Raw genomic sequence first — 113,967 nt, 5'->3', positions numbered from 1 at the left:
TGTCCGGTCGCCCGTGCCTTCGTCAGCGAGTGCTGTAAAGAAGGCCGTCCGATCCGCGACGCGCGCTGCCTGCTGCATGTTGTGGGTCACAATCACAATGGTGTAGTTCCGGCGCAGTTCCGCCATCAGATCCTCGATCCTGGTCGTCGCGATGGGATCAAGGGCGGAGCAAGGCTCGTCCATCAGGATCACGTCCGGTTTGACGGCGATGGTCCGCGCAATGCACAGCCGCTGCTGCTGGCCGCCGGACAGTCCAAACGCCGACTGCTTGAGTTTGTCTTTCACCTCGGTCCATAAGGCAGCGCCGGTGAGTGCCTCTTCAACGAGGTCATCCATGTTCTCGACCTTCATCCCGGTCACCCGGGGGCCGTAGGCAATGTTGTCGTAGATGGATTTGGGAAACGGGTTGGGTTTTTGGAATACCATGCCGATGCGCCGGCGGACCTCGATGGCGTCGACGTTCTTGGCATACATGTCCACGCCGCGGAAGGAGACCTTGCCCTCGACGCGCGCGCCGTCGATCAGGTCGTTCATGCGGTTCAATACCCGGATGAGGGTGGATTTGCCGCAGCCGGACGGGCCGATAAGCGCCGTGATCTGATTGCGGGCGAACTCCAGGTCGACACCTGTGACGGCGCGGAAGTCACCGTAGTAAACGTTGACGTCCTCGCAGGTCAGGATGGCATCGCGCACGCGGTCCGTGTTCTCGCCGCGCTTGTGTGTGGGGGCCACGTGGACCGCGACGCCGTGCTGCTCGTGCAGACGTGCCTCCTCTTCCGGTTTGAGGACGGGAACGCCGGTGTCTTTGGTCATGGTTTACCACCGCTTCTGATAATGATTACGGATGTAGATGGCCAGGCCGTTCATGAGGACCAGCAGGACAAGCAGGACGATGCTCGCCGCGGCGGCGAGTTCGTGGAATTCTTGTTGGGGACGGCTGGACCAGTTGAAGATCTGGATGGGCATGGTCGTGAACTGACTCATGATGCCGTTGGGGTCAAAACTCACGAACACCAGCCCGCCCAGGACCAGCAGGGGAGCTGCCTCGCCCAGCGCCCGGGAAAGCGCCAGGATGGATCCAGTGGCGATGCCGGGCACGGCGGATGGCAGGACCTGACGCCAAACGGTCTGCCACTTTGTGGCTCCCAGCGCCATGGAGCCTTCGCGGATTTCCTGGGGAACGGACCTGATGGCTTCGCGCGTGGCGATGATGATGACCGGCATGATCAGCAAACCCAGTGCCATTGCCCCGCCGATGACGACATTCTTGTTTTGGAACCCCAACATTGACAGGAAAGCCAAGGCGAGCAGTCCGTAAATGATGGAGGGGACCGCTGCGAGATTCTGGACGTTCAGCTCGATCATGCGGTTGAACTTGTTGTGTTTGTCTGCGAACTCTTCCAGATGAATAGCGGCCGCGACGCCCAACGGGATGGTCAGAATTGCCGTAACGGCTACAACCCACACGGACCCGAGTATGGCGGGTCGCGCTCCTGCGTCCCTGGGTGACGACGAGGGATAATTGGTAAACAGTCCAGGCCGCATCACGGCGAAACCTTCCACGAATGTCGTAATGATGAGCACCAGAAGGAAGACGAAGGACACCGCCAGGGCGGCCCAAATCAGGATCAGGAACGCCAACGAGGCCGGGCTGTTTTCCCCGCTGAGCTTCTTCGCCCGGTAACCGAGCGGTTTGACGGGGTCCAGGACGTTCCGCTGACCAGTTCTCATTAGTACGCCTGCCTGTATCTACGGACGAGGGCGATGCTGATGAAGTTGACCAGCAAGGTGATCAGGAACAGCAGCAGCCCCACCGCGAAGAGTGTGTCGTATTGGATGGACCCCACGCGCGAATCGCCCAGGGCGGCGCTGGCGATGAAGCCGGTCATGGTTTGGCCCTGTTCAAGCGGTCCCGAGACTATGCGGGCCTGGCTGCCTGCGGCCATCGCGACGATCATGGTTTCACCGACCGCCCGGGATACGCCCAAAACGATAGCGGCGATGATGCCCGACAATGCAGCGGGGAAAACTACCCGAAGCGTGGTCTGCATCCGGTTGGCCCCCAGGGCTGCGGAGCCCTGCCTCATTGCTTGAGGAACCGCGGACATGGCGTCCTCGGAAACGGACGCGACCGTCGGAACGATCATGATGCCCATGACGACGCCGGCCGCGAGAACACTGAAGGCGCCGGTGTCCAGGCCGAGCCACTGCCGGAACACATTGGCCTGCACGAAGGTGAGGGCGAACAACCCGTAGACCACCGTGGGGATGCCGGCGAGGATTTCCAGAACCGGCTTGAGTACCTTGCGAACGCCCGGCCTGGCGTATTCAGACAGGAGCATCGCGGCCCCGAGACCGAATGGCACGGCGATCACAAGAGCGATAAGCGTCGTCCACAGCGTGGCTGTAACCAGCGGTACCACTCCGAACGACGCCTGAGCGAAGCGCGGCGCCCAGCGGTCACCGAAGAGGAAGTCGGTCACCGGGATTTCCCGGAAGAATCCGAACGCCGGCACTATCAGTGCCAGCAGGATGCCGATGGTCGTGGCGATGGTGACGGCCGCGGCCAGGGCAAGCAGGATACGGATGACGCGTTCGCCGTGGCGCTTTTTTCCGGTGAACGTAAACGGGATCGGGCGGCCCGGCGCTTTGGCCGGACCGCCCTTCTCACGGACGGTTGTCATGACAGAAGCAACTGGCTATCGAGAGTCGGCCGCTAGCTGCCGATCGAGGCCAGCGATTCCTTGGCCTTGACGGACTGTTCTTCAGTCAGACCGATAAATAGGGCCTCTTTGGCGATCGCAGGTGCATTCTCAGCGTAAAAGTCAACGAATTCCTTGACCTGGGGCTTTTCGGTGTAGGACTTGTTCGCAATGTACACGAACAACGGCCGTCCGAGCGGCTTGTACGTGCCGTTCTGGACCGTCTCGGTAGAAGGAGTGACGCAGCCTGAGCCGTTGTCCACCGGGACGATCTTGACGGCGTCGGGGTTTTCCTCTGCGTAGGACAGGCCGAAGAAGCCCAAAGCGCCTTTTGATCCCTGGACGCCTTGGATCGTTACATTGTCATCCTCGGAGGGGCTGTAGTCCGTGCGAATGGCCCCTGTCTCGCCGTTGATGGCCTCGGTGAAGTAGTCGAAGGTACCCGAGTCGGTGCCTGCGCCGAACAGGTCGAGCTTCTCAGCAGGAAAGGAGGGGTCAACGTCCTTCCAGGTCTTGATCTTGCCCTCGGCTGCCGGGCCCCAGATCTTGTTCAGGTGTTTGACCGTGAGGCACTTGGTCCAGTCGTTTTCGGGGTTCACGACGACGGAAAGCCCATCGTTCGCCATAACGATTTCGGTGTACGCGATACCCTTGGCCTTGCACTCGGCGGACTCTTCGTCCTTGATCGGGCGGGAGGCGTTTGAAATGTCGGTCTCCCCGGCGCAGAATTTCTTGAATCCGCCACCGGTGCCAGACGTTGCAACCGAGACGTTAATGCCTGAGTTCTTGCTGCGAAAACTGGTGGCTGCGGCTTCAGTCAAGGGGGCCACTGTCGAGGAACCGTCAACGGAGACGCTGCCGCTGGCGCCTCCGCCCGTTGTGTTTCCGGTTGTCGATGGATTGTTTTGCCCGCCGCAGGCGGTAAGGACGAGGAGCGCGGAGGCCAGGCTCAGGGCTCCGAAGTATTTGACAGCACGCTTTTGCACGGTTGATCATTCCCTCCATTAGCGGGCTATGACTCCCGCTGCGTTGCGGTGACTTCGGCGATCAAGTCCCTATACACAATTGGAAGCGCTGAACATGAATGCCGGATTAATGGCAGAGGTACACCCGCGGACATCTCCCGGCTACAAGCAGAATGTTTTGGCCTGGCGAAGCTACGGAATTGCGGGATGGCGGCACAAGGGTGCTGGGCGCCGGAATTTCTGAGTGATCTTGCTGAACTCGGAGCTCAGGCCGCGCCGGTCCGTCGCGGCGTGGGTGCGCTGGGTATCGCCCTGGCACGTGTGCGGATTTCACCAGCCGGGAACCACTGGGCTTCGTGGCGCTGGGAAGCAGTAGCGGACGACGTCGGATCCCTCCGGCCGGCCTCGCCGAGGTCGGTAATCAGCCCGGTACCTGCACACTCACGCACGGCGGCTATCCCGGCAACGGCTGCGGGCTTACCGTCGAAGGCCTTGGACACGGCCAGCACGGTCCCATCGGGGGCTTTGAGGCGGAACCTGAAATGCGACTCAGCATCAACGAACACTTCGAACAAGCCGGCCATAACTATCCTTCCGGTCTGCGGGGTTCCTCCCCGGCGGCATCTTGACCCGGGCGGTCCCGGAGTGCATCTTGGCGTCCGTTTTCCGCTGGTCTGGTCGAACGATTACAAGTGATCAATTCGTGGAGTGCTAAAAGTCTGTCGCAGGCCCGTCTCGTTCACAGGACTGCCAAGATGAACCAAGGGTAAACTCTCTACGCTTCCGGCGAGTCGTGGATCAGTAGCGAGTCTGCTCCATGCGATACAGCCCTTCCTAGATTGATGCGCGGCCCCTCTGTACTCCGGACCGAAACCAGCAGCACCTGCGAGCCGCCGTCGTCGAGCAGGGAACCGGCCACCTCGGCAGCGAACTCAGTGCCGTCGCGGTGCACGCCGTACACCTCGCGTGGTGGCGGCGGCTCATTGGGATGTTCCTGAAGGTGTTCAAAGAGCAGAAAGTTCTCATTCCGGAATCCCTCCGACAGGAGCAGCCGTGCTCGCCGCCCACCAGCTCATCCCGGGAGTACCCGAACAGCCGGCTGGCCGCTGCATTCGCCAGCAGGATGATGCCTTCCGGATTCACGGCCAGGAGCGCGTCGGGGCTGGCATCCGCCAGCGCGTCGAAGGCTGGTGCCTCGAATACCTTCGATTGCCGCCTGGAACCGCCCATGCGAAACCACCCCCTCGCACATCATTAGTGGCGGAGGCCACATCACGGGTGCGGAGAGGAAAAATTCACGGCACGGCATGGCCCGGCACGGCACCGGACGGCCGGTGGCCGCTTCCCCTGGGGAGGGAAGCGGCCAGCAGTCACGGACTGCCCTCAGGCGGCCCTTTCAATCAGCCGCATCACGGACGACAACGTGGCCGCGTAGGAAGGATCAGTGGCGTAACCGGCGGCGGCGACAGCCCTGGCGAAGGCGTACGGATCGCCGGGGTGCTGGAACGCCGGCCTGTACCGGGCATTCCTGCGCAGGAAATCGCCGTGGTCCGCGAAGGATTCCGCGGCCGAGGCATAGGCCCGGAACCAGTCCATCACCACGTAGTCGAACCTGCCGTCGGCGCGCGGCGTCACCGAGATCACCCGGGGGAACTTGCCGTTCGGATGGCCCAGGACTTCCCGGGTCTGCAGCAGCTGCCGGCGTGGCTCGGGATCGGTGGCTTTTGCCTTGATGCCGAAGAAGTTGTACCGCGGTGCCTTCTTGCCCCAGCCGGATTCGAGCGCCGCCTGGCCCAGGGTCACCAGCCAGGGAACGCCGCTGTCCTGCTGCCCGCGCTGCGCCTCCGGCCGGTAAAGCCGTACAAACTCCTGCACGTGCGCCGGGACGCCGGTGTTCGGGGCGGGAGCCGGCCCGGGCTTCGGAACAGGCGGGGGAGCGGGGGCCGGTGCCCCGCCCAGGCCCGGCACGACGCCACTGAAGAGCGGGCTGGGGTTTTTGGCCCCTTCCCAGCTCAGGTCCACGTGGATGTGGTCGATGTGTTTGTTGTTTCCGCCGTACGGGCGCCAGCCCTCTGCCCGGCGCGCCCAGCTCCACTGGTTGTGGTTCCAGATCAGGTACGCCACCTGCAGTTCCACGGCGTTGCTTTGCATCCAGGCCACATACGCGTCCGCCTGGGCCTTTTCGGCCGGCCGGTCCACCCGCCCGTGCAAGTCGATGGACCGCCCTTCGCCGTGCAGCGACGGCGTGCCCGATTCAGTCTTCCGGCAGTTGAAGGTCCCAGCCTGCCGGCCGGTGAGCCGGCGCCACTGGTCGGCCATGGCACGCGCGCCCGGCTGCTCGCCTGTAGCGCACCTGCTGAACGTGCCGCGGACCACCCGGCCGGCCGCCCGGTCCGAGGTCTGCGGCGCCGGTACCGGGGCAGGCGCTGCTTTCCGGCCCGCGCGGTGGGCGTTGAGCTGCGCCACCGCGGCTGCGCCGGCAGCCCCGGAGATATAGGTCCACACGGTCCACTTGCCACGGACATCGACGTGCGCGAACCCGGTGCCGATGCCCACACCGATCCCGTCCCCGAGGACGTCCACCGCCGCCTTGGCGATGTCCAGTCCGGACATCCCGGCCACGGTAATGTCCGCTGCCTGGCCGCTGCAGTGCCGGCTGAGCGTGGGCTTCTTGGGCGGGCGGGCCTGGCTGTACACCGCAACGTTCCGCTGCCAGGACCGGTACCCGGACGTGATCCTGACGGGCCTGCCCACCCGGTCGCGGATTTTTTGCAGCGCCGCTACAAGCGCCGGGGAAATCCGTGCCTTGTCGGCGAACTGGTTGCCGCTGAACACCAGCTCGCCCACCGTAAAGTTGGGGGCCAGCTTCCTCGCCCGGACAGCCGTGCCCGTGTCGTAGAGCGGCAGCCCGGCATTGTTCGGATCCCAGTGCTCCTCGCCCTTGCCCGTCTTGCCTGTAGTGGTGGGCAGCGTGGCCCCGGACGGGAAAACCTCGTGCTCGCCGATGTCCTCAGCCTCCGCCTCCGCCGCGGCAAGTTCCCACTCGCCGGCCTCGGGCTCCCCGGCTTCGGTTTCCGTTTCGTCCGTTTCCGTTTCGGAAAGCCCGACGGCGGCTCCCGCCTCGCCCGCTTCCGCCTCGCCCGCTTCCGCCCCGCTGAATTGCGACTCATCGAAGTGTGACTCACCGGGATCCGCCTCACCGGCTGCACCCTCGCCGACTGCACCGTCAAAGCGCCAGCCGGTCTCGCCGAAGTACAGCTCGGCTCCTTCGGCTTCCGCTTCCCGGGCGGTGGCGCCGGGCAGGGGAGTGCCGGCGTCCCGCAGCAGCAGCCAGCCGAAATTCCGGGGGATGTCGTTGTGCGGCACCTTGGTGGCTTCCACCCGGAACGACGCCGGCGGGGCCAGTTGCTTCAGCGACTTCGCCACGCGGTCGCTGTTCCGTGCAGTGGGCTCACCCGGCCGGAAGACCACCCGGAGGGCGCCGCTCCCGGCCGCGATCCGGCGTCGTGCCCATGCGATGAGCGCGGTGGGATCCGAATAGAGGGCATCAAAGGTGTGGACCTCGTCCGGATCGGTGTGCCGGAGGATGGCCATCAGCGGTGCCCCGCCGCCGGAGTGCGCGGTCAGGATCAGCTTCCCCGCCGCGGCGGCGGTGCCGGCTTCCCGGTTAAACGCCTCCAGCCCTGCTGCCACCAGCTTCTGGATGGCCCCGGGCTTGCTCAGTTCGGGAAAGGAGTAGCCGGCGCCGCTGTTGCCGCCGAAGTAGTTCCCCCGGGGGAGGACTGCGAGGGTTGGTGCAGTCCGGCCGGGTGTTCCGGGCTGGGCCGGGTCAGCGAAATCAAGACCGCTGGCAGGCTCCTTGTCCCGGATGATGCTCATGCCGGCGCGCTTGCCCGAATAGCCGTGCAGGTGAATCACCACATCCACGGTCTGAACATCCTGCGGCATGCTGTTCCACTTGAGCAGGAGATCCGGCGCCGAGCCCTTATGGGCCCGGAGCTGGGGGAAACGGTTAATCACCAGGCGCCCGGCCGGTACCGTCCGGGATGGCCCGGTCTCCCACAGCCGGTCAGGGGACTCCACGGGTCCGACGCCGGCCTGGCCGCCTGCCAGATCCTCCTGCACTTCCCAGGTGGTGGCCTCACTTGTCTCCTGCAGGTCTGCCGCCTCCGCCCACGAGGCGAACGCCGAGTCTTCCTGCTCGCCCCAGGTAAGGTTGTCGTAGTCCTCGGCCGTCGTGGTTCCCGGTGCCTCATCGTCTAGCGTCTGGTCCTCCAGCGTCTGGTTCCACAGGGCTTCACCCGGCTGCCCGCTGTACCCGCCGCCGTCGTACTCTTCCCCGGCGGAATGTTCCGTTCCGGCACTTTCTTCTGACAAGTCCCCGGCGAACGCCTCCGTGGGGGCCGGCGGGTACTCGGCCTGGTTCTGGAAAGAGAAGACGTCCTGTTTCACCGGCCAGCCGGTGTGCTCCTGGTGCGCCTCGCCGTTCCCGTTGACCGCGAACAGCTGCGCCACTGAGTAGTCCTCCATGATCGTGCCCCCGGGTCCTAGACCTTGGCCTTGGTGCCATTGCTGGTGGGTGTAAACACCGGAGCGGCAGCGTTAGGCGTGGGTTCCGGCAGCCGCAGCGGCTGGGCCGGACGCCTGGCGTCGGGGCTGACCGACACCACCGTGGGGTCCTTGATCCGGGTGCCGGTGGCCGACTGCCACAGGTCGATGATCCGGATCATCGCATCGGCCACCACCGGGTTGGGAACAAGGTTGGAGTGGTAGAGCATCTCGGCATCGGATTCGTCGTTGAAGGCGCCGTTTTCAATGAACCACATCAGCGGTGACAGCAGTCCGGCGAGTTCAAACAGCTCCCGGCTTTCCCGCGGCGGATTGATCCCCACTCGGGCGCCGATGGCTGCCAGCCGGTCCGCCGGGTTGCCGTTGGTGCCGGCCTCGGCCTTGAGGTCCTTGACCACCGGCGTCTCGTACTCCACCGTCAGGTGGAACCAGTTGAGCATGGTGACATACGCGAACTCCTCCTGGGCCAGCATCCCGCCGCGTCGCCGCATGGTAAGCATCTCCGACAGGGACTGGCACAGGTAGGCGATGTAGCTGCGGTCCGTGGCGTTGGGGCCGCCCTGGTTCCGGTCGTTCAGGATGCCCTGCCAGACCTGCCGCAGCAGCTCCTCCCAAATGTCGAAGAAACGGCTGTTGGCTCCCGCCCCGACGTCGCGCTTCCACGGCTGGCCCTCCAACGGCGCACCCAGCGGCGGATGGGACAGGTCCCGGCCGAACATCCGCCAGTACGCGTTGCGGCGGTTCACCCTTGCGTCCGGGCGGAGCTGGCTAGTGACCCCCAGAATGTGGAAGGCCGGCGGATCACGGAAGAACAGCTCCTCCGTGTTCCGGGCCCACACCAGCGTCTGGACCGATGGCGGGGCCATGGTTTCGCCCACCTTGTAGCGCCGCACCACCTCACCCAGGATCTCCACGATGCCGGTGTTCTCCAGCAGGAAGGCATAGATCAGGTGGTCCCACGGCAGGGGCGTGGTGGTCCCCAGCAGCGGGTTCACCTTGTAACCGGGCGGAATGGTGGTGCCCTGGGTGATGGCGCTGGGAAGTTCGGCCAGCAGCAACGGGGGCATCTTGAGGCCGTCTATGACAGCCTGCTGGCCGGTGGCTGCCGTGATGGTGGGCGCCGGGTTGGGCACGTATTTGACCACACCGTTGACCGCGAACACTTCCTCCAGCCACCGGCTGAGCTGCCGCGGATTGTGGGCGAACACCACGTCCGGATTGGGCGTGGCAGCGGAGTTTAGCAGTGTCGGGTCAACGACCAGCCGGGCAAGGGTACGAAACATCGTGGGCCTCCAAAGGGTTCTTGATATCAGCGCCGGTAGGGGATTCCGTAGGCGATCGGCAGGGCACGCCCATCGAACAGCTCAACAAACTGCACCCGGTCTGAGGCCAGGTCCAGGCTGTTGCCGGAGAGCTTGTCCACCCGGACAAAGTCCTTGGGCTGGTCATCCAGGTACTGGATCCCCACGGTGGCCGCCGCAGAGGGGAGGGCTGCCACAAAGGTCAGTGTGAAGACCTGTTTTTGGCCAACGGTAACCTTGCGGATTTCCGGCGGTGGAATCAGCGAGTCGTCGCGGCCCACGCGGGTGCGCTTGCGGCTTGAGAGGGCATTGCTCAGGGCGTTGAACTGCAGGCCCAGCAGCAACTGCCCTGGTTCCGCGTCGATGCGACGGGCCATGGGGGCAGGATCCGGGCGTTTGGTCTCGGACTGTTCAATTTTCTTGAGCAGTTCCGCGTCCTTTTCGCGCCGTGCAATCTGTTCCTGCACCATCTCTCGGACCAGGACGTAGTCAGCTTCCCGCAGCGCCGCCTGCCCGGCGAAGATGTCCCGCTGTTCGCTGAACACGTCCCGGATGGCGCCGCTGAGCTGTTCACCGATCGCCTTGGCAACGGCCAGCGTCAGCTCCTCCGCGTCCGGCTGGCCGTCAGCGGGGTCGTCGGCCTTGGTCCCTTGTTTGGCCGCAGAACTCCGGGCTGATGCCCGGGCCGGGCCCGTGTCCTCTGCCATGACATTCGTCCTTTCGTAACTGTTATTCCCGTTGGTGGGTCAGGCTGCGGCGGCCGCAGCGCCGCCGATCCTTCGAAGCCAAAGTTCGACGCCGTCGTCGGACCCTGTCACTGACTGGCCGTTCAGCACGGTCCAGGCCAGCACGCGCATCGCCTCCAGGCGCTGCAGGTAACTGGAGGTGTAAAGGGAGGCGCCCGCCCTTTCGGCAAGCCGGGCAAGTTCCGCCGGGGCAACGGAGCGCGGGTCCGCGAGCGCCGCGAGCGACGCGCCGCCGAACGCACGCAAGGGCGTCCGGGTGCACACGTCCGCCAACGCCGGAAGCTGCGCCAGGCTCGCCTTGCTGATGGCCTGGACGTCACGGGATGCCTTGGCCAGGGGGTGGCGGGTCATCCAGGTCCGCGCGATGCCGTCCCACGGCCCGGGGCCGAACCAGGAGCGGCAGAGGCCCGCATTGAACAGCACCCGGATCCAGCCGAAGGGATGGGGGTCACCGTAGGGCATCCGGAACACCTTGCTCGTGGGGCCGTCCACCACGGTGGCCAGGGCCGGCAGGGGCGCGTACCCCAGCAACGCAAAGGCGTAAACGTCGGCAGCTACTTCGCTGGCCCAGGCCCGCCAGCTTTCGGCGGCAAGGACCGAAACGGGAGCCATCCTGTCATACAGTGCCGTGCCCAGCTCGGCCGTCCAGCCCGTCATATGGGCAACCTGATGGCCTGTCTCATGAATTAAGGAGGTAGGCCGCCACAAATTGTGCCGGGTGATCTTGATGGCCGCCACCGGTGAGAGGGAGGCATCCCACAACCGGGCACCGGACCGGAGGATGGACGCGCCGATCCCTTTGTCCAGGTAGGTCAGGACCGGCGGGGTGGCCAGCCCCAGCGGCCGCAGGACCCGGTCCATGCTGTCCACGGCCAGGGCATCGAGCCCGCGCAGAACGGCGCCGAGGCGGGGGCTCGTGCGGGTGTTGACGGCGTCGCCGTAGAAATCGAGGACCGTCTCCACCTGCTCGTAGCGGCGCCGCAGCCGCAGCAGTGCGGTACGGATTCCGGCCAGCTCCTCCGGCCCGGCGGCCGTGGCAAGCCGTGCGGCAAGGACGCCGGCCTCGGCGGTGACGCCGGTGGCCAGGGCCCGGAGGCTCGCCCGGATGCTCAGGCCCATGTAGCTTTCCAGCGCCTGCCATGAGGCCGAGGAAGCGAGGACTTCCAGGTCCGTCAGCGCGGCGCTGGCCCGGTGCCAGTGCCGGACCTCGAGGGCCAGGGCATCCTTTTCCGCGGCGAAGTCATTGGCCACTGGACTTCCACCCCGCCTGCACTGCCACCTCGGGCAGCTGGACCGTTGAGCCGAGTTTTTCCTTGGTGAGGTCCTGGAACGTGATCGAGATGGTGACGCCGTTCGCCGGTTCGGCCACGGCCGCCGCCAGTTGGGCCGCCCGCTGGGTCAGGAACTTGGACAGCGACCCGGCCAGGGCCTTCAGCAGGGCCTCCACAGGTGCGGCTGCTTCGGCGGCGTCCTTTGCCAGGGCGTGCCGCACCATCCTGGCCGCCAGGATCTGCGGCAGCCGGGGTTCGTACAGCTGCCGCAGCGCTGCGAGCACCGAGGGAAGGTCCCGCCGGGCCGCAGGCGACGACGGCTGCAGCATGGCCAGGATTTGCTGGGCCTGGCGTTCGGAGAGCCGCAGCTGCACGCGCAGGCGGCGCTTGGACGGTTCCATGATCACCCGGAGCCGCCGCGCGAGCCGCTTGGCCCGGTTGACCCGGCCCAAGGCAGCTGAACGGATCCGGAAGTACCGGCGGCCCACCTGCGGCCTGGCACGCCCCATGGCGCGTCCGCCCGCGGGACCTGAGGCGGCGGTCTTGCCCAGCGCGGGTTCGTGCAGCAGCAGGCCGGCGATGTCCGGGGTGAGGAGCTGGAACTCGCTGCTGTCCGCGGCGAGCGCTTCGTCTGTGGCTTCGTCCTGGGTCAGGTGCCCGAACTGGGTGCCGGGAATGGCCTCGAACAGGTCAACTTCGGCTTCCAGCGGCCACCTCCGGACGCCCCGGTCCAGCAGGTGCCCTTCCAAGGTGCCGCCGTCGGACCAGCGGATGGCCCGCGCCGCCTGGCGCGTGATGGGGATGGCGAAGACACGAGTGTATTTGCGGAACTTGTAGCGCGGCTTGGCCGAGCGAGGCATCAGGACCCACACTCCGGATTCGCCGGCTGTTTCGCGTTCCGGGAGGTCCTGGTGCAGGACCCGGTCCGGCAGGTAAGCGGCTGCTGCATCCACAAAGGCTTCCTGTGCCGCCGCGGCCAGCTGGAGCTGGTCTTCGAAGACGGCCTCTGGCAGTTCCAAGAGCCGCAGGGCTGCCCCTTCCACGGTGGAGGCCACTGCCTCGGCCGCGCGGATCCGGTCAGATTCCGCGCCGGTCTCGAAGCCGAATACCTTCAGGCCCAGGTCCGCGACCGGTGTGGCGAGCATCCTGGCGGGCCCGTCGCCGATCAGGCCCTTGGCCAGGTTGGCGAGGATGTCCGCGATGAACTTCACCACCCGCTGGCGGCCGATGATCGAGATGCCCAGTTTGATGAGCGGCTGCACGGCCATCACGGCCGGCAGGAACTGCTCAACCTCGGCAGTCGGTGTGCTGCCGTCGGGCAGGGCGGCGAGCCGCTCAGTGAAGGTGGCCCGCGCCGCCTCCAGGGCTGTCAGTGAATCCGTGGACTCGTAGTCCCGGACCTCGAAGAGGCTTTCGCCCAGTTCTTCCTCCGCCTCGGGCGCGTAAAGCAGGGACGCGACCTCGAGCCCGAACACTTCGGCCAGGCCCTCGGCCGAGGCATGGTCCTCGGCTTCGGCCTCCGCAACCCCCAGCTTCGCGGCCAGTTTGCGTGCCAGCGGACGGACGCTTGCCGGGAGCCGATTCATGGCGGCGCTGATGACGCGCTTGAGCAGTGGCCGGACCAGGCCCTTGAGCTTGTTGAGCAGCAGATTCACCGGCAGGATCTTGCCGACGGCGGCGACGCCTTTCTTGACGAGCCCGACGGCGCCGCTCACCAGCTTCTTGCCGGCCCGGAGGATGCCGCCCAGGAAGTTCTCGTAACCGGTCGGCGCGAACTGGCCCGCGTTGCCCGCGGCTTCCAGCAGCTGCTCGAATTCCTGCGCCGGCATGCCATAGATGTCCTGGCCCGCCAGCCGTTCGGCGAACCCGTCCAGGGTCCGCTCGGCTTCGGTGGCCACGGGCTCGATCCAGTCCTCCAGCGAAGCCCTGGAATCGGCCTCGGCCGGGAGGGAAGACCAGTTCCGTTGGTCCGCAAGCTGGTGGGCGGCTGCATCATTGATGAGCTGGTCCAGCGAGTCCACAAAGTCTTCATCCTCCAGCTCCGCGAAGAAGACCGCGGCCTCCTCCGCCTCCGGCGCGAAGGCCTCAGCGATGAAGCGGGCCGGGAAGGGGGAATTCAGGGTTGCCTCCGGCACGGCCTGGGGACTGGCGGGAGCGGCGGGAGGTTCGGCCAATGACAGGCCGGAGAAAAGCGCCTCGCTGGCGAAGCCGGACTGGACGTCCATGACAGCCTCCTTAGGGATGGGAATTTCAGCGTGGGGCCGGGCTGTATGCTCCACCGTCAATCGTCTGTAGTTCCTTCCGCTGCGGCTCCGGGACCGGGCGGTTCCAGCTCGGCGGTCAGCGTTTCCAGCAGGGCAACCAGGTTGGCAGTGCCAAACACCACCCAGCTGCGGCGCGTCCCGTCGGTGGTCAGGACGCGGACAATCAAGCCTTGTGGGTCACGCCAGGCCCGCAGTACGATCACGGAGTATTCGGCTGTCATGGCGGACATGATCCGCCGGAAAGCCTCACCGGACATCAACATTGCGTAGTGATGTTGATCATCGCCAGCTTCAGCACGTGGCTGATCTCCAGTACTGTTCCGCGTCCGACTCAACGTGGGGTCCTTCAATGACGTCTGCACACTCCTTACCGGCACACGGCTTTTCGGCTCCCGGCGCCGCTGTCCAGCCGAGGCTCCACCTCCTGAACGGGTTTTCACTTTTCCTGGCGGAAGACCGCGTCCGCCTGCCGCTCCACGCCCAGCGGGTCCTCGCTTTCCTGGCCCTCGCCCGGCAGGACGGCGTGAAGTGTTCGCGGGACGCCCTGGTGGGCAGGCTCTGGGCCGACTCCTCAGCCGACCATGCGCACGGAAGCCTCCGCACGGCGCTGTGGCGCATCCGCTCCGTCCAGCAGGACCTGGTTTCTGCCGGACGCAGCGAACTGGCACTGGGGGCCTCCGTGGCGGTGGACCTCCAGCAATGCCGCGACCAGGCGACCCGGCTCCTGGCACAGGACGCGGACCTGTTTCCCGGCGACATCAACAGTTCGCCGCTTACAGGAGAGCTGCTGCCGGCCTGGGATGAGGACTGGCTGCTGGTGGAGCGCGAACGGCTCAGGCAGACGCAGCTGCACGCACTCGAGGCGCTGGCCGTCAGGCTCCGGAAACTGCGGCGCTACCCCGAGGCCATGGACGCCGCGCTGCGGGCCAAGGCCATTGAGCCGCTGAGGGAATCCGCGCACGCCATCCTGATCGACGTCTGCTTCGACGAAGGAAATATTGCCGCGGCCCACGAGTACCTGCGCCAGTACAGCACGCTGCTGGACGCCGAACTGGGGCTGCGCCCCTCACCCCATTTGCTTGACCGCTTCCGGACAGACCAGGGGCACCCCCCTTCGGGCCGGCTGGCCGTAGCGCTGCCTGGCGCCCCGCTGCTTAGCGGGTCTGCGCCGGCTGTGTGACTACTGGCTGTGTGACGGGCGATGGTTCCCGCGAGGTGCCCAGGCCGCGGACCGCCCAGCCCCAGCCCGCCACGCCGAGGCGTCCAGTACGTTCCGCGCTGCGGACTTCAGTTACGACGGCGCGACCCACAACAGGACGCCTCATGTGAAGGTTCGAGACTATGAGTGAAGTGCTGCGCGGGCGAAGGCTTGCCCTGACGGCTTGACGGTGTTTTCTTCGAGCCCGAAGCGGTCGCAGAAGATGCTGAGGTTCAGCAGGACTTCTCGGGCGTCGACGAGGAGTGCTTGGACGGTGTTCGGTTCTAGTTCGGCTCCGGCGCGGGTGCTCCAGCCGAGTGCGCCGAGGCCGAAGGAGATGGCTTCAAGGTAGTCGGCCCAGTCGGTTCGTTTCCCTGCGGCGACCTCAAGGAGGAGTAACAGCGTCGCGTCGCGCTCCGAGTCATGGCGGTGCCGGTGGGCAATGGAGCGGGCCAGAAGAAGCCAAAGGCCTGCGGGATCATCGAGCAGCCGCTTGGCGGCGGATGTGAGTACGAGTCTGCCTTTGATTTTGCGGATCAGACCGAGCCGCTGGGCGCTTTCGCGCAGCTGGAGGACGGGCAGGGTCTGGTCCTCACGGTTGGCTTTGCCGATCCAGTCCTTCGCCCAGCCGAGCTCGGTCATTGCTTGGCGGACCACGGTTGGCGGCAGCCAGCCGGCCGCGGTGAGGGATAGACCGTCAGGCCCGATGCGGCGGGTGAGCCAGAGATAGGGGGCGGTCATCACCTCGGCGACGTCTGGTTCGACCGTTGCGGGGCCGTCGAGGCCGGCGGCGAGCAGGTATGAACGGAATTCGCGTCGTAGTCCGGGAGGCATCCGGTTCGGGAGTTCCTGGGTCAGCGACTGGCTTCCGGGGCGTTGTTCGTTGGCAGAGGGAGCAGGGAACAGCAGGGCCAGTTCGTTGTTCACGGCATTGATATCCAGCTGTTCCGGGTCGAATTCCTGCCATGGCCCGACTGTCCAGGCGACCCAGGCCTGAAGGTCTTTGTGCTGTTCGTGGCCGGGGTCTGCGAGGGCGTCTAGCAGGTCGTGGTAGCCACCGATGCCACCGGAATCTTCCAGCGGCGCCCGCCGTGCGCCGTCCAGGAGCCGCGCCCTTGGCGCGTTGGCCGGCATGGGGAGGTTTCCGGTGAGTTCGAGGCGGTGGATCCAGCCGTCTCCGAAGTCATATTCATAGAAAAGGGGACCGGATTCCGGGGTGAGGATCTGGCCCAAGGTCCAGTCCGTCTCGGGCAGGTCGTCGTCAGAGTCTTCCAGCAGGTCCAGGGGGACCCAGCGCCGGGGCTCGCGCACGATCCCGTTGACAGCGCGCAGACGAACATAGGGATCGGTGTCCGTGAAGGAATGCAGGTGATAATCCCTCCAGCCAACGGCCGTTTGCAGGACCTCGTGGACCCCGTCCAGGGTCAGGGAAGGGTCGACTTCGAGGAGCCGCCAGATGGCCGGCTCACTTCCCACGATCGAGACCTTTAGCCGGAGCAGCATCGACCCGGGATCTTTATCTGCAGCACGTATCGTCACAGCACTATCCTGCCAGTCCTGGTCTTTTGGGGCGGGGGGATCCGGGCTCGCGGTGTCGCTGTGCTATGGCCGGTAAGAGGCGTAGGTGGCTCACGTGTTGCCGGCTTGTTTGGCGTGTTGTTCGGTGATTTGGGTGCTGTAGCGAAGCGCCTGGGCGGTAACCGGGAAAGAGCCAGGGAGAGGTGCGGTTGGCTGCGGTATTCACGTTCTGCCGCCCCGCGAGGTGTTGTTGAAGGATTTCGTCGAAGGGGTGGGGAACCGGGACCGGCTGGTCGTCGAAGACGATGACGGTTTCACCGTCGTCGGTGCGGCTGATTTGATCGGATCGCATGCCGGCGATGCGTGTCAGTGGCTGGGCGTAGAGGAGGAACAGAACGGCGGGGCGCGGTGGTGGGGCGGGATGTCTTGGTTGTCGAGGGTCCGCGGAGCAGCCTGAGCCGCTAGAGGATATCACCAGGATTACCGACACATTCGAAACCGTCTACAGCATCGACGGAGACACGCTTTCAGTCCCGCCGCCACCTGACAGAACCCTCATTGGCAGGTAGAGAGAGGGCCCTTTCAGGCCTGTCCCCCAGGGATTTAAAGGCGCCGATAACCGTGACTACGCCAGTATTATTATTGCCTTGGATGGATGATGCGGACCTAGAATATGCTTCATTCGGGCTGAACTAGCTCATCACTGCTCTCCATGACTGCTTGGTTCAAGGCGTGGGCGCTGGTTTCGTTCCACTAGGCACGGACCCCAGCCAAGGTCCTGAGGCATCCGCGAACATTCCAACATGACTGGCCGCGGGCGGGCACAACGGCTGGCTCATGCTGCCTCTCCCAAGGCAAAGAGTTACACCCCGATAGCCGAGCTTCCGACACCTTTCCAGGGCGAGGTAGTAGTTAAGGCGACGTGATGTCAGCTATCGGAGACTTGCTCCGGAAACCTCCTATCCGAAAAGGACGGCGGCTTCGTTGTAACGGTGCTGGGGGACTGTCTTGAGCTTGCCCAGGGCTGCTTCGAAGCCGACGTGGTCGATGTCCGTGCCGTTCAGCGCGACCATCGTGCTCCAGCGGCCTTCGACCACGGAGTCGATGGCGGCCATGCCCAGACGGGTAGCCAGTACGCGGTCGAAGGCCGAGGGGACGCCGCCGCGCTGGATGTGGCCGAGGATGGTGGCGCGGGTCTCGATGCCGGTCCGGGCTTCGATTTCCGGGGCGAGCTGGTCGGCGATGCCCCCGAGGCGGGGCCGGCCAAACGTGTCCAGGCCGCGTTCGGAGTGCGGGGACTCCATGTGTTCCGGCACGAAGCCCTCGGCTACCACCACCAGCGGCGCACGGCCACGGTCATGGGCCTCGGTCACCCATTTGGTGATCTGCTCGATGCTGACCTTCTGCTCCGGTATCAGAATGGCGTGCGCGCCCGAGGCCATGCCGGCATGCAATGCGATCCACCCAACGTGGCGGCCCATGACCTCCGCGATCATGCAGCGGTGGTGTGATTCTCCGGTGGTGCGCAGCCGGTCGATGGCTTCGGTGGCGATCTGCACGGCGGTGTCGAAACCGAACGTGTATTCGGTCGCGTCGAGGTCGTTGTCCACAGTCTTGGGAACGCCCACGATCTTCAGGCCGGCGTCTGTGAGGCGCTTGGCGGCCGCGAGCGTGCCTTCGCCGCCGATGGCGATGATGGCGTCAATGCCGAGCCGGGCCATGTGGGCCTTGATGACTTCCGGTCCGCCACCGTTCTCGAAAGGGTTGGTGCGGGACGTGCCAAGGATGGTGCCGCCCTGCTTGGCAATGCCTCGCACGAGCGTGCGGGGGATGGGAATGATGTCCCCTTCCACCACGCCGCGCCATCCGTCGAGGAACCCCACGAATTCGTGGCCGTGGATGGCAATGCCTTTGAGGACCGCACCGCGGATCACGGCATTCAGTCCGGGGCAGTCACCGCCGCTGGTGAAGATTCCGATTCTCATCCGTTCAACCTCTGTTTCTGCGTGAAAGGAGGGGCGCCGCAGGACGTGCCCCGCGTAGTGCAGCGCGGCACGGGGCGTCTGTTTATTTAGGGACGAAGGCCTGTGCGGCCGTTCCGGAGCCCTTGATGGTGAGGGGGCCGTCGGCGGCGGGGACGAAGATTGATTCCCCGCGGTTTAGGGTCAGTCCCTGGGGCTCCCCGTCGGTCGTTGCCTGTATGGTTCCTTCCACGCAGATGAGGATTCGGGGTCCGTCACCTGGGATGGTGTGCGGTCCGTCCGCATTCCCAGGGTTGCTGATGGAGAGCGCGAATTCGGGGACCGGCGGGGCGAACACGTGCGTAACGGCGCCCTTGGGAGCGGATTCCACGTCGTAGCCGGACGATGTGAAGTCGAGCGCTTCGAGCATGGCGTTGCTGTCGAGGTGTTTGGAGGTTAGTCCGAGGCGAAGCACGTTGTCGGAGTTAGCCATGAGCTCCAGGCCGAATCCGCTGATGTAGGCGTGGGGGATGCCGTCGCCAAGAAAGACCAGTTGGCCAGGCTCCAGGACGACCCGATTCAGGAGCAGCGAAACGACCGCACCGACGTCCCCTGGATAGAAGCCGGCCAGTTCCTCAACAGTGCCATAAGCTGCGCGTTCGTCAGGCTGGGAGCTGGTGGCGGCAAGATGGCGGCATGCTGCAACTACGTGGTCGACATCCGTTGTGCTCAGCTGCAGGAGCTGACGGAGTGCGCCCTGGAGGCCGTCGTCGGCTGGGGCGGAGGTGAGCGCGTCGAGGGCGGGTGTGACGGGCCCGCTGAGGCGTGACAAGAGATTATGGACTTGGGCGGTAGCCCGGAAACCGACGAGTCCTTCGAAGCGGCTAAGCGCGTACACCATTTCGGGTTTGTGGTATTCGTCCTTGAAGCTGCGCGCCGGGTCTGTCAAGGGCACGCCGCGGGCTTCCTCGTCTTGGAAGCCTGCCTTCGCCATCTCGGATGAGGGATGGACCTGCATCGACAGGGGGCGTGCCGGAGCCAGCAGTTTGAGCAGGTAGGGGAGGCGCCCGAACTCGGCCTGGACTTCGTGGCCGAGGTGTGTGGTGGCGTCCGATTCGATGACTTCATCGAGTCGGGCGTTACCGGCGCGTGTAAGGGCTGTGGAGGGGCCGGTCGGGTGGGCGCCAAGCCACAGCTCCGCGAAGGGTGCCCCGTCGGGTTTGCCTCCCAGAAATTCGAACATGGAGGTTGGGGATCCCCAGTCATAGGAACGTCTGGAGCCTGTCAGGCGGTACATGGTCAGTCCTTGTCTTCGGCGTGGCTGTAGATCGCCTCATCAGGTTGGGGCGAGTGGCTGCGGAGGCGCGGCGAGTTAGTGTTCGGTGGTTCCCTTGGGCATGAGCCGGACCACGGCTTCGGTGAGGATGCCTGGTTTCCTGTCCCGGATTTCTGCTGCGTTCTTCCGGATCAAGGCGGCCCGGACGATCGTTGCCCCAATGAATCTGATCGGCTCCGGGGGAAGGCTTTTAGCTGTGGCCTGGTTGATCAGCTTGCTGTGCGCCCATTGATCATCCAGCCCGAGGATCATGCTTGAGAGGATGCGGGAGCAGGCGGGGATCTGGGCCAGGCCGGTACCGTTCCAGCCGACGGCGTAGAAGATGTTGTCGTGGCCGGTAAGGTTTCCCAATATCGGCACATGCGCCGGAACGCAGTCAATCGGTCCGAGCCAGTCGTAGTCTATTCTGACGTCCTTAAGGCTGGGGTAGACGCGCTGGAGCTCCCTGATGCTGTCCCGGACCCATCGCGGGTCGCGGTTCATCTTGGCCCCGATGCGGTCACCGAAAATGGTTCCGCCGCTTCCCCGGCCGAAAACTATGCGCCCGTCAACGGTTCGCTGGTAATAGAGGACCTGGTTCTGGGCATCGCAGATGGCTTCCCCGGCCTTCCAGCCCAACGCGTCAAGCTGGTCGGGGATGGGTTCGGTCACGACGACCTGGCTGTCAACGACATACATCTTGCGGCGGAGCTCGGGAATGGAGGATGCCCAAGCGTTTGTGGCGATCAGGACCTTGGGGGCGGTGAGTTCGCCCCCGGGTGTCTGGATACATACACGGGCGCCAGGGGTGATGCTGAGCGCAGGGGTGTGCTCATGGATCGTTACGCCCTTGCGGATCGCATACTTCTTGAGGCTCCGCATGAGTTTGCCGGGGTTCAGTGATCCGGCCGTTTCTTCGACAACACCGGTGTACGGGACGCTGGAGCCGGTCCTGCGGTTGAGTTCGGCGGCGTCCAGCCGCCGGTAGGGTGAGGCGCCGTTCTGTTGGCACCTTTCCATGGCCGGCTCCCAGGCCTGTTCCTGGGCACGTGAGCTTGCGCTCCAGATCCATCCGTCGAGCCTCAGGTCCATGTCGACTTCGCCCGCGTCCTGGAGTGCTTTCAATTCCTGGATGGCGTCCGTGGTGGCGTGAGCCAGCCGCAGGGCTTCCTCCGGTCCGGTGACTGAGGTCAGCCGGTCCAGGCTTTCGAACCAGGAATGGATCTGGCCGCCATTGCGCCCGGAGGCGCCGGAGCCGCAGATGTCCGCCTCGAGGACCGTCACTTTTTGATCGGGGTCGGCTTCGAGGATCCGGATAGCAGTCCAGAGTCCGGTGAGACCGCCGCCGATGATCGCGACATCGGCGGTAACGGCTCCGTCCAGTGCGGGGGCGGGCGTGTCGTCCAGGTCCCGGGTGGACTGCAGCCAGTACGACTGGTCGGTGTCTGCGGCGATGACAGGTGGGTGGAGCTTGAACTGCTTGCGGGTGGGCACGGTTCCTCGTTTCGGGGGTGTTTAGGTGTCGTCCGGGCGCGCGGCAGTGCGGCGGCGGGACGGCATGAACGGTTTCGGCCGAGCGGCCAGGCTCGGTGCTGGCTGTTGGTGTGCAGCGGTGGCGGGACCGTCAGCGGCGGAGGACGTTGAAGCTGAAGGTGTCCCCGCGGTGGTAGTCCTGGGCGTACAGCACAGGTTCACCGCTGGCGGTGACGGCTGTTTCGGTGATCAGGAACCACGGATCGTGGCCTTCCAGTGAGTACCGCCGTTTCAGGTCTTCGGGCATGTTTACGGCCTGAAGCCGGGCCGCGGAGAACGACAGCGGGTAGCCCTGGTCGCGGAGGAAGGTGGAGACGGAGCCGCTCCAGTCGACGTATTTGATCGGGCCGGGGATGCGGGCTCTGCTGATGGTGTCGATGCTGAAGATCAGCGGTTCTTCCCCGTCGGAGCGGAGCCGGACCAGCCGCACGACGGTCTCTCCTTCGGCGAGTTGCAGGGCTTCGCGCTCGATGGCATCGGGCTGGTGTTCTTCAGCGGAGAGCACCAGGGTCTGCGCGTCATGTCCGAGGCTCTTGAGCAGGTCGGTCACTGATTCGAACCGCGTGATGGGGCGGTCTACGGTCGCAGTGGCCAGGGACGTCAGGAACCGGCCAAGTCCGGGCCGGACTTCGACGAGCCCTTCGTGTTCGAGCAACTTCACTGCTTCGCGGGCGGTGCTGCGGCCTACCTTGAACAACTCCACTATCTCCGGTTCGCTGAGGATCTGGTCACCGGGTTTGGTGCCGTTCTCCCGGAAGTACGCGATGAGCCGGTCCCTGACCTGGACCGACATCAGGCCGCGGCCGCCCACCGGGGCCGTTTGGGGGCCGGCGTCCGGCTGATTCAGGGACGTTGTCATCGTGGATCCTTAGGTGTGCAGAGGGCTGGTCTTCAGTTGTAGCGGTCCGTGCGTGACCTCGGACTGCTGTTTGCATGTTGCTGCAGCCGGAGCGGAGCTTTTCCATTATTGCCCTTCCTGCGGCCAGCCGCTCCAATGCAGGCACGTCTTGGCTGCCGTGGCTGCGCCGGCCCGCATGCAGGATTCCAGCTCCTCGCCGCGTGCAAGGGCGGAGATGAATCCTGCGATGAAGCTGTCGCCGGCTCCGGTGGTGTCCACCGGCTCGATCGGGTCAGCGTGCTGCCGGGTCCAGGCTGTCCCGTCGTAGGCGATGCTGCCCGCCGGCCCGCAGGTAACCACGGCAAGCCGGGCGCCGCCGTCGATCGCCGACTCGGCAATCGCCTTGGCGGTACCAACGTCATCACCGGCTGAGCAGAAGGCGACATCCAGCAGGTCGTATCCAGTGCTGACGGCGCAGTCTTGGCTGATCCGCACGCCCCTGCGGCTGAGTTCTTTTCGGATTTCGTCGGCGAAGGGGCTCATGCCAATGTGGACGAAGGCGCATTCGGCGAGGGCGTCCAGTTCTCGGCTGTCGGGTTTGTAGTCGGCGCAGACCGCGAAGTCCTCGAATGCGATGATGCGTTCTCCGTCCGGCTCCACCCGGATTTTGGAGATTGACGTGACCCCGTCAAGGACGATCAGACCGTCGATGATGACGTTGTTTTCTTCCAGTGCCCGGCGGATTCGGTGCCCGTCTTCGTCGGGGCCGATGGCTCCGGCGTAGCGGGTGGTGTGCCCGAGCTTGCTGAATTGCATGGCGACGTTGAGCGCGTTGCCGCCGACGAAGCTCTGGTTCCTGGATCCGAAGTATTGGTCGATCGTGTTGTCACCGATCGACCCTAGGGCGGGTCGCTCAGATGCTGTCATCGTGGGGGTCCTTTCCGTAGCCACCTCAGTGGCATGCGGGCTTGTTGGGGGCGGTTTGGTTAGCGTCCGACGCCTTCGGCGAGTCCCCGGACAAAGTAGCGCTGTCCGAGGATGAACAGCAGGATCATCGGTACCGCGGCGATGGTCATCCCGGCAAAGACGGAGGGAAAGTCTGTGACGGCGCGCGATGAGAGGGTGGCCAGGCCTACGGGGAGGGTCTTGAGCGTGTCGGATCCGATGAAAATGAGGGCGAACAGGAATTCGTTCCAGGCGAAGAGGACCTGGAGTATGACGGCGGAGACGATGATGGGGGTGCACATGGGCATGGTCACCCGCCAGAAGGTCTGGCGCCGGTTGGCGCCGTCCAGCACTGCTGCCTCGTCCACGTCGATGGGAAGGTCGATCATGTAGGAGCGGATGAGGAAGGTGGTGAACGGGACGCGGAAGGCCGTGTAGAGGATGATCAGGGCCCAGTAGGTGTCGTACAGCCCCCATGACTGCATGAGTTTCACCAGGGGGACAAGGGCGACGGTCGGGGCCAGCATTAGCCCTCCGACGATGATCATCAGGATGGGTTTGCTGAAGGGGATGTTGATCCTGGTCAGTCCGAAGGCGGCCCAAGCGCTGAGCAGCGTCGTCGATACCACGCTGAGGGCTGTCACCAGGACGCTGTTGAACAGATACGATCCGACGCCCTTGTCCATGGCACGGCCGTAGCTGCTGAAATCGAGGCTGGTCGGCCAGGCGAACGGGTTGCCGAGGATCTCTGAGTTGGATTTCATCGAGCTGATGAACATCCACAGCAGGGGGTAGAGGACAATGATGACCAGTCCGAGCAGGAAGCCCGTCAGGACGAGCCGGCCGATGATGGGCCACAGGCGTGCGGGGCTGGTCATCAGACTCTCCTCTTGTTGGTGTAGCGGACCTGGATCAGGGCCAGGGTCAGGGTGATGATGAAGATGACGGTGGCGATGGCGGCGGCGTAGCCGAAATCGTTCTTGATGAACCCGCTGCGGTACAGCCACGTGCCGAGCACCTGGGTTGAGTTGTCGGGCCCGCCGGAGGTGGTGACCATGACTTCATTGAAGACCTGGAATGCTCCGGAGATCGTGACAATCATCATGAGCCCGGTCATTTCGCGGACCAGCGGAATGGTGATCGAGAAAATCTGCCGGACCGGGCCGATGCCGTCCAGCGCTGACGCTTCATAGAGTTCCCGCGGAATCCGCTGGATGGCCACGGCAAAGAGGAGCGTGCAGTATCCGAAGCCCTGCCATTGGCTCATCATGATGATCCCCAGCATCGCCGTGTCGGGGTTGCCCAGCCAGGCCTGCTGCAGAGTGTCGAGGCCGACTGCGTCCAGCAGGCCGTTAAGCAGGCCTCCTTGGGGCTGGTAGATGAAGGCGAACAGCAGTCCTGTCACTGTCAGGGAAATAGCCGACGGCAGGAAGTAGACAGACCGCAGGATCGCCCTGAAGTGTTCGTTGCGCAGGTTTTCGATGAGCGAGGCGAGCACGAGGGCGAAGAACACCTGGAAGATGATGGAGATCCCTGCGTAGAGGCAGTTGTTGACCAGCGCCTTCCAGAAGACCGGATCCGCGGCGAGCCGGGCGTAGTTATCCAGGCCGACGAACCGCTGTTGCCCGGTGAAGATGTTGGAGGTCTCCAGGCTGTAGCGGAAGTTCAGCACCAGCGGGTAGTAGACGAAGAGAAACAGCGTGACCAGGCCAGGAAGCACCCAGATCAGACCGTGCCAGGTGTTTTTCTTCCGGGCAGGCTTCCGGCGGCGGGGGAGGGGCGTCCCCGCCGCCGGGGTGCTGAGCCCTGGCGGCGGGAACGTCTTCTGTTGGGTGGTGGACACGCTACTTGGCCTGATCCGACGCGGTCTTCACGGCGCTCATGACGTCCTCGGACGTCTTAGTGCCGCTGATCATGCCTTCGACGCCGGACAGATAGGCCTCGGCGACACCGGGCACGGTGACGGTGTCGAGCCAGACCGAGAGGCGGCTGGCTTTGCGCAGGTCCTCGATGCTCGCACGCAGCTGGGGCGTGGAGTTCTGCTCGTTCAGTGAACCGGTGACCGGGCTCGGGAAGCCGATGGTTGATGCCAGGACTTCGGCGTTCTGCTTGCTCGTGACGAACTTCATGAAGTCCACCGCGAGGGCCGGGTTCTTGGCCTTGGAGTTGATCAGGAATCCGTCCGGCGCCCCGGTGAGGGCCTTGGTGTCACCCTTGGCCCCGGCGGGCGCCGGCAAGCGGAAGAGGTCGTAGCCGTCCGCCTCGACCTTGCTGCCCTTAGGGGCCGCGGCGGCGAACTCCAGGTTTTCGACGTAGAACATCGCGGCCTTGCCCTGGCCGAATGCATCACGTTCCGAGTAGTAGTCGGCACCGTTAGCCGTCTTGCCGGTGGTGGTGCACTGGTCAACAATCTGGGCGAACTGGTCCAGGGACTGCTTGTATCCGGGATCCTCGAAAGAGGCCGTCGCCGGTTTGTAGTCCTTGTCCAGCGTATCGGCGGGAACGTTGTAGCTGTTGAGCTGGGTGATGTAGTGGATGGCCGGCCAGCCGTCCTTGTTGCCAAAGGCCATGGGCGTGATGTTCTTGGATTTCAGAGCTGTGCAGGCGGCCAGGAGGCCGTCCAGGTCCGTCGGTACTTTGACGCCGGCCTGGGAGAAGAGCTTCTTGTTGTACAGCATGTACTTTGCGTCCAGGCCGAGGGGAACACCATAGGTCTTGCCGTCCTTGGTGAAGGCTTCCAGTGCCTGCGGTGTCATGGTGGAGCCCCATTCCGTTTCGGGGGCGATGACGTTGGTCAGGTCCAGGGCCAGGCCGTTGTCGTAGAACTGCTCCGCGTAATTTCCGGCCCAGGAGAAGTAGACATCGGGCACGCTCTGGGACGCGGTGAGGGTCTTGATTTTGTCCTTGTAGCCCTGGTCGGATTCCTGCTGGAGGTTGACCTTGACCCCGGGGTGTGCCGCTTCGTAGTCCTTGGCCATTTTTTCGAAGAAGGCGGCGTTTCCGCCGGCGTAGCGTGTGATGACGCTGACGCTGCCCTCGTACGTGACGTTGGACAGGTCGGCAGCCGGGGCCGCGGCAGGTTCTGCGGTGCTGCTGGAACCACAGCCCGTCAGTGCCACGGATACGATGCCGGCGGCCGCGACCGCCTTGAAAAGTGCTTTCATGATTGGGCCTCTCCTTGGTACCCGGCGTGCTTTCGCAGGCCTAGTACTCCAGCTTCTTGTAGTAGCGGCGGGTGGTCAGCGGGTGATCGCGCAGGACCTCGAGGTGGGCGCTGATGCGTTCGAATGCGGTGGCGAGCAGCACCGGGGAGATCAGGGCCCTGGTCTGGGCGGAGATCCCCGGCAGGTCGAAGTCTTTGGTGTCAAAGACGTGGACTTTGTCGGTGAACCGGGGCGCGAACTGCTGGACGCGTTCGGTCAGGGGGCGGGAATCGTCTTCGCCGTTGAGGACGATGACGCTGACGCCCTCTTCAACCAGCTCCAGCGTGCCGTGGAAGAAATCGGAGGCGTGGACCGGGCGGGTGCGGATCCACTGCATCTCCTCCAGGATGCACATGCCGTAGTAGTAGGCTTCCGGCCAAGTCGACCCCGCGCCGGTGATGATGTGGTACTTCTCGTCCTTGATGGTCGTGGCAAAGGCCGCGGCCCGTTCCTCGAAGGACTGCTTGAGGTCCACCAGGAGCCGGGGGAGCGTCTGCAGTTCGGCAACAGTTTCCTGGTACCGGTCGAATTCTCCGCGGTGCCGCATCACCGACAATGCGACTAGCAGGGTCTGAAGGTAGAACATTTCGGACGAGGTGTCGTCTTCGGCGAAGTTGGTGAAGTTGTAATCGGCCTTCTGCGCGATCGGTGTGTCTGAGTGGCCGGTGAACGAGATGACGGTGGCGCCCTTGTTTTTCGCGAACTCCAGGGCCGCAACGGCCTCCTTCGTTGTCCCGGACAGGGAGGGCATGATCACCAGGGACTTCGGACCCAGGTGGACCGAGTCAGCCTCGACCAGTTCGGCCCCCATCTCGTAATGGACGGGGAACGTGGACCTGGTCTGCAGCAGCCGCAAGGCAGGCTGGGTCAGGAACATCACCCCGCCGGCTCCCAGGAAGAAGAGGTTCTCCGCTCCGTCCTCGAGGCACTGCCGCACCGTGGCGTCCAGCTTTTCCGCGACGGCGACGGAGCCCTTCTGAATAGCAACGAAGCGGTCCTGATCAAAGTTAAGCATTAGAGTCTTTCTTGGTAGGTGGTTGTCAGACATCCTCTGGCACTTGACTGATGTCTGAATAGAGATAAGCATCACGTCCGGGGTCGTGTCAACGGGAACCGACAAATTTTTTATTGAGCGCCCGGAGTGTGGCTTTCGCCAAGCGTCACCGCGGCGACGGCCGGCACTGGGACAGCGCTAAGGAGTACTAAGGCACGGAAGATCGCGTGGATCTGGTCATATTTGATTGCGACGGCACCGTTGTGGAGAGCGAGGTGCTCGTCATCAAAGTGGACAGCGGGCGCTGTCCGACCACGGCTGGAATCTCACCTTCGATGACGTCGTCAGCCGCTTCATGGGCCGGACATCGGCCCACTCCACGTTGGAGTTGGAGTCTTTCCTAGGCCATGGCCTCTCCCGGAACTGGGGGCTGAAGTACCAGCCGTGGTACGCAGAGGCCTTTGAACGGAAACTGACCCCGCCGGGTTGGAGAACGCGCTGCGCGCATACTCCTGCCCACCTGTTTGGCGTCAAACAGCAGTCATGCCAGGCCGGGGGAAAGTGTTGGGCACAACGGGGCCTGCTGCCGCGCTTTGCCGGCCGCATCTTCAGCGCGGAGGACGTCTTATCACAGCCACTGACACCGGCCGGCTAAGTCCCCAACAGTAGGCTGGCTGCTCTCTGCAGACCTGCCCGCCCCCGTAGGGGCAGCTCTCATCACTTTGCGGGCAAAAGCAGGGCAGCCTGCGGATAACACCGATTCAGCGATGGCGCGCCTTCACTGCCACGCTCCGCCAGCCCTCGGCCAGGGCCAGCGGCAGCGCCGGCATGCCGTTCCGGCCCTGACAGGATCAGGAGAAGCGGCCCGGGCGGAAGGTGGCGAGCATCGGGTGCTTGTTCCCGGTCAGAATTTCTCCGGAAAGAAGTTCGCCGACGATGAGCCCGAGCGTCGCTCCGGAGTGGGTGAACGCCACGAAGCAGCCGGGCACCTGGCCGAGCTCACCGAGGACCGGTTCGCCGTCGCCGGGGATTGGCTTGTGACCGATCTTCCAGGACGCCGGCTTGAGTTCCGGGTTGCCCGCGATGAGCTTGGATGCCTCGTCGGCCAGTTCCTGGACCACCTCATCCGGAATGCTGAAGGAGCCATCCGCGTGCTCGGTGATGGCCTCTTCATACCAGTCGTGGTCCAGGGCAAAGGTGCTTCCCGGGTTGGGACGGACCGCGGCCCGGGGCGTGTTCATCACGGCCTTGACGTCGTGTTCTACCGGCTTGGTCAGCACCAGCATGGAGACCGGGGAGCCGTTGGGGATGTCAACGCCGAGCGGGGCAACGACGGCGGGAGTTGCGGCCCCGCAGGCGACGAGTACGGCGTCAGCCTCGTAGAGCGCGCCGGAAGCCGTCTCGACGCCGGTGGCCCGGCCGCCGTCGACCGTTACGGATGCCTTGCCGGCGTTGAGCACCAGCTCTCCGCCGCGGGCGTGGAATTCCTCCAGAAGGAAATCCACCAGGTCCGGGAGGCTGACCCAGCCTTCGCCGGGATTAAAGATGGCGTTCTCGGGCACCGCGCTGGACTCGATGCCGGGCGTGACGGCGGAAATCTCTTCGGGCGCCAGCAGCTTGGAGTCATAGCCGACGGACTTTTCGTAGGCGTGCCGTGCCTCTGTAACTTCCCGCTGCCCTGCCGCGTTCCACATGAGGCCGCCGCCAAACTGCAGCCACTCCCGGTTCGGGTCGGCGGCGAAGAGGGTGCGGTAGCGGTCGATGCCAGCGAGGCGCAGCTGGTGGTACGGGGTGGACCGCTCCCCGGCGGAATTCAGCCAGGAGAGCGAGCGGCCCGAGGCTTCACTGGCAAGGCCCCGTTCGGTCAGGAGGATTACGGAGGCGCCTTGGCGGAGCAGGTGCACCGCGGTGGAGACTCCGAGGATGCCGCCGCCGATGACGGCAACACGTTTAGTCGAGGGCGTGGAGGACATTTTGGCTCCCTTTCTTGGTATTGAGCAGCCTTTGCCGGACGGCAGTTGCCGTGTGACGACGCGACGCTGGGACTGCGTGACGCGTGGATTTCTTGGAGTGGTTGATGAGATCGGCCAGCTGGGTCGGTGGTTTCGGCAGCAAGGGTGATGACGGCAGGCAGGAGGAAGAACTCCGAGCTGCTTTACAGAACCTCGGAGAGGAAGCGCTGGAGGCGCTCGCTCTTGGGATTGTCGAAGAGTTCGGCAGGTGTGCCTGCTTCCACGACTTCGCCTTCGTCCATGAAGACGACCTGGTCGGCGACCTTGCGGGCGAAGCCCATTTCGTGGGTGACGACGAGCATGGTCATGCCGCGGCGTCCGAGGCCTGCCATGAGATTCAGCACGCCTTTGACGAGTTCGGGATCGAGCGCGCTGGTGGCTTCGTCGAAGAGCATGACTTCGGGTTCCATGGCCAGGGCCCGGGCGATGGCGACGCGCTGCTGCTGGCCGCCGGAGAGGTCCCGGGGGCGGTGGTCGGCGCGCTCGGCCAGTCCCACCTCGGCGAGCCGGCGGCGGGCGCGTTCGCGCGCCTCGGCCTTTGGCATGCCCTTCACGCTCCACAGGGCCAGGGCAACGTTCTCCAGGGCGGTGTGGTCCGGGAAGAGGTTGAAGTGCTGGAACACCATGCCGATGCGGGCGCGCAGAATGTCAGGGTTGACCTTCAGCGCACTCTCACCCGCGAGCAGCACGTCGCCGCTTTTGGGTTCATGCAGCCGGTTGACCCCGCGCAGCAGCGTGGACTTGCCCGAGCCGGATGGCCCGATGATGCAGGTGGTGGTCCCCGGGGCCACGGTGAGGCTGACGTTGCGGAGCACCTCGATGTCCCCGTAGGCCATGGTCAGGTTGCGCACTTCGAGGCTGGAGCCGTGGAATGTCTCGATGTCTGGGGCTGCAGTGTTCTTTGAGGCGTTGCTGGCGAGGCTCATGTGTTGCTCCCGGTGATCAGCGGCGATGCCGCATCGAGTTCGTTGACTTCCTTCAGGCCGGACGTGGGCGGGGCGGGGCGGCGGCGGCCGGTGCGGAACCTGTTGTCGAAGTAGTTCACCAGGTGGGTCAGGGGCACCGTGATGATCAGGTAGAAGATGCCGGCCATGACCAGCGGCGAGAGGTTGCCGGAGAGGACGGCGGCGTCCTGGCCCACGCGGAAGAGTTCGCGTTCGCTGACCAGCAGGCCGAGGAAGTAGACCAGGGAGGAGTCCTTGACGATGGCGATGAACTGGTTCACCAGGGCCGGCAGGACCCGGCGGATGCCCTGCGGGATCACGACCAGCGCCATAGACTTGGCGTAACTCATGCCCAGGGCCCGGCAGGCTTCGCCCTGGCCCTTGTCCACGCTTTGGATGCCGGCGCGGAAGATTTCGCCGATATAGGCGCTGGCGATCAGGCTCAGCGCGATGATCCCCAGCGGGTACGGGGAAGGCCCGAAGATCGACTGGCTGAACCGGGCGAAGCCCTGGCCAATCAGCAGGATGGTCAGGATCGCGGGAAGGCCGCGGAAGAGATCGGTGTAGATCCGGGCCGGAACCCGCAGCCATTTGGAGGGGGAGATCCCCATCACGGCGATCACCATGCCCAGGACCACGCCCAGGATGGTTGCCGCGATGGAAATGATCAGCGTGTTCAGGAGCCCGACCGCGAGTAGCTGCGGAAGGACTTCGGCCATCGCCTTGAAGTCGAAAAAGGTGCGGATGATGGTGTTGAACCAGTCCATGGTTGCTCTCAGACGTAGTTAGCTTGTGAATCCCGGGCGGACCGCGGTACGACCGTCCGCCCGGTCATTTTTGGCCGGCTGATTTCCGGCTTGGTTGCCTGCCGCCTACTTGCTCGGTGCCGGTGTGGCTTTCTGCTCGGCCTTGGGCAGGTACTGCTCAGGCATCGGGGACCCGGGGAACCACTTCTGGTAGAGCTTCTTCCAGGTGCCGTCTTCCATTGCTTCCGCCAGGCCCTTGTTCAGGGCGTCCTTGAAAGCGGTCTTGCCCTTGGCAACGGCAAACCCGGCCGGGGCGTCGAAGGACGGGATATCGGCAACGCTGACCAGGCCGTGCTGCTCCTGGTAGTCCTTGGCCGCCTCATAGTCCAGGAAGTGGGCATCCGCCGAGCCGCTGTTGACCGCGGCGATCGCAGAGTTGTTATCCGGGAACCGGACCAGGTTGGCGGAGGTGAAGTTTTTCACCGCGTACGCTTCCTGCAGCGTTCCCTGGACCACGCCCAGGCGCTTGCCGGCCAGTCCGTCGGCATCCTTGATGCCGGAGTCCTTCGTAGTCAGGACGGTCAGGTAGCCGGCGAGGTAGCCTTCGGAGAAGTCCACGGTTTCCTTGCGCTTGTCGGTGATGCCAATCGCGGCAACCCCGACGTCGAACTGGCCGTTCGCAACGGCCGGAAGGATCGCCGAGAAGTCCTGACCGGTGAAGACAACATTGTCCACACCGGCACGCTTCGCCACGTCCTTGAACAGTTCAACATCGAAACCCGTGAAGTTACCCTGCGCATCGGTGAAGGTGTAGGGCTTCGCGTCACCGAGGCTCGCCACCCGGACGGTGCCGGCTTGGATCAGGCCGTAGGGGTTCTCGGCCGTCGAGGACGACGAGGCAGGCGTCGATCCGCCGCAGCCTGACAACGCCAAGAGGGTAGCAACGGCGGCAGCAACGACCACCCCGGGGCGGAACTTCATTCGTTTAGTCACAGCATTTTCCAATCATGGGAAGCAAGAGCGGCTTGTCTAAGATTCCCTTGCTGAGTCCGGTCTCAGCGTCTACGATTGAGACCGGACTCACATCGGGGTTGCTAAAAATGTAACCTAAGCCACACAGGCCGTCAAGGCCCCTCGGGAAGGCCAAAATGAGCACTACTAACGGTTTCAGGCGCAGGGACGTGACAGTTGCCGACGTCGCAAAAGCCGCCCAAGTATCCAAAGCGCAGGCAGCGCGTGCGCTGGGCAACTATGGGGCCGTGAGCGACGACGTGCGGGAACGGGTCCTGGCGGCGGCCGAGGAGCTGTCCTACCGCCCCAACGAGCTGGCCCGCAGCATGAACACCGGGAAATCGCACACCATAGGCGTGGTGGTCGGCGACATCGAAAACCCCCACTTCGGCCTGGCCACGAGGGGGATTACGGACACCGCCAAGAAGAGCGGCTTCAACGTCATCCTGGTCAACACCGACGAAAACACGACGGCTGAAGTCGACGCAGTCCGGGTGCTGCTGGACAAACGCGTGGACGGCCTCATCGTGGCCCCCGCGTCGTCGGCTGAAACAGAACATTTGCAGCGGGTTCACTGCTCGGGACGCCCGCTGGTTCTGCTGGACCGCACGGTCAATGCGATGGACGTCGACACCATTGCCGTGAACATGGCGGACATCTCCTACCAATCCACCCGGGATCTCCTCGAAGCCGGGCATCGGCGGATTGCCTTCATCTCCACCATGAAGACAGACAGGCCTTACACCGAAGATATGCGGTTGGACTTTTCACAGATCTCGGATCGCCTGGACGGCATGCGGCGGGCGTTCCGGGAAGTGGAACTGCCCTTTCCCATGGACCTGGTTCGCCTCAACGCCGGCGACGCCTCCTCCATCCTGAACATCACCCGGGACGTTCTCCTCCAGCCCGGCGGCGCCACCGCCGTCGTTGCTTCTGACGGCCTCATCGCCCTGAGCGTCCTGGAGGCCATCCAGGAACTGGGCCTGAGCATTCCGGCGGACGTCTCGTTCCTCATGTACGACGACTTGCCGTGGACCCGCCTGACCACCCCGCCGCTGACGGTGATTGCGCAGCCGGTCTACGACATGGGCGCAGCGGCAGCGAGTGCGCTGATCCGCCAAATTGAGGGCCGGCCTCCGGGGGGTGTGCGGCCGCAATTCACTGCGACGCTGATCCGGCGAGGGTCTGTCGGTTCGGTGCCGGCCAGGGCCGGAGAGGCCGTGGACGCGTCCATTCCGTAGTGGTGGGACTGCTCAGCGGCCGGGCCCTGCGTCAGTGGAGGGGTCCCGGTGGGCGGCGGGCAGCAATCGACTCGGAAGCCAGCGGGGCCACAAGTCCGTTCGCCCTATTTCCCAATGCCTTGCCTTTGGAAAGCCGGTAAGCGTGATTTCGCCAACCTGGGGAGTGGTCCGAGGAGTTATTCTCCACCTGCGGGCGAGGCTGAGCACGGGAGCCTTGGCTAGTCTTCCTTCACTTCTTCCAGGACCGCACGCGCGGCTGCCACGTCATGAAGGTCCGGCAGGTACTTCTCCTGCTCCTCGATCTTGCGGCGGTAGAAGTCATGGGCGGCTTGTTTAGTGATCCCCAGTGCTTCACCGATCTGGGCCCACGTCGCGCCTGCCTCACGCGCCGATTTGATGACGTACCAGCGCCTGGCCGTGAGCAGCTCGACGGCCTTCGCGTTCGCACGCAGCGCCTCCAGCGCTGCGACTTCCGATACCTCCGCAAGGAACTGTGCTGCCGCCGCCCGAGCCTGGTCGCTGCCGGTGGCAGAGATTTCGCGCCAGGTTTCGCCGCGGTTGAAGTCTTCCCAGACTTTGAGCAACTCGTGGATATCACCGCTGCTGAGGGCTTGCTCGACCGACCCCGCATCACCATTCATGAAGTCAAGCTAGCTTGACGTCCCTAACGGGTCAAGAGAAGCGCCGATTATCTCCAGATCCCTCCCGGCCCGGGCAGGCCACATGTAGTGGTCACACCTCGAAGTCTGCGTTGCTACTTCAAGGTGCCGAGCTTGTGCTCCAGCGTCATCGGCGCCGCCGTGACATCGGCGAGGGCCTGGAGTTCGTCATGAGCCATGACGCTGAACTTTTGACGCGCCTTGAGGATGCGTGACCGAGTACCTCCAGATCGAGGACGCGCTGCAGGTCATTGACCGGTACGGTTTTCATGTCCGGGACATCGGGCTCCTCGGCACTGGCCCGGCCGGCGACAACGGTCATGGGTGTGGAGGCCTATCCGCAGTTATCGGCGAAGGCGGCGGCTGTCCTTGAGTCGGTGGCTCGCTTCCACCCGCTGATCGACGGCAACAGGCGCACGGCGTGGACGCTGATGGTCCTGGTGCTCTGGATCAACGGCTACCGACATGACTTCACCACCTATGCGGCGTTCGATCTTGTCGTGGGGGTGGCCGCCGGTGTCGTCTCGCTGGAGGACAGCGCGGGGATGATTGCCTCACCCGGAATGTTGCGCCTGGCAAGCCTGAGACGTACGTGCGAAAATTTTGGCACTGGGCGTCCTCGGGGCTGAAGACCAGATGTTCCTTGACGAACTCCACCCGTTCGCTGTTGCGGGTGAGGGCCAGTACGAGTGATCTCAGCTGGGCGCGAAGTCTCCCGTCCCTGAACCCGTCAGATTGAAATCCATGACCGTCCCGACGAAGCGTCCAGAAATGGGGATGTGGACCTGACAGCTATCGGACGGGCTCCTGACGTCAGGTTGGGTGTGCCCTAAATGGACCAACTCCCGGCTCGCGTGCCACGTTCTCCGGACTTTCCGAGTCCGGGTCCTGCTACACAGATGGCCATGTTCGACCTCGGTGAATCAAGAGCAGGTCCGGTCCTGCAAATTTATCCCCTGCATGCTCCACCCGAGTTTGTCCCAACCCTTCCTCGCTGTGCTCCCGATAACTAGACCCCTGCCGGGGCGGCACTGAAAAGCGCCTGCAGGGTCAAGTCAAAAGGTGCTCTGCAGGCGCTTTGACGAGGTGGGAGGTCAGTCGGTGTAGGGGTCGGCGATGCCGAGGTATTGGGTGGTGGTGTATTCGGCGATGCCTTCGGTGCCGCCTTCGCGGCCAAGGCCGGATTGCTTGACCCCGCCGAAGGGGGCTGCGGCGTTGGAGATGACGCCGGCGTTGAAGCCGACCATGCCGAATTCGATCTGCTCCGCCACGCGCAGGAGGCGGTTGAAGTCGCGGCTGTAGAGGTAGGAGGCGAGGCCGTATTCGCTGGCGTTGGCCTGGCGGATGGCGTCTTCTTCGGTGGTGAAGGTGGTGACGGGGGCGACGGGGCCGAAGATTTCCTGCCGGAGGATCGCGGCATTATTGGGGACGTTGGCCAGGACGGTGGGCTGGTAGAAGTAGCCGGTGCCGTCCACGGGTGCGCCGCCGGTGAGGGCGGTCGCTCCTGCGTCGACGGCGGCAGCCACGAGGGCGTGCACGTCGTCGCGGGCGCCGGCGTCGATCAGGGGACCTACTTGGGTGGCGGGGTCGGTGCCTCGCCCGGTGTTCAAGGCGGCCATGGCGGCGGCGAACTTCTGCGTGAACTCCTGTGCGACGGTTTCGTGGACGAGGAAGCGGTTGGCGGCGGTGCAGGCTTCGCCCATGTTCCGCATCTTGGCGGCCATGGCCCCTTCGACGGCGGCATCCAGATCGGCGTCCTCGAAGACGATGAACGGGGCGTTGCCGCCGAGTTCCATGGACGTGCGCAGGACGTTGCCGGCGGCGTCGGCCATGAGGCGTTTGCCAACGGGGGTGGAGCCGGTGAAGGAGACCTTCCGCAGCCGGGAGTCCTTCAGGAGCGGCCCGGAGATCCCGGCGGCGCTGGAGGAGGCGACGACGTTGAGCACACCGGCCGGGAGCCCGGCTTCCAGCATGGTCTGCGCGAAGTATTGGGCCGTGAGCGGGGTGAGTTTGGCGGGTTTGAGGACCATGGTGCAGCCTGCGGCGATGGCGGGGGCGACTTTTCGGGTGGCCATCGCCAGGGGGAAGTTCCAGGGCGTGATGAGCAGGCAGGGTCCGACGGGTTTGTGCTGGACGAGGATCTTGTTTTTGCCCTCGGGCGTGGTGAGGTAGCGGCCGTAGTCCCGGACGGTTTCTTCGGAGAACCAGCGCAGGAACTCTGCCCCGTAGGTCACTTCGCCGCGGGCTTCGGCCAGCGGTTTGCCCATTTCCAGGGTCATCAGCAGGGCGAAGTCCTCGGCGCGTGCGGTGACCAGGTCAAAGGCGCGGCGCAGGATCTCTGCCCGCACCCGGGGTGCGGTGCGCGCCCAGGACGCCTGGGCTGCGTCCGCCGCGTCCAAGGCGGCGACGGCGTCGTCGCTGGTGGCGGAGGCGAGGGTGGCAAGTACCTCCCCGGTGGCGGGGTCGTGGACATCGAACGTGCCGCCGTCGGACGCGTCCCGCCACTGCCCGCCGATCAGCAGGCCGGTGGGGACAGAGGCGAGGAGTGCGGCTTCACGCTCGGGTGAGATGGCAGGGGAGAGTGCGGGGGAGGTGGTCATGCGGGTCTCCTTCAGAAAACTATTTCGTGCGCAGAGGCGGTGGCAGCAGTGTCTGGCGCGTTTCAGGCAGTACTCCTGCAGGAGCAGGAAGTTAACCGGGTGATGGCGGCAGGGTGCTCCCGCCGCCATCACCTGTCTGTCAGTGGTGCTACGCCTCAGATTTGAGGATGCGGTTGAGATCGCGTTGTGTCAGTGCGCGCGTCCCCTCGAATTGCGGGTCCTTCCTCAGCTCGACCACCAGGCCAAAACCGAGGAGGGCGACGATCACGGTGAACGGCAGTGCCGATAGCATGGCCGCCTGCTGGAGTGCGCCCAGGCCTCCGACGATGAGGAGTACGACTGCACACAGGCCGGTGAGCAGCCCCCACGTTGTCAGGACTGGTTTGGTTGGTTTGAGTGTCCCGCGGGAGGACAGCATGCTGAGCACATACGTGTTCGCGTCAGCGCCGGAGACGAAGTACATCACGACCAGGAAGATTGCTACCACGGAGGTGATGCCGGACAGTGGGAGTTCGGCGAGGGTGGCGAAGAACGCCGAGTTGACGTTCTCCAGTGCCGCAGCTCCGATCTGGCCTTCGTTCTCCATGTCGAACTTGATTGCCGAGCCGCCGAAGATGGTGAACCAGGCGAAGAAGACGATGCTCGGGACAATCATGACGCCTGCGATGAATTGGCGCACGGTGCGGCCCCTGGAGATCTTTGCGAGGAAGACCCCAACGAAGGCACCCCAGCTCAGCCACCAGGCCATCATGAAGTAGGTCCACCACTGCATCCACTGGACGTCTTCAGGTGTGCTGGGCGTCAGCAGGCTCACGGCGAAGAAACCGCTGAGGTATTCGCCGAGGGAGCGGAAGAACAGGTTCGAGATGAAGTTGGTAGGTCCCGTGAACAACACGTAGAGGGCCAGCCCCGCGGAGAGAACCATGGTGCCTTGGCTGAGGTACTTGATCCCGCGGTGCACGCCGGAGAGCGCGGAGAGCGTGAAGATCACCGTGATGACCGCGATGATCAGGATCTGGCCCAGGAGGCTGGAGGGAATACCGAATACCCTATCCACACCTTCGCCGATCTGCGAGGCACCGAGCCCCAGGGACGTCGTTGTTCCGAAGAGGGTGGCGATGATGGCGAAGACGTCGATCATCTTGCCGAACCAGCCATCCACGAGCTTGCCGAAGACCGGACGCAGCATCGGCGACACCAAGCCGGCGTTGTTGCGGCGGTGTGTGGAGTATGCGATGGCGAGGCCGAAAACCCCGAATACTGCCCAGGCATGCGGGCCCCAGTCGAAGTAGGAGAACTGCATGGCCCGGACCGCGGCGTCCATCGTGCCGGCTTCGGCCAGGCCGTGCGGCGGTGAAGCGAAGTGCGAGATCGGTTCGGCGACGCCGTAGCTGATCAGGCCGATTCCCATGACCGCGGAGAGGATCATCGCGAGCCAGGACCACGTGCTGAAGTCTGGCTTCGCGTCGTCGGCGCCGAGCCGGATACTTCCGAATCTGCTGACGCCAATGTAGATGAGCAGACCGATGCAGCCAAGGGTTACGAGCAGGTAGCTCCAGCCGACGCTCTCGGCGACCCAGTTCATTGCCCCGGTCATGACGCCGCTCAGGTTCTCGGGGGCCAGTGATGCCCAGCCGGTGAATGCGGCGATGAGCCCGACGGATGTCCAGAAGACTGTCCCGGGCCTGCGCCGGAGACGGTCGGCTTTGGCCATCGCGGTTTCGGTTATCTGCTCAGTGACAGCGGGGGAGTTTGATGACTTGCGGTTTTCGCCCATGCCGGGGGATGTTTCATCCATCAGGTCCTCGGCATTTTTGATGTGGGTCATGAGTGCTCCAGGTTGCAGTGGGGCTGCATAGGTTTGAGTTGGGGAGGCCTCCGCGTGGAGGAGGTAGGCGCCCGGACCAGTCTGTTGGGGCACAGCTGGTCCGGGCGGCCGCTCGATGGTGCGGTCAGAGTTCTTCGAGGCGCGCGCCGTCAAAGAAGTGGCCTGCCTTGTAGATCATGGGGTCAACGTCTGCTACCTCAGCGTGCCGGACCCGGCCCACGAAGATCGTGTGGGTCTTCGCCTGGAAGCGTTCCTTGATCTCGGCCTCGAGTGAGGCTGCCGAGCCATCGATCATTGGCACGCCGTTGGGCCCTGCATGCCATTCAAGGTTGGCGAACTTGTCGGGAGTCTTTGAGGCGAACGTGCGTACCGTGTCGTGCTGCTCGTTGCTGAGGATGTTGATCCCGAAGTGATCCGATTGGAACAGTGCCGGGTAGGTGGATGACGTTTTCTGAACGCAGACGAGAACGAGCGGCGGGTCCAGGGAAATTGAAGCATAGGAGTTGGCGGCAAGGCCCCGCGGTTTGCCGTCTGCGTCGACGGTCGTCACGACGGTCACTCCAGTGATGAACTGCCGGTTGAAGCCCTTCATGACGTCCAGCGGAAGGTTGCCGGTCAGTTCGTCCACCACGACATTTGAGGTGTCGTCCTCGAATGCTGAGTGGAGGGACGGAATTCCGAGGTCGGCCAGGAGTTCCGCGGCGTCCCACGTAACCCGCTCGTAGGCAATCCGGCCATCGCGCAGCGTGAGAGCGTTGGATCCGCGGGTCTCCACGACACGTCCCGTCGGCGGAACTCCCCCGAGCGGGTGCGTGAATGTGCCGGTCGTTGTCCAGAAGATTGCCACATCGTCGCCGTCGGCGATGACCTTGTCGATGCGGGTGGTGAGGTCCGGGAATGCCGCCCGGACATCGAGGATTTCCTGCTGGAGTTCCTTCAGGCCCGTGATTTTTTTCGTGCCGGCGCTCTCGCGCTGGTAGTCGGCCGTGACGATTGCGTCGAAGGCATTGATGTCACCCTCGTCCCAAGCTGCCGTCCAGGCTGCCGTCAAGGTGGTGTTGATTGTCTGTTGCATGCCACAACCGTAAATCTAAGTGTGATCCACGTCAACACCCACTAGCAAAAATCCTGCAACTGCGGGGAATAACCCGCATCTCTTGACGATCAGCTTGTATGCAACGTAGTTTTGATGCATGCAAGAGACTCTTCAGGCGAAAACAGAACACGGGACCGCTAATCAGGTCAGCCTCCTGGATAAGCTGCGCAAACTCGTCCTTAGCGGTGAGTACCCTCCAGGCGCACCGCTCCCTGAGCTGTTCCTGGCCGAGGAGTTCGACGTGAGCAGGACGCCAGTACGCGAGGCGCTCAAGCAACTGGAAAATGAGGGCCTTGTTGAAATTCGGCCCAAGGTGGGCACCTTCGTCCGGATACCCACTCGCCGTGAGATCGTCGAGTTGTTCCAGCTAAAGGAAAGCCTCGAGGGCCTGGCAGCCAACCTGCTCGCCAAACGCGGCCCCGTGCCGGAGTTGGACCGGCTCAAACGCAATATAGAGGCGTCAGAGGGCGCCGAGCGCAGAGGTGACAGCGCCAAGTACGCCGACCTGGTCCACGAATTCCACTGGACCATCGTGAACGGTTCCGACAACTCAAAGCTCCGCGAACATTACGGACGGCTCATGAACCAGCTTGCCTACCACCGGATCGTCCTGGAGACCGTTGAGCGTCCCGCCCGGATGCGGGCCTCCATCCGCGAGCATCAGTCGGTCCTCGAGGCAATTCTGGAAAAGGATCCAACTGGTGCCGAACTTGCGATGCGCGGCCACGTCAATGCCTCGAGTCTTGCCGCCGCCCGTATCGAAGCGCCCGACGTGGGCGCCGAAAACTGAGAATTTACTGAGTTCATCGCCTCCTGAACGGCGTTGACCAGCCTGGCTTACCGCTATACCGGCGAACCGCCTGCTTTCGCGGGCGGAGTAAACGAAAGGACGTGCACTGTGTGCTCCCTGATTGCCCTTGGCCTCCGATGGAAGGACCTGAACCGTGTCTGAGACAGCCCTGAGCTCCCGTTCCGCTGACGGAACAGACGACCAGCCGACGGCTGCCATGGAAGAACTCGCCCGGGGAATCGGCGTCCGGAAGATCACCGTCCTGACGGAAGAACTCCTGCGCGACGGTCAGGGCTCCCTGCCCACCAGCGTGACCAGGGCTGCCGCAGCCGCTGTTATCCGCAACCCCTGGGCCGGCTCCCCGGTCTCGACGGACCTCGCGCCCGAGACAGAACGAATCGCTCCGGTGCTCGCGAAGGTCCTGACCGACCGCCTCACCGCAGTGCTGGGCGGGGCCGGAGAAATCGAGGCATTCGGCAAGTCGGCCGTTGTCGGGCTGAACGGGGAAGTTGAGCACGCTGCGGCGCTGATCCACACACCGTTCTTCGGCAATCTCGTCCGCGAGTTCCTCGAAGGCACATCGATCCTCTCCTTCTCGGACGACCGCGCAGAACCAGGGACCTCCATCGCAGTGCCCATGTGGCACAAGGAAGCCGCCTCCACCCGCAGCCACTACCAAACCCTTTCGCTGAGCCTGAGCGACGCGCCCCACCCGGATGAAATCGTCGTGATCGCCGCCGCGTCCACAGGGTCGCGTCCGCATCCTCGCATCGGCGACCGAACAACTGACCGCCCCGTAACCGCTGAAATACTGGAGGGAATCCTGCCGTGAATATCCGCAAGATCGTTACTTTGTCCGAAGAGATCCTGACCGAGGGTGGCCGTCCCGTCACGCCCGGAGCCCGCGTCGCCGTCGCAGTCGCCGTCGTGGAAAACCCCTGGGCCGGCCAAGGTTTTGTCGAAGACCTCAGCCAGGGCATCGATGCAACAGCCTCAGACCTTGGCGCCCTTCTCACTCCAAAGGTCATCGAGGCACTTGGCGCACCTGTCGAGGCCTACGGCAAGGCAGCCATCGTGGGCATCGAAGGGGAGGTCGAGCACGGCTCGGCACTCATCCACACACTGAAATTCGGCGACCACTACCGCAAGGCTGCTTCCGCAACCACCCTTCTGCCCGCCGTCGAGAAGCGCGCGCCGGCCGGCACGGTCTTCGACATCCCGATGAAGCACATCACGGACGCGACCATCCGCTCCCACCACCAGACCGTCGAGGTCAGGATCACGGATGCTCCCCACCCCGGTGAAATCCTCATTGCTCTCGCGGCTTCCGCCCAGGGCCGGCCCCAGGAGCGCCTGGCGCCCCTCTCCACAGAACAATGACAGCAGGGCAGGAAACTCCGGTTGCCCTCCTACACGGGGTCGGCCTCGACGCAAGAATGTGGGCACCCATCCAGGATGCCCTCGGGCGTGAGTCAATAGCCATAGACCTGCCCGGGCACGGACGGCAGGCGCCTCTGACCGAACCGGTCACGCTCCAGGAATTGGCCGCGGATGTGCTCCCGCGCCTCCCCGAACGAGCCCACCTCGTGGGCTTCTCGCTGGGAGCACTGATTGCACAGTACATCGCGAGGTTCCATCCCGACCGGGTCAAGACCCTCACCTGCGTGAGCTCGGTGTGCCAGCGCACCGATGCCGAGCGCAGGGCGGTCAGCGCCCGGCTGGCATCGGCCGAAGCTGACTTCCCGGCGACGGTTGAGGCATCAATCGACCGCTGGTACTCAGGGACGGCTGTACCCCAAAGCGTCGTGGACGCGACCCGGCGGACCCTTGAGGCGAATGACGTTCAGTCCTTTGTGCACGCCTACCGCGTCTTCGCACTGGGAGACGGTGTGATCGGCAACGAGCTCAGCCACATCGAGGTGCCGACACTGGCCATCACCGGCGAACTTGATCCGGGGTCGACGCCGGAGATGACCAGGCGCCTTGCCGCAGCAATCCCGGGCGCAAAGGCTGTCATCGTGTCCGGTGCAAGGCACATGCTGCCCGTCCAGGACGCCGACGTCCTGGCCAGGGCGATCAACGAGTTCATAAAAGATTCCGAAGGAGAACACGCATGACTGTTCGACTCGACCACTTCATCGGGGGAACCTGGTCTGCCCCCGCTGGCGGGGAATACTTCGCCAGCACCAACCCCACAACACTCGAAGTTCTCTACGAAGCTGCCCGGGGGAGCGAGGAGGACGTGCGGCGCGCCGTGGCAGCAGCACAGAACGCGTTCCAGTCGCCGCTGTGGCGTGACCTCACCGCAACAAAGCGCGGTCACCTTCTGCGCCGCCTCGGTGACCTCATCGGCGAGCACGCCGAAGAGCTCGCCGAGCTTGAGACCCTCGACAATGGAAAGCTGCTGCGGGAGATGCGCGGCCAGCTCGCCAGCCTGCCCGAGTACCTGTATTACTACGCCGGGCTCGCCGACAAGGTCCAAGGCAGCCAGATCCCCACGAATTCGCTGACGATGCTCAACTACACCCAGCGGGAACCGCTTGGTGTCGTCGGGGCAATCACGCCGTGGAACTCGCCACTGACGCTGACCACCTCCAAACTCGCCCCTGCGCTGGCTGCCGGCAACACCGTTGTCATCAAGCCCAGCGAGTACACGTCGCGGACCATCCTCCGCGTCGCCGAGCTGGCCTCCCATGCCGGCTTCCCCGACGGGGTGGTTAACGTCGTCACCGGCTTCGGCCAAGAGGCCGGAGCCGCCCTGGTAAGCCACCACGATCTCGCCAAGATCTCCTTCACAGGATCCACGCAGACCGGAGCCCGCATCGCCGCGGAGACCGCCTCCCGATTCATCGGTTCAACGCTTGAACTCGGCGGCAAGAGCCCCAACATCGTGTTCGGTGACGCCGACGTGTCCAATGCCGCGATGGGTGTCATCGCCGGGATTTTCGCGGCAGCAGGGCAGACCTGCATTGCGGGAAGCCGGGTCTTTGCCCACCGCAGCGTCTACGACGAACTCGTTGAGCGGGTCGCAGAACGGGCAGCATCGATCATCATCGGTGACCCGCTTCTGGCCACAACCGAGCTCGGCCCCCTCGCCTTCAGGGCCCAGCTGGACAAGGTGAGCTCCTACGTCGACATCGGCGTCAGCGAGGGCGCTACGGTACGGACAGGAGGCCGACGGCCCGACGTCAATCTTCCGGGATACTTCTTCTCACCGACTGTCCTGACCGACGTCGACAACTCGATGCGCGTGGTGAGGGAGGAGATCTTCGGCCCCGTCGCCGCGATCATGCCCTTCGACTCCGAAGACGAGGTCGTCGGCCTGGCCAACGACACCGAGTACGGACTCGCCGCCGGCGTCTGGACCCAGAATCTTGCACGGGCTCACAGAATGGCTCGACGGCTGGAGGCAGGCACGGTGTGGGTCAACACCTACCGCGCCATGTCCCCGATGTCGCCGCGGCAAGGGTTCAAGAACTCGGGCGTAGGCATCGAGCACGGGCTCGAATCCATGCACGAATACACACGGCTCAAGAGCGTCTGGATCAACACCGACGAAGGACCCGTATCCGACCCGTTCGTCCTCCGCAGCTGAAGGAGCGCCAAATGCCTCTCATTGAAGTCTCCATCGCCCGCGGCCGGACCCCTGAGCAACTCCGCTCGCTCGTCGCCGAGCTTCACCGCGCTGCAGAGAGCGCTGTGGGCGCCGTGCCCGACAACACCACCGTCATCGTCCGCGAAATCGAACACGAACACTGGTCCCGCGGCAACCAGACCATCGCCGAACGCAACGCAGCAGCCAAGGAGGCTGCACTCATCAACGAGGCCTCGGCGAAGACCGCCGCAGAATAAAGGAGTCACTAATGCGCTTTTCCCTCTTCGTCCACATGGAGCGCTGGGACGAGTCCGTCTCGCACCGTGAATGCTTCGAGAACCTGACGGAGCTCGCCCTCATCGCGGAAGCCGGAGGCTTCAGCACCGTCTGGATCGGTGAACACCACTCCATGGAGTACACCATCTCTCCCAGCCCCATGCCGCAGCTCGCATATCTGGCGGCGCGCACATCGCGCATCCGCCTGGGTGCCGGCACCATCATTGCGCCGTTCTGGAACCCGCTTCGCGTAGCCGGCGAGACCGCGCTCCTGGATGTCATCAGCAATGGCCGAATGGAAGTGGGACTGGCACGCGGTGCCTACCAGTTCGAGTTCGACCGCCTCATGGGCGGCATGTCCGCAGTCGACGGCGGCAAACACCTGCGGGAGCTCGTCCCGGCCGTGCGCAAGCTCTGGGAAGGCGACTACGCCCACGACGGCGAGGTCTGGCAATTCCCCACCTCCACCAGCGTCCCGAAGCCGCTGCAGAAACCGACCCCGCCCATGTGGATCGCCGCCCGGGACATCTCCTCACACGAGTTCGCCGTCGCCAACGGCTGCAACGTGATGGTGACGCCGCTCATGAAGGGCGACGAGGAGGTCGAAGACCTGGCGCGCAAGTTCGACACCGCCGTGGAGAACAACCCCGGCGTTCCCCGTCCGGACCTCATGGTGCTCCGCCACACGCATGTCCACTCCGCAGACGAGCCCGAGGGATGGCGGCGCCCGGCCGAAGGCATCAACAAGTTCTACAGGACGTTCGATGCCTGGTTCGGAAACAAGACCGCCCCCAAGAACGGTTTCCTCGAGCCCAGCCCTGAAGAGAAGTTCGCCGACCGCCCGGAATTCACGCCGGAATCCCTCCACCAGACAGCGATGATCGGGACGCCCGACGAGGTGATCGAGCGGCTCCGTCACTACGAGGCACTGGGCGTCGACGAGTTCAGCCTCTGGTCCGACAACAGCCTGACCCATGAGGAGAAGAAACGCGCACTCGAACTCTTCATCGAGCACGTCGTGCCGGCCTTCCAGGAGCAGCCTGCTACCGCGGCACGCTGACGCCAACTGGCGGCCGAACCACGACGCCGGCCCAGTCCGCTGCAGGTGGACGCCGGCCATGATGACAGGGCCGGCGCCCACCTCCCCCGGCACGAGCTTGGTGCGAGCTTGGCGCGAGCTTGGCGCCCGTTATCTTGCTATTACATAGGCTGGTGGAAGCCGCCTGCGACGCCGATGCTCTTGCTCCAATACGGGGAAATAGTCTCGGCTCGTCGCTTCCGTGAGGCAGGAAGCTCCCATTCCCACCTGGTTGACCAGCCGCGGACGCTGACCCGGGGTCCGAGGAAGATCGGTGCGGAAATTCACGCTAACCCTGGACGGGCACAGACCGGGAGTGCACCTAATGTGCAGATTAGGGGAACGCCGTATTTCCTAAAAGACCGTTGAAATAGAGAATCACAAAGACCACGACGACAAGCAGTGTGATGATGGGGCTGCCCCGGTCTGGTTGATCCAGGAGTCAACCAGACCCGGGGCAGCCCCCTTGCCTGCAGCATGGACTCCTACTTGCGCATCCCGGCCTCGGTGATGGCTGATTCTTCCAGGCCCCAGTAAGCGAGGGACTTCTTGTATTCCGGGCTGTCAAGGACCGACTGGATGGCCTTCTGCAGAGCCGGGGTCAACGGTGATCCCTTTTTCAGAGCAATGGCCACGTTGGTGTTCGTGCGGGTGTCCATCCTTGGCTTCAGTACAGTGAAGGCGTTGGGCTGCTGGTCCTCTGCCCAGGCCAGTGCGCCGGCGTCATAGAAAACGCCGTCAATCCGTTTGGAGGACAGTTGGGTCAGGGCCTCCTGGGCGTTAGGAAGGGTGACGCCGTTGATGGCCGGCTTGCCCTGGGAGGTGCAGGTCCACTCCGAAACGTTCGGCAGGTGCTTCAACTGCTGGGTGGAGCCCTTAGTCACGGCAATGTTCTTGCCGCAGAGCGAGTCATTCGTCAGCTTCAGCGGGTTGCCGGCCACTACTGCCACGGCTGAGCCGCCCTTCAAGTAGTCGATCATGTCCAGAACCTTGAGCCGCTCCGGTGTAGCGGACATGGTCGAGGCGGTGAAGTCGTAACGGCCCCCGTCAATGCCGGGAATGATGGTGTCGAATGCGGTGTGCTCAAACTTCAGCTTTAGCCGTAGCTTCTTGGCAACTAAGCGGGCGACGTCAGGGTTCATGCCGATAGGCGTGGTGTTGTCCTCAGCAAGGAACGTCGTCGGCGGGCTGCGCGGGTCAATGGCAACTATCAGTTCGCCCTTGTCCTTAAACGACTGTGGCAATAGCGCCACTGCAGCCTGGTCAGGCTGAACGCCGTCGGAAATGTCGGACGTGTTCTGCGTCTTCGGGATTTCCGTCGTTTGGCCCCCCGCCGCAGTACCGCCGCAGCCGGTAAGCCCCAACAGGAGGGACAGTCCCACGGCCACAGTCTGGATCTTGCTTCTGGTCTTCATAGTGTCCCCTTCGACATGTTTAGCTCAACGTCCAAGAAGCAATGCAACGCGTCGGATCGTAGATTGTCAACAAAGCTGTAAAATTGAATGGATTTCCTGCGCAGTCCTGCCCTCGGCCTGATCAACGATCAGGTCCCGTGTTCCCGGTGACCACCGACTGGATTGTCTAACCGGCCCCTTCACCTTTGCACCCGGCTGGAGGAGGTATGTACTGTGACTTTCGGCGATAAATGGCGGCTTTTTCACGGCGCTATTTGGCGCTTGTACAGCCCGCAAGGGGAACCTTAACCGGACGGTCTGCGGCCGTTGAGCGCCCGTAGATGACTGAGATGGTGAGCGAGGCGCGCGTGGCGGGTTTCGAACCTCGATGATTCATTCTGGTGCTGAGTTTACGATTCGGTAGTCGATGGCGGTGTGGCCGACGACTTCATTCGATCCGAAGCCGAAGGCTGCGTAAGTCATGATGGTTCGTTCGCCGATGACCAGCCCGGTATCGGGGTCGATGATCATTTCTGCCCTTTGTCCGGCGCGCAGGGGTTCTGTCCGCCCAATGGCTATCCCGACCTTGCCGTCAAAGTTGGCCTGTTGGCTGGCAGTGACCCCGGGGATCAGGGCCAGTGCCTTGTACAGGCCTGCTCGGAGGTCGGCAGGAATGAGTCCCATCCTCAGGATGTCGGTGATACGCACGAAGTTGTTCTCGTCCCGTGAGGCTGAGCCTCCCTGGTACTGGGAGTTGAAGTGGTCGTACAACGCCTGACCGTCACGCGGCAGAGCGTCCAGCTCCTTCTCAGTCATCAGAGTCCACGGTCCCCCGTAAAAATATCCGTCCTTGGCGCGGATGACCTCTATTCCCTTGGGCACCGGGGCGGCGTCGCCCCAGTCGCGCCTGAGCACCCAGTCATCGTCTGGGTTGCCCGGAACGAAAACGTCGATGGTCTGCACGTTCATGCGGTGTGTCATATTTCCGGCTTCATCCACCCCGGAAGCACTCCAGTTGGCGTGCGTGCGGACCAGCAGGTATTCGCCTGGCTTCGGCACGGGATCGGCGAAGGTCATCGCCTGATCCGCCACTGCCCGCAGGACGCCTGCTGCGTGGGCACTTTGTGCCGTAATGCTGATTTGCCCTACAATCAGCGCTCCGACTGTTGCTGCCGCCGCTGTGAGCAGGACCCGCCGGGTTGGGTGGGGGCGGGCCGGCGCGGCGGGCTTGAGTGGGACCAGGGACTTCTCCATCTGGCAGTTGAGAGAACTGTCGTGCTGTCTTGCTTTCCCGGGCCTGTACCGGATGGGGTCCTCGGCGCCGGCGAGGGTGGGCAGCTCGACGAGCTGCCTGCGCAGCGCTTCACGCCTGTCGGCCTGGAACTGGGAGGTGTTCATGATGTTCTCCGTCCAAGAATTATCTCAGCGTCAGGCTCTTGTTCATGCACTACTTGGCTGTACAAGGCCCCGAGCCGGGATTTCGCCCTGTTCAGGCGGGACTTCACCGTTCCGTCCGCAATGCCAAGGACGGCACCTGCCTCTTTGGCACCCAAGCCCCCGATGACACACAAGGTCAGCACGTCGCGCTCTGGTGGTCTTAGTTTCGCGAAAGCTTCCCGGAGGGCAGAGGACTTGATCCTGGATTCGTCGGCTTCGACAATGCCGTCGGCAATGTCGGCCGCATCCTGTGGCGGCGGGAGCTGGTTGAGGAAGTGTCTGTAGCGGCGTTGCTGGCGGACGTGGTTACGGAGGGTGTTGTTGGCCGTGACCAACAGCCAGGGCAGTATCGAGTCATTCACGACTCGGACATCGGCCCGTCGGCGCCACGCCTCATAGAAAACCACGGCGGTGACGTCCTCAGCCGCGTGAGGCACGCTCAGCACTTTCAGAGCATGACGCCACACCCGCTCATGATGGCGATCGAAAAGCACGCCGAAGGCATCACCGTCACCGTTGACAACCTGGGACCACAACACCTCGTCCGAGACACCCGATTCTTCGCCCATACCCCATAGTGTCCGGTCACCCCGATCGGTTCCGTGATTCGACGAGTGAATTTCGGTAAAGGCATTTGAGGTCCGGACTAGGGCGACGTAGCGCGGTTGGCTATCCCTATCCCGGAGGGGGCATCAGTGCGGCCGGCACCGACGCGTCTTGGTGCATTCGGGAACGCTCTACGGGCAGTTTCCGGGCCCGTAAGCGCGCGGGATCGTCTGAATAAGTGTTGAAATGCATCATGAGGGGTTGTGGATTTGGAGGTGCTCCCGTGAGCTACGGGGATTTGGGGGGCACCCGCTCCGATATGTTGTGTTGGGTGTCCCCGCGGCGCCCGGCCCTGCACAGGGGGCAGCGCCGGGCACCGCAGTGGGATCACTTCTTTTCGGGGAGGAACATTGACTGCTTCAGGGGTGTGACGGTCAGTGACTTGAGCTGGGCCGTCCCGCCCTCGGCGAACAGCGCCATCTTGTTGGCGCCGTCGTTGGAGAAGACCTGGTCTGTTATGGTGCGCAGGCCGTTCTGGGCGAACACCTCAACTGATGAACGGTCGAGGTAGATCCGCATGGTGATGTTGCCGTTCTTGTCGAGAGTGACGGGTGCGTCCTCGACGGAAGCGAACGCAGTGTGGAACGCGGTGTTGCCGGAGTTTCTGCGGTCAACAAACATCTTCCCGGAGGCGGTGTCGTACCCGATGACCGTGGCAGATGCGCCATCACCCAAGACTGTGATGCCTGATTTTTTCGACGTGCCCGGAGCGAAAGTGATGTCCACCTGCTGAACTTGGCCGGCGGTTGCCGCGGGCAGCGGCGTCGTTCCTTCCGTGATCAGAGCACCCTTTTTGTCGATGTAGCTCGGCTTTTGCGCGAGGCGGTCCACTTGCTGGACCGCGTTCTGGGTGAGGCGCGGACCTTCCGGTGTCCGGGTCAGTTTCACCTCGCGGGGGAGTGACATGGCACTGCGCCAGGGACTTGTGGGAATGTCGCCGGCGTAGTCCCAGTTGCTCATCCAGCCCAGCATGACCCGTTTGTCCTCGGGCATGTTGGCGAATGAAACTGCTGCGTAGTAGTCCCGGCCGTAGTCCAGCCAGTCGTAGGTCTCCAGCGCCGATACTGCCGGCTGGGAGGAGAGCATGAATTCGTCCGCGAGGATGTGGCCCCAGCCTCCCCGGTTGTTGTCGATAATGCTGATCTGCGCCTGCTGTCCGGCGAACTCTTTCACGTCCCACGAAGCCAGATCCAGTGCCTCACTGTTGGAGCCGGTGGCTGTGCGGACGACTTTGCCGCCGACCTCCAGGTTCACCGTAGTTTCGTCGGAGCGGGGCGTGGCCGGGCCGTCGGTTTGGATGAGGTGGTCAAAAGTGATGGCGCCCCATCCGCCGGTTGCCTGGTCCACGATCCGCACCTGGGCCTGCCGGCCTTGGAACTCTGCCACGTCCCAGGACTTCCAGTTCAGCGCGCCGGCGTTGTCACCGGCGGTCGAGCGGACCACTTTGCCGTCTATGAGCAGTTGAACAGCCAGGACCTGGGTTGGGTCGCTGGTGCGGCTGCCGCCGCCGACCAGCATGCTGAGGTGCTTCTTGGTGATGGTGAATTGCGGCGAGGTGAGGGTTCCTTGTCGGTCGTCCCCGCTGCCGTTCGTTTCGAAGGTGTTGATCAGGTGGGTGCCGATCGCCTGGTTTCCTCCTCCGGCGAACGGCTGGTACTGGGGTGCGAGGTCCCCCGTGCCTGTCCAGCCATGGTTCGCCAGCGTCGTTCCGGCCGGCACTTCGAAACCGTCGAAAAGCAGATCACCCGCGGGCGGTGTGTTGTCGAGCTTGTCCGAGGTCCGGGGGTGGTTTCCGCCGCCGATGAGGAAATTGAGGTAGTCCTGGGAAACGGTGAAGGAGGGGGATTTCATGGTTCCGACGGGCCAGTCACCGTCATTGAATGAATTGACGAGCCCGGCTCCGGTGAAGCCGGAAACTGCCTGCTGGCCGGGAAGGGTCCCCGCGGCGGGCGCGGTGCTAAAAGGCCCGGTCTTAGCGTTGCCCGGCTCGTTGTTGACTGTCCAGCCGCTGTAAGTTCCGTCATTGAAGCCGGCCAGGACGGTGCCGGACGGAAGCGTCGCGACCGGTTTGGTGGTTTCGGAGGTGAAGGTAGTGCCGTCGAAGTCGCCGACGAAGTACTGTCCGGCGGAACCTCCGGCTACGCCTCCCGGGTTGATGCTGACGACCATGACCCATTTGACGTTGTTCGGGTCGCCGTCCACGGCCAGCGGAAACAGGTCAGGGCATTCCCACTGGCCGCCGGTGGCGTTCGCGGGTCCGAACTCGCTCAGCGCGGTCCAGTCCTTGAGGTTTTCGGACTTGTAGAGGACAACCTTGTGATCGGTGGCTTCCACGGCGGTCATGACCCAGTAGCCGCCGCCGGCCGGGTTGTCGTACCAGAAGACTTTGGGGTCCCGGAAGTTGGCGGAGTTTCGGTTCAGGACAGGGTTCTGGTCGTATTTGGTCCAGGTTTGGCCGTCGTCCAGGCTGTACGCCAGGGACTGCGCCTGCAGGCCCCGGTGCGGGGTGCCGTCCTTGTAGGCGCTGGTGTAGATGGCAATCAGCGGAGGGTTGTCCTTGGTGCCGAAACCGGACGTGTTGTCCTTGTCCACGACGACGCTGCCGGAGAAGATGTCCTGCTGCGCATCCGTGGAGATGGCCAGAGGTTGTTCTTCCCAATGAACCAGATCCTTGGAGACGGCGTGCCCCCAGGACAGGTTCCCCCAGCTATTACCGGCAGGGTTGTGTTGGTAATACAAATGGTAGAGACCCTTGTGGAAAACCATCCCGTTGGGATCGTTCATCCAGTTTTTCTCAGGCGTGAAGTGGATGGCCGGCCGGTAGCGCTCATCGCCCAGGGCCGGTGCGGCGGCTGCAGGCAGTGCGCCTGCCAGTGCGGCGGCCAGTGCCACTCCCGTGAGTGTCAGTGCAGAAACGGTGTGGGTCCTGCGGTTGGTTGTTCTCTTCATATCCAGGTCTCGCCCTTCGTTGCGCGTGCTCCCCGGGTGACAACGTTGTCATTTTGGAACGGTGTTGTCCCGGCGGGCAGTTCCATTCGAGGTGTGGCTTGCCGGTAGTAGGAGCCGGAAAAGCCGTTATTTTTCTTCGTGCACTTCAGTTCGGACACCGGCAGGAGGCCGGTGTCCGAACTGCTGGCTAGTGAATGGCCTTAGCCCCAGAGAGCTACGTCAAGGCTGTTCACGGTGGCGGTGCCTCCTTCGGCGTAGAGGGAGAAGTCCCGGCTCTCCTCGTCCGGGAAGATGAGTTCGGTCATGGTGACCCGGCCGTCCTGAGCGAAGACCTCCACGGAGCAGTGGTCGACGTAAACGGTGAGACCATAGGCGCCCTCGACGGGCCGGATGGGCGCCCAGTCCAGCGATGGAAAGTCCTGGTGGAAATCCGTCGTGCCTGAGGTCCTGCGGTCGACGATCAGCCGGCCATCGCCGGGCCGGATGCCGATGCGGGTCCCGTGAGTTCCGTTGCCGCGGACCGTGAGTCCGAATTCTTCTGCCGATCCGGGGGTGAAGGAGATGTCGATGCGCTGGACGCCACCCTTCGCTTCATCAATACGGTGGCTGCCTTCGGGCAGGTGCCGGTCCCGGACCGTGAAGAGGGACTTGGTATTCAGGCAGGCAACCTCAGTTGCCGGGTGCTGGACCAGGCGGGGGGTGCCGGCTTCAGTGGCGAGCGTTACTTCACGGACCAGCGACATGGGACTCCGCCAGGGGGAGCTCGGAACTTCGTGGACGTACTGCCAGTTGTTCATCCACGCAATCATGAGCCGGCGCCCGTCCGGGACATTGCTGAAGGAAACGGCGGCGTAGTAATCCCGCCCCCAGTCCAGCCAGCCGTACTCCTCCATCCGTGCCGGTTCCTGCAGGCCCTGGGTAACGGTGGACTCTGAACTGAACGTCACGCCGTCGAACTCGCCGACGAAGTACTGGCCGGCCGAACCGCTGTTGGGCCCGCCCGGATTAAGGTTCACGGTCAGGACCCATTTGACCCTGCTGGTATCGCCGTCCACGGGGAGGGGAAACAGGTCAGGGCATTCCCAGATCCCTCCGGTGGCGTTGGCCGGGCAGAAGGTGCTCAGATACTCCCATGTTTTGAGGTCATCGGAGCGGTACAGCACAATGCTGTAGTCCAGTGCTTCGGCGGCAACCATGACCCAGTAGCTGCCGGCGGGCGCGCCGTAGCGGAAGACCTTCGGGTCGCGGAAGTCCGCCGAATTCCGGTTCAATACAGGGTTTCCGGCGTATTTGGTCCAGGTGTAGCCGCCGTCAGTGCTCCACGCCAGGGACTGCGCCTGGATTCCGGAGTGGGCGGAGGCTTCCTTGTAGGCGCTGGTGTAGATCGCCACCAGCGGTGAGGTCTCCTCGGTTCCGAAGCCGCTTGTGTTGAGCTCGTCGTAAACCATGCTGCCGGAGAAGATGTCCTCGTGGTCGTCGCAGGTGATTGCGACGGGCTGTTCGGTCCACCTGACCAGGTCTGTGGAGGTGGCGTGGCCCCAGGACAGGTTGGCGTGATCGGTGCCGAAGGGGTTGTTCTGGTAGTAGAGGTGGTACGTTCCGTCGTGGAAGATCAGGCCGTTGGGATCGTTGAGCCAGGTGTCTTTCGCGGAGTAGTGCATTGCGGGACGGAATGCTTCGCGTGTCTCGGCGGGAGCAGCTGTCATGGTCGGGTCCTTGGTTCTAGGGGAGCAGCGAGGTTTAGGGACAGGAGCGCACGTTGGTGCGCCGCCGGGCAGGGCTGAGGCGTCTGCCCGGCGGACGGGTGCGGTGGGTGGGATCAGGAGTTTTTCTGGTAGCGGTCGTATGCCTGCTGGTAGGTCTCGATCATCTTGTCGAGGCCGATGCTCTTCAGCTGGGACACGTAGCCGTCCCAGTCCTTCTCGATGCCGCCCGAGACGATCCATTTGGCCAGTTTCTGCTTGACGACGGAGGTCACGTCGGTCTCGATGGTGCTGATCTGCTGGAGTTCTTCGTTGGACAAGGGCACCGGGGGGTAGCCGTCGTTCGCGGCGAAGGGCTTGTAGTTCTCTTCAACGATCTTCTGCCGTTCTGCGGCGCGCGGTTCCGGGGCCACTACGGTCTTGAAGTTTTCTGCGGAGTTGGCCTTGGGGCCGCCGGGGGCGACCTTCTGACGGCGTTCGCCTTCGCTGGTGCCTTCCGGGGCGGGGATCTGGACCAGGAGCCCGGTGGCGGGGTCTTTCTTCAGCGTTTCACCGATGGGTCCCCAGTTGGCCTGGGCTGACTGGATGGGGTCATAGAGGTTGTCTGCCCAGCGGATGGTGGCTGCGGGGTATTTGTTTGCGCGGGTGACGGCGAAGGCGCCGCGGGCGATTTCCTGGTTGTTGGACTGGCTGGCGCGGCGCTGTCCGTCTACACCTTCTAGTACGGGAACGAGCCCGTAGTTATCAACCCTGTCGGTGCCGACCATTTCCTTGATTTCCCACCAGACGAAGGAGCCAAGGTTTTCTGTGCTGGCCTTGCCCTTGGCCAGGTAGGCCTTGTCGTCCTGGGAGAAGGATTCGGGATCGATCAGGCCTTCCTTGTACCAGTCGTGGAGGGTTTGGATGGCTTTCTTGTAGCCGTCCTGGGTGGCGGTGTACATGACCTTGCCATCCTGGACGATGCGGTGGTCCATGTTGTCCGGCACGCCGCCGAGGGCTGCGATTAGGTCTACGATGTCGCCGCACCAGGAGCCCGGCATGAAGCTGAGCGGGATTGTCCTGCCCGTTCCGGAGGCGTCCTTGGTCTTGAAGGCCAGCAGGGCGTCGTGCAGTTCGTCCACGGTCTTGGGCATCGGGATGCCGAGTTTCTTCAGCCACGAGGTGTTGATGGCGAACTGGTTGGGGAACTGGACGAGGCCGAGTTCCTCAACGGAGGGCAGGGAGTAGATGTGCCCGTCCGAGGAGGTGATGGCGGCCTTGATGTCAGGCCGTTCCGAGAGCAGCTTGGACAGGTTCGGGGCGTTCTTCTCGATGAGGCCCTCGAGCGGGATCAGTGTGCCGCTGGCGGAGTAGGTGGCTATTTCGGCGTCGGTCAGCCCGGTGTTGAAGAAGGCGTCCGGAAGGTCACCGCTGGCCAGGATCAGGTTCTTTTTCTCCTGGAAGACGGTGTCCGGGAGGTTCTCCCAGTTGACGTGGATATTGGTGTCCTTCTCCCACTGCTGGACCAGTTTCATGCTGTTATAGTCCGGGGCCAGTGCGGACTTGCTCCCGGAGAAGGTCAGTGTGAGTTTTTCATTGACGATTGGGAAACCGGTCTCCTGGAACCCGAAGTCGGCAGAGGCGTCCTTGATTTCCGGTGTGCTGCCTTGGGTGCTTCCTGAGCAGGCGGTGAACGACATCGTTCCTGCCAGCAGGGCGCCGAGAACGGCGAGTTTACGGCTCAATGCCATGGTCATTCCTATTCTGGGTATTGGTACGTTGGGGCGGTTTGGGTGTGCCGCGGGATGTTCCGGGCAGGTCAGCTCTTGACGGCACCGATCATGGTGCCTTTGGTGAAGTGCTTTTGCATGAAGGGCAGGGCGATCATCAGCGGAAGGCTGGAGACGACGATCATCGCGTACTTGGTTAGTTCGGCGATTCTCTGCGCTGCTGCGTAGGATTCGATGTCGCCGCCGGTTGTGCCGGCCGAGGAGACATCGGATTGGATGAGGATGTTCCGCAGGACAAGTTGGAGTGGGTATTTGGAGTCGTCATTGAGGAAGATCAGCGCGTCGAAGAAAGAGTTCCAGTGCGCCACGACGTGCACCATGATCATCAGCATGATCAGGGGCTTGGAGAGCGGAAGCACCATCTTGAAGAAGAACTTGAAGTCGTTGGCGCCGTCCATCTGGGCGGCTTCCCTGAGCTCATTGGGGATGGTGTGCTCAAAGAAGGACCGGGCAATGATGAGGTTCCACACGCCGACGGCCCCGGGCAGGACGACAGCCCAGACGGTGTTCAGCATGCCCAGGTCGCGGACGACCAGGTACTTGGTGATCAGGCCGCCGTCGAAGAACATGGTGATCACGAACAGGAGCATCAGGAATTTCCGCCCAGGCATGTCTTTACGTGAGAGGGCGTAGGCGCCAAACAGGATGGTCGTGACGCTGATCGCCGATCCGAGGACCGTGTAGACGACCGTATTGCCAAGGCCGTTCCAGATCCTGCTGTCGGCGAAGATCCGCTGGTATCCCTCCAGCGTCACGCCGGAGGGGAAAAGCCAAACCTTGCCCTCATAGACCGCGTTGGGGTCGCTGACCGAGGCGATGACAATGAAGTACAGCGGGTAGATGACGGCCGCGATGGACAGGACCAGCACGGTGATGGCGGTGATGTTGAAGGCCGAGTCCGCCCACCGGTCACGGAAGGAGTATCTGCGCTTTTGTGGTGACTGGGTCCGGGCGGGGGCCGATATGGCCGCGGGATCGGTTTTCAGGGACATGGGGGCATCACCACAGGGTTGCTTGGTTGGCCCGGCGCGCTACCCAGTTAAAGGTCAGCAGCAGGGCAAGGTTGAGGATGGAATTGAACAGGCCGATGGCGGCGGAGTAGCTGAACTGCGCCTGCTGCAGTCCGGCGTGGTAGACGTAGGTCTGGATGATTTCCGACGTCGGAAGGTTCAGGTTGGTCTGCATCAGCAGGGCTTTTTCGAACCCCACGTTCAGCAGGTTTCCGATGGCCAGGATGAACAGGACCGTGATGACCGGCATGATGCCGGGCAGGTCGATGTGGCGGATGCGCTGGAGTTTCGAGGCGCCGTCCACCTTGGCGGCATCATGCAGCGCAGGATCAATCCCTGCCAGTGCCGCCAGGTAGACGATCATGGCGAACCCGGCGTTCTGCCAGACATCGGAGATGACATAGATGGGCCGGAACCACTCCGCGGAGCCCATAAAGAACACCGGCTCTCCGCCGGCGAGCTGGATGGCGTTGTTCACCAGCCCGGACCTGGGGGAGAGGAGCACGAACATGATGCCCACCACGACAACGGTGGAGATGAAGGCCGGGGAGTACAGCACCGTCTGGGTGAACTTTTTGAACCGCTCGCTCTGCAGCTGGTTGACCAGCAGGGCCAGGATGATCGGGATGGGGAAGGCGACCAGCAAGCCGAGCACGGCGATCCAGAGCGTGTTGCCCAAAACCTGGCCGAATTGGTAGGAGTTGACGAACCTGATGAAGTGCTGGAGGCCCACCCACGGGCTTCCGGTGAAACCGTCCACAGGATTGTAGTTGCGGAAAGCGATCTGCACCCCGTACATCGGCCAGTACTTGAAGACCAGGATGTACGCGATGGCTGGAGCCAGTAATACGTATAACTGCCACGCCCAGGCGATACGCGTGAAGCGTGAAGAAAATTTGTGACGCGGCTTCGACGTCGGTGACAGGCGGCTCGTCGCTGAGCTCCTAGCAGGAGCCGGTAGCGTTCGGCTCATGAGTTCTCCTTAGGTTGGGTCACCGACTGGCGTTCGATGAGGGGACATTTCATGAATTCTGAGTCTGGAGCACGACCTGTGCCCTCGAGGATGATTTCGACCGCGCGCCTGCCCATGGCCTTGAAGGGCAGCTCCAATGTGGTCAGGGCCGGCCGGAGGTGGGGGGCAAGGGTTTCCTGGTTGTCGAAACCGACGATGGACACGTCCCTGGGAATGCTCAGTCCCAGTTCGGCCGCTGCCAGATACGCTCCCCAGGCCATCCGGTCATTGCCGCAAAATATTGCGGTGGGCGGTTCCTTGAGCGTCATGAGGGCCATCGCGTGCTCGAAGCCATCGTTCTCGCTGCCGTGGCCGTACCTGAGGAACTCCGGGCGGACTTCAAACCCGGCATGAGCCATGGCTTGGGTGTACCCCTCCAGACGGCCGAGGGCCGCCGGCAGGCGGGTTTCCAGGTGGTCGACGGTGATGGTGGCGATGCGTTCATGTCCGGCATCTATGAGGTGCTTCGTCGCCGTCAGACCTCCCAGCACTTCATCGGGAGCCACGCTGCTCAAGCGTTGACTCCGGTCCTGCGAATTGAGGACCACAGACGGCACTTCAGACAGGGCATGCGGAACTTCGAGGTAATGGTGGTACATCGCCGCATACACGACGCCAGCTACCTTGTAGGAAAGCATCGCTTCCAGGGAAGCAGCTTCCAGTGTCTTATCGCCGCCGGTATTGACGGTAAGGAGCAGCAGCCCGGCCTCCCAGGCCCGCTCCTGTGCACCTTCGATAATCCTTCCCGCGAACGGGGACGCGGCCACGGAGTCGCCAACGAAGGCAATCATTCCCGCGACACCTTCGCGCAGGACCTTCGCGTGGGCGTTGGTCCGGTACCCGAGTTGCGCGACCGCGTCCTGTACCCGCTGCCGCGTTTCTTCCGAAAATCGGGCTCCGTTCGCCGAGTTCAACACCAACGACACTGTTGCCTGCGAAACTCCGGCTGCAGCTGCAACGTCATGCATGGTGGGACCTGACTTTGGTCGCCCTTTGGCCATGCCACACCTCCTTGTACAGAAGTTATACGAATCAGTTATTCGTATAACCGACGAGAAACTACTGTAGTGGACGTCAAAGCGAGCGGTCAAGGTTACGCTTCAGCTTTGGTTACGGGAGTTGTCGCCCTGGTTCGACGCTGACGCGCGCTGGGAAATGTTGGCCGGTCCGCTTCTTCTTTCCCAGTGGCGAACGCTGATCTCGAATTTGGCGGTGGATTCGAAGGGCGTGCGTGAGGTTGTCGTCAGGAGATTAGAGGGACTGTTTCGACTTTAGCAAGGCCGATTGTGATGGGCGTTGGGTGGTAGATATATTAGTCGTTGCATTACCGATATGTCAGTGTGCAAAGTCGCACCCGAACGTCCCAGGAGACGCTTTATGTCCCACCAACAGCCCCTTTCGCCCGTCGCGCCAGCCGGTGCGGGCTCGCCAGTCCCGCTCGACGATGCTCCCTTCAAGCCGATCCATGCGCTGGCCACGGCCTGCGTGTTGGGAGGCGCGGCAGTCGACGGTTACGTCCTCGGCATCATCGGTTCCGGCATCTCCCTGGCAAAGAACGAACTTGCCCTCGGCGCCTTGAGCCAGGGGCTGATCGCCTCCAGCGCATTGATCGGCGTCTTCATTGGTGGGCTGATTTTCGGCTCCCTTGCCGACCGGTACGGGCGCCGCCCGGTGTTCACCTGGAACCTGATCGCTTTCGTGGTGCTGTCCCTGCTCCAACTGTTCACGGTCGGCGTCTGGGATCTAGTCGCCCTGCGCCTGGCGCTCGGCCTCGCCATCGGCGTGGAGTATGCCGTCGGCACCGCAGTGCTGGCTGAGTTTTCCCGCAAGAAGGGCCGCGGCGTGCTGCTGGGCAACTTCGCCGTCTTTTGGATGATCGGTTTCGTCGCCGCCTTCATGGTTGGGCTGCTCTGGTCGGGGGACAACTGGCGCCTACTGTTGGCGACCAGCGCCGTCCCCGCCTTCATCGTGTTCGTGCTGCGCTCCCGCTTGCCTGAGTCCCCAATGTGGCTCAAGGCCCGTGGCCGTGACGACGAGGCGGAAGCTGTGGTGCTCAAGCATTACGGTGAGGGATACGTTGTTCCCCAGGTCAAGCTGGACCAGAAGAACGCGAAGCTCTCGGACCTGTTCACCCGGCAGACCTGGCGCCCCCACCTGTACTCCGGACTGTTCTGGTTCTGCCAGGTTGGCCCATTCTTCGCGATCTTCACCTTCCTCACCCCGGTGTTCAACGGGCTGGGCATCACTGACGCCGTCACCGTCGAAATCTGGCTCAACGTGGTCCAACTCGCCGGTGCCGTCTTCGGGTTGTACCTGCTGCACAAGCTGACCCGGCGCGGCTTCGTGAACTGGACCTTCGCCCTGATGTTCCTGACCCTGCTGTCCCTCGGGCTGTTCGGCAACGCTCCACTATGGCTGACCGTAGGACTCTTCGCGTTCTACCTGTTTATGGCCCCGGGAGCGAACAACATCCAGTACGTTTACCCCAGCGAAATTTTCGACACTCGTGTCCGCGGAACCGGCGTGGGCTTCTCAGCAGCGTTCTCCCGCATCTCCGCGGCCGGTGCCACATACCTGTTCCCGCTCCTCCTGGCAGAACTGGGCACCTCGGCCACACTGCTCCTGGTATCGGCCTTCCCCCTACTCGGACTTATCCTCTCCATCCTCTGGGCACCGGAGACCAAGGAAAAAACCCTGCGTTAAGGCGGATAGGGCCAGGGTCGGGAGGGAAGTAGACCAACCGGCCCTAAGCCGGACCCAACTCGTGGAGTGGAGGCGCACGATCCAAAGCCGGAGAACGTTCACATCAGCACTCGCGCCGTAGCATTCACCGAGAGAACGCACTCTACACCAAAGCACGGATGCGGATCAGGATCACCTGATCGGCATCCGTGCGTCGCCCTTTGGTCATACCGGCTCGACCCACACGATTAGGGACCCGCGGGCAGATTGATGCTTGGGTTCAGAAACTCATCTTTGTCGCATCCCACGCCCTTCGCCCCCTTGTTGCCGTTCTTCCGGCTCGATGGGAATTTCCACCGCGAACTCCTCCAGCTGGCAGGACAGGGAGCAGCCTGGAATGCGGTCAACTCCGCAAAGTCCCACCGGGACAGGGCCCGCCGGCTCAGCCTCGCCGACTCAAGCCGCGTCTCCACCCTCATCGGTCAACGCACTGCAGTCGGTGATGCCTATTTAACCATGAGCGGCCAGGGGCGGACACTTCCTTGATGAGACGGTGTCCGACCGCTGTATTGCAGGCTTGCTTCAGGCGCCATTCCCTCTACGCCGGCGCCGGTGGGAAAGCCATCTTCGTCCACTGCCCGCCAGGTGAACTGGACAAGAGGTTACGACTGCCTGATCTGGACGTCGAGGCTCTCGCTCACATCATCCAGGGGGTGCCCAGCCCTCCCACTGCGCGTGTGCAGGTGGCCTCATACCCCTTGCAGGGCACGTGCGGCGTAAAGAGGGTGAAGTTATGGAGGACCTCGTTGGGATGGCGGATGATGCAGTATGTGTCGGGCCAGGTCTTTGGTGTGCTTGCCGCGGGCAGTCAGTCCGATTCGCTGCTGCGCCGCTCCATTGCGGCTGGCACGTAGTCGGCTGCGAGTGGCGCGGCGCCGTCGGTGCTTCGCATGAGTTCCTCACGGTCGCAGGTCGCGCAAAGGGGTAGTTCCCTCCAGCCCAGGACCGACAGCTGTGTTCCACGGGAAAAAGCGGTCAGGGTTTGGGGGCGGGTGACAAGGTCGTGCCCGCCGCAGGTCGCGCAGCGGGGCCGGGCGTCGCGGTCCCACGAATGGCCGCAGGTTCCACAGGTGATACGGATACCTGCCTCTCCACGGATGCCCTGCAGGTTGGCCTCCTCGCCACAATTTGGACAACTCAGATCGGCCATCCGCTCACCTCGTTGGTCTGTCGTCGGGTAAATTTGAGACGTCCTGCAGCCGCCGGCGAGTCGATCGGATTCCCTAATTTGCCTCTCGGATACAAGCGGCGGCGAGGCGGCGGGGGGTGCCTTCCTGGTTTTCCATGGGGGTTCTCTCCCGGTGGTAATACAAAAGAAGTCCTGTGCATCTTGCCTCCTGAGCACGACGCGCGCTGACAGCTTTGGCTTCGGCGCATCCTGACCTCTATAGTTTACCCTGACGTGAGGGTAGGTTGAGGAAGCTGTGGGTGTGGGGCAGGAACTGCAGGATTCGACGAAGTGGTTCCAGAGCGGCCACGGGATGAGATCAGGAAGCCCACTCGTTCTTCTTCGTGATCATTGGCCGCGACAGGGTCACAGTCTGATCGTCATAGGGTACAACTTGTTAGAATGCCCGTGCCTGGAGCGGCGTCGATTCCCCGTCAACCAGCCTTATCGTAAGTAGGGACCGACCGATCATGAAGCGATGCGGTCCGCAGCCTGGGACTCCGGTGAACCCTCCCGGAAACGTGAGCCGCTACGGCGTTTTCGAGGACCCGCTCCCGTCCCCGCACTCAGCCAGCAAGGTCCCGGATGGGAAGGCGTACCTTGCCATCTGGCAGGGACTTTGCGGCGCTCTGATGATGTTCCTCGGATCGCTTGGAACCGGTTGGATCGCCAACGGTTCGCCCATGATTCGTCAGCCGATCATGATTGCCCTGCGTACGGAAGGCTGGGGGGTCACGGTATCGACCGTCCTGCTGACGGTTGGGGCCATGCTTCTGATGCGCTCATGGCTGAGGTTGGGTCAGCGACTGGGGGGTTGGGGTCCTGGGTCGCTGCGGTCGGTGGTGGTTGCCGTCTCAGCCTGGTCCTTGCCGCTGTTGTTCGCTGTGCCGGTCTTTTCCCGGGATGTGTATGCGTATACGGGGCAGGGGCGCTTGATGATGGAGGACCAGAACCCGTACAGCGTAGGCATCTCCACGCTCAGCAACTGGTTTTCGCTGGGGGCCGATCCGGCGTGGGCGGAAGCCCGGACGCCGTATGGACCGTATTTCCTGTGGCTGGCGCGCGCGGTTGTGGGTGTTACCGATGCGCAACCGGATATCTCCGTTCTGCTCTTTCGTCTTCTGGCTGCCGCGGGTGTTCTGCTGTGCGCCGTCTACCTGCCCAAGCTTGCTGAACTGCACAGCATCAACGGAGCGCGGGCCCTGTGGATAGCCGTGGCTAATCCTCTCTTTTTAATCAGTTTTATTGCCAGCGCCCACAATGACGCTCTGATGGTGGGTCTTGCCGTCGCCGGAACATACTTTGCCGCTACCCGTCGCCACATTGCCGCGGTTCTGCTCGTGACCGCATCCATCGGCATCAAGCCGATCACCGTGCTACTGCTGCCGTTCATCGGACTCATGTGGGCCGGCGCGTCCGCTTCATGGCCGCGGAAATTGCTGTTCTTGGCGGCAACGGCCGTGACCAGTTTCGCTGTACTGGCCCTCAGCGGCATACCGTATGCGCTGGGAATGGGCTGGGCATGGGCCATTCTGGATCCCACCCCGGGCTATACCGGCTATTCCCCCTCGGGGTTCCTTGGTCAGCAGGTGGAATTCCTCGGCAACGTGATGGGACTCCCGGGGCCTGCGATGGCCGATATCCTCAGGAAGGGGATGAAGTGGGCTGCCATCGGAATTGTTCTGCTCCTGATATTTCATGGCGACTCATCCCGGTTGGTGCGCCGGATGGCACTGGCCTTTGGGGCAATCGTGATGCTGTCACCGATCATTCAGCCCTGGTACATCCTGTGGTTTGTTCCGTTCCTCGCCGTGACCGGGATCAGGGACGATTGGCAGATCCGGTCCCTGTACGTCGCGGTGACGTTCTTTGTGGTTTTCGGTGCCCAGGACCAGCTGTCAGTGTGGTCCTTCGTCGAGCTCAGTGTTGACGCGTCATCCTTGGCGTTCATCACGGCCCTGTTGTTCACCTTTTACCTGATGTTCCTTGACGTTCACACGCGGAGACTGCTGATTCAAGGGAAACCCTCAGAACTGATCAGGCGTGGCAGCAGCTGGGTTCTGCGGCACAAGCCGGGCACCCGTCAACGGTAGGTGCTCTGGATGCCGGGGTCGACCCGGGTCCTCCGTCCGAGCTCTGCAGTGCGCTGCACCGACCACCAAAGCAAAACCACGAGAAGTACGTTTCGTGAGGTGAGGACGGCGGCCATGACCGGGTGGGCATGGATGAGCGGAGTGTAAAACAGGGGATAGATCACGAAAGTAGCCGCCGCGATCCCCATCAGCAACGCAGCGGGAACCTTCCAGCGGTTCCAGTCGTGGGTCAGGCCTGCCACGACCACTGGAGCCAGCCAAATGATGAACTGCGGCGAGCCTACCTTGTTGAACACGATGAACGCCGTGGTCATCATTAATGCGCCCTCGAGGAACAGTTCCTCACGCTCGGCGCCGCGGTTCAGTGCCCGGACCAGCAGTACTGCGGCGGCGATCGCGGCAACGATGAGGAGCGGCTGCATCAGGAAGGCTGCCACTTCCGCTCCCGGGCCGTAGACCTCGGTCGAATTGATGGCCACATTGTCAGCCATCCTGGAGCCGGCGATATTGAATACGCTCAGCCAGACCCAGGGGGTGGAGAACGTGGCCTCGAGCTGCATGCCGCGCTCACCCTGGTTGGTAAGGAAGTCCAGGATGTGCGGCAGCCCGCCCGAAAGCCAGGTTCCCAGCGCTACAAATGCCGTGACCACCACGCCCGAAGCGACCACCTCGATCCGCTTGCGGCTGGCAATCACGATGGGAGCCAGCACGGCCGCCGGCCACACCTTGATCCAGGTGGCGATGCTGAGCAGTACGCCTGCCACCACGGGCCGCTGCGCCGCGCACAGGAGCGCGATCAGCACCATGGGCGCCGTGATGCCCTCGACACGGGCGAAGCTCAGGTAGCCCATAAAAACGGTGAAAAACAGCCACCACCAGGCCGGGGCAATGCCTCTCACCTTCCGCGGCCCACGCGTGAGAAAGAAGAGGCCGGCGGCATGGAGGGCCGTGATGATCAGGAACCAGGCCAGCAGGTAGAGGCTTGGCCCGGCAACGTTGGCCAGGAAGATGGGGATTTGCGCAAGCACCGGGTAGACCCAGGGGCTGATCTTGCCGTCCAGGTTCTCCGGGTTGTAGCCGTCCATCGCCCACCGCCGGTACTGCTCGGTGTCGCTGAAGGTCTCACCGTGCAGGAAGAAGGATGCCATCCAGCCCAGGAAGTAAAGATGGACGACGGCGAATCCCCACCACACGCTCGAGGGACGCGCGAACCAGTCCACCACCGTTGCGGGAAGGACCTTGCTGCGGACGCTGACCAGCCGGTCAAAGAACCTTGTGGAAATCTCAGGACTCCTTGTGAGCGGGGACGGCTGCAGGAGCCTTTTTACCCAGAGAGTACAGTCGCCGGAGGCTCCACAGGAACAGAACCACCAGGAGGACGTTGCGGATGGTCAGCACCAGCGCCATCCACGGGTTGTTGTGGCTTAGCGCGTCGTAGAACAGGGGGTAGATGAAGAATGTGGCCATGGCGATGACGATCAGCATTGTGGCCGGAACGCGCCAATCCCGCCAGCTGTGGGCAAGCCCAACCGCAACGGCGGGGGCGAGCCAGACCATGAACTGGGGCGAACCCACTTTGTTGAAGACCACAAACGCTGTGGCAAGGGTCAGCGCGCCGGCCAGGAGCAGTTCGGTGCGGTCCACCCGGCCGTTGAGCTTGCCGTTGTGCAGGGCCCAGAAGGTCAGGCCGGCAACCAGCAGGGCAGCCAGGATCAGGAGGGGCTGCATCAGCACGGACATGAACGCCGTGCCGGGGCCGTCCACCTGCACGGAGTTGATGTCCGTGTTCATGTACATCCGGGAATCGCCAACGTTGAGGACGGACAGCCAGAGCCAGGGCGTGGTGAACGTCGCTTCGAGCTGCATGCCCCGGTCGCCCTGCTGGGTGAGGAAGTTCAGCAGCTTGGGCAGGCTCCCCACCGCAGCGGCCAGCGCAACCACGCCCGCCGTCGTCGAAATTCCGGCAAGCACCACAAGCGTCCTGTTCCTCACGACGGCGAAGAGGGCCAGCATCACCGCGGCCGGCCAGACCTTCACCCAGGTGCCGATGGCGAGCAGGGCGGACGCGACGAACGGCCTGCCGGCGCCGTAGGCGAGGGCCACCAGGACCAGCGGGGCGGTGAGGCCGTCCACGCGGGCGAATCCCAGCCAGCCCATGAGGAAGGTGAAGACCAGCCACCACCAGCCGGCGGGGATGGCCTGGCGGTTGCGGCCCCGTGCTGTGAGTGTCAGGAGGGCCCAGCCGTTGAGCACTGTGGTCATCAGGACCCACAGGAACAGGAACGCTCCCGGCCCGGCAATACCGGCAATGGCCATCGGGATCAGCGCAAGGATGGGGTAGACCCAGGGGCTGGGGCCCTCGCCCAGGCGCTCCTCCGCGAATCCGGCGATGGCCCAGTCGCGGTAGATGAAGGTGTCGCTGAACGCTTCGCCGCGCAGCGAAAGCACTGCCGCGAACACCAGGAACACAACGTGGACCCCAATGAAACCCATGAGCAGACCCCTGGAGGTGTTGAGTTTCGCCTGCCACCGTGGGGACAGGAAACGGTTCCTGGTTCCGGCGAGAGTGCTGAAGAGCGTGTCCATGGAAATGGGATGTCCTTGTCAGCCGGGGTGGAACAACGTCAGAAAACCACCCCGGTTGAAGCCGCGGTGGTCCTGCGTGGGGTGAACCCCAACACTCGCAACCCTACTCTAACGTGAAGGTAGAGTGCTAATCGGGAACCGTTGGATCCGAAAGGAACGTGAGAGAGGTATCGAACAGCTCCCCAGCCGGTTCCATGCCGGCCATGCTCCAATAAGGACTCGAGCGCTCCTCTATTGGATGCCCGAGGATACGGATCGGCCCGTGTATACGGTGTTGGTTGCGTTCCGGTCCTGCAGCCTGTTTGGGAAGCTGATGATGTCTGCTTTTACATCCGCAAATACGTCCCTGAGCCTGGCAATGTAGTCTTCGTCGGGTGGGTCGTTGGACCAGAGTGCGAAGACCCCGCCTTCATGGAGGTGCCCGGCAACGGCCCGCATGCCTTCCGGTTCGTAAAACGGGGAGTGGCTCGAATGCAGCAGGTGCCGTGGGGAGTGGTCGATGTCGACGATGATGGCGTGGAAGCGCCGCCCGGGAAGCTCGGGATCAAGGCCGGTGGTCGAGGCTGCCAGGGTGAAGAAATCGCCGTGGATATATCGGCAGCGGGGATCCGCTGTCAGTGACGTTCCCGCTGGTATCAGACCCTGCTGGTGCCACTCGATGACCTCACCCAGTGCTTCGACAACAAGCATGGCGTTCACGCCGGGCGATTCAAGGACTGCCATTGCGGTGTAGCCCAGTCCCAGGCCACCGACGACCACGTCCAGGCCTTCTCGTGGCAGCTCTGCCAGGGCGAGGTGCGCCAGTTCAATCTCGGCCACGGTGAACAGGCTCGACATCAGGAACTCCTCACCCAGTTTGACCTCGTACACTTCCTCCTTGAACGTAGGGTCCCAGCGGCGGCGGAGACTGATTTCGCCCAGCCTCGTCTCTCGCCAGTCGAGTTCTTCGAAGCGGGCATTCATGGCACTCTCCGTCCTCCGGCTGCTTCGAGGTCAGTGGCCAGCGCCGAGTTTGCCTGCGAGGCGTTCGCGCATCAGGATGCTGGCATCGTTAAGGCCAATGATCTTCACGTCCTTGCCGTGCTTGTGGTACTTCTCGGTGATGGCGTCCAGGGCCGCGATCGTGGAGGCGTCCCAGAGGTGGGAGGCGTGCATATCGATGATCACGTGCTCCGGGTCCAGCGCATATTCGAACTGGGTGTAGAGGTCGTTAGAGGAAGCGAAGAACAGCTCACCGTCCACGACGTAGGTGGCGGTCTCGTGCCCGTCGATGGTCTTGACGCTTCGTTCGACGGTGACGAAGTGCGCGACGCGGCGGGCGAACAGCACCATCGCGACCAGGACGCCGACGCCGACGCCGATGGCCAGGTTGTGTGTGGCGACGGTGACGATGACGGTGGCCACCATGACCATGGTTTCGCTCTTGGGCATCATCTTCAGGGTGCGGGGGTGGATGCTGTGCCAGTCGAACGTGGCCCAGGAAACGAAGATCATCACCGCGACGAGCGCAGCCATCGGGATCACCGAAACCACGCCGCCCAGGGCAACGACGAGGACGAGGAGGAAGACGCCGGCCAGGAATGTGGAGATCCGTGTCCGGGCACCGGAGGCCTTGACGTTGATCATGGTCTGGCCAATCATCGCGCAGCCGCCCATCCCGCCGGTGAAACCGGTAACGATGTTTGCCACGCCCTGGCCCCATGCTTCACGGGTCTTGTAGGAGCGGGTGTCGGTGACGTCGTCAACGAGCTTTGCGGTCATCAGGGACTCGAGGAGTCCCACGAATGCCATGGCCAGCGCGAACGGGAAAATGACCTGCAGAGTCTCGAGCGTGAACGGAACGTTCGGGATGAACAGTGACGGCAGCGAGTCCGGCAGATCGCCCTTGTCCCCCACGGTCGGGACGGCGACGGCGGCAAGGACGGTGATGAGGGTCAAGACCACGATCGCAACCAGCGGGGCGGGAACGACGTTGGTGAGTTTAGGCAGGCCGAATACGATCACCAGCGCCAGCGCCACCAGCGGGTAGACCAGCCACGGCACGCCGAGCAGTTCCGGGACCTGGGACATGAAGATCAGGATGGCCAGGGCGTTGACGAAGCCCACCATCACTGAGCGGGGAATGAAGCGCATCAGCTTGGCAACCCCGGACAGGCCGAGGACGATCTGGAAGATGCCGGCAAGAATGACGGCTGCGATGAAGTAGTCCACGCCGTGGGATTTCACCAGCGGGGCAATCACCAGGGCGATCGCGCCGGTCGCCGCGGAAATCATCGCTGGTCGGCCGCCCACAAAGGCGATGGTTACAGCCATCGTGAAGGACGCGAACAACCCCAACCGGGGATCAACTCCGGCGATGATCGAGAACGCGATCGCTTCCGGAATCAGGGCCAGCGCGACCACGAGGCCGGCCAGGACCTCGGTCTTAATCCTTCTGGGCGATTTGAGGGTTTCCCGGACAGACTGCAGTTGCTCGGGCGTGAATGCCGGGGCATCCGTGGCTGGTTTAACGGCCAATGCTGGCTCCGTTTCAGGCTCAAGAAGACACGCCGGAGCGGCTTCAAATGTTTAGGGAAACTGGGGGCGCACCGCAGCGCCGTGAATGAGATCGCCAGCCACTAGGCTTGGACTTCTACATTCATTTCCCCCAAGTCTACCCTAACGTGGTGGTAGAGTTCAGGTCGGACAACGCAGGAGGTCTTTCATGACGGAACGGATCAGCAGCCGCACCATGCATATCGGTGAGCTGGCTGAAAGGACCGGGCTGTCCCTGAGGACTATCCGCCACTATGACGAGGTCGGACTCCTGCCGGCCACCGGGCGCACCGAGGGCGGCTTCAGGGTTTATGCCGAGAACGACGTCGAACGGCTGACGCTGATCAAGCAGATGAAGCCCCTCGGCTTTTCACTGGAGGAGATGGCGGAGATCCTGGACATACTCTCCGCCCTGGAATCCGGTGGCAGAAGCGGGGCTGGTCAGGAAAAGCTCGCGGAGTTCATGGAACGGGCGAAAGACCAGCGAGCGAAGATCGCGCGTAACCTGGCCCAGGCCGATGAGTTCATTGAACGCATGGGCAAGAACACCTGAAAGGCCCAACGGCTTGAAGCCCAGACTATAAAACCGCTGAACGTAAGCTTCATGCCATCTCATGGGATGAAGGGATAAAACGCCGTCGCCCAAAAGGGCCAGCGCCAATTTGCGGTCGACTTTGGAGTCAATGGCTGCCTGCCGAAAACGTGTGGTGTGGAACGCGGAACTATCGCTGGCCACACTTCCTAAGTTCCTAGACCGTCAGCCACGTGTAACGGTTGGTGAGTGCGTGGACCAGGTTCTGTTTTGATACCTGCTGTTCGGTGGTGACGACCGGACGGCGCTGCAGCGCTTCGGCGAACATTCCGAGCCGTATGCGGTAGCGTGCGGCGATATCGGAGGCGGGGTAGCGGCCGAGGGTGTCCATGACGCGGACCATGTCGCGCATTTCTTCGATCCGGAAGTTGAGGACGCTCATCGCGCTGAGGATTTCCAGCGCCGCGGTTTGTTCAGTGCCGAACATGGGCCCGTGCTCTCCCTGGTCTTCGTAGCGGGGGTTGGTCTTGAAGTGTCGGGTGCGTTATCCATCCCAGCCTGTGGCGGCCAAGAAACTGTGTTTCAGGGCCGGGGCCATGGTTTCGACGTAGGTCTTGTTAAGGTGGTCGTGGTCCCGGTAGACGTACACATTGCCCACTACCGCCGGGCAGACTTTGTCTGAGCAGATGCTGTTGGTCAGGTCCACGGAATGCAGCAGGGGTTCTCGCGCAGCCAGCTTCCAGCGGGTTCACCTCGAGGAGGACTTCGTCCCTGGCGGGGTTGCATTGGGGGGAGTCCTGGCCGTGCAGGCCGACGCAGGCGAACATGTGGAACGGAAACCGGGGGTTGTCGCGCACTGCCGCGACTTGCATGCCAGCGTCAAGGAAAGGCTGGATACCGTCCTCGTACCCCGGAACGAGCCCTTCGCGCGGGTCCTCCTGGTGGCTGAGGGTGCCGTGGGTGAGGACGGCGTCGGGGGAGAGGGCAAGCACGTAGTCCCGGGCGGCCTCGTTCCGCTCGTTGCACTCCTGATCACGTGCGGGTGAGTGGGAACCGTACCGGCAGGCGTTCCTGAGCAGGGAGATCATCCTCCAGTTATGTTCCCGGGCGATCGGCACCAGGGCGGGCATGAGCTGTTGTGCGTGCGAGTCCCCGATCACCACGACCGTCTTGGTGGCCTCGGTGTCCGGTTCGATCTGCTGGCAGGATTCCAGGGCCGGGTGTTCAGGGGCATAGTCCGGGGTGCAGGCGGGGCCGGCGTCGCCCCATTCATCGTCCAGTGCGGTTTCGGCCGGGATGAGAGGGGCGTCGGGAAGGTCCTGCCGTGCGTATCCGGGTTCCAGTGCGGCGGCTCCGGGGTTGAGGTGCTCAGCCTGCACGCGCAGTTGGCGTTCGGTGAGTCCGATGCGGGTTTCCCATGCCCCGAGGGGGATTGTGACGGCGACGGTCAGGGCGATGGTGAGCCCGGCGCTGCGGCGTTTACGCCGGTGCATCCAGCCCCATGACCGCAGCAGGCGCTCCACGAGCCGGGTGGTCAGCCATGCCAGAATGCCCGAGACCCCGATGATGAAGGTGCCTGCCACTGCCGTGACCACTGCAGCTTCGGTCAGGACCAGGTAGGTGATCAGGACGGGCCAGTGCCATAGGTAGAGGGCGTAGGAGATTCCCCCGAGTTTCCGGACGGGGGTGGCTGTCAGGAGGCGGTCGGCTCCGAGGCGGTGGCCCGTTCGGCCTGCTGTGATGACCATGGTCGCGCCGAGGGTGGGGATCAGGGCGACCTATCCCGGGAATTGGTTCTCGACCTGGATCACCGCACCGCAAAGCAGGATCCCCGCAACACCCACCCAGCCCAGGACAACCCGGGCCAGCTTTCCCGGGCGGAGGCAGGGGAGCGCCAGAGCCAGCAATGACCCGAGGGCGAATTCCCACAGGCGGGCACGGGTGTCGAAGTAGGCAAAGCACTGGTTGGCTGCTGTCTCTGGATTGAAAAGGCCAGCGACAGGGCAAAGATCGCGCTGAACAGGATGGTGGCGAGGGCGCGGAACGAAAACTTCGTACGGCGCGCCGCAGCATGTACACCCAGCAGCAGGAGGGGCCAGAGGATGAACACCTGGCCCTGGATCGACAGTGACCAGAAGTGCTGGAAGGAGCTGGCTGTGGCCGCCTCGGCTGCCTGGTAGTCTACGGCGCCGAAGGCCATCGCCCAGTTCTGCATGTAAAACAACGAAGCCCACGCGTGTTCGATCAGCTGCGCCCACCGGACCTGGGGGAAGAACGCTGCCCCTGCAGCCACGGTGGCCATGAGCACGATCGCCGCGGGCGGGAGGAGCCGGCTGAAGATTCTTACCCAGTACCGCCGCAGTGTGAACGGCTCACCGGAGCGTACGCGCTCTGAGAACGACAGGGTGAGCAGGAACGCCGAGACCAGCAGAAAAACATCAACGCCGCCGGACACCCGGCCGAGCCAGACGTGGTAGCGCACCACGATGAGCAGTGCGATGGCGCGCAGGCCCTGAACTTCGGGCCGGAACCGTGTTCCCGCCTGAGGTTCAGCCGTCTGCGCCGTATGGGTGGTGATCGTCAAAATACTCCCTGCACGGGCGGGTCATTGAAAACGCCTCGCAACTACACTCTACCCTAACGTTAGGGTAGAGTGTAGTTGGTGTCAGAACACCGAAAGCGGAGCAGCCGGAAGGTTAAGAATGCCCAGGACAGCAAACATCTCCACAGTGCCCACCCCTTCGGTTCTTGATGAGGCGGGCCGGCGCCGTACGTTCGCAGTGATCTCCCACCCCGACGCGGGGAAGTCAACGCTGACGGAGGCGCTGGCCCTCTATGCCAGCGTGATTAAGGACGCCGGGGTCACGCACGGCAAGTCCAGCCGGCACGGGACGGTCTCGGACTGGATGGGCTTGGAGCAGGAGCGCGGCATTTCGATCAGCTCCGCGGCCCTTCAGCTGAACCACTATGGCGCTGTCCTGAACGTGGTGGACACCCCGGGCCACGCTGATTTTTCCGAGGACACGTACCGGGTCCTGGCCGCGGTCGACTTTGCCGTGATGCTGATCGACGCTGCCAAGGGCTTCGAGCCCCAGACCCTCAAGCTCCTGGCCGTGTGCCGGCGCCGGGGGCTGCCGATCATCACGGTGATCAACAAGTGGGACCGGCCAGGGCTTGAAGCTCTTGACCTCATCGACGGAATCGCCGAGCAGACCGGCATGGCTCCTGTGCCGCTGACCTGGCCGGCTGGCAGGGCCGGGGCGTTTAGGGGGTTGTTTGACCTTCGCCGCGGGGAGGCGGTGCGGCTTCAAGCGGTCCGGGGTGGAGCGCTGCCCAGTCTGGAGACACCAGTGACCGGCGGAGTCGGGGCACTGGATGGGAAGTGGCGGGCGGCGCTGGAGGAAGCCGAACTCGTGGCCGCCGCCAATGGAGGATTTGACCCGTCGCACGGCAGGGGGCGGGCATCAGCCGGTGGACGCAGGCTTCTCCGGGTTCGTTTTTCAAGGTCCAGGCCGGTCAGGATGCCGCCCACCGCGACCACATCGCCTTCCTGCGGGTCTGCTCCGGGGTTTTTGAACGCGGGATGATCCTGACCAATGCCCGGCTGGGACAGCCGTTTGCCACCAAGTACGCCCACCGGGTCATCGGGCGAAGCCGTGAGGTCATCGACTTGGCCTGGCCCGGGGACATTGTCGGGCTCGTCAACGCCGCCAGTCTGCGGGTCGGCGACAGTCTCTACGCCGGAGAAGCGGTCCGGTTTCCCGAGATCCCGCACTTCACGCCGGAACTTTTCGCCGTCGCCCGCGCCGCGGACCCGGGCCGGTACAAACAGTTCCGGCGCGGCATTGTCCAGCTTGAACACGAAGGCGTCGTCCAGGTCCTGCGCTCGGACCGGCGCGGGGACCAGGCGCCCGTGCTGGCGGCAGTAGTGGCGCTGCAGTTCGAGGTGGCGCAGCACCGCATGGCCGAGGAATTCCATGCCCCGGCAACCTTTGAGCCGCTGCCTTACACCTTGGCCATGCGGCTAGACACGCAGGGCACCAGCCTGCCCGAAACCTTCCGCGGCGGGGAAATCATGCACCGCACCGATGGGGAAACCCTGGCGCTGTTCGCGGACCGGTACAAGCTCGAGCACTTCCGCGATGACAACCCCGGGGTGGAGCTCACCGCGATCGGCGCCTGACCTGCCGGTCCTACTGTTTGGCGCTCAGCTGGCCATCCGGTCGCTGATCACGGCAATGAACTGGTCTGCCCGTCCCAGGTCTGAGGCCAGCGCTTCCCTCCGGGCCGTTGCCTCACGCAGCATCGACTCAAGCTCGGCCTCCCGGGCGCCGCGGCTGCGGGAGGTCAAAACGTCGAGCATCTCCGCGATTTCCTCAAGGCCAAAGCCGAGGGACCGCGCCTGTCGGATCAGCAGCAGGCGTTCGTAGTCCTCTTCGGAATAGACCCGGAAACCGCCCTCGGTCCGGGCGCTCGGGTGCAGCAGGCCCACGGAGTCATAGTGCCTGATGGTTCTCAGCGACAGGCCGGTCCGCTCAGCCAGTTCTCCGATGTGCACAGTGTTCCTCCCGGATGGTTACGGCTCCAGATTAGAAGTCTACCATTACGTTAGGGTATAGTTTGGGGTGGACCGGGAGGTCCTCCCCATTTTTTCCGGCGCAGCGCGGCGTCTCCCCACACGTACACAACCGAGGGCATTCGCTTGCCCTTACAACCTATGAAATGGAGTCCGCATGGCTGTTGCCACTCACGCACCCACGCTCACCCCGGAGCAGCGCCAGTCCGTCTGGCGCACCCTGCGTTCCCCGTGCCTGCTGCGCACAGAGGTCCTCGCCGGCCTGGTCGTTGCCCTGGCCCTGATCCCCGAGGCGATCGCGTTTTCCCTCATCGCCGGTGTCGATGCCCGGCTGGGGTTGTTTGCCTCGTTCACGATGGCGGTTACCATTGCTTTCCTAGGCGGCCGGCCGGCGATGATTTCGGCCGCGACAGCGGCCACTGCCCTGGTCATCGCCCCGCTGGTGAAGTCCCACGGCGTCGATTACTTCATTGCCGCCGTGATCCTGGCCGGCATCTTCCAGATCATCCTCGGCGTGCTCGGTGTCGCGAAACTGATGCGCTTCATCCCGCGCTCGGTGATGGTCGGTTTTGTCAACGCCCTGGCCATCCTGATCTTCACCTCGCAGCTGCCCGAGCTGCTCGGCGTCCCCTGGCTGGTCTACCCGCTGGTGGCCGTCGGGCTGGTCATCATTTTCCTGCTGCCGCGGATCACCCGCGTTGTGCCGGCACCGCTGGTCGCCATCATCGTCCTGACGGCCGCCGCGGTCGTCTTCGCCATCAACGTTCCCACCGTCGGCGGCAAGGGCGAACTCCCTGAGAGCCTGCCCTCGCTGTTCTTCCCCAACGTTCCGCTGAACTTCGAGACCTTCCAGATCCTCGCCCCGTTTGCCGCCGGCATGGCCGTGGTGGGCCTGATGGAATCGCTGATGACAGCCAAGCTCGTCGACGACGTCACCGATACCCACTCCATGAAAGTCCGCGAATCCTGGGGCCAGGGCGTCGCCAATGTCATCTCCGGATTCTTCGGCGGCATGGGCGGCTGCGCGATGGTCGGCCAGACTATGATCAACGTCAAAGCCTCCGGTGCCCGCACCCGCATATCAACATTCATGGCCGGCATTTTCGTCCTGATCCTCGTCGTGGTCCTCGGCGACATCGTGGCGCTGATCCCGATGGCCGCCCTGGTGGCCGTGATGATCTTCGTCTCCTGGGCCACCTTCGACTGGCACAGCATCCAGATCAGCACCCTCAAGCGCATGCCCAAGAGCGAAACAACGGTGATGCTCGCCACCGTGGTCGTGACGGTCTGGACGCACAACCTGGCCATCGGCGTGATCTTCGGCGTGATCGTCGCTATGGTCGCCTTTGCCCGCAGGGTCGCCCACTTTATGAGTGTGGAACGCACCATCGAGGAGCATTTTGGGGAAACGTTCGCCAAGTACAAGGTAAGCGGAGAGCTGTTCTTCGCTTCCTCCAACGATCTGTACATGCAGTTCGAATACGCCGAGGACCCGGATCGCATTGTCATCGATCTCTATGACTCCCACCTGTGGGATGCGTCGACCATTGCGGCGCTTGATTCCATCGCCGCCAAGTACCACAGCTACGGCAAAGAGGTTGAAGTCGAAGGGCTTAATTCAGCCAGCGCCGCCATCCGCGAACGCCTCGGCGGTATGCTCAACGGCGCCCACTGACCCCATAACGCCCGTCTTCCCGATGGCAGTCTCCCGGACGGCCGTCCGCCCTCATCCGGGCGGACGGCCGTGACGGCTGGACAGTGGGGTCGTGCGGGAGCCAATCGGAAGTCCTGGGCGGGGACCGTCACCGCGGCCGCGCTGATAACGGCCGCCAGCGCACCAGGACAGACGGCGGGACTCTCACCCTTCACCGATCCCCTCATTGACCAGCTCGGGATAAGCCGGACTGACATCTCCTTCAGCTACCTGGCGGGAACCCTCGCCGGAGCCCTGGCTTTGCCCTTCATCGGCCGGGCCCTGGATCGGTGGGGTGCGCGCCTGGTCATCACCGCGGCCGCATTGGTCTTTTCCGCGACGCTGCTGGCGATGAGCTTTGTCACCGAGGTCGTTGGGCTGACCGCCGGGTTCGTTTTCCTGCGGATGGCCGGCCAGGGCGCGCTGACCCTTGCCGCCACGACGGCGGTGGTCAAGGCGGTCACGCAACGGCGGGGTCTTGCGGTCGGCATCACCGCCGCCGTCGGATCCGCGGGTATTTCGCTCACGCCGGTGCTGGTGGAGCGACTGATCAGCGCCGGCGGGGTGCAGCTGGCCTGGCGGCTGGAAGCGGCAGCCGTTCTGGTGATCATCCTCCCGATACTCTTCCTGCTGCCGCGGCACCGGCCAACGGCCGTCCCCGAAGTTCCCGCTCACCAGGATCCCGTAGCAGCCCAGGCCGGGACCGAGCGCGCAGGGGAGGACGCGGCCCTGAACGGTTGTGGAGCGGAAAACAGGCGGCCAGGACACCAATCTTCTGGGCCATCGCCGCGGCGCTGGCCGCGACCGGCATGCTCTCCACAGCCCTGGCATTCCACCAGATATCGATCCTCACAGCCCGGGGGCTAACAAGCGCGGAAGCCGCCGCGAACTTTATCCCGCAGACTGTAACGGGAATCCTCGCCACCATCATCCTGGGCGCCGTCTCGCACCGCCTGGACCCACGTCTGGCATTGGCCGGTTCCATGGGACTTCTTGCCGCGGCCCTGCTGTTCCTGCCCCTGGTCACCGGAACTGTCTCGGGCATCTTCTATGGCCTGCTGCTGGGCGGGGCAGGCGGAGCGGTACGTGCCGTCGAACCGATCGCCCTCGCGCACTACTTCGGAACCACCAGCATCGGTGGGATCAGGGGTGTCATCACGGCGATCAACGTCGGTCACCGCGCTGGGGCCGATCCTGTTTTCCCTTGGCCGGGATGCGAGCGGGGGCTACGTGCTGCCGAGCCTGCTCGCTTCAGCCATCCCGCTCGGGGTCGCCCTGTTTGCGCTGCTCTGCCCGGCACCGGGCAGCACCGGAGGAATACTCCGGCGCAGCGCTCCTGCCAACGTTTAGCAGCTGGAGGCCAGGTTCCCGTCAGGGGGCCTGGCCTTTCAGCCGTGAGAGGGGCCCTTAGGCGTCCACGACGATGGCCGTCACCACTGGAGCCCGGTTGTAGAACCGGCGCATCCAGTCAGCGGTGGCCCGCTCGATCACAGCCTCCGGATCCCTGACTGGTCCGCGCCCGCCCCGTGATGCGCCCGCCTGACCAACGGCCTTGCCGACGGCGGCTGCGGCCTTGTCCAGGTCCTCATCCGTGCAGGCGAACCCGCGGGTGAAGAATTCCGCAGGCTCGGCCAGCTTCCCGGTCTCCATGTCGAGGATGGCCAGCACGGTCACGGACCCTTCCTCGGCCAGCTGGCGGCGTTCACGCAGGGTGTCTTCGGTGGTGCCGCCAACGTTGTCGCCATCGACGAAGACCAGGCCGGCGGTAACCCTCCCGGAGATCGTTGCCCGCCCCTGATGCAGGTCCACGGTGACGCCGTCTTCTGCCAGGACAATGTGTCCCGGGTCAATCCCGGTGCTTTCTGCGACGGCGGCGTTGGCTTTCAGGTGGCGCCATTCGCCGTGAACAGGCATGACGTTCCGGGGCTTGACCAAGTTGTAGCAGTAGGCGAGCTCACCGGCGCTGGCGTGGCCGGAGACGTGGACCTTGGCGTTGCCCTTGTGGACCACGTTCGCGCCGAGCTGGGTGAGGGCGTTGATGACCGCGTAGATGGCGTTTTCGTTCCCCGGGATCAGCGAGCTGGCCAGCAGGACGGTGTCGCCTTCGGCGATGTTGATGGCATGGTCCCTGTTCGCCATCCGGGACAGGGCAGCCAATGGTTCGCCCTGGGAGCCGGTGCAGATCAGGACCACATGGGGGTCATCGCTTTTCTGCAGCCGGCGGAAATCCACAAGGGTGTTGCGGGGGATGGTGAGGTAGCCCAGATTCTGGGCGATGGTCATGTTCCGGACCATGGACCGGCCCACGAAGGCCACCTTGCGTTTGTGGCGGTGCGCGGCATCGATGACCTGCTGGATGCGGTGGACGTGGCTGGCGAAGCTGGAGACGATGATCCGCCGCGGCGCGGTCCGGAACACGGTGTCGATGGCAGGGGCCAGATCCTTCTCGGAGGTGGTGAACCCCGGCACATCGGCGTTGGTCGAGTCCACGAGGAATAGGTCCACGCCTTCAGTCCCCAGCCGGGCGAACCCGGCCAGGTCGGTGATGCGCCGGTCCAGCGGGAACTGGTCCATCTTAAAGTCCCCTGTGTGCAGCACCAACCCGGCCCCGGTCCGGACGGCAATCGCCAGCCCGTCAGGGATTGAGTGGTTGACAGCGAGGAACTCCAGATCGAACGGGCCCATGGTGAGGTTTGTTCCTTCGGCCACCTGGAGCGTCTTGGGGGTGATCCGGTGTTCCTTGAGCTTTGCCTCGATGAAGGCGATTGTGAGCTTGGACCCGATCACGGGGATGTCAGGCCGTTCCCTCAACAGGTACGGGACGCCGCCGATGTGATCCTCGTGGCCGTGCGTGAGCACCACGGCAACCACATCCTCAAGCCGGTCCCGGATGGCCGAGAAGTCCGGCAGGATGAGGTTCACCCCGGGCTGATGATCCTCGGGGAACAGCACCCCGCAGTCGATGATGAGCAGCTTGCCTCCGTATTCGAAGACGGTCATGTTCCTGCCGATCTCTCCGATGCCTCCCAGGGCGACAACGCGCAGTGCGCCGGGCGCGAGCTTGGGAGGCGTCTTGTGTTCGATGTGGGCATGGCTCATGGTGTGCTGTTTCCTTTGACTGGACGGCGAGGTGCTGGGCGCCCGCACTGGACGGGAGGCGGTTGCTTAGCGGCGGGGCGGTTCGGTGGTGATGTAGGACCCGCCCTGGCCGGAGGCGCATTGGCAGTTGACGTCCACTTCAAAATGTACCGTCACTTCATCGAGATGGGCGGTGTTCTCAACAGTGACGGTCTTACGGATGGTCTGGGGTGCAGACATGGTGCTCCTTCTTTTCTTTGTGATGCGCGGGGGTCCCCGCGCAGGTTTCTGATCAAAACGTGGTGATGTGGCGGGCTGCATACAGCGCAGCGCCGACAGCGGCGACATCGTCGCCGAAAGTGTTCAGGCTGACATCAGCGGCGCCCCCGATACCGGGCCCGGCTTCCCGGACCAGGCAGCGGCGGAACGGATCCAGCAGCAACGCACCCAAGGCACACAGTGGGCCGCCGAGAATGACGTGCCGGGGATTGATGACGCTCGCGGCCCCGGCCGCGGCAATACCCAGCGCTTCGGCAGCCGCCTCGGCAATCCGCAGGGCAGCCGGATCCCCGGCTACGGCCTTGCCGAGAAATTCCTCGACGGTTACGGGTGCATGCCCCGCTGCATAAGCGGCCAGCACCGCAGGTACGGATCCGACCGTGTCCAGACAACCTCTGTTGCCGCAGCGGCATGGAAACCCGTGATCACTGACCCTGACATGCCCGATCTGGCCCGCCAGTCCGGCGTGGCCCGTGTACGGCTGATCTCCAATGACGATTCCGGCAGTGACTTCCGAATCCATGTTCAGGAACATCAGCGCCCCGTCCGTACCTTGCAGACGGCGCGAATGAGCAAAAGCTGACATGACCGCGGGCCCGGCGACAGTCACGGGAACGTCCGACCCCATCCCCAAGGCGGCTTGAAGATCTTCACCCAGAGGGGGGGAGGAAGGCAATGCCGCGGGGCAACCGCCCAGCGCCAGGCCCCGTCGGCCCCCGAAGGGCAACACTCACGCCGGCCAGAGTGCTCCCTTCAGCTTCAACCTGACCCAGCAGCAGTGCCAGCAATCCTGAAATGGCCCCGGACAGCTCGGCGCTGGCATCGAGGCCTGAAGCCGGGGTGCTGGACCGGACCAGCACATCCCCGCCGGGCCTAAGCAGCACGGCATGCATGCGGCCGCCGCCCACCTCAACACCCGCTACCACGCACTTCACCTCCTGCAACTGCACCAGCACCGCCCGCCGGCCGGTGCTGACGGTGTTACGGGTCCGGACCCGGCCCTCGCGCCTGAGCCGGCTCACAACGTTCGACACTGTTGCAGCCGACAACCCCGTCGAGCGGGCCAGCATCGCCTGCGTGGCCGGACCCACCGCCAGCAGGCTCTCCAAAACAAGTTCACGGTTCCGCAACCCCAGCGCCTGCTGGGAACCAGGGGCAACCCCCACACCTCGTCGTCCCCGGGACGAAGACGCCGGAGTACCGGACCCGGACGGCTGGGAAACCGGAACCGGGCGGTCGCTGGTGCGGACGGAAGCCACGTGGATGCATCTCCTGGGCGCGGGTGATGTGGAGAGAAGGGGAGAAAAATAAGCTCACCCTTAACTTTACTCTAACGTTAGGTTAGGGTCACAATTGAGCCACAGGTAGCTCGCAGACTCTACTCTTACGTTATGGTCGATATATTAGTGGTTCCTGGCCGGGAATGTTTCGGACACGTGCCGCCTTTGAAGACCTGCAACATACGCCGTAAAGAAACGGGGAGTGACCATGCAAGAGTGTGCGGTGTACCGCTGCACGACACCAGCGGATGATGTTTTCTTTGTTGAGGGCCCCGACGAGCAGGCCTTGGCTGTTTGCGGTGCCCATAAGGACGCCATGGATGGCGGGGAGGACTGGGTCCTGAAGCATCCGGACGGGGAGGAATCCCACGCCGGGGTCCTGGTCTCCGGGGACGTCCCGTGGCGGGTGCTGGCGGCCAGCGCCGTGAAAGTGGGGGGAAAGAAGCCGGGACTGATTCTGCACCTGACTCTCAGCCATGCCGGCGAATCCAAGGAACTGCAGTTACTGGTGCCTTGGGACGAAGCCGAGGTCCTGAAAGGAATATTGGACTCTTGACTCCCAGACCCGTCAGGCGGGTATATCCGGCGCGGCGCCCGGTTCCAACCGATAACCCTCAGGCGACACATCCCTTAGCCCCGCCGGAGCCTGAACTGGTGATTGTCACTGGCATGTCCGGGGCAGGACGCAGCACTGCAGGGAACGCACTCGAGGATCACGGCTGGCACGTCATTGATAATCTTCCCCCGGTGCTGCTGGGGACCCTTGACCGAGCTGCTTGCCGAGACGCCCGGTGAGCCCTGGAAGCTGGCTGTCGTCATGGACATCCGCGGAGGCGACTTTTTCAACGACCTGCGTCAAACCCTGCGGGACAGCCTGTCCGTGGACCTTCCGTACCGGATACTCTTCCTGGATGCCAGTGACGCCGCGCTGGTCGGCCGCTTCGAAAAGGAACGCCGTCCCCACCCGCTGCAAGCCGGCGGCAGAACCCTTGAGGGAATCAGCGCCGAACGGGAAGCGCTTCGTCCCGTCAAAAGTGCCGCGGACATTGTCCTTGACACCACGGAGATGAACGTCCACGCCCTCTCCACCGCCATCATCGAACTGTTCTCCACCACCGGAACGATTGTGGTCCGGGTGGACGTCATGAGTTTCGGCTTCAAATACGGGCTGCCGCTGGATGCCAACCATGTCGCCGACGTGCGGTTCCTCCCAAACCCACACTGGATACCTACGCTCCAGCGGCTGACCGGCCTGGAGCCCCAAGTGCGGGAGTACGTCATGGAAGCCGACGGAGCCAAGGAGTTCCTTGACTGCTACGTCCAGGCCCTAGTCCCCGTGATCAACGGGTACAGCCGTGAAAACAAACACTTTGTCAACATTGCCATCGGCTGCACCGGAGGCAAGCACCGCTCCGTCGCCATGGCCGAAGCGCTGTCCATGCGCCTTGCCCAGTTTCCCAACGTCACCACCAGCGCGCACCACCGCGACCTCGGGCGCGAATAAGAACAACGAGGCGTATCACCCCATGCTAAGAGCAAGATCGTGGCCATCTTCGGACACCGGCGCTGGTTATGAGAACACCCTCGCCGTCCCTAGGGCCGGCGTCGATGTAGTCCGAATGAACCTGAGCCTCGATGACCGCAGCGTCCATCAAAGCCGTCACCACGGTCACCGTGCCGGGGCCGCGAGCCATGCAGGGTTTGCCGCTTGGTTCTATGCCGGCATGCTGCAGGGCACGAGCCGTTGTGGTTGAGTGGGTGCATGGGGTCACCTATCCGGGACTACGGGCTGCTCTCAGATCTGCAAACTGGTGCCTTGGTGTCGCGCAGCGGCAGTATTGACTGGCTGTGCCTGCCGCGGTTTGATTCTGAGTCTTTCTTCGCTGCCTTACTGGGTACAGAGGATCATGGCCGCTGGTTCCTTGCACCCGTAGCGGACGGCCTGGGCTCTGCTCCGGTTGTTGTCGATCGGCGGTACCGGGATTCGACCTTCATCCTGGAAACGCGCTGGAAAACGGACAGCGGCGAAGTGCTGGTCACCGAATTCATGCCTGTCAGCGACAACCGGGCATCCCTTGTGCGCAGGGTGCAGGGAATCACCGGCCGGGTGCGCATGTGTCAGGAGATTGAGATCCGCTTTGCGTACGGAAAAATCGTCCCCTGGATCAGTTTGGCCAGCGACGACGGCGGCGAGGCGATCATGGCGATCGGCGGTCCCCATGCCGTCATGCTGCGCGCAGATGACCTCCCGCTGGAACGCCCGGACCATTCCCACGCGGGAGAGTTCACTGTTCAGGCCGGGGAAACAGTGGATCTGGACTTGTGCTGGTTTCCATCACATCAAACGCCGCCGAAAGCAGTTGATGTCGATCAGGCGCTGGATTCCACCGGCCTCTACTGGACCGACTGGGCCAGCCATTGCCTCTCGCAGGGCGAGTATGACCCCATTGTGAAACGCTCGCTCCTGGTGCTGCGTGCCCTGACGCACCAGAGCACAGGGGGAATCGTGGCCGCACCCACGACATCCCTGCCGGAACAGTTCGGCGGGGAACGGAACTGGGACTACCGCTTTTGCTGGCTCCGGGACGCGGCCCTGACACTGGAGGCCATGATGACCCATGGCTTCCGGCAGGAGGCCCTGCACTGGCGGAACTGGCTGCTGCGCGCAGTCGCAGGAGACCCTCAGCACCTGCAGATCGTGTACGGAGTCGCCGGAGAACGTGAACTGCCCGAGCGCGTTCTGCCCCATCTGCCCGGCTATGACGGCTCGGTTCCGGTCCGGATCGGTAACGCCGCAGTCCAGCAATATCAGGGTGACGTCGTCGGTGAAGTCATGGTGGCCTTGGAAAAGCTCCGTAACCGGGGCGGGCACGAGGATGACTTTTCCTGGCCGCTGCAGCGGAACATGCTGAAATTCGTGGAGAACAACATCTCGCGAAAAGACCACGGGATCTGGGAAATGCGTGGGGAGAAACGATATTTCACCCACTCGCGGGTCATGATGTGGGCCGCACTGGATCGGGGCGTCCGGGCTGTGAAAGACCACGGGCTCGAAGGGCCGGCAGACCGCTGGGAGAAGCTGCGTGATGAACTCCGGGACGAGATCATGGAACATGGGTTCAACCGGGACATCAACTCATTCACCCAGACCTACGGCAGCACAGAAGTCGATGCCTCACTTCTTGTTCTGCCACAAGTAGGGTTCCTGGACTACGGTGACGACAGAATGCTCGGCACCGTCGCCCATATCGAAGCGAACCTGCTCGATGGCGCCGGGCTGCTGCTGCGCTACCGGACAGAAACCTCACCCGACGGTTTGAAACCGGGCGAACATCCATTTCTTGCCTGCTCCTTTTGGCTCGTAGAGCAGTACGCCCGCACGGGTCGCACCGTCGAGGCAAAACAGCTGATGGACCAACTCGTCAACTGCGCCAACGAACTGGGCCTCCTCAGCGAGGAATACGACACAACGGCCGAACGGATGGCCGGTAACTTTCCCCAGGCCTTCTCCCATCTGGCGCTGGTACGTGCCGCGGACGCCATGCACGGCGTCAACGAAGCCAGCACCTAACTGCCTGCCCCGCGTTCAAGGTGAGCCTCGCATGTGACGTATCTCCTCACAATGTCGATAGGGTCTGCCTTACCGAATCAAAGGCAACAGACCAGCTTTTAGCCATGATCGGCGAAGACTGCCCCGGCTGCGGACGGAGCAGCACGTAGCTTGTCGCCGAGACCAGCTCGGTGAGTTGAGGGATCTCGTCGGCCGGCAGGTCTGGCCGGTAGGTGAGCCAGACGGCGCCGTGCTCCATGGAATGGACGGCCCGCATCTCTTCGACCGGCTCGGTATATATGCCGCAGTTGTTCCATACCGGCTGTGGGCGCCGCCGACCGGAGGGGACTTGGTGACAGGACGAGAAGTCTGTCAGGGGTCGCTCGCTCCAGGCTCCCGGAAGCCGGGTCACGGCCGCAGCTTTGTGGCCGCAGCAAGGCCTTCATAGCCTCAGAGCGCCGGTGCCGCAGGCCATGGCGGGGCGGATCGGAGGGTATAGCCGAACCCTCTAGTACCGCCGCAGAAGGTACCAGTGAGCGCATGCGACCATCAGCATGAAGCCGATGAAGCCGATGACCGTGAGCTTTGTGCTGATCCCCGCGATGACGAGCGCGAAGCCGGGTAAAACGGCCAGGAAACCGTAGATAGGACGCGGGGCTGGCAGGCCGCGGGACAACCCGGACTGTAGTTTCCGGTCTAGATTGGGATCGGCTGCGGCCAGTTCCTGTTCGAGCTTTTCAAGGCGCCTGCGATGTTCATCCGATAGGGCCATGGGAACCTTCCTGCTGCCCGAGGTACGGCCGTGAGCCAAGGCAATAGAGACTCCTGACCATTTTTAAGGACCCCCGAGTGCCGGCTCTCCGGAACTGACTCTCGCTGCCCGGAAAGAGTTACGTGTTCCGCTGGTGGCGGCTGCTGGACCTGAGCTGGAGAATCCTGGCTGCACCGGCCACGGCCACCAGCAGGCCACCGCCTACGGCAGCAATGAGGAGCGCGATGCCCGATGCGATGGTGCCTTCCAGTCCGAAGAAGACGATGGTCACGTCCTCCTGGTTCTGAACGATGAAGGTGATGAGAAGTACCAGCAGGATCAGTGCGGCTACCGTGACGACCCAGGCCGTCGCCGCACGGGTAGCAGCGACACTGTCACGGCTGCCCCTTGCGGGCTTGGGGACAGGATGTGAATCCCGATTTGGATGTGGCTCTTTTGTTGTCACGGTCTTTTCCTGTCTGGCTTGAGTTTGACGTTTTCCAATTCTGCTCATCGTGTGGTCACTCCGTTGACTTGGGATTGGGCCTAGCGGGGCGTGCTGGTGTGCCGCATAACCTCCGCCAGGTGCTGAGCGTTGACGACCACGGCGTAGCGTTCTGCGCGCCAGAAGGCTCCCAGGGCCAGGCTCACCAGGGAGATGAGGAGCCAGGCCGGCAAAACCCGTGGCCCTTCCCTGTTCGAATACTGATACGGCGTTGGTGGGGGATCAGGTGACGCATTCCAGGCAGTATTGATTGCCCTCCTTTTCACTGGCTATTTGGGACTTGTGCCGGACAAGGAAGCATGACCGGCAGATGAACTCATCCTTTTTCTGGGGGAGGATGATGACGGTTAGTTCTTCGTCAGACAGGTCGGCGCCGGGTGGTTCCACGCCGTCGACGGTGTCTGCCTCCTCCAGTTCGGCGACCACGCTGCGGGCATCGGGGGCGTTTGCGGATTTCAGTGCTTCCAGTGAAGCATTTCGCGTTTCGGCTATATCCGGCCGAACTTCGTCATAGTCGGTGGCCATTTCTCTGACGTCCTCTCCTCCAAGAGCACAAGGGGCTGGAATTGTGTCGTGCTGAGCTGGCCAGGGGCGTAATCTGCGAACAGGCACGAGCGCATGTAGTTCATCCCACCGCCGTCGGTCCCGGCGGGGTCGTTTCAACCGGATGTCGCGGAAGGTTCGACAGTGGAGGTCACGATGTAGGAGTCGCCCTGCCACTGCTCGTGCAGGGCTGCATGCAGGTTGATTCCGGTTTCCTTTTCCACTTCCGCTGTGTCGAAGCCCCGGTAGACGATCCCGGTGACCTTGACTCTTGCCTCTGGCCTGACCCCGGTGAAGTCGGTTTCGTGCACGATGAGAAGATCGTCGACCAAGGGGTTTTCGGGATCAACGATAGAGAAAATAGAGGGGGAGATGATTCCCTTCACTTCACCGGGAACCGTCACCCTCTTGTACTCCAGAATGTGATCCGGTACGACTTCCCTGATGGCCTCGAGGTGAACATCTGCAATCTCAGTTTCCGTGGCCGGCTCCGAAGTGCCGCACCCGCCGACAGCAGACGCAGCGGTGATCACAGCTTCCCCAGCCAGCCCGGCGAGCAGGGCTGTTGGCCTGGTCCGCAGACGGGCGGGCATGAGCTTGGCGGGTCGCATGTCTTTTCCGTATTTTTTCCTGAGGTGCAGCTTCTGTTCCTGTCCGGCAGCTCCCTTGTGTTGACCTGAGCGCCGCGTAGCTCCGGTCTGAATTCCCGGGACTTGATGAGTCCGGGAATTTGCGGACGGGAGACTCTGGCGGTGGCGCAATCAAGGGAGCGAGCCAGACGCCGGATTACTTCTCGAGGCCGGCCTCGGGGTTCACTGTGGCCTGGTCAACCCTGCGGTGGAAGTGCATGCCCGTTTGTCCGCCGAGAACGGCTCCGGCCAAAGCGATCAGGGCTGCGATGATCAGGACGATGACACCTCCGGCGGTCAGGGTTTCCTCACTGACTGCGATCCCGGGGAATGCGGTGGTGTTGAGCAGGATATTGAACTGGCTGTCGGCCAGGGCTGCGAGAACGCCGGCGATGACCGTGACGATTACAGCCCAGAGCCAGACGGCGAGGCCTTGCCTGGCTCCATCAAAACGGGCCATGCGTCCGGCGACGTAGCCTCCGCAGTAATATGCGAGGAACAGGATGACGGCCAGGATGATTCCTCCGGCGATGCTCACCGCTTGGAGATTTTGTGCCGCCTGGTTCATCACGGTCGAGGGATCAACGTTCTCAGCGGCTCCCACCGCCGCGGCGACAGCCGTGACCAGTGCCGTAAGCAATACGGAAATTCCTGCCGCAGTCATCCAGCCGAAAAACGCGGAACCGAACTTCATCCCCCCGAAGCGGCTTTGCTGGACGGCAACGGTGTCATTGCGAAGGTCCTCGGGGCTGGTGGCCCTGCGCGCATGCAGTTTCATGGTCGTTCCTTCCTTCCTTTCTTCCTTCCGGTGACGGTCATCCGTCCACTGACGCCGGCCGCGAAGATGGATTCCGAGACGGTCGGGGGCAGCCGGGAAGGGCTGGTGGCATCAGCGGGATGTTAGGGGTATCCGGGATAGACGTAGCCTGGGCTCCAGTACGGCGGCACGCTGTAATAGCCGTACCTTCACCAGTTCACGGTTTTCGTTTTGTCCCATCGTGTTTCTCCTTGCAGTCACCAAGGTGTCCAGGCCAAGGGCTGCAAAGGGCATTCTCGCCATCCCGAGTCCCTGATCCTCGCATCCCAGTCCCTGGAAGAGTGCGTGGAGGTCGTCGAGGTCGAAGCCCGTTCCCTTTCAATATCCCGGCAGATCAAATGCCGCGTGCGTGGTGCCGGTGACCTTGACGGTCGCTCAGGCTGGCGGCTGTAATTATGGACAGCCCATCGAGCGTGCAGTTTATCTGTCATGGGGTTCCTCTTCGAATAGGTATTCCGCCGACAGTGCCCAAGGTGTTGGGTCTTCCTCATTCCCCCACTTTCCACGCTAGGCAGGGCCCGGACCCAGATCAACGCAAGTAATTGATATGCAACCGGTTTTCCGGCGCCGTTGACTAGCCTGTTATCCGGCCCGGGCAAAAATCTCTTGAAACACGGCGATCCCTTCCGTGCGGAGGTCACAGGAGTATTGCAAATGCCGATGGCAGGGCCCAATACGGTATATGCCCTTGACCGGACTTCCAGTCGGCAAGAAGAAGAGTTATTCGTCCCTCACGGTTCTTCCTGAGCCACCGGTCCCGAATTGCCGCAGAGAAGAACGCCCACTCTTCCTGCAGGAGTGTGGGCACTGAGATCCCGTCGTCGAATCGTCGGGCGAGGGGCAAAATGGAAAACCATGCCGGACGGTGTCAGTTGCCAGGCATTGTCTTGATGGTTTGCACCAGATCCGGAAGGCGCCGGCGGGCCTACATCGCCGGGTTCGGCAAAGCGTTCTGGAGGAGGAACTGGTGGCAGTTCCTCTTCCTCCTTCTGCCGTTCCTGCGTTCATCCGTGGCCTGCCGGCGCTCAGGATCGTCCGTGTAGCCAGGCTGGCGCGTTACGGCTCGATCCTTTCTGCCGGAGTCCGTGGCTCACGCTCGGCAAGGAAGCTGATGACCAGCCGCATTGGCTGGCTCTCCGCAGTCACCGCGGTGGTCATCCTGGCCTCGAGCCAGCTCCTCTACGCAACGGGCGAGCACGACTCCTACGCCGAGTCGCTGTTTGAATCAGCCATGGCAGCTGTCACCGGCAACGGAATCACCGGCACCAGCACCTTCTCCCGCATCATCCAGGTCCTTCTGGCCATCTACTCCGTGGCAGTTTTCGCGACCCTCGCAGGAACGCTCGGCGCCTACTTCCTCAGAAAAAAGGTAAGCCCTGACCCGAACCGGGTTCCGTAACCAAGAGAAGCAGGAGAGGCGCCGACGGCTGGGAACTGGCCGACGAATCCTCGACCCCGGCTTGCACGTCCCAACGCCGGCGGTGGCAATGGGGGAGGTGTGGTGAGGGCGGCCGGGTTTCAGGGCAGGAAGGGGACGTGGCCGGCGACCAGGGTGCCCAGTTGGGCTGCGGCGTCCAGGTTCAGCCCGTCGTCGGTGATGTCCAGGTAGTCCCCGCTGATGACCAGAATTTTTCTTTCCCGTGCGGCGGCATTGAGCCAGTGGGCGTCCCAGGCATCTGCCGTGTCCAGCCGGTGGGAGTACATTTGTTCGCCGCGGATCTGGAGGCTGACCTGGATGCTGGTGGGGCGGTGTCCTGTCACTGTGCAGCTGACGCCGGGGCCCACGTCGCGAGTGTGCTGGATGATTTCGATGTAGTCGGAGGTCATGGAGAGTTGGAAGCCGTGGTCGAGCAGGCCCGAGACGAGGGCCGAGGTAGGTTCTCCGCCTGGTTCACGGAAGGTCAGGACCGGGGCCAGGGTGTAGGCAAGGGCGGGGATCGTCCGGCGCCAGGTTCTCGTGCGTAGGTCCAGGAAGAGCCGGGCGCCGAGGGTGGCGAGTTCCTCCGGTCCGCTGGACTGGCGCACCGTCAGGAGAGGTTTCTGGCAGCGCCGATGGCAGGTGCAGGTGTCGATGGTGAGGTACTCGATGCCGGCCGAGTCGATGCCTTCGGTGATGTCCACGATCAGCGAGAGCTGCTCCTCGAGCTGGAGCGCCAGTCCGCAGGCGGCGCAGGTGGTGGCCGTCGCAGCCGTCAGGGTCACGAAATCGGTCGTGTCCTGGCCTTTAAACGCTGTCAGGTGTTCGTCCCAGGCGATGTTGCGTGTGATTGGCATCTCTGCCACCTTCAGCGGGGATGGTAGAGGTGTCCGGGATAGACGTAGCCTGGGCTCCAGTACGGCGACAGGCCGTAATAGCCGTACACGTCTTCGTAGTAGGACTGGTGTCCGTCAGGGCCGGGTCGTATGCGGGGGCTCCGGCAATTTGCTCCCGGGTCCGGTCAATGAGGACTTCACGGTCAAGAACGAGGCTCACGGCGTCGACGGGAATGAACGTTTTGTCCTTTCCGATGCCCAGGAACCCCCCGGAGGCCACGATGAGGAATCGGACCTTTTCCCCCTCAACGTCGACGAGCAGCTCCTCCACCTTGCCGATTTCCTCGCCGTCTCCGGCCCTGACGGTGTATCCGCGGATGTCGTCGTGCCTGTCTGCAACGGTTTTGCCGGTGCCGCCCAGCTTCACCAGCTCACGGATTTCATTCTGTCCCACCGTAGCTTCTCCTTTCAGTCGTCCGCCGCAGTGTCAATGGCCGGGATCCACAAGGAAGCCAGACCGTCCCAGTCCCCGGAAGAGCGCGTCACCAACCCGAATCCGAGGTCGCCTTGAACGACCGGCAGGACGAATGCCGTCTGCACGGTGCCGGTGAGTCAGTTCAGGCTGGCGGCCGGGCGTTACAGCCCATGCACCGAACGAACAGGTTTTCGTTTACGTATCAAGACAGGGCTCCTCTTTGCATACCGCAGACGATGCCGCGGGCCGCATCCGTCCTCAGCCTCCCCCTACTTTCCACGCTAGGCAGGAGCCGGACCCGGATCAACGCAAGTAATTGATATGCAACGGGATTTTCGGCGTCGTTGACTCTCCTGTTATCCGGCCCGGGCAAAAATCCCTTGAAACACGGCGATCTCTTCCGTACAGAGGTCACAGGAGAATTGCAACTGCCGTTGACAGGCTCCATTCCGATATACGCAACCCTTACCTCCCGTCGGGATGTCAATGATTTCTCCGGACACCACGTTCGCACCGTCAGATCGGGATGGCCTCCGGATCCGCGGCGTACCTGACCAAACCTTCCGCCTCGGCAAATCACCGGGCAGTCAACGGCTCTGCCCTGCAGACCCCTTGACTGCGCACCGCCAGAATCGCCGCCCCTAAACCTACGCCAGGGTTCGTGGCCCCCGCCCGGACACGGCCTTGGGCGTATGAGACCATCCAGTAGGGCGAAAACCGCAACGGACATGACGAAGAGGCCGCCCTGGCTGCGCGGCGCAGATGCGCAGGGTCTCTCAAATGAAGCTCAAAAGTGATACTCGCGTGACCATCTGAGGAGTACCCCTAGCTACTCTGTTTAGATGGCAACTACCGGGAATTGGGGATGGCCGCGCTGAGCTCGTCTCGGGAAGGAGTGCTTCGCCGCCCAGTTTCGCGGCGAAGCGTTTTCGTGTGGCTCCTTCTGGCCCTTCTCCTGGCGGGAGCCGCCTCCTACACGCACGGCAGCCGGTATGCCATCGTTCCCAACCACGGCCCGGTGCATTCAACACAGGAACGGGCCGCTGAGGAAGTCTCGCGGCAAGCGGTAACCGCAGCCGGTCCTGCTGACACTTCAGCTTCCGCCTTGCAAACGCGCGGCGTCGTCCACCTGGCCGGGCCAACAGCTGGGACTGAAGAAGTGGAGCAGGACGGCTGCGAACGGCCCCAAGCCCCCCGCAGCGAACCAGCGCCGGTCCGGAGCGGCGCTGTTGACCCGCCGTCCTTGACCGGCCAGCAGTCCGGAAGCGGGATGCTCTCCGGCACCGTGCGTCCGGAGCCGGATCTGCCGGCGCTTACAGTGATCAAGCTTTCCATCAGCAGGACGTAGGAGACACGGCTCGCCGTTCCACTTCATCAACCCTGCAGTTAAACCTGGAAAGAAAAACCAATGACACACGTACAGTCCATGCTGCACGCCCATCCCCAGGACTACGGAAGCATCGACAGGAACAAGCTCGCCGAATGCATCCAGGCATGCTTTGAATGCGCACAAACATGCACAGCGTGCGCCGCCGCCTGTCTGAACGAAGACATGGTTGCCGAGCTCACCAAGTGCGTCCGCACGAACCTTGACTGCGTCGACATGTGCGCTGTCACCGGAAAGATCCTCTCCCGCCATACTGGCTATGACGCCGACATCACCCGCTCAGTGCTCGAAGCGTGCCGCACTGCCTGCAGGGCGTGTGCCGATGAGTGCGGTCGGGTTGCCTCGATGCATCGCCACTGTGAGGTGTGCGCCGAAGTCTGCCGGCGGTGTGAACGCGCCTGCGCTGAACTCCTCTCATCACTGGGCCGAGCAGGGGGGCAGTCAAAATGACACATCCACAGGTGTCCCGGGTAGCTCGTCGTGCGCGCCAGAAGGAACAACTAAAGGGCGCCACACGCGGGCGGCCCCCGGAGGATCCGCAACTGCGCCGGATGCTGACCTCACACATCCACTGCGGCCAGGAAATGCAGTTGGTCAGCACGGACACGGCCCTTCCGCGCGAACAAACCACAGCAAAGAACGACGACAGCCTGCTCACCTACCGGTGTGCGTGCGGGTTCAGCTTCGATCAACGCCGGGATGACCGGCCCTGAGTTTCACCCAAGTGGGACCAGCGGCCAATAACAGGAAAGTAACCGGAGCTGGAAACCCGTTGCACATCAATTACATGCGTTGATCGGCATCAAGGGACTGCCTAGCGTGGAAAGTGGAGGACCTGTAAAGCCTCCGCGACCGGGAACGACGCGGATTCAGCGTGAGGACAGCCTCGGGCGAGGAGATCGGTCGACGAACTCCTGGTTGATGCGGAGGAGGAAAAGGTCCGGTTCCTGATAGTTGCATCCGGAGGATTCCTGGGGATCGGCGAGGACAAGACGTTCATCCCCGCCGATGCCGTGAGGAGCATCAATGAAACTGACACAGAGGTTCTCATCGGCCCTACCCGGGACCCGGTTGCCGGAGCCCCGGAATACGATCCTGACTTCGCCGAAGCCAGATCCTACAGGCCTAAAGGTGGCGGTAGGAGAAGCCTGGAGTCGGATCGTGCTGGGTCGAGCAGTCAAAGCCACTCACCGGGCCCGGGAAGTGCCGGACCTGCGGATCGTGTAAGCCTGATCTGGAAGGGTGATGAGAGCTTCCATGGCGTTGTCGGAAGAAGAGCGCAGACGCCTTGAAAAGCTTGAACAGGAACTGGCGTCCAGCGATCCGGACCTGGACCAGAGGCTGCAGGCCGTCGCGCCGGGAAACCGCCAAAGGGAGGCGGCCACGATGGCCCGGGGAGCCTTGACCCTGATAGCCGCATTCACACTCGTCATTGTGGGCATTGCGACAGAACTCGTCATTGTCGGCGCCGTCGGTTTCCTGCTGATGATTGCCGGAGCGCATTGGTTCCTCAAAGGCTACGGCCGTCAAAACCGGCACGAGGAGACGCCATGAACCTGAAGGAAGGTGGCAAAATGCAAACCAATCCGCCAACTCCTGGGACTTCCATTCCCGCACCACCTGCACGACGACCCACGATCGGCGACGGTTCAGCCTCGGCGCGCTATAAAGGAGAACCGGCGCACGGCACACGGGCCGCCCTTGCATGGGCAGCCACGGTAATCGGCCTAGTACTCCTGAGTCTGCTGATTGTTTTTATCCTTCAGAACCAGGAACCGGTTCAGGTGCAGTACCTCGTGTTCGTCGGTTCGGTCCCCTTGGGCATGGCCCTTTTCATCGCGGCTGTCGCCGGCGGCCTTCTCGTGGCAGCCGCAGGTGCCGTACGTATCACGCAACTGCGCATCATTGCCGCCCGTGCAAGGGACCACTCAACTGCGAGGCCGGTCAGGGAACGGATTCCGCTGTTCAGACACAGGCACCACGCGAGGTGATGAGAGGACCGAGCTAACCAGCATCGGACTTTTCAACACGAATACGGCGGACCGCAGACAGCGGTTGTGGCGGGCGTTGTGGATGGCGTGCCGGTTGACATGTCGTTCAGCCTCCGTAGTGGCTGTGAGATCAGCCAGTTGAACGCGGCCGGAATGATTCTCGGCCCCGCTAAAGGCCTCTAGCCGTATCGGCCGTTGATGCGGCAACTCAGTTGTCCGGTCCCGGCTTTGACGGACCCCGTCGTGATCGGAATCATCGTGGCGTTAGTACTGGGCAAACCGGCCGGGATCATTGGGGACCACCTGGCTCCCAACCGATGCCGCCAAAGCGCCCTTGAGCTGTCCATCGTGAAGGGGCCGGGGGTCAAGTTTGAGGGTCGAATCCCTCTTTTCATCTAGTCAGAGGCAACGGAGTCTGGGGAAACACGCCCCCTAATCCTGTCGGCACGCATCGGGACATCGCCTACGTACCGGGGTGTCCTCGCAGCCCGTTCGCCGATGGCGTGGCGGAAGTTGTAGCCCAGAAGCTGAAGCCCATTCGCGGATGCCCCGTTCAGTCAGCTGACGGACGATTTTCACTACCTGGCACAGGTCCCGGCCAAGCCTGTCGAGTTTTGATATGACACAGAGTGCTCAGCGTTGATGCCGGCGGCCAGGAGTGCGCCCGCTGAAGATCCGTGGTTCGGGAGCCGCTACACGAAGGTTTTCCAGCGGCAACGGGACTCGTTGACAGCGGGGTAGTAACGCGAGTAACCTAAATCACACGTTCAAGGTTACTCGCGTTACTAACTCGCGTTACTACCAAGTCCGGCAAAATCGGAACACACACCCCAGATCCCGACTGGCTGGCACCGCCCAGTTCAACGAAGACCACCGGAGTATTCAATGGCGAAAACCACGAACCCCAACAAAGCCGCGGCTGTGCGGCAGCGGGGTGTCACCATGAGTGATGTCGCCAAGCATGCCGGTGTCTCCCGGACGGCCGTCTCGTTCGTGCTGAGCAACCGCGAAAACGCCAGCATTTCTGAGGAAACCCGCACCCGCATCAACGACGCCGTTCAGGCATTGGGTTATCGCCCGAATGCTGGAGCACGCGCACTGGCTTCCCAGCGCAGTGACTGGTACGGAATCGTCACCGAGATCGTGACGGCCCCGTTCGCGGTGGACATCATCAAGGGCGCCCAGGACCAGGCCTGGCTTGACCACAGGTTCCTCCTCATCGCGCCTTCCGACCAGGCCGATGCCGTGGGACCCAATCAGGGCTTGGAAGATGCAGCCGTGGAAAAGCTGCTGGAACAACGAGTGGAAGGACTTCTGTACGCGGCAACGTACCACCGTGGCGTGCACGTGCCGGAAAGCACCAAGGAAGTACCCACCGTACTGATCAACTGCTTCGACGCGGACGGGAAGCTGCCCTCGATTGTCCCGGACGAACGTGCCGGAGGCCGCGTCGCCGTCGAACGTTTGCTCCGGGCCGGCCACCGCAGGATCGGAGTCATCAACCTGGACCCGGACATTCCCGCCGCCGTCGGGCGTTTGGAGGGTGCCCGCGAAGCACTCGCCGAAGCCAGCCTCGAGCTGGACCCGGAGCTCGTGGTGCCCGGACATGCAACGGCGGACGGCGGGTACGAGGCCGCGTGCATAATCTTGGACCGCTACCCAAAAAAGGACAGGCCAACCGCGCTGTTCTGCCTCAACGACCGCATGGCGATGGGCGCTTACGACGCCATCAAAGAACGGGGCCTGACCATCCCCGGAGACATCGCCGTGATCGGCTTCGACAACCAGGAACTGATTGCGGCCTACCTCAGGCCCAAGCTGACCACAGTTGCGTTGCCGTTCGCAAAAATGGGCGCCCTGGGAGTCCAGACGCTCGCAGCTCTTACAGCAGGACAGCCAATAATTGCCGACCAGCAATTAGTCGACTGTCCGCTGCTAGAACGCTCTTCGGTCTGACCGCGAAATCAATAGCGAAGAGCAACCCCTCACCCACCCCTTCACCTTGCTGATGAAGATAGGAAAGAGATAACCATCATGACACAACCCCGATTCCTGAGGTCTGCCCGCATCACGGCAGCCGGGCTGGCGGTAGGCGCACTGCTGCTGACCGGCTGTGCAGCCACCGTCAACAAGGCTGCCGGTACTGACGCCGCAGCGAACGCCAGCGCCTTTCTGACCATTCCGCGTGAGGACATGGGCACGTTCGTGCAGAACTTCAACCCGTTCGCGCCCACCGTTAACCCGATGGTCCAGCAGTCCATCTATGAGTCGCTGCTGATCTTCAACCCGGCCAAGGGAGACACGGTGCCGTGGCTCGCCACTGAATGGAAGGCTGCCGACGACGGCAAGTCCATCACCTTCACCCTGCGCGACGGCGTGAAGTGGTCCGACGGCCAACCGTTCGTGGCCGAGGACGTCGCCTACACGTTCGAGCTCCAGAAGAAGATCAAGGGTGGTTACGACTATCTGAAGTCCGTTGCCGCCGAAGGCACCAACAAAGTCACCTTCACCTTCAACAAGCCGTGGTCCCCGGCGCTCTACGACGTCGGCCAACTCACCATCCTGCCCAAGCACATCTGGTCCACCCTCGGCGATCCGGAGAAGGACGCCAACGCCAAGCCCGTCGGCACAGGCCCTTACACCGAGGTTGACAGTTTCCAAGCCCAGTCGTTCGTGCTGAAGAAGAACCCCAACTACTGGCAGCCGGAAAAGCAAAAGATCGCCGGTATCAAGATACTCGCCTTTGCAGGGAACGACGGCGCCAACCTCGCCGCCGCGAACGGCGACGTGGACTGGGCTCCGCAGTATATTCCGAACATCGAAAAGACGTTCGTTTCCAAGGACAAGGAACACCGCCACTACTGGTTCCCGGCCACGGGAGCCATGATCAACTGGCAACTCAACACCACCAAGGCCCCCTTTAACGATGTTGATGTCCGCAAGGCCCTGAGCATGGCCGTTGACCGGGAGCAGGTCACTAAGATCGGCATGAGCGGCTACGCCAAGCCTGCAGACTGCACCGGACTCTCCGGCAACTATGAGACCTGGAAGAACAACGAGGTCAAGGACAACTGCACCTGGACCAAGCTGGATGTCCAAAAAGCCAATGAACTGCTGGACAAGGCTGGCTACCCGAAGGGTGCTGACGGCAAGCGCACGCTCAAGGATGGCAAGCCCTTCGAATTCAAGATCTCCGTGGGCGCGTCTTCTTCTGACTGGCTGTCCGTGGCCAACGTGATCGCGCAGAATCTGGCCGAGGTTGGCGTGACGGCCAAGGTGGACTCGCCGGACTGGGCCGCCGTGGTGGCTGGCTACGAGACCGGCGACTTCGACTCCGGCATCGTGTGGAGTGCAAACGACCCCAGCCCGTACAAGTACTTCGCAGGCATGATGGGCACGTCCACGGTCAAGCCGGTGGGCACCCAGACGTTCGACAACTACCACCGCTTCGGCGACGCCAAGGCCGATGCCCTGCTGGCCGAGTTCGCTGCGGAGGCGGACGAGTCTAAGCAGAAGGACATCGCCGACAAACTCCAGGAAGAGTACAACGACGTCGCGCCGCTGGTGCCGCTCTTTTCCGGCCCGGTATGGGGTGCCTTCAACGACACGCGGTTCACGGGCTGGCCCACGGAGGAGAACCCGTACGCCACGCTGTCCGAACGGTCACCCACCACTGTGCTGGTGCTGACCACGCTGGAACCGCGCAAGTAGTCCCACCGCTGGTCGCCGGACATCCGGCGACCAGCCCCCCAACACAGCACGCCCGGCGTAGTGCCGTATCGCCGCGCCGGGCGTGGCCCCAAACTTTCCGCAATTCCCGAAATGGAGGGAAACCGTGCGCTTCATCCTGCGCCGCCTGGGTTTCTACCTGATCGCCTTCTGGGCATCCATCACCCTGAACTTCCTGCTCCCGCGCTTCATGCCCGGCGATCCCGTCTCCCGCATGTTCGCCCGGACCCAGGACCGAATGCAGCCCGAACAGATCGAGGCCCTGCGCAAGCTGCTGGGTGTTGACGACCGGCCCATTTGGGAGCAATACATCGACTACCTTCACAACATCTTCACGGGGCAAATGGGCGTCTCCATCTCACGTTTCCCTACCCCCGTCACCGAGGTCATTTCGTCCCAGATCGGCTGGACCCTCCTGCTCGGCGGAACCGCACTGGTGATTGCCGCCGTCGTGGGCAACCTGCTCGGCATCCTCGCCGCCTGGCGGCGCGGCGGCGCGATCGACTCCGCGCTCCCGCCGCTGCTGGTGTTCATCGGATCGTTCCCGTACTTCTGGCTCGCGATGGGCGCCCTGTACCTGTTCGGCGTGGTGCTGAACTGGTTCCCGATCCGCCACGCCTTCACTGACGGACTGGAGCCCGGGTTCACGTGGGAGTTCATCGGCGACGTCGGCGCCCACCTCGTGCTCCCGGCGCTGACGATCGTGCTGGTCTCCATCGGCGGCTGGATGCTGGGCATGCGGAACACAATGATCGCCACCAACTCCGAGGAGTACATCACCATGGCCGAAGCCAAGGGACTCCGCCCCGGCCGCATCATGCTCCGCTACGCAGCCCGGAACGCCATGCTCCCATCGGTCACGAGCTTCGGCATGGGCCTGGGATTCGTTGTGGGTGGTGCGCTGCTCACCGAGGTGGTGTTCGCGTACCCGGGTGTTGGCTACCAGCTCCTCAACGCAGTCCAGGGCCTCGACTACCCGCTTATGCAGGGCCTGTTCCTGACCATCACCGCCGCCGTGCTGCTGGCGAACTTCCTGGTGGACATCCTCTACGTCCGCCTCGACCCGCGCGTGCGCAGCAACTGAGGGACCCATCATGACAACCGCAATTCTGAAGCAGCCCACTGAGCCCACTGAGCCCGCAGCTGCCCGCAAGCCCAACCGCAGTTTCGTCCACGGACTTATCACCAACAAGAAGGCCCTGCTGGGCATGACCGTGATGTTCGTGTTCATCGCGCTTGCGTTGCTGGCCCCCGTGCTGTTCCCCGGAGACCCGTCGCGGATCACCGCGATGGCCTCGCTGGAACCGTCTTCCGAGCACTGGCTAGGCACCACGGCCAAAGGTCAGGACGTGCTTGCCCTGACTGTCCACGGCTCCCGCAGTTCCCTGTTCGTTGGGTTGACTGTGGGCTTCGCATCCACCTTCATCGGCATTTTGGTAGGCCTGGCCTCGGCGTACTTTGGCAAGTTCATTGACGAAGCACTCTCCCTGCTGACCAACGTCTTCCTGCTCCTGCCCGGACTGCCGCTTCTTGTCATCCTGGCCGCGTTCCTTCCGCCAGGGCTGGGCACCGTGATCCTGGTGCTCGTCGTCACCGGCTGGGCCGGGTCGGCACGTGTGTTGCGGTCGCAGGCACTGTCCATCCGTTCCAAGGACTTCGTGGCCGCGGCCGTGGTGTCCGGCGAACGGGCGGGCCGGATCATGTTCCGCGAGATCCTGCCGAACATGGCCTCGATCGTCATGGGGACCCTGCTGGCCTGCGTGATCTACGGCATCGGCGCCCAGGCAGGCCTGGAGTTCCTTGGCTTGGGTGACGTCAGCACCGTCTCCTGGGGCAACAACCTCTTCTGGGCCGGCAACGAGGGCGCCCTGCTCACCGGCAGCTGGTGGGTGTTCGTCCCCTCGGGTGTCTGCATCGCACTGGTCGCGTTCGCCTTGGCCCTCATCAACTACGCCGTGGACGAAGTCACGAACCCGCGGCTGCGGAAGATCAAAACCCCAAAAATTACCGAAAGGAGCGCCGCCAAATGACAGTCTCCCAAGTTTCCTTCGGCTCCCACGAGCCCGTCCTGGACGTCAAGAACCTCACCGTCAAGTACATCGGCGACACCCGCTCCACCACCGCCGTCGACCGTGTTTCCTTCAGCATCGGCACCGGTGAGGTGTTCGGCCTGGCGGGCGAGTCCGGCTGCGGGAAGTCCACCATCGCCAACTCGATCATGCGGCTCCTGAAGGATCCCGCGAAGATCGCCGGCGGCAGCATCTCCTTCGGCGGCAAGGACGTCCTGGCCATGAGCCCGGAGGAGCTGCGGCGCTTCCGCTGGCAGGACGTGGCCATGGTGTTCCAGTCCGCCATGAACTCGCTCAACCCGGTGCTGACCATCGGCGAGCAGATCGTGGATATCTTCACCACTCATGCGGGCTACTCGCGCAAGGAATCGCTGCGGCGTGCCGGTGAGTTGCTCGAATTGGTGAGGATCGACCCCGCACGCCTCAAGTCCTACCCGCACCAGCTCTCGGGCGGCATGCGGCAGCGCGCCGTGATCGCCATGGCCGTGGCGCTCAAGCCGTCGCTGCTGATCCTCGACGAACCCACCACCGCGCTGGACGTGGTGGTGCAGCAGGAAATCATGGCGCAGATCAAGGAACTCCAGCGTGAACTGGGCTTCTCGGTCCTCTTCATCACGCACGACATGTCCCTCATGGTGGAACTCTCGCACCGCATGGCTGTCATGTACGGCGGGCGGATCGTGGAGACCGCCAAGGCCCAGGACGTCTACGCCAACCCCCGCCACCCCTACACGCAGGCGCTGATGGGAGCCTTCCCGCCGCTCACCGGCCCGCGGGTTCCGCTGACGGGACTGCCCGACGGCGTGAAGTTCCGGAACATCCCGGACCTCACCGAGGCGGCACCCGGCCACCTCGTGGCCGCGTTTGGTACCGACGCTGAAGCAGCCGTCCTTGAAGCAGCCGTTTTCGAAGGAGCCGCACGATGAGCCACGCTGTGCAATCTTCATCACGTCCAGCCGTTTCCACTCAGACCCCCGCCCTCGAGGTCCGCGGACTGGGTAAGTCGTTTCCCATCGGCGGCCTTTTCTCCCGTCAGTCGGTTCGCGCTCTGCACGGCGTGGACCTGACCATTGGCCGCGGGGAAATCGTCGCACTCGTGGGCGAATCGGGGTCCGGCAAGAGCACCCTCGCCCGCTGTGTTGCCCGGCTCGAAAAGCCGAGCTCCGGGCAGATCCTGATTGACGGCGTCGACGTCCTCAAGAGCGACCGCTTCCAAGCCTCCCGGGCCTTCCGCTCCCAGCTGCAGATGGTCTTCCAGGACCCCTTCGGTTCGCTGAACCCCGCACACAGGATCGAGCACTTCCTGCGGAGGTCGCTGGCGATCCACCGGAAGGGCGGCAGCTCCGAGACAGAGACGCAGCAGCGACTCGAGGAGCTCATGACCACCGTGGGCCTGCAGGCCGACATGCTGAACTCCTACCCGCACGAGCTCTCCGGCGGGCAGCGTCAGCGAGTCTCGATCGCCCGGGCCCTTGCCGTGGAACCACAGGTCATCCTCGCTGACGAGCCAACTTCCATGCTGGATGTTTCGGTCCGGATCGGCGTGCTGAACCTTATGCGGAAGCTCCGCGACGAACAGGGAATCTCCATGCTCTACATCACGCACGACCTCGCCTCGGCCCGATACCTGGCGGACCGGACGGCGGTCATGTTCGCCGGCGAGCTCGTTGAAGAGGGCGAGTCCTTGGACCTCCTGGCCAACCCGGCGCATCCGTACACGCAGCTGCTGGTCTCGGCCGTCCCGGATCCGGCCCGGGCGGGCTCCTACGATCCCGTCCGCCGTGCCGAGCTGCGGCAGGCTGTGATGGCGTCGACCACCTGCGCTTTCGACGGCGACCCAAACCAGGCCTGCTCGGCCGAGGAACCCGTTCGCCACCGCGTGGGCGACCCCGAAAACCGCCACTGGGTGCGCTGCCACCGCTACCGCCCGCAGGCTGGAGCAGGCGGCCACGCCCTGGCAACTGAACCTACGGACAAGAAGGCCTCCGCATGACTGAATCGACGCACCCACTCGCCACCGTTCCCCAGGACGAACTGATTGCCCGCGCCGATGCGGACTCCCTCCGGCCGCGCTTCCACTTTGTTTCCCCGGCCGGTTGGCTGAACGACCCCAACGGCGTGAGCCAATGGAACGGCACCTACCACCTCTTCTACCAGTACAACCCCGAAGGCGCCTTCCACCACCGCATCCAGTGGGGCCACGCCACCAGCATCGACCTCGTCCACTGGACGGACCAGCCGGTGGCGCTGGAACCGTCGGCCGGTCCGGACGCCGATGGCTGCTGGTCGGGGGTGTTGGTGAACGACGGCGGCACGCCCACCTTGGTGTACTCGGGACGGCTCGGCGAGCAGGAGTTGCCCTGCGTTGCCGTGGGATCCGCAGACCTGCTGAGCTGGAGCAAACTGCCTCAGAACCCGGTCATCCCAGCCCCGCCGGCCGGGGTGGACATCACGGCGTATCGCGATCACTGCGTCTGGCGCGAGGGTAAAAAGTGGCGGCAGCTGGTGGGCTCCGGCATTCGCGGGCGCGGTGGCACGGCGTTCCTGTACGAATCCTCGGACTTGCGTACGTGGGAATACGTCGGCCCGCTGTTCATCGGCGACGCCTCACAGGGCGATCCTGCCGATACCGACTGGACCGGGACCATGTGGGAATGCGTGGACCTGTTCCGGGCAGGCGGGGGCTCGTTGGGCACGGTTCCTTCTTCTGGTGACGCGCCCGATGTGCTGGTCTTTTCCGCATGGGACGACGGCGACACCCGGCACCCGCTGTACTGGACCGGCCGCTACTCGGGAGACTCTTTCGAGCCCGCCGGGCTGCATCGGCTCGACTACGGTGGGCGGTTCTTCTACGCGCCGCAGTCGTTCCTGGATGAGTCCGGCCGGCGCATCATGTTTGGTTGGCTTCAGGAGGGGCGCAGCGACGCCGCAATGGTGGAGGCAGGATGGTCGGGCGTCATGAGTTTGCCGCGCATCACCACCCTGGCCGACGACGGAACCCTCCGTTTCGCACCCGTGCCCGAAATCGAGAAGCTGCGCCGGGACCACGTGGGACTGCCGGGACAGGAGTTGGTGGATGCCGGGACACCTGTGGCTACGGGGGTGTCCGGCCGCCAACTGGACCTTGAACTGGACTTGCAGCTCGAGCCGGGTGCTGTGCTGCGGCTGGGTTTGCTGGGTTCGGCTGACGCTGGTGTCTCCGGCAGTTCCAAGGAGGAAACAGTGATCGAGGTGTGCCGGGCCGCTGAAGGCGGCGGCCAAGGCACACTCCGCCTCGACCGTACTCGGAGCAGCCTCGATCCAACCGTTGATGTGGAGGACAAGTCCGGACCGCTCCCGATGCCCGACGGCCGGGTACACCTGCGTGTCCTGGTGGACCGGTCCGCCGTCGAAATTTTCGCCAACGGCAAGCCGCTCACGGCCCGCGTTTACCCGACCTTGGGCGGTGAGCACGTAAGCCTGGCCGCCGAGGGGACCGTGAGGCTGCTCTCCTTCGATGCCTGGACCATGGCTGGGATCTTTGGAGGTTCCCGGACCCTCTTCCCCTAAGCCAGGATCCGACCCTCAACGGCCCATCGGGTTTCCTCTTCGATGAGGTCGGCGTTGATCCTTGCGCCGGTCATGACACCCTCGGCCGCCGCGGTGATTACCTGAGCCATTAAGTTGGAGACATTGCCCCCCGCATACACGCCCGGGACGGCCGTCGCACCCATAGCGTCGGTCTCGATAAACCGTCCAGCCCCCGACGGGTGCACCTGAGAACTTAGCCCGAGTGATTCCAGAAGCGCGGATCCGGCCTCCATCCGTGTTCCGACAGCCAAGACCTTTAGGTCGAACGAGGAGCCCTGGCAGAGCGTGAGCCCCGAGAGGACGCCATCGACAGCGTCAACAGAGGCTACGGCGCCTTCAACGACCGTTACGGACCGGGCAGCGAGCTTTTCCTTCTCCCCGTCTGTGGGTTCCACGGTGTCGTTGAGGAAAAGGGTGATGTCCCGGGACCACTGTCTGAACAACAGTGCCTGATGGACGGACAACGGGCCGGTGCCCAGGACTCCAATCCGTTGCCCACGGATTTCCCAGCCATGGCAGTACGGGCAGTGCACGACGCCCTTTCCCCATTGCTCCCGCAGCCCGTCGATGCGAGGCAGCTCGTCTGTCAGGCCGGTGGCGACGAGGAGGCGTCTGCCGGAGAACCGGCGGGCATCTGCGAGTATCACGTCGAATCCATCGGGCGTTCGCCGTGCCGAAACGGCTTCGCCGTCAATGACCGTTCCTCCGTAGGAGAGAACTTCGGTGCGTCCGATGGACAGGAGTTCCCAGGGGTTCATGCCGTCCCTTGAAAGATACCCGTGTACCCCCGCCGCGAGTGCGTTGCGTGGAGTTCCGGAATCGATGACCAGCACCGAGCGCAGCGCCCGGGCCAGCGTGGTGGCGGCGCTGAGTCCCGCCGCACCGCCGCCCACAATTACTGCGTCATACCGTGTGGTGTCCATACTGAGATGCCCTTCGTCGCGTCCTGATCGTTCGCCGCCCAGAGTTCCTGGGTAGTAACATCAGCGTCCATCGCACGATCCCGGGTTGGCAAACAAAATTGCTGTTATGGCAAACTGGGCGCTATGACAACTGAGCTTGACGATGTTCTCGGGGCGGTCGGCCCCCGGCTTCGCACACTCCGTGCGGAACGGAACCTCACACTCGGAGAGGTGTCCTCCGCATCAGGAGTCTCGGTCAGCACCCTTTCCCGCCTCGAATCCGGCCGGCGCAGGCCAAACCTCGAAATCCTGCTGCCCCTCGCGAGGTTGTACGGTGTTCCCCTCGATGACCTGGTGGGCGCCCCGCCCACCGGGGATCCGAGAATTCATCTCCGGCCCATCACCCATGCCGGCATGACGGCTGTTCCTCTCACGCGCCGCGCAGGCGGATTACAGGCCTTTAAGATGGTGCTCGCCGGTGATGCCCGGGGGGCCGAGCCCGACCCCCGCGTTCACGAAGGCTATGAATGGCTCTACATCCTCAACGGACGACTGCGTTTGGTGCTGGGCGACAAGGACTTTGAACTTCGCCCCGGTGAAGCCGCGGAATTCGACACCCACACGCCGCACTGGTTCGCCAGCGCTGACGGCAGACCCGTCGAGTTCCTCAGTCTGTTTGGGCAGCAGGGCGAGCGGATGCACGTACGCGCTCGACCCAAGCCCTCATAGCCGAAGAGGTCCGAGAGGCTCTGTCCCTGATACCGGCCCGGTAGACGTTGGGGATCGATCTATGACCCTGCCGACTCGGTGGACCGACTCCTGTCCCGTGAAAGGCGTGGCGCGTGAGTCGCACTGCTGCTCGTCCCCAGGTCAATTCTGGGGGCAGAAATGTCGTTATCGAGGGGGTCACTGCAGGGAAATGTTGGAGTGTGTTGCAGTCAACGGGGAGCGTGCCCGCCGCTGTATGACCGGCTCCTAGGTCCGTCGCTGGGCTGCCTCGGCAATGTGCTCCGCTGCCTGTACAACCAGGTCGCCGTGGTCCTTGCCGGGGGATTCAGACACCCGGGCCAGGGGCATGGCGAGGCATACCGCGGCGATGATTCCATCGTCGGTGCGCACGGGGGCGCTGACGGAGCCCAAGCCGGGCGTGCGGGAACCTATCGATTCAATCCAGCCGACGGCGGCCAGCTCGGCCAATGCATCCTCTTCGGCGGCGAGGAGCCGGCCGCTCGATCCTTGTGGCAGGGGCAGCCTGGAGCCGGGAGGAAGGGTTGCACGGAGTTCGTGCCGGCTGTCGGCACTGAGCAGGCAGACACGTTCATCGCCGCGCCGTACCCACAGCTGTGCAGTCTCGCCGGTTTGGTCCCGCAGGTCATTGAGGACGGGTATGCCCGCGTTCTCGAGTGCTGACCGGACGAACCGGTCCCCGAGCCGGAAGGCGCCACTGTCGGTGCGGCGGAGGAAGTCGTAGTCGGCCAGCTGCAGCGCCAGCCGGTGCGCTGTCGACAGCGACAGGCCGGTCCGTCGGGACAGCTCACTGGCTGAGACGGCGGACCGGCCCACGGCATCAAGAAGGGCGGCGGCACGTTCGAGCGTGCGGTTGCTTCCGTTGGTGTCAGTAGACGGCATATGGCCAGCTTATGACGCCGGCTCAGCCCTTGGCGGCCAGCGACTCCGCCATGAACTCTGCAACCACCTTTTGCGAAATTGCTACATCGAGAACGTAGACGCCTTCCTGGTGGCTGGCGAGCCATTTCTGGAGCTGATCCAGGTCGGCCAGCGTGCGGGCCTTGGCCCCTTCGGCGCCCAGTGCGCGTCCGACGGCGGCAAAGTCCACTTCGTCGATGAGCATCGCCTGGTCATGGAGGCCCTTTGCAGCGTACTGGTGCAGCTCCGCGCCGTAGGCGGAGTCGTTGAGCACCACTACGACCCCCTTGCGGGTTACGCGGAGGAAGGTTTCGAAATCGGCCAGGCCCATCAAGCCGCCGCCATCACCGCTGACCAGGACTGTCGTGCGTTCGGGGCGCGCCACGGAGACTCCTGCGGCAGACCCGAAACCGAGCCCGATGGACTGGAACGCGGTGCCGACGAGGATCATGGCGTGCGGGTCCGGCACGGAAAGGTACATGGGCGCCCAGCCGATGAAGTGTCCGCCATCCATGACTACGGAGCGATCCGCCGGCAGGATACGGTCCAGGGCGGCGACGACGGCACGCGGGTTAAGCCGGCCGTCAGGTCCGAACTCGACAGGGTCCTCACTGGGGCGGGATGAACGGAACTCCGCCTGGGATACCTCCGGAACCTGATTTCGCCACGTGGACGAGGCCGTCGGAACCCGTTCCAGCAGCCCCTCGATGAACGGGCGGATGTCAGCCCTGATGTACTCCGCTGCCGGTTGTCCCGGGTCCGGTTCGTTGTCCACGCGGACGATCCTGGTTCCTGCGGGGAACAGCGTTCCGTAGCGCGTCTGGAACGTATTGAGGCTGGCTCCGACTACGAGGACGAGATCCGCCTGGCGTGCAACGTCGAGGCGGTGGCTGCGGGTGAAGCCGCCGGCGATGCCCAGATCCCAAGGGCTGTTGAAAGCGTTGGCTGCCATGACCGAGGTCATAAAGAGTGCGCCGAGCCGGTCTCCCACGTCGTTCAGAGAGGCGGCAGCGTCGGCCAGGAGAACGCCGCGTCCGGCCAGGATGAGTGGCCGCTCGGCCGCAGCGAGCAGGCCAGCCACCCGGTCCAGTACGTCAGGCTCTGCCGGCCACACGGGCTTTGCGGGCAGCGGTTCCACCGGTTCCAGGTCCGAGGGCGGGGCAGTGGCCAGGTCGTAGGGGATGGCGAGCACGACGGGCTGGACCGCTTGCAGGGCAAGGTCGAAGGCGCGGTGGGTGATGGCGGCGGCGTTATGGGGGCCGGCCACCAGGGTGACTACGCCGGCGGCTTCAGCGGCCTTGGCCTGGTCGACGTCGAACAGCCTCGAACCGCTGGAGGGTGCATCTCCCACCACCAGGACCAGCGGGATGCGGGCGATCCGCGCCTCAGCGAGCGTCGTGTACGCGTTGGTGAACCCGGCGCCGTAGGTGGTGGTGGCGGCCGCTACGCCCCCGGTCGCCCGGTGGTACGCGTCCGCCATGGCGACCGTCGCGGCTTCGTGCCGCGCCGAGGTGAAGGGAAAGCCGCGCCGGGTCAGCCGGCTGATGAGGTGGGCGTTGCCGTTGCCCATCAGCCCGAACAGGTGCCCGGCGCGCTCCGCCACCACGTCCGCGACAATCGCGGACACGTGGCCCTCGTCGGGGAACGCTGGTGCCTGGCCACCCGGCAGAACGTGGGTGCTGGTGCTTGTCATTTTTCTCCTCAGTTCAGCGATGCGACAGGACCAGCGGCGCTGCGTCGCGGTGCTTCCGGGTGAGTACGGTGTACGTTGCGGCGTTCTGCCTGCAGTGCTCGATCTCCTCGGGCGTGAGCGGGCGGCGCACCTTGGCCGGCACCCCCGCCACGAGCGATCCCGGTGGGACTTCCATGCCCTCGAGAACCAGCGCGTTGGCCGCGACCAGAGAGCCTGCGCCGATCACGGCGCCGTTCAGGACAGTGGCATTCATGCCGATCAGCGCGCCGTCGCCGATCCTGCAGCCGTGCAGCACGGCGCCGTGCCCGACACTGACATGGTTGCCGATCCGTGCCGGGCAGCCCGGGTCGGCGTGAACGACAGCGCCGTCCTGGATGTTGCTGCCCGCACCAATACTGATGTCCTCCATGTCCGCCCGCACGACGGCGCCGTAAAAGACCCCTGTCCCGGCGCCGATCGTGGTGGAGCCGACAACGGTGGCCGTGGGAGCTATCCAGGCTTCGCCGGAAATCGTGGGTGTACGGCCGTCAACGGCCAGGACGTTATCCATCATGGTGATCCTTTGGGTGAGGTGGAGAGGCGGTGCCCCGCAGCAGTTGCCGGGCACCGCCGTCGTAATTCAGACCTGCGTGGTGAGGAGCTGCTAGGCGAGGAACGGGACAATCAGCGACGTCACGAAGAGGACCATCGCTCCGCCGAGGCGGTTGGTGAGGGCCGCGAACGGCATGAGGTGCATGCGGTTTGCAGCGCTCAGGACCGCCACGTCGCCGCTGCCGCCGGTGTCCGCCATGACCAGGCCCGGCGTGATGGATGCTTCCACGAAATTGAACTTCACGAGCCATCCGAGGGCGCCGGAGGTCAGGGTGGCGATGATGACGGTGCAGACCGTGAGCAGAATGAACAGCGGGTTGCTCAGCGAGGCGAGGACGTCCGTGATGTCAATGTAGGTGAGGCTGACGCCCACGAGCAGGGCCGGGACCAGGACAGCGCCGATCAGATCGCCCCAGTCGGCCGTGGAGTCTTCGACGTCCTGGGGGAGCAGCCCGAAGATCTTGACGGCGGCGGCGGCGATGATCGTCCAGGCGTAGGGGTGCAGGCCGGGCAGAAAAGCGGCCACGAGGGTGCCGAAGACGAAGAGGCTGCCGGCGATGAGCAGTCCCTTGCCCAGGGCGATGAAGGAGGAGGTGTCGCGCTTGGGCGGCAGGGTGAGCTCGGCGGCGCGGCCTTTGATGCGCAGCAGCTGGCCGTGGCCGTTGAAGCCGATAAAGAGCTGTTTCTTGCGCTTGCCGAGGCCGTTGTAGATGCCGGCGATGAGGATGCAGACGACGTTTGCCATGACGACGGCGGACATCAGGTCTCCCATGAAGGTGGCGGAATCGCCGCCGGTTGCCGAGGCGTACATTTCGGACATGGGCAGCGCGCCGACGCCCAGGCCGCCGGCCATGATGGGTGCGGCGATGAAGAGGATGCCCTCGATGAATCCGAAGCCCGTCAGCGCTGCGATGGACCCGACCAGGACGAAGGTGGCGATGAGGCAACCGACCAGGGGGACGGCGAAGCGCGGGCCGGCCTTCAGCAGGAGCTTTCGCGGCATGCCGAGGATGGAGCCGGCGATGATGCCAACGACGAAGAAGTCCAGGAAGCCCTGGCCGTCGATGAAGTTCTGCACGACCGTGACGATGTTCTCGGGCATTATGCCCAGGAATGCGAGCGTGGCGGGTGCAAACGTGCACAGGACCGTGGGCAGTCCGAAGTCGCGGAGTACCGGGAAGAGGTTGCCGATCCAGATGAACAGGCCGCCGAGCAGGATGGTGGTGGCAAAGCCGGCCACCATGGTGTCCGGAAGATTGCCAGTGAGGGCGGCGGTGAGGACCAGGCCCGCGAGGACGAGGTAGAGGGGAGCGGGAACACTGGCAATGCGGAATCCCAGGCGGCCGGGGTAGTGGGTCCCCGGCCGGGGGCCGGCCGTGCGTGTCGCCGGATGTTCGATGCCGCCGGTGGGGCCGGGCGTGGTCTCGCTCATGGCGTGGTCCGTTGGTTCGTCGGTGAGTTCCGTAGTGCGTGGGCTTGTAGACATCATCGTCTCCAAAACGGTGAGTAGGAATTTTTATTTTGCCGGTGCTGCTTGTGGGGTGGGTGGAGGGCTTTTCGCGGTTCGGTTTTAGCGGGCAGGGTCCAGCATTCCGGCCGCGGGTGAGTGCATCACCACGTCGCGGGCGAGCCGGACAGCGTCGGCGAGGCGGTCCTCGTCAACGCCGGTTTCGTGTCCGCCGTCGTGAAGGTGCCGGACCAGTTCCTCGGTGGCGATGTTGCCGTGCGCACCGGGGGCGAACGGGCAGCCGCCGTATCCGCCCAGTGCCGCGTCGAAACGGACGACGCCGGCAGTCACCGCCGCGCTCGCCGTTCCCAGGGCCTGACTGTGGGCGTTGTGGAGGTGGAGGTAGTAGGTCAGGTCCGGTTCGGCGGCGCGGACGTGCTGCAGGCTGGCCATGACCTGCCCGGTTGGGGTGGTGCCCAAAGTGTCGGCCAGTCCTATGTCGGCGATGCCCATGTCCTTGAAGGCCCGGACTATCCGCAGCAGGTAGTGGGGGTCGATGCTGCCTTCGAAGGGGCACGTGAAGGCGGTGGAGATGCCTGCGAAGAAGCGTGTTTCCGGGTATTTGGCCACGGTGGCGCCGAGGCTGTCGAGGGCTTCCTCGATGGTCTGGCCTGCATTGGCGTTGCTGTGGGCCTGGCTTGCTGACGTCACAACCTGGATATCCGTTGCTCCGGCCTCGACGGCCCGTTCAATACCCCGGCCGTTCAGCGCCAGGCTGGTGTAGGTGACTCCCGGGACAGCCTCCAGTGAAGAAATGACCTCGGCGGCGTCAGCCATCTGCGGCACCCGCTTCGGGTTCACGAAAGACGCGGCCTCGATGCGCTTTAAGCCCGCGGCAATAAGGGCCTCGGCAATTTCCAGCTTGTGCGCTGTCGACACGATGACCGGTTCGTCCTGGAGGCCGTCCCGCAGGAAGACGTCGGTGATTTCCACCTCCATATCACCGCACCTCCTGCAGTCCGAGCCCTGCGATCTGTTCAGCGTCCATGCCGGCAAGCTCTTGCAGAACCTCTTGGGTGTGCTGGCCCAGTTCCGGGCCGACCCATTTGACGTGGCCTTGGTGGCCGGGGATCTTTGGCACGACGCCGGGGAAGCGGATCAGCTCGGGCTCGTCCTCGATGACCACTTCGTGGGTCTGGATCATGTCCCGGGCCAGGTAGTGCTTGTCGACGGCGATGCTCGGGGCGTCGTAGACGGGGCCTGCGGGCACGCCGGCCTCGTCCAGTTTGTCCAGCACCTCGGTAAGGGGCATGCTGCCCGTCCAGGCGGAGATGGCGCCGTTGAGTTCTTCCTCCCGGGCACCGCGGGCCTCTGTGGTGAGGAGGGTTTCGTCCTCGGCGAGGTCGTTGCGGCCGATCGCCCGCATCAAGCGCATGAACACGGAGTTGGAATTTCCGCCGATGACCACCTCGAGTTTGTCCCCGCAGAGGTAGGAGCCGGTGGGTACGACGCCGGGCAGGGCACCGCCTGTGCGCTGCCGGATCATGCCGTATGCGTCGTAGTCCGGGACGAGTGATTCGAGCAGGCTGAAGACACCCTCGTAGAGGGCTACGTCGACTACCTTGGACGTGCCGGTCTCGAGTCCGCGGGCCTTCTGCAGCATGAGCATCAGGGCACCGATGACCCCGTAGAGACCGGCGACGGTGTCACCCATGCTGGCGGCTGCACGGCCGGCGGGTCGGTCGGGTTCGCCGGTGATGTAGCGCAGGCCGGCGAAGGACTCCGCCGAGCTGCCGAAGCCTGCCCGGTTCTTGTAGGGGCCGGTTTGGCCATATCCGGAGATCCGGACCATCACCATGTCCGGGTTGAGTTCCTGCAGTATGTCCGGGCCCAGGCCCCACTTTTCGAGGGTGCCGGGACGGAAGTTTTCGATAACCACGTCGCATTGCGCTGCGATCTTCTTGACCGCCTCACGCCCGGCCTCCGAGCGGAGGTCCAGGGCCACCGACTTCTTGTTGCGGCCGATGGTGCGGAACAGCATGGACGTGGTGCCGCGGGTCTTGCGCCAGTCCCGCAGCTCGTCGCCGCCCTGGGGCTTTTCGATCTTGATGACCTCGGCCCCGAAGTCACCAAAGAGGCGGGCGGCGAACGGTGCCGCGATAAAGCTGCCGAGCTCCAGCACGCGGATGCCTTGGAGGGGGAGGGAGTTGCCCTCCAGATGAAGTTCCTGCGTCATGTGATTCCTGCCTGCGTCTTCGGGTGCGAGATTCCCACTCAGTGGGAGATGCCTGTCATTGAGCGGATAGACGATAGCACCGGCATGTGACTGGCGCAACACTTCTGACAGACACAAGATTGCCCAAGCGACCGACGGGTGAATCTTCTCGTCCGGACCTGCTCGCGCATGGGCGTTCGCCGCACCCTGTGTGAGGGCATCCCACCCGGATGCCATCCTCGTGATGCGGGTGTATTCCCCTTCCAGGGCGCAGTCAAGACACCAGCGGGACAGGCCTTGTGACCAACCAGTTATGCATTTTCGACAAGCCTGTAACTATTCGCGGTTGATCCGCTCATGAGTCAAAGCGGCGGGGAGGCGCATGGGGTCACTTCAGCATCTGGATAGGGTCATTGACTTCAACCAACTCATCCGGAATACTGCAATTCGTTGGATTAATTGCGGCTCGTGAACCTCATTCGATTGTTCCGCCGCGTGTGCAAATGTGCCGGGTTCCCCGGCGACCATATTGAAGCAGAAGCAGCCCAGCCGAAGGATCGCATTTCCAAAAGGTCTATGTCCGTACTTTGCCTTTGCCCACCGTCTCTTGCCTAATCCCCGAACACTTCCGCAGTGCGTGGGAATGTCCAGCGGATTAGACGATTCAGTATCTAGAGGATTATCTCCATGTCAGCATCAATCTCAAGCACTGTCGCGCGAAAATCCCTTGGTGTCATTCGCATAGGGTTTGGCGCAGCCGCCTTGGTGGTCCCGCATTTCCTGATCAAAAACTTCCGCACAAAACCAGAAGAATCAGAGGAGGCACGGGAAAAGGCCGTTGCTGCCCAATATGCTTTCCGGCTCTTCGGAATCAGGACCGTCATCATCGGCCTTGAGCTGCTCGTTCTGAAGGGCCCCGCTCTTGAACGCGCCGCGAACCTGGCCCCGATCATTCACGGGAGCGACACCGTCTCCGCCTTCATCGCGGCAAAGTATGGTCCACTGCCAAAACGGATGGGCATCATGCTCGTAACCATCTCGGTAGTCAACACCGGGCTGTCGCTACTGGCGCGACGGCGTTAAGCACTCACGCCCGATCAACTTGGGGGGTTGATTGAACAATGAATAGCTCACAAAGAGCAGCGGTCCTTCCCGCTCACCCGTTACCGGATCCATATTCCGGGCAGGACAAGGAACCCGGCGGGGGCACCGAGGAATTCGACTACATCGTTGTCGGTTCAGGGGCCGGTGGTGGGCCGCTGGCCGCCAGGCTGGCCCAAGCCGGCATGAAGGTGCTGCTGCTGGAGGCCGGAAGCGACGAAGACTCAGTCAATTATCAGGTCCCCGGTTTCCACGCCGCCGCCACCGAAGATGAGGTCCAGCGCTGGGATTACTTCGTTCGGCACTATGCCGACCGCGGCCAGCAGGCCAAGGACGAAAAGTTCCTGCCCGATAGGGACGGAGTCCTGTATCCACGCGCCGGCACCTTGGGCGGCTGCACTGCACACAATGCCATGATCACTGTCTGCCCCCATAACAGCGACTGGGACCGGCTCGCGGAGCTGACCGGCGACACGTCCTGGCACAGCCGCCGGATGCAGCGCTATTTTCACAGGCTGGAGCGCTGCACCTACATACCCAAACCGTGGCCGGTGCCGGACTGGCTGGACTGGCTGCGGCATATTCCGCTCATTTCGGATCGGCTGGTCAACAGGAGCCGCCACGGTTTCAAAGGCTGGCTCGGCACGGATGTCGCCAGTCCGGCCCTTGCGCTCGGAGACGGCCAACTGCTGAAGATCATCCTTTCAGCAGCCGAAAGTTCCTTGGGAGATTTCCTGAAACGCCCGCTCGCCCCCTTGGAAGGGCTAAACGGCTTCTTCGATCCGAACGACTGGCGTGCACGGAAACGCAATGCCCAAGGGGTCTGGTTCGTGCCGCTGGCGACGACCGGCGGACGGCGGAACGGGAGCCGCGAACGCATCCAGGCAGTGGCGGAGAAGCTTCCGCGGTACCTGCAGGTGCGGACGAATGCGCTTGTCACGAAAGTCCTGCTGGACCAATCCAACCGGGCAGTCGGCGTCGAATATCTCGATTCCAAACATGCCTACCGTGCCGATCCAAGAGCAGCGCAGGACAGGCCGCTCCCGGTCCCCCGCCGGATGCACGCCAGACGCGAGGTCATCCTGGCAGCCGGTGCCTTCAACACGCCGCAGTTGCTCATGCTCTCCGGCATTGGCCCTGCAGACGAATTGAAGCGGCATGGACTGGCCGTCCGCGTCGACCTGCCCGGCGTCGGGCAGGGCCTGCAGGACCGCTATGAGGTGGGGGTTGTTTCCGAGCTGAACGAGGAATTCCCGATCCTTCGCGGTAAGTCCTTCGCCGCGCCGGTACCGGGGACCGACCCTGAGCAGGCCTTCCAGGACTGGCAGGCAGGCAAGGGCCTGTACACCAGCAACGGCGTGGTCGTGGGCATCACGGCGAAGTCTAAGCCTGAGCGGCCTGAGCCCGACCTGTTCATTTTCGGCCTGCCCATCAAGTTCACGGGCTACTACCCGGGATATTCACGGGTGCTGGAAGGTCCCCGCAATTTCTTCACCTGGGCAATCCTGAAGTCCCACACAAACAACACGGCCGGCGCCGTCAGGCTGCGCTCTTCGGACCCCCGCGATCCTCCCGAGATCAATTTCCGCTACTTCGACGAGGGCAACGACGACGGCGAGGACCTTGACGCCGTCGTCACCGGCATCGAATTTGCCCGCAGCATCATGGATAAGGCCAGCACGTTTATCCGCCGGGAAGCCGTCCCGGGAGAGGCGGTGCAATCGCGCGAGGAATTGCGTGAATTCGTGCGGAGTCAGGCATGGGGCCATCATGCCTCCTGCACCTGCCGGATGGGCAAGCCGGACGACCCGCTGTCAGTTGTGAATTCCCGCTTCCAGGTCAGGGGTGTAGCCAACCTTCGGATCGTTGATGCGTCGATCTTCCGCTCGATACCGGGGTTCTTCATTGCCGCCGCCATTTACATGGCAGCCGAGAAGGCCGCCGACGCAATCCTTGCCGATGTCCCTTCACGTACCCGTCTGATGCATCGGATGGGCAAAATCTCAGCTGCCGGCTTTATACGCCGGGGCATCCGACCAAGGCTCTAGGAGGAGTCATGAAACTCATGGAAGTACAGCAAGTCATCAAGCCTGCGCTGCGCCGCCCTGTCGGCGGAGCACAGCGGAAACCCCGCGGGTCGATACTCGGGCGGGCCTGGGCGGCAACGGCCGAATACCTCGACCATACCTTCGGCTGGCACCGGTTGCCGAAGTATCTTGGCCTGGCCGTACTCCTCGGCTTGCGGACCACGCTCCGCAAGGAAAACCTGTATGACACCTCCCATCTTCCGACGCATGACGCGCCTGAAGCGCCGCCGGCAGGACATAACGTCATGCATCGCAGTGCGGATGGTTCCTGGAACGACCGAAAGTCCGCTGCGATGGGCATGGCCAATACCCGCTTCGGCCGAAACATTCCCCTCGAAAGCGTCCATATGGATCCCGATCAGCTGATGTCGCCA

Annotated in this window: 104 protein-coding genes and 4 pseudogenes (2 of these 108 cut by a window edge); 38 read left to right on the top strand and 70 right to left on the bottom strand. The window is 63.6% G+C overall.

Annotated features, from left to right (window positions below):
- The 13 genes and pseudogenes from pstB to AC6CH3_RS07785 form a co-directional block, all read right to left on the bottom strand.
- Positions 1–681: the 5' portion of a phosphate ABC transporter ATP-binding protein PstB gene (gene pstB / locus AC6CH3_RS07845; protein WP_498131931.1), read on the bottom strand. Its footprint begins 93 nt before the window's first position; the window shows 681 of its 774 coding nt (coding positions 1–681); its start codon is at positions 679–681; its stop codon lies beyond the left edge, outside the window.
- Positions 682–816: 135 nt separating this feature from the next.
- Complete coding sequence (pstA, locus tag AC6CH3_RS07840; protein ID WP_498131893.1) at positions 817–1,731, bottom strand: phosphate ABC transporter permease PstA; 915 nt, start codon at positions 1,729–1,731, stop codon at positions 817–819.
- Positions 1,731–2,684 carry a phosphate ABC transporter permease subunit PstC gene (gene pstC / locus AC6CH3_RS07835; protein ID WP_498131892.1) on the bottom strand — a complete coding sequence of 318 codons (954 nt, stop codon included), beginning with the start codon at positions 2,682–2,684 and terminating at the stop codon, positions 1,731–1,733. Before pstC ends, pstA begins: the two co-directional genes overlap by 1 nt.
- A gap of 32 nt (positions 2,685–2,716) precedes the next feature.
- Positions 2,717–3,688: a PstS family phosphate ABC transporter substrate-binding protein gene (locus AC6CH3_RS07830; RefSeq protein ID WP_498131891.1), complete on the bottom strand. Its 972-nt coding sequence runs from the start codon at positions 3,686–3,688 to the stop codon at positions 2,717–2,719.
- Positions 3,689–3,933: 245 nt separating this feature from the next.
- Positions 3,934–4,251, bottom strand: a complete 318-nt coding sequence (locus tag AC6CH3_RS07825) for a YegP family protein (protein ID WP_498131890.1) — start codon at positions 4,249–4,251, stop codon at positions 3,934–3,936.
- 191 nt (positions 4,252–4,442) lie between these two features.
- Positions 4,443–4,619 (bottom strand): hypothetical protein, encoded by a 177-nt coding sequence (locus AC6CH3_RS07820; RefSeq protein WP_498131934.1) that lies wholly within the window; start codon positions 4,617–4,619, stop codon positions 4,443–4,445.
- 122 nt (positions 4,620–4,741) lie between these two features.
- Positions 4,742–4,897, bottom strand: a pseudogene (locus AC6CH3_RS07815) (PAS domain-containing protein); the annotation flags it as partial.
- A 153-nt stretch (positions 4,898–5,050) separates the two neighbouring features.
- Positions 5,051–8,197 carry a glucosaminidase domain-containing protein gene (locus tag AC6CH3_RS07810; RefSeq protein WP_498131889.1) on the bottom strand — a complete coding sequence of 1,049 codons (3,147 nt, stop codon included), beginning with the start codon at positions 8,195–8,197 and terminating at the stop codon, positions 5,051–5,053.
- Between the two features lie 17 nt (positions 8,198–8,214).
- Positions 8,215–9,519 (bottom strand): hypothetical protein, encoded by a 1,305-nt coding sequence (locus AC6CH3_RS07805; protein WP_498131888.1) that lies wholly within the window; start codon positions 9,517–9,519, stop codon positions 8,215–8,217.
- A 26-nt stretch (positions 9,520–9,545) separates the two neighbouring features.
- A complete protein-coding gene (locus tag AC6CH3_RS07800; protein WP_498131887.1) occupies positions 9,546–10,244 on the bottom strand; it encodes a hypothetical protein in 699 nt (232 codons plus the stop codon).
- Positions 10,245–10,283: 39 nt separating this feature from the next.
- The gene (locus tag AC6CH3_RS07795) at positions 10,284–11,534 is read right to left on the bottom strand and encodes a hypothetical protein (RefSeq protein ID WP_498131886.1); all 1,251 of its coding nucleotides are present in this window, start codon (positions 11,532–11,534) and stop codon (positions 10,284–10,286) included.
- Positions 11,524–13,779: a hypothetical protein gene (locus AC6CH3_RS07790; protein ID WP_498131885.1), complete on the bottom strand. Its 2,256-nt coding sequence runs from the start codon at positions 13,777–13,779 to the stop codon at positions 11,524–11,526. The genes AC6CH3_RS07795 and AC6CH3_RS07790 overlap by 11 nt, the downstream gene beginning before the upstream one ends.
- A gap of 56 nt (positions 13,780–13,835) precedes the next feature.
- The gene (locus AC6CH3_RS07785) at positions 13,836–14,075 is read right to left on the bottom strand and encodes a hypothetical protein (protein ID WP_498131884.1); all 240 of its coding nucleotides are present in this window, start codon (positions 14,073–14,075) and stop codon (positions 13,836–13,838) included.
- A 92-nt stretch (positions 14,076–14,167) separates the two neighbouring features.
- Between AC6CH3_RS07785 and AC6CH3_RS07780 the strand changes: the two genes are divergently transcribed.
- Positions 14,168–14,998: an AfsR/SARP family transcriptional regulator gene (locus AC6CH3_RS07780; protein WP_498131883.1), complete on the top strand. Its 831-nt coding sequence runs from the start codon at positions 14,168–14,170 to the stop codon at positions 14,996–14,998.
- 159 nt (positions 14,999–15,157) lie between these two features.
- Here AC6CH3_RS07780 and AC6CH3_RS07775 read toward each other — a convergent pair whose 3' ends face one another.
- Complete coding sequence (locus AC6CH3_RS07775) at positions 15,158–16,555, bottom strand: plasmid pRiA4b ORF-3 family protein (protein WP_498131882.1); 1,398 nt, start codon at positions 16,553–16,555, stop codon at positions 15,158–15,160.
- Between the two features lie 229 nt (positions 16,556–16,784).
- On the opposite strand from AC6CH3_RS07775, the gene AC6CH3_RS07770 reads away from it, so the two are divergent.
- The gene (locus tag AC6CH3_RS07770; protein WP_498131881.1) at positions 16,785–16,991 is read left to right on the top strand and encodes a hypothetical protein; all 207 of its coding nucleotides are present in this window, start codon (positions 16,785–16,787) and stop codon (positions 16,989–16,991) included.
- A 502-nt stretch (positions 16,992–17,493) separates the two neighbouring features.
- Here the strand turns inward: AC6CH3_RS07770 and AC6CH3_RS07765 are convergent.
- The 13 genes from AC6CH3_RS07765 to AC6CH3_RS07705 form a co-directional block, all read right to left on the bottom strand.
- Positions 17,494–18,519: a 6-phosphofructokinase gene (locus AC6CH3_RS07765; protein ID WP_498131880.1), complete on the bottom strand. Its 1,026-nt coding sequence runs from the start codon at positions 18,517–18,519 to the stop codon at positions 17,494–17,496.
- Positions 18,520–18,601: 82 nt separating this feature from the next.
- On the bottom strand, positions 18,602–19,792 hold the full coding sequence (gene manA / locus AC6CH3_RS07760) for a mannose-6-phosphate isomerase, class I (protein ID WP_498131879.1): 1,191 nt from the start codon (positions 19,790–19,792) through the stop codon (positions 18,602–18,604).
- 75 nt (positions 19,793–19,867) lie between these two features.
- Complete coding sequence (locus AC6CH3_RS07755; protein WP_498131878.1) at positions 19,868–21,304, bottom strand: NAD(P)/FAD-dependent oxidoreductase; 1,437 nt, start codon at positions 21,302–21,304, stop codon at positions 19,868–19,870.
- A gap of 130 nt (positions 21,305–21,434) precedes the next feature.
- Positions 21,435–22,202: a GntR family transcriptional regulator gene (locus AC6CH3_RS07750; protein WP_498131877.1), complete on the bottom strand. Its 768-nt coding sequence runs from the start codon at positions 22,200–22,202 to the stop codon at positions 21,435–21,437.
- A 105-nt stretch (positions 22,203–22,307) separates the two neighbouring features.
- Positions 22,308–23,108 (bottom strand): PfkB family carbohydrate kinase, encoded by an 801-nt coding sequence (locus AC6CH3_RS07745; protein ID WP_498131876.1) that lies wholly within the window; start codon positions 23,106–23,108, stop codon positions 22,308–22,310.
- 59 nt (positions 23,109–23,167) lie between these two features.
- A complete protein-coding gene (locus AC6CH3_RS07740; protein ID WP_498131875.1) occupies positions 23,168–24,004 on the bottom strand; it encodes a carbohydrate ABC transporter permease in 837 nt (278 codons plus the stop codon).
- Positions 24,004–24,969 carry a carbohydrate ABC transporter permease gene (locus AC6CH3_RS07735; protein WP_498131874.1) on the bottom strand — a complete coding sequence of 322 codons (966 nt, stop codon included), beginning with the start codon at positions 24,967–24,969 and terminating at the stop codon, positions 24,004–24,006. Before AC6CH3_RS07735 ends, AC6CH3_RS07740 begins: the two co-directional genes overlap by 1 nt.
- A gap of 1 nt (position 24,970) precedes the next feature.
- On the bottom strand, positions 24,971–26,290 hold the full coding sequence (locus tag AC6CH3_RS07730; RefSeq protein ID WP_498131873.1) for an ABC transporter substrate-binding protein: 1,320 nt from the start codon (positions 26,288–26,290) through the stop codon (positions 24,971–24,973).
- 40 nt (positions 26,291–26,330) lie between these two features.
- Positions 26,331–27,344: an SIS domain-containing protein gene (locus AC6CH3_RS07725; protein ID WP_498131872.1), complete on the bottom strand. Its 1,014-nt coding sequence runs from the start codon at positions 27,342–27,344 to the stop codon at positions 26,331–26,333.
- An 830-nt stretch (positions 27,345–28,174) separates the two neighbouring features.
- Positions 28,175–29,296, bottom strand: coding sequence for an NAD(P)/FAD-dependent oxidoreductase (locus AC6CH3_RS07720; protein WP_498131871.1), 1,122 nt, complete (start codon positions 29,294–29,296; stop codon positions 28,175–28,177).
- 182 nt (positions 29,297–29,478) lie between these two features.
- Positions 29,479–30,261 carry an amino acid ABC transporter ATP-binding protein gene (locus AC6CH3_RS07715; protein ID WP_498131870.1) on the bottom strand — a complete coding sequence of 261 codons (783 nt, stop codon included), beginning with the start codon at positions 30,259–30,261 and terminating at the stop codon, positions 29,479–29,481.
- Complete coding sequence (locus AC6CH3_RS07710; RefSeq protein ID WP_498131869.1) at positions 30,258–31,046, bottom strand: amino acid ABC transporter permease; 789 nt, start codon at positions 31,044–31,046, stop codon at positions 30,258–30,260. The genes AC6CH3_RS07715 and AC6CH3_RS07710 overlap by 4 nt, the downstream gene beginning before the upstream one ends.
- A 105-nt stretch (positions 31,047–31,151) precedes the next feature.
- On the bottom strand, positions 31,152–32,006 hold the full coding sequence (locus AC6CH3_RS07705; protein WP_498131930.1) for an ABC transporter substrate-binding protein: 855 nt from the start codon (positions 32,004–32,006) through the stop codon (positions 31,152–31,154).
- Positions 32,007–32,173: 167 nt separating this feature from the next.
- Here AC6CH3_RS07705 and AC6CH3_RS07700 point away from each other — a divergent pair, with 167 nt between their 5' ends.
- Complete coding sequence (locus AC6CH3_RS07700; protein ID WP_498131868.1) at positions 32,174–33,277, top strand: LacI family DNA-binding transcriptional regulator; 1,104 nt, start codon at positions 32,174–32,176, stop codon at positions 33,275–33,277.
- A gap of 218 nt (positions 33,278–33,495) precedes the next feature.
- On the opposite strand, the gene AC6CH3_RS07695 is transcribed toward AC6CH3_RS07700, so the two are convergent.
- Positions 33,496–33,918: a hypothetical protein gene (locus tag AC6CH3_RS07695; protein WP_498131867.1), complete on the bottom strand. Its 423-nt coding sequence runs from the start codon at positions 33,916–33,918 to the stop codon at positions 33,496–33,498.
- Positions 33,919–34,205: 287 nt separating this feature from the next.
- On the opposite strand from AC6CH3_RS07695, the gene AC6CH3_RS07690 reads away from it, so the two are divergent.
- The gene (locus tag AC6CH3_RS07690; RefSeq protein ID WP_498131866.1) at positions 34,206–34,565 is read left to right on the top strand and encodes a type II toxin-antitoxin system death-on-curing family toxin; all 360 of its coding nucleotides are present in this window, start codon (positions 34,206–34,208) and stop codon (positions 34,563–34,565) included.
- Between the two features lie 465 nt (positions 34,566–35,030).
- Here the strand turns inward: AC6CH3_RS07690 and AC6CH3_RS07685 are convergent, their stop codons facing one another.
- The 3 genes from AC6CH3_RS07685 to AC6CH3_RS07675 form a co-directional block, all read right to left on the bottom strand.
- Positions 35,031–36,536 carry an NAD-dependent succinate-semialdehyde dehydrogenase gene (locus tag AC6CH3_RS07685; protein ID WP_498131865.1) on the bottom strand — a complete coding sequence of 502 codons (1,506 nt, stop codon included), beginning with the start codon at positions 36,534–36,536 and terminating at the stop codon, positions 35,031–35,033.
- 148 nt (positions 36,537–36,684) lie between these two features.
- Entirely contained in the window at positions 36,685–38,364 is a 1,680-nt protein-coding gene (locus AC6CH3_RS07680; RefSeq protein ID WP_498131864.1) for a BCCT family transporter, read from the bottom strand.
- 124 nt (positions 38,365–38,488) lie between these two features.
- The gene (locus tag AC6CH3_RS07675) at positions 38,489–39,439 is read right to left on the bottom strand and encodes a flavin reductase (protein ID WP_498131863.1); all 951 of its coding nucleotides are present in this window, start codon (positions 39,437–39,439) and stop codon (positions 38,489–38,491) included.
- A gap of 118 nt (positions 39,440–39,557) precedes the next feature.
- On the opposite strand from AC6CH3_RS07675, the gene AC6CH3_RS07670 reads away from it, so the two are divergent.
- From AC6CH3_RS07670 to AC6CH3_RS07640, 7 genes are all read left to right on the top strand, one after another.
- A complete protein-coding gene (locus AC6CH3_RS07670) occupies positions 39,558–40,250 on the top strand; it encodes a GntR family transcriptional regulator (protein WP_498131862.1) in 693 nt (230 codons plus the stop codon).
- A 154-nt stretch (positions 40,251–40,404) separates the two neighbouring features.
- Positions 40,405–41,082 carry an amino acid synthesis family protein gene (locus AC6CH3_RS07665; RefSeq protein ID WP_498131861.1) on the top strand — a complete coding sequence of 226 codons (678 nt, stop codon included), beginning with the start codon at positions 40,405–40,407 and terminating at the stop codon, positions 41,080–41,082.
- Positions 41,079–41,630 carry an amino acid synthesis family protein gene (locus AC6CH3_RS07660; RefSeq protein WP_498131860.1) on the top strand — a complete coding sequence of 184 codons (552 nt, stop codon included), beginning with the start codon at positions 41,079–41,081 and terminating at the stop codon, positions 41,628–41,630. Before AC6CH3_RS07665 ends, AC6CH3_RS07660 begins: the two co-directional genes overlap by 4 nt.
- Positions 41,627–42,367 (top strand): alpha/beta fold hydrolase, encoded by a 741-nt coding sequence (locus AC6CH3_RS07655; protein ID WP_498131859.1) that lies wholly within the window; start codon positions 41,627–41,629, stop codon positions 42,365–42,367. The genes AC6CH3_RS07660 and AC6CH3_RS07655 overlap by 4 nt, the downstream gene beginning before the upstream one ends.
- Positions 42,364–43,845: an aldehyde dehydrogenase gene (locus tag AC6CH3_RS07650; protein WP_498131858.1), complete on the top strand. Its 1,482-nt coding sequence runs from the start codon at positions 42,364–42,366 to the stop codon at positions 43,843–43,845. Before AC6CH3_RS07655 ends, AC6CH3_RS07650 begins: the two co-directional genes overlap by 4 nt.
- A gap of 11 nt (positions 43,846–43,856) precedes the next feature.
- Complete coding sequence (locus AC6CH3_RS07645) at positions 43,857–44,102, top strand: tautomerase family protein (protein WP_498131857.1); 246 nt, start codon at positions 43,857–43,859, stop codon at positions 44,100–44,102.
- An 11-nt stretch (positions 44,103–44,113) separates the two neighbouring features.
- Positions 44,114–45,181: an LLM class flavin-dependent oxidoreductase gene (locus tag AC6CH3_RS07640; protein WP_498131856.1), complete on the top strand. Its 1,068-nt coding sequence runs from the start codon at positions 44,114–44,116 to the stop codon at positions 45,179–45,181.
- A 503-nt stretch (positions 45,182–45,684) separates the two neighbouring features.
- On the opposite strand, the gene AC6CH3_RS07635 is transcribed toward AC6CH3_RS07640, so the two are convergent.
- The 9 genes from AC6CH3_RS07635 to AC6CH3_RS07595 all read right to left on the bottom strand — a co-directional run bounded on the left by AC6CH3_RS07635 (position 45,685) and on the right by AC6CH3_RS07595 (position 58,047).
- The gene (locus AC6CH3_RS07635; RefSeq protein ID WP_498131855.1) at positions 45,685–46,614 is read right to left on the bottom strand and encodes an ABC transporter substrate-binding protein; all 930 of its coding nucleotides are present in this window, start codon (positions 46,612–46,614) and stop codon (positions 45,685–45,687) included.
- A 372-nt stretch (positions 46,615–46,986) separates the two neighbouring features.
- A complete protein-coding gene (locus AC6CH3_RS07630; protein WP_498131854.1) occupies positions 46,987–47,991 on the bottom strand; it encodes a CU044_5270 family protein in 1,005 nt (334 codons plus the stop codon).
- Positions 47,988–48,599: an RNA polymerase sigma factor gene (locus AC6CH3_RS07625; RefSeq protein WP_498131853.1), complete on the bottom strand. Its 612-nt coding sequence runs from the start codon at positions 48,597–48,599 to the stop codon at positions 47,988–47,990. The genes AC6CH3_RS07630 and AC6CH3_RS07625 overlap by 4 nt, the downstream gene beginning before the upstream one ends.
- Positions 48,600–48,963: 364 nt before the next feature.
- Positions 48,964–51,585, bottom strand: coding sequence for a GH32 C-terminal domain-containing protein (locus AC6CH3_RS07620; protein ID WP_498131852.1), 2,622 nt, complete (start codon positions 51,583–51,585; stop codon positions 48,964–48,966).
- A 200-nt stretch (positions 51,586–51,785) separates the two neighbouring features.
- Positions 51,786–53,291, bottom strand: coding sequence for a glycoside hydrolase family 32 protein (locus AC6CH3_RS07615; RefSeq protein WP_498131851.1), 1,506 nt, complete (start codon positions 53,289–53,291; stop codon positions 51,786–51,788).
- A gap of 113 nt (positions 53,292–53,404) precedes the next feature.
- The gene (locus tag AC6CH3_RS07610; protein ID WP_498131850.1) at positions 53,405–55,018 is read right to left on the bottom strand and encodes an ABC transporter substrate-binding protein; all 1,614 of its coding nucleotides are present in this window, start codon (positions 55,016–55,018) and stop codon (positions 53,405–53,407) included.
- A gap of 68 nt (positions 55,019–55,086) precedes the next feature.
- The gene (locus AC6CH3_RS07605) at positions 55,087–56,049 is read right to left on the bottom strand and encodes a carbohydrate ABC transporter permease (protein WP_498131849.1); all 963 of its coding nucleotides are present in this window, start codon (positions 56,047–56,049) and stop codon (positions 55,087–55,089) included.
- A gap of 7 nt (positions 56,050–56,056) precedes the next feature.
- On the bottom strand, positions 56,057–57,040 hold the full coding sequence (locus AC6CH3_RS07600; protein WP_498131848.1) for an ABC transporter permease: 984 nt from the start codon (positions 57,038–57,040) through the stop codon (positions 56,057–56,059).
- Positions 57,037–58,047, bottom strand: coding sequence for a LacI family DNA-binding transcriptional regulator (locus AC6CH3_RS07595; protein ID WP_498131847.1), 1,011 nt, complete (start codon positions 58,045–58,047; stop codon positions 57,037–57,039). The genes AC6CH3_RS07600 and AC6CH3_RS07595 overlap by 4 nt, the downstream gene beginning before the upstream one ends.
- Positions 58,048–58,456: 409 nt before the next feature.
- On the opposite strand from AC6CH3_RS07595, the gene AC6CH3_RS07590 reads away from it, so the two are divergent.
- On the top strand, positions 58,457–59,782 hold the full coding sequence (locus AC6CH3_RS07590) for an MFS transporter (RefSeq protein WP_498131846.1): 1,326 nt from the start codon (positions 58,457–58,459) through the stop codon (positions 59,780–59,782).
- 1,677 nt (positions 59,783–61,459) lie between these two features.
- Positions 61,460–63,082, top strand: a complete 1,623-nt coding sequence (mptB, locus tag AC6CH3_RS07585) for a polyprenol phosphomannose-dependent alpha 1,6 mannosyltransferase MptB (protein WP_498131845.1) — start codon at positions 61,460–61,462, stop codon at positions 63,080–63,082.
- Here the strand turns inward: mptB and AC6CH3_RS07580 are convergent.
- The 4 genes from AC6CH3_RS07580 to AC6CH3_RS07565 all read right to left on the bottom strand — a co-directional run bounded on the left by AC6CH3_RS07580 (position 63,073) and on the right by AC6CH3_RS07565 (position 68,185).
- On the bottom strand, positions 63,073–64,305 hold the full coding sequence (locus tag AC6CH3_RS07580) for a glycosyltransferase 87 family protein (RefSeq protein WP_498131844.1): 1,233 nt from the start codon (positions 64,303–64,305) through the stop codon (positions 63,073–63,075). The two genes, mptB and AC6CH3_RS07580, sit on opposite strands and share 10 nt — an antisense overlap.
- A gap of 61 nt (positions 64,306–64,366) precedes the next feature.
- Positions 64,367–65,668 carry a glycosyltransferase family 87 protein gene (locus AC6CH3_RS07575; protein WP_498131843.1) on the bottom strand — a complete coding sequence of 434 codons (1,302 nt, stop codon included), beginning with the start codon at positions 65,666–65,668 and terminating at the stop codon, positions 64,367–64,369.
- A gap of 231 nt (positions 65,669–65,899) precedes the next feature.
- Complete coding sequence (locus AC6CH3_RS07570; RefSeq protein ID WP_498131842.1) at positions 65,900–66,631, bottom strand: polyamine aminopropyltransferase; 732 nt, start codon at positions 66,629–66,631, stop codon at positions 65,900–65,902.
- A 30-nt stretch (positions 66,632–66,661) separates the two neighbouring features.
- A complete protein-coding gene (locus AC6CH3_RS07565; RefSeq protein WP_498131841.1) occupies positions 66,662–68,185 on the bottom strand; it encodes a SulP family inorganic anion transporter in 1,524 nt (507 codons plus the stop codon).
- Between the two features lie 187 nt (positions 68,186–68,372).
- On the opposite strand from AC6CH3_RS07565, the gene AC6CH3_RS07560 reads away from it, so the two are divergent.
- Positions 68,373–68,756: a MerR family transcriptional regulator gene (locus AC6CH3_RS07560; protein ID WP_498131840.1), complete on the top strand. Its 384-nt coding sequence runs from the start codon at positions 68,373–68,375 to the stop codon at positions 68,754–68,756.
- A 196-nt stretch (positions 68,757–68,952) separates the two neighbouring features.
- Here the strand turns inward: AC6CH3_RS07560 and AC6CH3_RS07555 are convergent, their stop codons facing one another.
- From AC6CH3_RS07555 to AC6CH3_RS07540, 4 genes and pseudogenes are all read right to left on the bottom strand, one after another.
- Positions 68,953–69,222 (bottom strand): hypothetical protein, encoded by a 270-nt coding sequence (locus AC6CH3_RS07555; RefSeq protein ID WP_498131839.1) that lies wholly within the window; start codon positions 69,220–69,222, stop codon positions 68,953–68,955.
- A gap of 57 nt (positions 69,223–69,279) precedes the next feature.
- Positions 69,280–69,441 carry an SGNH hydrolase domain-containing protein gene (locus AC6CH3_RS07550; RefSeq protein ID WP_498131838.1) on the bottom strand — a complete coding sequence of 54 codons (162 nt, stop codon included), beginning with the start codon at positions 69,439–69,441 and terminating at the stop codon, positions 69,280–69,282.
- Between the two features lie 115 nt (positions 69,442–69,556).
- Positions 69,557–70,228 (bottom strand): annotated as a pseudogene (locus tag AC6CH3_RS07545) (SGNH hydrolase domain-containing protein); the annotation flags it as partial.
- Positions 70,229–70,542: 314 nt separating this feature from the next.
- Positions 70,543–71,319: an acyltransferase family protein gene (locus tag AC6CH3_RS07540; RefSeq protein WP_498131837.1), complete on the bottom strand. Its 777-nt coding sequence runs from the start codon at positions 71,317–71,319 to the stop codon at positions 70,543–70,545.
- A 118-nt stretch (positions 71,320–71,437) separates the two neighbouring features.
- Here AC6CH3_RS07540 and AC6CH3_RS07535 point away from each other — a divergent pair.
- Positions 71,438–72,918 (top strand): annotated as a pseudogene (locus AC6CH3_RS07535) (GTP-binding protein).
- Between the two features lie 24 nt (positions 72,919–72,942).
- On the opposite strand, the gene AC6CH3_RS07530 reads toward AC6CH3_RS07535, so the two are convergent.
- Entirely contained in the window at positions 72,943–73,293 is a 351-nt protein-coding gene (locus AC6CH3_RS07530) for a MerR family transcriptional regulator (protein WP_498131836.1), read from the bottom strand.
- Positions 73,294–73,468: 175 nt separating this feature from the next.
- Here AC6CH3_RS07530 and AC6CH3_RS07525 point away from each other — a divergent pair, with 175 nt between their 5' ends.
- On the top strand, positions 73,469–74,986 hold the full coding sequence (locus tag AC6CH3_RS07525; RefSeq protein ID WP_498131835.1) for a SulP family inorganic anion transporter: 1,518 nt from the start codon (positions 73,469–73,471) through the stop codon (positions 74,984–74,986).
- Between the two features lie 69 nt (positions 74,987–75,055).
- Positions 75,056–75,871 carry an MFS transporter gene (locus AC6CH3_RS07520; protein WP_498131834.1) on the top strand — a complete coding sequence of 272 codons (816 nt, stop codon included), beginning with the start codon at positions 75,056–75,058 and terminating at the stop codon, positions 75,869–75,871.
- On the opposite strand, the gene AC6CH3_RS07515 is transcribed toward AC6CH3_RS07520, so the two are convergent.
- From AC6CH3_RS07515 to AC6CH3_RS07495, 5 genes are all read right to left on the bottom strand, one after another.
- Positions 75,868–76,182: a hypothetical protein gene (locus AC6CH3_RS07515; protein WP_498131833.1), complete on the bottom strand. Its 315-nt coding sequence runs from the start codon at positions 76,180–76,182 to the stop codon at positions 75,868–75,870. The two genes, AC6CH3_RS07520 and AC6CH3_RS07515, sit on opposite strands and share 4 nt — an antisense overlap.
- A 229-nt stretch (positions 76,183–76,411) precedes the next feature.
- A complete protein-coding gene (locus AC6CH3_RS07510; RefSeq protein WP_498131832.1) occupies positions 76,412–78,103 on the bottom strand; it encodes a ribonuclease J in 1,692 nt (563 codons plus the stop codon).
- Between the two features lie 66 nt (positions 78,104–78,169).
- A complete protein-coding gene (locus AC6CH3_RS07505; RefSeq protein ID WP_498131831.1) occupies positions 78,170–78,322 on the bottom strand; it encodes a hypothetical protein in 153 nt (50 codons plus the stop codon).
- A 52-nt stretch (positions 78,323–78,374) separates the two neighbouring features.
- Positions 78,375–79,091 (bottom strand): ROK family protein, encoded by a 717-nt coding sequence (locus AC6CH3_RS07500; RefSeq protein ID WP_498131830.1) that lies wholly within the window; start codon positions 79,089–79,091, stop codon positions 78,375–78,377.
- Positions 79,012–79,620, bottom strand: coding sequence for a helix-turn-helix transcriptional regulator (locus tag AC6CH3_RS07495; protein ID WP_498131829.1), 609 nt, complete (start codon positions 79,618–79,620; stop codon positions 79,012–79,014). Before AC6CH3_RS07495 ends, AC6CH3_RS07500 begins: the two co-directional genes overlap by 80 nt.
- A gap of 223 nt (positions 79,621–79,843) precedes the next feature.
- On the opposite strand from AC6CH3_RS07495, the gene AC6CH3_RS07490 reads away from it, so the two are divergent.
- The 3 genes and pseudogenes from AC6CH3_RS07490 (at position 79,844) to AC6CH3_RS07480 (ending at position 83,212) form a co-directional block, all read left to right on the top strand.
- Positions 79,844–80,197, top strand: a complete 354-nt coding sequence (locus AC6CH3_RS07490) for a hypothetical protein (RefSeq protein WP_498131828.1) — start codon at positions 79,844–79,846, stop codon at positions 80,195–80,197.
- A 113-nt stretch (positions 80,198–80,310) separates the two neighbouring features.
- Positions 80,311–81,145 (top strand): annotated as a pseudogene (gene rapZ, locus AC6CH3_RS07485) (RNase adapter RapZ).
- 240 nt (positions 81,146–81,385) lie between these two features.
- The gene (locus AC6CH3_RS07480) at positions 81,386–83,212 is read left to right on the top strand and encodes a glycoside hydrolase family 15 protein (RefSeq protein WP_498131827.1); all 1,827 of its coding nucleotides are present in this window, start codon (positions 81,386–81,388) and stop codon (positions 83,210–83,212) included.
- Positions 83,213–83,258: 46 nt separating this feature from the next.
- Here the strand turns inward: AC6CH3_RS07480 and AC6CH3_RS07475 are convergent, their stop codons facing one another.
- The 7 genes from AC6CH3_RS07475 to AC6CH3_RS07445 all read right to left on the bottom strand — a co-directional run bounded on the left by AC6CH3_RS07475 (position 83,259) and on the right by AC6CH3_RS07445 (position 86,397).
- On the bottom strand, positions 83,259–83,468 hold the full coding sequence (locus AC6CH3_RS07475; protein WP_498131929.1) for a DUF3105 domain-containing protein: 210 nt from the start codon (positions 83,466–83,468) through the stop codon (positions 83,259–83,261).
- Positions 83,469–83,699: 231 nt separating this feature from the next.
- Positions 83,700–83,963, bottom strand: coding sequence for a DUF3040 domain-containing protein (locus AC6CH3_RS07470; protein WP_498131826.1), 264 nt, complete (start codon positions 83,961–83,963; stop codon positions 83,700–83,702).
- 118 nt (positions 83,964–84,081) lie between these two features.
- On the bottom strand, positions 84,082–84,408 hold the full coding sequence (locus AC6CH3_RS07465; RefSeq protein ID WP_498131825.1) for a LapA family protein: 327 nt from the start codon (positions 84,406–84,408) through the stop codon (positions 84,082–84,084).
- Positions 84,409–84,488: 80 nt separating this feature from the next.
- On the bottom strand, positions 84,489–84,620 hold the full coding sequence (locus AC6CH3_RS07460; RefSeq protein ID WP_498131824.1) for a hypothetical protein: 132 nt from the start codon (positions 84,618–84,620) through the stop codon (positions 84,489–84,491).
- A 49-nt stretch (positions 84,621–84,669) separates the two neighbouring features.
- Entirely contained in the window at positions 84,670–84,972 is a 303-nt protein-coding gene (locus AC6CH3_RS07455) for a DUF4193 domain-containing protein (RefSeq protein ID WP_498131823.1), read from the bottom strand.
- A gap of 134 nt (positions 84,973–85,106) precedes the next feature.
- Entirely contained in the window at positions 85,107–85,601 is a 495-nt protein-coding gene (locus AC6CH3_RS07450) for a hypothetical protein (RefSeq protein ID WP_498131822.1), read from the bottom strand.
- A gap of 175 nt (positions 85,602–85,776) precedes the next feature.
- The gene (locus AC6CH3_RS07445) at positions 85,777–86,397 is read right to left on the bottom strand and encodes a hypothetical protein (RefSeq protein ID WP_498131821.1); all 621 of its coding nucleotides are present in this window, start codon (positions 86,395–86,397) and stop codon (positions 85,777–85,779) included.
- Between the two features lie 1,150 nt (positions 86,398–87,547).
- On the opposite strand from AC6CH3_RS07445, the gene AC6CH3_RS07440 reads away from it, so the two are divergent.
- Positions 87,548–87,835: a hypothetical protein gene (locus AC6CH3_RS07440; protein ID WP_498131820.1), complete on the top strand. Its 288-nt coding sequence runs from the start codon at positions 87,548–87,550 to the stop codon at positions 87,833–87,835.
- 119 nt (positions 87,836–87,954) lie between these two features.
- On the opposite strand, the gene AC6CH3_RS07435 is transcribed toward AC6CH3_RS07440, so the two are convergent.
- Both AC6CH3_RS07435 and AC6CH3_RS07430 read right to left on the bottom strand, forming a co-directional pair.
- Positions 87,955–88,710 (bottom strand): hypothetical protein, encoded by a 756-nt coding sequence (locus AC6CH3_RS07435; protein ID WP_498131819.1) that lies wholly within the window; start codon positions 88,708–88,710, stop codon positions 87,955–87,957.
- Entirely contained in the window at positions 88,661–89,143 is a 483-nt protein-coding gene (locus AC6CH3_RS07430) for a PRC-barrel domain-containing protein (protein ID WP_498131818.1), read from the bottom strand. The genes AC6CH3_RS07435 and AC6CH3_RS07430 overlap by 50 nt, the downstream gene beginning before the upstream one ends.
- Before the next feature lie 952 nt (positions 89,144–90,095).
- Here AC6CH3_RS07430 and AC6CH3_RS07425 point away from each other — a divergent pair.
- The 13 genes from AC6CH3_RS07425 (at position 90,096) to AC6CH3_RS07365 (ending at position 101,889) form a co-directional block, all read left to right on the top strand.
- Positions 90,096–90,512, top strand: a complete 417-nt coding sequence (locus tag AC6CH3_RS07425; protein WP_498131817.1) for a hypothetical protein — start codon at positions 90,096–90,098, stop codon at positions 90,510–90,512.
- Between the two features lie 60 nt (positions 90,513–90,572).
- The gene (locus tag AC6CH3_RS07420; protein WP_498131816.1) at positions 90,573–91,001 is read left to right on the top strand and encodes a four-helix bundle copper-binding protein; all 429 of its coding nucleotides are present in this window, start codon (positions 90,573–90,575) and stop codon (positions 90,999–91,001) included.
- On the top strand, positions 90,998–91,264 hold the full coding sequence (locus AC6CH3_RS07415; RefSeq protein ID WP_498131815.1) for a hypothetical protein: 267 nt from the start codon (positions 90,998–91,000) through the stop codon (positions 91,262–91,264). The genes AC6CH3_RS07420 and AC6CH3_RS07415 overlap by 4 nt, the downstream gene beginning before the upstream one ends.
- Positions 91,265–91,465: 201 nt before the next feature.
- Positions 91,466–91,843 carry a PRC-barrel domain-containing protein gene (locus AC6CH3_RS07410; RefSeq protein ID WP_498131928.1) on the top strand — a complete coding sequence of 126 codons (378 nt, stop codon included), beginning with the start codon at positions 91,466–91,468 and terminating at the stop codon, positions 91,841–91,843.
- Positions 91,809–92,105, top strand: coding sequence for a DUF3040 domain-containing protein (locus AC6CH3_RS07405; RefSeq protein ID WP_498131814.1), 297 nt, complete (start codon positions 91,809–91,811; stop codon positions 92,103–92,105). The genes AC6CH3_RS07410 and AC6CH3_RS07405 overlap by 35 nt, the downstream gene beginning before the upstream one ends.
- Positions 92,102–92,542, top strand: a complete 441-nt coding sequence (locus AC6CH3_RS07400) for a LapA family protein (RefSeq protein WP_498131813.1) — start codon at positions 92,102–92,104, stop codon at positions 92,540–92,542. Before AC6CH3_RS07405 ends, AC6CH3_RS07400 begins: the two co-directional genes overlap by 4 nt.
- 885 nt (positions 92,543–93,427) lie before the next feature.
- Complete coding sequence (locus tag AC6CH3_RS07395) at positions 93,428–94,498, top strand: LacI family DNA-binding transcriptional regulator (RefSeq protein ID WP_498131812.1); 1,071 nt, start codon at positions 93,428–93,430, stop codon at positions 94,496–94,498.
- A 78-nt stretch (positions 94,499–94,576) separates the two neighbouring features.
- Positions 94,577–96,253 (top strand): ABC transporter substrate-binding protein, encoded by a 1,677-nt coding sequence (locus AC6CH3_RS07390; protein ID WP_498131811.1) that lies wholly within the window; start codon positions 94,577–94,579, stop codon positions 96,251–96,253.
- Positions 96,254–96,377: 124 nt separating this feature from the next.
- Positions 96,378–97,355, top strand: a complete 978-nt coding sequence (locus AC6CH3_RS07385; protein ID WP_498131810.1) for an ABC transporter permease — start codon at positions 96,378–96,380, stop codon at positions 97,353–97,355.
- A 10-nt stretch (positions 97,356–97,365) separates the two neighbouring features.
- Positions 97,366–98,301 carry an ABC transporter permease gene (locus AC6CH3_RS07380; RefSeq protein WP_498131809.1) on the top strand — a complete coding sequence of 312 codons (936 nt, stop codon included), beginning with the start codon at positions 97,366–97,368 and terminating at the stop codon, positions 98,299–98,301.
- Positions 98,298–99,266, top strand: a complete 969-nt coding sequence (locus AC6CH3_RS07375) for an ABC transporter ATP-binding protein (RefSeq protein WP_498131808.1) — start codon at positions 98,298–98,300, stop codon at positions 99,264–99,266. The genes AC6CH3_RS07380 and AC6CH3_RS07375 overlap by 4 nt, the downstream gene beginning before the upstream one ends.
- Positions 99,263–100,333 (top strand): ATP-binding cassette domain-containing protein, encoded by a 1,071-nt coding sequence (locus AC6CH3_RS07370; protein WP_498131807.1) that lies wholly within the window; start codon positions 99,263–99,265, stop codon positions 100,331–100,333. Before AC6CH3_RS07375 ends, AC6CH3_RS07370 begins: the two co-directional genes overlap by 4 nt.
- Positions 100,330–101,889 carry a glycoside hydrolase family 32 protein gene (locus AC6CH3_RS07365; RefSeq protein ID WP_498131806.1) on the top strand — a complete coding sequence of 520 codons (1,560 nt, stop codon included), beginning with the start codon at positions 100,330–100,332 and terminating at the stop codon, positions 101,887–101,889. The genes AC6CH3_RS07370 and AC6CH3_RS07365 overlap by 4 nt, the downstream gene beginning before the upstream one ends.
- Here AC6CH3_RS07365 and AC6CH3_RS07360 read toward each other — a convergent pair.
- On the bottom strand, positions 101,886–102,833 hold the full coding sequence (locus AC6CH3_RS07360; protein ID WP_498131805.1) for an NAD(P)/FAD-dependent oxidoreductase: 948 nt from the start codon (positions 102,831–102,833) through the stop codon (positions 101,886–101,888). The two genes, AC6CH3_RS07365 and AC6CH3_RS07360, sit on opposite strands and share 4 nt — an antisense overlap.
- 123 nt (positions 102,834–102,956) lie before the next feature.
- Here AC6CH3_RS07360 and AC6CH3_RS07355 point away from each other — a divergent pair, with 123 nt between their 5' ends.
- A complete protein-coding gene (locus AC6CH3_RS07355) occupies positions 102,957–103,541 on the top strand; it encodes a helix-turn-helix domain-containing protein (protein WP_498131804.1) in 585 nt (194 codons plus the stop codon).
- A 246-nt stretch (positions 103,542–103,787) separates the two neighbouring features.
- Here the strand turns inward: AC6CH3_RS07355 and AC6CH3_RS07350 are convergent, their stop codons facing one another.
- The 6 genes from AC6CH3_RS07350 to AC6CH3_RS07325 form a co-directional block, all read right to left on the bottom strand.
- Positions 103,788–104,441 carry an IclR family transcriptional regulator gene (locus tag AC6CH3_RS07350; protein ID WP_498131803.1) on the bottom strand — a complete coding sequence of 218 codons (654 nt, stop codon included), beginning with the start codon at positions 104,439–104,441 and terminating at the stop codon, positions 103,788–103,790.
- A 22-nt stretch (positions 104,442–104,463) separates the two neighbouring features.
- Entirely contained in the window at positions 104,464–106,152 is a 1,689-nt protein-coding gene (locus tag AC6CH3_RS07345; protein WP_498131802.1) for a thiamine pyrophosphate-binding protein, read from the bottom strand.
- A 13-nt stretch (positions 106,153–106,165) separates the two neighbouring features.
- Positions 106,166–106,702: a gamma carbonic anhydrase family protein gene (locus AC6CH3_RS07340; protein WP_498131927.1), complete on the bottom strand. Its 537-nt coding sequence runs from the start codon at positions 106,700–106,702 to the stop codon at positions 106,166–106,168.
- Between the two features lie 93 nt (positions 106,703–106,795).
- Entirely contained in the window at positions 106,796–108,229 is a 1,434-nt protein-coding gene (locus AC6CH3_RS07335) for a 2-hydroxycarboxylate transporter family protein (RefSeq protein ID WP_498131801.1), read from the bottom strand.
- Positions 108,230–108,313: 84 nt separating this feature from the next.
- A complete protein-coding gene (locus AC6CH3_RS07330; RefSeq protein WP_498131800.1) occupies positions 108,314–109,189 on the bottom strand; it encodes a hydroxymethylglutaryl-CoA lyase in 876 nt (291 codons plus the stop codon).
- 1 nt (position 109,190) lies between these two features.
- Positions 109,191–110,426 carry a CaiB/BaiF CoA transferase family protein gene (locus AC6CH3_RS07325; protein ID WP_498131799.1) on the bottom strand — a complete coding sequence of 412 codons (1,236 nt, stop codon included), beginning with the start codon at positions 110,424–110,426 and terminating at the stop codon, positions 109,191–109,193.
- A 666-nt stretch (positions 110,427–111,092) separates the two neighbouring features.
- Between AC6CH3_RS07325 and AC6CH3_RS07320 the strand changes: the two genes are divergently transcribed.
- The 3 genes in view from AC6CH3_RS07320 to AC6CH3_RS07310 are tightly spaced (at most 38 nt apart) and all read left to right on the top strand, a layout consistent with a single transcriptional unit that may run on beyond the window.
- Positions 111,093–111,488: a hypothetical protein gene (locus AC6CH3_RS07320; protein ID WP_498131798.1), complete on the top strand. Its 396-nt coding sequence runs from the start codon at positions 111,093–111,095 to the stop codon at positions 111,486–111,488.
- 38 nt (positions 111,489–111,526) lie between these two features.
- Positions 111,527–113,554 carry a GMC family oxidoreductase gene (locus AC6CH3_RS07315; protein ID WP_498131797.1) on the top strand — a complete coding sequence of 676 codons (2,028 nt, stop codon included), beginning with the start codon at positions 111,527–111,529 and terminating at the stop codon, positions 113,552–113,554.
- An 8-nt stretch (positions 113,555–113,562) separates the two neighbouring features.
- A protein-coding gene (locus AC6CH3_RS07310) for a peroxidase family protein (RefSeq protein WP_498131796.1) crosses the window boundary here: on the top strand, positions 113,563–113,967 show its 5' end (the start). Its footprint extends 1,464 nt past the window's final position; only the first 405 of its 1,869 coding nucleotides appear in the window; the start codon lies at positions 113,563–113,565; its stop codon lies off the right edge, out of view.

It is taken from the genome of Arthrobacter sp. GQ119 (assembly GCF_059759125.1).
The sequence above is the reverse complement of the archived record's forward strand: the minus strand, read 5'-3'. Positions and strand labels throughout refer to the sequence as shown.

Bases quoted from the DNA above. Each gene is read 5' to 3' on its own strand.
- AC6CH3_RS07720 (WP_498131871.1), bottom strand. From the start codon at position 29,296: ATGTCCTCCACGCCCTCGACTAAACGTGTTGCCGTCATCGGCGGCGGC.
- AC6CH3_RS07475 (WP_498131929.1), bottom strand. From the start codon at position 83,468: ATGCGGGCCGTCCATTCCATGGAGCACGGCGCCGTCTGGCTCACCTAC.
- AC6CH3_RS07440 (WP_498131820.1), top strand. From the start codon at position 87,548: ATGACCAGCCGCATTGGCTGGCTCTCCGCAGTCACCGCGGTGGTCATC.
- AC6CH3_RS07790 (WP_498131885.1), bottom strand. From the start codon at position 13,779: ATGGACGTCCAGTCCGGCTTCGCCAGCGAGGCGCTTTTCTCCGGCCTG.
- AC6CH3_RS07690 (WP_498131866.1), top strand. From the start codon at position 34,206: ATGTCCGGGACATCGGGCTCCTCGGCACTGGCCCGGCCGGCGACAACG.
- AC6CH3_RS07575 (WP_498131843.1), bottom strand. From the start codon at position 65,668: ATGGACACGCTCTTCAGCACTCTCGCCGGAACCAGGAACCGTTTCCTG.
- AC6CH3_RS07590 (WP_498131846.1), top strand. From the start codon at position 58,457: ATGTCCCACCAACAGCCCCTTTCGCCCGTCGCGCCAGCCGGTGCGGGC.
- AC6CH3_RS07695 (WP_498131867.1), bottom strand. From the start codon at position 33,918: ATGAATGGTGATGCGGGGTCGGTCGAGCAAGCCCTCAGCAGCGGTGAT.
- AC6CH3_RS07740 (WP_498131875.1), bottom strand. From the start codon at position 24,004: ATGACCAGCCCCGCACGCCTGTGGCCCATCATCGGCCGGCTCGTCCTG.
- AC6CH3_RS07780 (WP_498131883.1), top strand. From the start codon at position 14,168: ATGACGTCTGCACACTCCTTACCGGCACACGGCTTTTCGGCTCCCGGC.
- AC6CH3_RS07745 (WP_498131876.1), bottom strand. From the start codon at position 23,108: ATGACAGCATCTGAGCGACCCGCCCTAGGGTCGATCGGTGACAACACG.
- AC6CH3_RS07355 (WP_498131804.1), top strand. From the start codon at position 102,957: ATGACAACTGAGCTTGACGATGTTCTCGGGGCGGTCGGCCCCCGGCTT.
- AC6CH3_RS07470 (WP_498131826.1), bottom strand. From the start codon at position 83,963: ATGGCCCTATCGGATGAACATCGCAGGCGCCTTGAAAAGCTCGAACAG.
- AC6CH3_RS07340 (WP_498131927.1), bottom strand. From the start codon at position 106,702: ATGGATAACGTCCTGGCCGTTGACGGCCGTACACCCACGATTTCCGGC.
- AC6CH3_RS07620 (WP_498131852.1), bottom strand. From the start codon at position 51,585: ATGAAGAGAACAACCAACCGCAGGACCCACACCGTTTCTGCACTGACA.
- AC6CH3_RS07700 (WP_498131868.1), top strand. From the start codon at position 32,174: ATGAGCACTACTAACGGTTTCAGGCGCAGGGACGTGACAGTTGCCGAC.
- AC6CH3_RS07650 (WP_498131858.1), top strand. From the start codon at position 42,364: ATGACTGTTCGACTCGACCACTTCATCGGGGGAACCTGGTCTGCCCCC.
- AC6CH3_RS07605 (WP_498131849.1), bottom strand. From the start codon at position 56,049: ATGTCCCTGAAAACCGATCCCGCGGCCATATCGGCCCCCGCCCGGACC.
- AC6CH3_RS07435 (WP_498131819.1), bottom strand. From the start codon at position 88,710: ATGCCAATCACACGCAACATCGCCTGGGACGAACACCTGACAGCGTTT.
- AC6CH3_RS07365 (WP_498131806.1), top strand. From the start codon at position 100,330: ATGACTGAATCGACGCACCCACTCGCCACCGTTCCCCAGGACGAACTG.
- AC6CH3_RS07645 (WP_498131857.1), top strand. From the start codon at position 43,857: ATGCCTCTCATTGAAGTCTCCATCGCCCGCGGCCGGACCCCTGAGCAA.
- AC6CH3_RS07600 (WP_498131848.1), bottom strand. From the start codon at position 57,040: ATGAGCCGAACGCTACCGGCTCCTGCTAGGAGCTCAGCGACGAGCCGC.
- AC6CH3_RS07420 (WP_498131816.1), top strand. From the start codon at position 90,573: ATGACACACGTACAGTCCATGCTGCACGCCCATCCCCAGGACTACGGA.
- AC6CH3_RS07395 (WP_498131812.1), top strand. From the start codon at position 93,428: ATGGCGAAAACCACGAACCCCAACAAAGCCGCGGCTGTGCGGCAGCGG.
- AC6CH3_RS07320 (WP_498131798.1), top strand. From the start codon at position 111,093: ATGTCAGCATCAATCTCAAGCACTGTCGCGCGAAAATCCCTTGGTGTC.
- AC6CH3_RS07785 (WP_498131884.1), bottom strand. From the start codon at position 14,075: ATGTCCGGTGAGGCTTTCCGGCGGATCATGTCCGCCATGACAGCCGAA.
- manA (WP_498131879.1), bottom strand. From the start codon at position 19,792: ATGTACCGCCTGACAGGCTCCAGACGTTCCTATGACTGGGGATCCCCA.
- AC6CH3_RS07375 (WP_498131808.1), top strand. From the start codon at position 98,298: ATGACAGTCTCCCAAGTTTCCTTCGGCTCCCACGAGCCCGTCCTGGAC.
- AC6CH3_RS07640 (WP_498131856.1), top strand. From the start codon at position 44,114: ATGCGCTTTTCCCTCTTCGTCCACATGGAGCGCTGGGACGAGTCCGTC.
- AC6CH3_RS07570 (WP_498131842.1), bottom strand. From the start codon at position 66,631: ATGAATGCCCGCTTCGAAGAACTCGACTGGCGAGAGACGAGGCTGGGC.
- AC6CH3_RS07405 (WP_498131814.1), top strand. From the start codon at position 91,809: ATGGCGTTGTCGGAAGAAGAGCGCAGACGCCTTGAAAAGCTTGAACAG.
- AC6CH3_RS07345 (WP_498131802.1), bottom strand. From the start codon at position 106,152: ATGACAAGCACCAGCACCCACGTTCTGCCGGGTGGCCAGGCACCAGCG.
- AC6CH3_RS07810 (WP_498131889.1), bottom strand. From the start codon at position 8,197: ATGGAGGACTACTCAGTGGCGCAGCTGTTCGCGGTCAACGGGAACGGC.
- AC6CH3_RS07680 (WP_498131864.1), bottom strand. From the start codon at position 38,364: ATGACCCACATCAAAAATGCCGAGGACCTGATGGATGAAACATCCCCC.
- AC6CH3_RS07710 (WP_498131869.1), bottom strand. From the start codon at position 31,046: ATGGACTGGTTCAACACCATCATCCGCACCTTTTTCGACTTCAAGGCG.
- AC6CH3_RS07685 (WP_498131865.1), bottom strand. From the start codon at position 36,536: ATGACCACCTCCCCCGCACTCTCCCCTGCCATCTCACCCGAGCGTGAA.
- AC6CH3_RS07325 (WP_498131799.1), bottom strand. From the start codon at position 110,426: ATGACGCAGGAACTTCATCTGGAGGGCAACTCCCTCCCCCTCCAAGGC.
- mptB (WP_498131845.1), top strand. From the start codon at position 61,460: ATGAAGCGATGCGGTCCGCAGCCTGGGACTCCGGTGAACCCTCCCGGA.
- AC6CH3_RS07315 (WP_498131797.1), top strand. From the start codon at position 111,527: ATGAATAGCTCACAAAGAGCAGCGGTCCTTCCCGCTCACCCGTTACCG.
- AC6CH3_RS07450 (WP_498131822.1), bottom strand. From the start codon at position 85,601: ATGCGACCCGCCAAGCTCATGCCCGCCCGTCTGCGGACCAGGCCAACA.
- AC6CH3_RS07655 (WP_498131859.1), top strand. From the start codon at position 41,627: ATGACAGCAGGGCAGGAAACTCCGGTTGCCCTCCTACACGGGGTCGGC.
- AC6CH3_RS07725 (WP_498131872.1), bottom strand. From the start codon at position 27,344: ATGCTTAACTTTGATCAGGACCGCTTCGTTGCTATTCAGAAGGGCTCC.
- AC6CH3_RS07750 (WP_498131877.1), bottom strand. From the start codon at position 22,202: ATGACAACGTCCCTGAATCAGCCGGACGCCGGCCCCCAAACGGCCCCG.
- AC6CH3_RS07390 (WP_498131811.1), top strand. From the start codon at position 94,577: ATGACACAACCCCGATTCCTGAGGTCTGCCCGCATCACGGCAGCCGGG.
- AC6CH3_RS07715 (WP_498131870.1), bottom strand. From the start codon at position 30,261: ATGAGCCTCGCCAGCAACGCCTCAAAGAACACTGCAGCCCCAGACATC.
- pstA (WP_498131893.1), bottom strand. From the start codon at position 1,731: ATGAGAACTGGTCAGCGGAACGTCCTGGACCCCGTCAAACCGCTCGGT.
- AC6CH3_RS07670 (WP_498131862.1), top strand. From the start codon at position 39,558: ATGCAAGAGACTCTTCAGGCGAAAACAGAACACGGGACCGCTAATCAG.
- AC6CH3_RS07635 (WP_498131855.1), bottom strand. From the start codon at position 46,614: ATGAAGACCAGAAGCAAGATCCAGACTGTGGCCGTGGGACTGTCCCTC.
- AC6CH3_RS07675 (WP_498131863.1), bottom strand. From the start codon at position 39,439: ATGCAACAGACAATCAACACCACCTTGACGGCAGCCTGGACGGCAGCT.
- AC6CH3_RS07825 (WP_498131890.1), bottom strand. From the start codon at position 4,251: ATGGCCGGCTTGTTCGAAGTGTTCGTTGATGCTGAGTCGCATTTCAGG.
- AC6CH3_RS07555 (WP_498131839.1), bottom strand. From the start codon at position 69,222: ATGTTCGGCACTGAACAAACCGCGGCGCTGGAAATCCTCAGCGCGATG.
- AC6CH3_RS07805 (WP_498131888.1), bottom strand. From the start codon at position 9,519: ATGTTTCGTACCCTTGCCCGGCTGGTCGTTGACCCGACACTGCTAAAC.
- AC6CH3_RS07705 (WP_498131930.1), bottom strand. From the start codon at position 32,006: ATGAAGTTCCGCCCCGGGGTGGTCGTTGCTGCCGCCGTTGCTACCCTC.
- AC6CH3_RS07630 (WP_498131854.1), bottom strand. From the start codon at position 47,991: ATGAACACCTCCCAGTTCCAGGCCGACAGGCGTGAAGCGCTGCGCAGG.
- AC6CH3_RS07400 (WP_498131813.1), top strand. From the start codon at position 92,102: ATGAACCTGAAGGAAGGTGGCAAAATGCAAACCAATCCGCCAACTCCT.
- AC6CH3_RS07525 (WP_498131835.1), top strand. From the start codon at position 73,469: ATGGCTGTTGCCACTCACGCACCCACGCTCACCCCGGAGCAGCGCCAG.
- AC6CH3_RS07615 (WP_498131851.1), bottom strand. From the start codon at position 53,291: ATGACAGCTGCTCCCGCCGAGACACGCGAAGCATTCCGTCCCGCAATG.
- AC6CH3_RS07445 (WP_498131821.1), bottom strand. From the start codon at position 86,397: ATGAAACTGCATGCGCGCAGGGCCACCAGCCCCGAGGACCTTCGCAAT.
- AC6CH3_RS07730 (WP_498131873.1), bottom strand. From the start codon at position 26,290: ATGAAAGCACTTTTCAAGGCGGTCGCGGCCGCCGGCATCGTATCCGTG.
- AC6CH3_RS07610 (WP_498131850.1), bottom strand. From the start codon at position 55,018: ATGGCATTGAGCCGTAAACTCGCCGTTCTCGGCGCCCTGCTGGCAGGA.
- AC6CH3_RS07455 (WP_498131823.1), bottom strand. From the start codon at position 84,972: ATGGCCACCGACTATGACGAAGTTCGGCCGGATATAGCCGAAACGCGA.
- AC6CH3_RS07510 (WP_498131832.1), bottom strand. From the start codon at position 78,103: ATGAGCCATGCCCACATCGAACACAAGACGCCTCCCAAGCTCGCGCCC.
- AC6CH3_RS07595 (WP_498131847.1), bottom strand. From the start codon at position 58,047: ATGCATGACGTTGCAGCTGCAGCCGGAGTTTCGCAGGCAACAGTGTCG.
- AC6CH3_RS07350 (WP_498131803.1), bottom strand. From the start codon at position 104,441: ATGCCGTCTACTGACACCAACGGAAGCAACCGCACGCTCGAACGTGCC.
- AC6CH3_RS07335 (WP_498131801.1), bottom strand. From the start codon at position 108,229: ATGTCTACAAGCCCACGCACTACGGAACTCACCGACGAACCAACGGAC.
- pstC (WP_498131892.1), bottom strand. From the start codon at position 2,684: ATGACAACCGTCCGTGAGAAGGGCGGTCCGGCCAAAGCGCCGGGCCGC.
- AC6CH3_RS07370 (WP_498131807.1), top strand. From the start codon at position 99,263: ATGAGCCACGCTGTGCAATCTTCATCACGTCCAGCCGTTTCCACTCAG.
- AC6CH3_RS07330 (WP_498131800.1), bottom strand. From the start codon at position 109,189: ATGGAGGTGGAAATCACCGACGTCTTCCTGCGGGACGGCCTCCAGGAC.
- AC6CH3_RS07380 (WP_498131809.1), top strand. From the start codon at position 97,366: ATGACAACCGCAATTCTGAAGCAGCCCACTGAGCCCACTGAGCCCGCA.
- AC6CH3_RS07625 (WP_498131853.1), bottom strand. From the start codon at position 48,599: ATGGGCGAAGAATCGGGTGTCTCGGACGAGGTGTTGTGGTCCCAGGTT.
- AC6CH3_RS07800 (WP_498131887.1), bottom strand. From the start codon at position 10,244: ATGGCAGAGGACACGGGCCCGGCCCGGGCATCAGCCCGGAGTTCTGCG.
- AC6CH3_RS07360 (WP_498131805.1), bottom strand. From the start codon at position 102,833: ATGGACACCACACGGTATGACGCAGTAATTGTGGGCGGCGGTGCGGCG.
- AC6CH3_RS07765 (WP_498131880.1), bottom strand. From the start codon at position 18,519: ATGAGAATCGGAATCTTCACCAGCGGCGGTGACTGCCCCGGACTGAAT.
- AC6CH3_RS07560 (WP_498131840.1), top strand. From the start codon at position 68,373: ATGACGGAACGGATCAGCAGCCGCACCATGCATATCGGTGAGCTGGCT.
- AC6CH3_RS07505 (WP_498131831.1), bottom strand. From the start codon at position 78,322: ATGTCTGCACCCCAGACCATCCGTAAGACCGTCACTGTTGAGAACACC.
- AC6CH3_RS07415 (WP_498131815.1), top strand. From the start codon at position 90,998: ATGACACATCCACAGGTGTCCCGGGTAGCTCGTCGTGCGCGCCAGAAG.